This is a genomic window from Blastocatellia bacterium, from assembly GCA_016713405.1.
GTDB lineage: Bacteria > Acidobacteriota > Blastocatellia > Chloracidobacteriales > JADJPF01 > JADJPF01.
Genome location: JADJPF010000003.1, coordinates 57,672 through 173,014 on the forward strand (window position 1 = coordinate 57,672; position 115,343 = coordinate 173,014).

Consider the following 115,343-nt stretch of genomic DNA (forward strand, 5'->3'; position numbering starts at 1 on the left):
TAAGGCTTTTACCTGTGCCACCTTGACTGCTAGTCCAATTTTCTATCAAAGCACAACCGCCTATGACACGCTCAATAGTGTTAGTTCCAGCTAAAAAACCTTGTTGTGTTTTTACATCCCAAGTACCAACCCAAAAATCAAATTGTCGTGCTTCGTCTAAGTAATTACAAGGATAAGCAAGTTTATCTGCTTTTTTTACTAGCTCATCAAAACGCCCATCCGTATGTAATGCAACCAAATCTGTATCATTTTTAATTTGATCAACTTGGTTAAAACCCTGTTCTACCGCTTTGTTAAGCCACTTAAAAGACTCTTCTCTATTACCAAGTTGTGAATAAGCACAAGCTAAGTTATACATAAATACTGGGTTATTCCCTATCTCTACAGCTTTTGAAAATGCTTCTACTGCCTTTTCATAATTTTTAGAGGAGTGATAACTAAAACCCAACCTATACCAAACACGTCCATTGTTTGGCTCTTGTTTGGCTAGTTGTAAATAGCTTTCTATAGCATTTTTCCAATCTTGATTTTGAAAATACTCATTAGCTTTTTGAGCTAAGTTTTCACTTGCAGAATTATTATTATTAGTATTATAACTAGCGGTGTTTTGCGCTAAAGTAGAATTAGCTAAACCTACTAGCAAGCATAAAGCCATCAATAAAAGACAAAAAGTAAATCTTTTATCAGACCTGTGTTTTATCATTATATTTTCTCCTAAATAAAACTGCATAATCTTTATAAATGCAACTACTAGGCCAATAAAATATTACTTATAACTAGTTGTATTTAATAGGTTTAGTTTGACAAATAAAATCAAGCTTTTTATTTTATTTGTTCAATTTTGGGAAAAGTATGTTTTGGATCTGGGACAAAGTTTCTTAAAGAAATCTTTAAGAAAGCAAAAATTCTAATTGCTTTTAATGAATGCGCGTTCATCTCGAAAAAAAAAAGTATTTTGTGGTAAATTTGCTTTTTTACTTGTAGTTTTTTCGGAGGTTTAATTGAAAAATAATATTGATCCGTTGTTTCACTTCCTTTTTTTAGACCTACGTTTTAGCGGTGAACTAAATCTTTATAAACCTTTTCAAGTTGACCGCGATCCAGTAGAACATGCTAGCCGCCCTAGACAAAACCGTTTAATTGATATTGAAGATATTAAGTTGGACTTACATATTGATGAAAAAGAGAAATCGCTTGTTGGAAAAGCAACCATCACATTTAGACCTTTTCTAAACGCTTTAACACAAATAGAGTTAGATGCTGCTTATTTATCAATAAAAGAAGTAACACTAAAGGACAAAGCTTTATCATTTGAAACCTACCCAACTAAACTACTTATCACTTTAGACAGAGCTTATAACAATAATGAGAAAGTAACTATTTCTATTAGTTATTCTGCTAAGCCTCAAAAAGGAATGTTTTTTGTTCAACCAGATCAAAATTATCCTAATCGTCCTTATCAAGTTTGGACACAGGGCCAGCCTGATGATAGTGCTTATTGGTTTCCTTGCCATAACTCCCCAGGTGATAAATACACTTCAGAAATCAGGGTTACAGTAAATAACAAATTTACAGCTATTTCCAACGGTCGATTAGTAGAAGTAACAGAAGATCGCAAACAAAAGAGCAAAACTTTTCTTTGGCGACAAGACCAGCCTCATGCAAGCTATTTAATTTCCTTAATTGTAGGTGAGTATGAGCAAATAAACACAGAAGTTGCAGGATGCGAGTTTTCTTACTTAATTTATCCTGGGCAAAAAGACAAAATAGAAAAAATCTTTGGTCGAACGGCTGAAATGTTTCAACTTTTCTTAGAAAAATTTGGCTATCCTTACCCATTTGATAAATATAGCCAAACTCTAGTGTCTGACTTTACTTTTTCGGGTATGGAAAATACTTCTGCAACAACACTTACAGATATTTTATTAGAATGGGCATTAACTAAAGATTCTACCTCTCAAGATATTTCTCATGATGAATTAATTGCTCATGAGTTAGCACATCAATGGTGGGGAAATTTAGTTACTTGTAAGTCGTGGCATCATAATTGGTTAAATGAAGGTTTTGCATCTTATTCGGAAGTTATTTGGCGCGAACATGCTTTTGGAAAAGAGGATGCTGCCCTTTATCGCTTACAAGACTATAACGAATATCTGCGCCAAGACTTAGGCGAAACCCGTCGAGCAGTGGTTTTTGACCGCTATGGTTATTCAGTAGAACTTTTTGACCGTCATGCTTATCAAAAAGGCTCGCTTATTGTTCATATGTTGCGTAAAGAATTAGGCGATGAAGCGTTTTTTGCTGCTATTAAACATTACTTACATAAACATGCCTTTAAGACAGTAGAAACACATGACTTAAAGATTGCTATAGAAGAAGTTACAGGACGCGAGCAAGACACTTTCTTTCAACAATGGCTTTACAAAGCAGGTTATCCAGAATTTAGCGTTACAAGTAATTGGGATTACCAGCAAAAAATACTAAGGTTAGATATCGCTCAAACCCAAAAAATCGATGATGAAACACCTCTTTTTAAGCTACCTGTAGATATAGAAATAACAACAGCAACAGAAAAACGCTTAGTAACGGTTTTTATTGAACAACAAACAGCTAGCTATTATTTTCCGCTAGATAGCAAGCCGTTGATGGTTGTTTTTGATAAAGGCGACCATATCTTAAAAACCCTTCAATTTCCTAAATCTAAAGAAGAATATCTTTATCAACTAAAACACGATGAGCCGCTTGGACGAGTACGAGCAGCCCGTGAGTTAGTTAATTTTACTGATGAAAAAGTAATAAATGCACTTGCTTTAGCATTAACTGAAGACTCGGCTTGGGCCGTAGGTGTTGCAGCAGCAATTTCACTTTCAGAACTAAAAACTGATGAAGCTAGAAAAGCTTTAGAAAATACCTACAAAACTAGTAAAAATGGGGCTGTGCGCCGTGCATGTATTTGGGCTTTAGGCAAATTTGCTAGTGATGATAACCTGACGCACTTTTTAAGTAATGTAATAGAAAAAGATGGAAGCGATTTTGTAGTTGCTACCGCGCTACAAGCCCTAGCAAATACTAAAGCTGAGCAAGCTTTTGATATTATTTCTAGTGTAATGGAGCGCAAATCTTACCGAGAAGTTATTTTACACGCCGCATTTACAGCTTTTATTCAGCTAAAAGAAAAAAGAGCTTTACCTCTAGCAATTAAATTTAGTGAATATGGCTCGCCAATTCCGGCCCGTGACGCAGCAATCCGCTTTTTAGGTGAAGGTGGCAAGGGTGAAGAAAAAGCTTTTGAACGCTTGTCAGAATTATTAAAAGATCCTGCTTGGCGCACTCGTTTTCAAGTTTGTAAAGCATTAGGTAAATTTGGAGATAAACGCGCTATTGCACTGCTTAAAGCCGTAGAGCAAAACGAAGTATTTGACCATATCAGAAGCGTTGCTCAAGCAGTTTACAAAGCACTTGAAAAATTACCTGCTGAGGAAAAAAAGTAAATGTTTGGCAGAACAAAGCCTAGTCAAATTGACCCAAATAGACCATTAAAATATGGTTTGTTGGCTGGTAATGGACGTTTTCCTTTTTTAGTGCTTGATGCTGCTCGTAGCCAAGGTGTAGAAATGGTAGTAGCGGCAATTAAAGAAGAAACCTTTCCAGAACTTGCCCAACACGCAAAAATCATTGAATGGTTGCATATTGGTCAGCTAGGTAAATTAATTAAATTTTTCCAACGTGAAGGTGTAACACATGCTTTGATGGCTGGACAAGTCAAACATAATCAAATCTTTAGCGGTGCAATTCCTGATTTTCGTATGGTGAAAATGCTAGCAGGTTTATTAACTAAAAACACTAATAGCTTAATTGGTGCTGTTACTAAAGAACTTGCTAGCGAAGGAATAACAGTTATTGACTCTACTAGCTTTTTAACTCCCCTACTTGCTCCAAATGGAATTTTAACAACTCGTTCAGTCAATGAAAAAGAACAAGCCGACATTAATTATGGAATAGAAGTAGCGCGTGAAGTCGCCCGCCTTGACTTAGGCCAAACCATCGTTGTTTCTGATCGTGCTGTTGTAGCAGTCGAAGCAATGGAAGGCACAGATGCAACAATTCTTCGTGCAGCAACTTTGGTTAATGGTCGTCCTCTCACTGTTGTTAAGGTAGCCAAACCTAATCAAGATATGCGTTTTGATGTTCCTGTTGTTGGTCTTCCAACAATTGAAACAATGATTAAAGCTAAAGCCACGGCTATTTCCATTACAGCAGAAAAAACCCTTATTTTTGACCGTGAAGAAATGCTTTTATTAGCTAACAAAAATCAAATTGCTATTCTTGGTACAAAACTCTAACTTGCCAGGAAAAATTGTTAGTTTTTTGGAAACCTAAAGCTAACTCTAGCGTGTAGCAAACCTATAAAATCCTGTCCAATTAATCACAATTTTACAATGACTTAGCGAGGTATAATTACATGCTATTAAGGCATACTTTTGCCCAAAAATTGCTTACTGCTATAGTAGCTAGTTTTCTATTTGTAACAATTTCCTTTAGTCAAATTACTCCACAAAATAGCTTTCTAGCAGCAAAGAAAAAGACCCCTGAAGACCAAACTAAATCTATAGTAGTTCAGGCTGTTGCAGAACAAGGAAAAGCACTTGTAGGAAATGCAGATTCAGCTAATTTATTAATTTTAGTTACAGATGCTGAAACTGGAGAGCCTATTAACAATTTAACTGTTGATAATTTTCGGGTTAAAAACCATTTTTCTATTAAGGGTAAGCGTTGTGCTTGTAGTGAGATTAAAAGCCTAGCTACTACTGCTCAAGGAGCTTATAGGGTTAAGTTAGGTTTTAGCAGCAAAAAAACTGATTGTTTTTGGCAACCAGGCAGTTATTTATTGCAAATTATGGTTAAAGATAGTGAGTCTCAAGGACAAACAGCAACAACATTAAACATAAAATAACCCTTATAAATTAAAAGTAGCCGCCAGTTATTTACTGACGGCTATTTTATTTTATTTAATAAACTACTAACTTAATTAGCTTATTGCATACCTGTTGGGCCACCAAATAGGCCTGGATTTGTAGTATGTGAAGCACGTCCAGTTGAGCCTAAAATCAATTGGTTAGTAACGTCAAGAACACGATTATTTCCTGTGTCAGAGACAATTATTGCTCCATTAAGATTGTTGACTCTTACGCCTTCAGGTCGGTTTACTTGATTTAGACCTGTTCCAGCACTAGCAACAATTGATAAAAATGCTCCTGCACCGCTAAAGCGTTGGATTCTATTATTACCACTGTCTGCTACTAAAATATCTCCTGTAGTTGGATCAACTGCAACACCTTTAGGTTGATTCATAAGCCCTGGAGTTGTACCTAAATTAGCAAACACCATAAGGAAGCTACCTGTAGGTGAAAACTTTTGAATGCGATTATTTGCAGTATCAGCTACATAGAGATTTCCAGAATTGTCTAAAGCAATTCCTTGAGGTTTATTTACTGTACCAGGTGTAAGACCAGGCCCAGCCACAATACCTATAAATGTTCCTGCTGCGGTAAACTTCATGATTCGACTGTTATTTGTGTCAGCAACATAAAGTATATTTTGGGTATTATCAAAAGCTACAGCTTCAGGAGCATTTACTTGACCATTAGCCGTACCAGGCCCGGCAACAACTTTAATAAATGCACCAGCAGAACTAAACATCTTAACAGCATTATTTCTAGTATCAGCTACATAAATATCTCCAGTATTACCATTAGAAGTAACCCCTTGAGGCATATTTAAGTTTGCTGCACCTGTACCAGGTAAACCAAAAGCTGTAAAGGTGCTTGTAGCAGGATCAAGAATTTGAATACGGTTATTTCCTGTATCAGCAATATAAAGTTTTGGATTTAATCCAGCACCAGCTACCGTTCCTGAACCCATTAATGAAACCATTCCAGAACCACCATTACTAGTAATGCTTAGGTTTGCTGTCTTAGTACCAGCAGAAGTTGGTCGGAAAGTAACCGTTAACATCATTGAAGCATTAGGCCCAAGTGTTGTGCTAGCAGGAGCTTGTACTGAAAATTGATTAGCATTTGTACCTGTAATGCTAAATGGTGTGTTTAATGTAATTGTACCTCCAGCACCATTAGTAACAGTTACTGTAAGATTTGCACTAGCATTAACAGCAACAGAAGCAAAATTAAGCGAAGTAGGAGCAACTTGTAGTGATGGAACAGGCGCACTTGCTAAATTTTGTGGGTCGCTTGGAGTAAGCAACATAAAGTCATTTAAGTTGTCATTTGTATCTTGTGTACTACCAGCACCCCCGCCGGGTTTACGTTCATAACCACGATTTGCATTAGTAGTGCCAAGACTTGGTAATACATTTCCTTCTTTGAAGGCTGAAGCAGCATTTACACCTACTTGATCAATTATTGTGTTATCAGCCATTGTAAGAGCAATACCACCTGTATCAACAATACCAGTGTTATAAGTACGATCACCTGGTACAGTACCACTATAACCACTAGCAGCATTATTAACAAATAAATAATGACCACGTGCAGGTAACATTGTACCTGTTGGAATAGTAGCGCGATCAGCAACAGCAGGAGGAGTATTGCTATTAGAACCTCTTAACTTCAAACCGCCAATGTTAATTGGACTATCTGTATTGTTATAGATTTCTACAAACTCATCATTACCACCAGCAGGGCCTCGGAAACGGAACTCACTGATTACAAGAGCAGTGTTAAGATTAGGCCCACCTACGGCTTGACCTGAGCCATTTAATGTAACGGTTGCACTACCTGCACTACTAGCAATATTAAGCATAGCTGTCTTAGCACCAGTTGAGGTTGGAGCAAAAGTCACATTAACTGTTGTAGAAGACATTGCATTAAGAGTAAGTGTAGCTGGCAAAGCAACAGTAAATTGATTTGCATTTGTACCAGTAATAGTAAATGGAGTGTTTAGAGTTACTGGACTATCGCTAGTGTTGGTAATCATTACGCTAGACATTGCATTAGAGCCAACATTAACATTGCCAAAATTAACTGTTGTAGGATTGGTAGTTATTACAGGAGCGACACCACCAGCAATTATATCTGCTGTGCTACGTGGGAAAATTTGATAACCACTATCAAACGGATCTGTGCTATCAAATTGTGACACTAAACCAATTAAAGAAAAGGTTCCTGATGGTGTAGGAGTACCATCAATATTTGTGTCTCCATCAATTCTTAAAGTAGCACTACCAGTATTATCACTAATGGTTAGATTAGCTGTTCCATTTGTTGCTGGGAAAGTACCACTAGTAATTGTAACGTTGTTAACACGTACTAGACGACCTTCTAAAACTTCACCTACACCGTTGTTAGCTAGTTGAGATAAAGTAATAATTTGTGGTGTTACAGCCGGTAATGTTCCCATTGGAAGAGTCGTAATATTTGCAGTAACAGCACCTGGGTTAATTTCTGTTAAGCCATTAAATTGTACTACTGTACCAAATACTTCTACGTTAGTACCAATAGCAAATGGGCCAAAGTCAGAAGTGCTAAAAATGGTGACACCACCAGTTTGATCTTGAATGTAAAGTTCTATACCTGCGCCACCTCGGAAATCTACGGAAGTGACAACACCACGAACTTTAACTTGTTGATTAATTAAATCTGGAATAAAATCTGTTGGAGGGGTACCATTTGAATTATCAACCATATCTACACGAGCATCAGCAATTGGTAAAATGGTAGCACCTGGGTCTGGCGCGCCTAAGTCTACGCGGCTTCTTGGAGTAATGCTGTAATTAGATGTAAAAGGTCTTAATGGATCGTCTTGTTGAACGATACCAACTAAAGTAAATGGGCCACTTGGAGTAGCAAGGCCAGGCACATTAGTATCTCTATCTATTTTTAACATAAATGTACCAGTGCCATCGGTTACAGTTAAAAATCCATCTACTGAAGCAGGGGCAGTTGGAATTGTTCCACTCATCACTGTAACGTTAGAGATAGAAACCAACCTTCCTTCAAATCCTTCTAAGTTAGTATTGAGTGCTGAAAGAGTTTGTGTGCTTGGGGTGACAGTGTTATTGCTGCTTATAGTGGTAATACCAAAAGGAGAAGTAGTTTCTGCAAATCTTGGAGTAACTTCTAGTCTGACGTTACCATCAAGCATACCAATGCGGCCTCGTACTTCTACCATTTGACCAAGTGCTGTTGGTTGAATTGCTGGGGTAGAAGGTTGAGTAGTACGAGCGACATTGATTCCACCACTAGCATCTTGTACATAGTCATTGTTTGCACCAGAAGTTGAATAAACCCCTGTGCCAGCAGTAACAAGACCTTGAATACGTGCTGCATATTCTCTGTAAAGTGCCTCTCCTTTAGCATTAAGTGTTTTTACATTGCTAATTTGGGCAGTACCAGAGAAATAACCATCGCTAAAACTAGTAGTTTTGCCATTAGCAGTTGCATTTATTGTAAAATCAACTCTAGTTCCGTTTGGTTGAGCAGGGATTGTAGCTTGATAAGTGTTAGCACCATTTAAAGACATAGTTAATGGTGATTGTGCTACACCATTTAAGCTAAAATTTAAGGTGACTGTACTAATAGGATTTTCTTTATCATGAACTAATGCTCTTATTAATGCTGCTTCTGTAGCTAATGGTACAGTAGGGTTAACACTAGAAATTACTGTAGGAGGAAAATCTGTTGTTACACCAACTGAAGCACCATCAACGTTATAAGTTGTTAGTGGAATTTTCACACCACCATCATCAAAACTTCTAATAGTAAAAGTATTAGTACCATCTGTTTCTAACAAAATAGTACCATTTCCACCATTACCAACAACTGCACCGCTAACACCTTGAACAGTGGTTCTAGTATCGGTCGGTGGGCTAGCCTGGGTTTGATAAAATATTGGTGTTGTTCCTGCTGTTGGAACTCCTGTTCCAGCAAATGTATTTCCATTAGTTGCAGGAGTATTTAAGAAACGGTTTACAACTTCGCGGTTAGGATGACCAAATGTATTATTATCAGCAATTTGAGCAAAAGCTATTTCAGCCTTTGAAGCTGTAAGTAAGCGTTGATTGCTAGAAGTTGTACTACCATGATGGTTAAGTTGAATAGCATCTACGTCTCCAGCAAGCTGACCAACAAAGGTTTCAACATCTGGCCCTTGTGCAGTAGAAGTTGAACCTGCGCCTGTTAAGTCACCTGATACCAAATAGTCAAAATTATTATATTCAACAAGCAAAGAAAGACTTTGACCATTAATATCCGCAGTGTTAATAAGTACTGAACCACCGCTTAATAAATTTCCACCAGCAGCAATACAAGTTACTCTCATTCCTCCACCCATATCAATTACAGTGCCGGGTAGAAGTTGTTGACGAGTAACACCTGGGCGATTGGTAGCAGCTTTATAGTTATTAAACGCTGTTAATGTTCCACCTGGGTTTGGAGGTGTAACATTAGCTCCGTCACCATTATCATAAGCAATACCAGCAACACGATTAGCATTAAGAACTTCTGTAATACCAGCAATATGATCTATGTGATAGTGAGTAACTGCGGTAAAATCTATTGTATTAATTCCTAAAGTATTTAGCAGCGGAATAATTTTATTAGTACCACCACCATTAGGGCCAGCATCAACTAGCATAGTTTTCCCTGTTGGTGAAACAATTAAAGTTCCTGCTCCCTGACCTATCAACATTATAAATTCTAGCCGTGTTTGTTTGCGCTGTAGCTTTAGGCGATATTGGGTTAGTTGGTAAGATACTACCCATTAATATTATTGATAAAATGACGGCACTAGCTAAGAGCAGCACCCATCTCATTACTTTCATGTTATTTCTCCAGTAAAAGTTATAGGACAGCCCCTAAATCTTTTAGATTTTAATTTAACATGTCCCATAAATTGTTTATTTATATTTATTTACTATTAACAAGGTGAACAATTAAAAATACACTCGATACATATCTTAAGTTTTAACAACAGCTAAAACCTAGTTCCTACATTGATTACATTAGTTTGGAATTTCTATTGAGTAGGACTAGATATTTTAGCAGCGAATTATCATAACTCCAACTATAGTAAAGCCCTTTTACAAAAAATTTACCCATACTGGTTCTAATGTGTTGCTATTTCTTCTTTCCACTAATAGTGGGAATAAACTAAAATAGCTTTTCCTTATACTTTATAAATAACATACTCATTAAACATTAGGAGTTTTTCATGACAGAGCATTTAGCATGTCCATTGATAGAATCTGATCCAGAAATTGCTTTAACCATTTATCAGGAAACCAAGCGTCTAGCTAGTGGACTAGAAATGATCGCGTCAGAAAACTATGTTAGCGAAGCAGTTTTAGAGGCTTTAGGCTCTGTATACACAAATAAATATGCAGAAGGTTATCCGGGCCGCCGCTATTATGGTGGTTGTGAGTATGTAGATGTTGTAGAAGAACTTGCTCAAAAACGTGCTAAAGAAATTTTTGGAGCAGATCACGTTAATGTGCAACCTCATTCCGGTGCGCAAGCTAATATGAGTGTTTATCTAGCAATGTTAAACCCTGGAGATACTATTTTAGGGATGAATTTATCTCATGGAGGACATTTAACACATGGACATAAGCTTAATTTTTCTGGTAAATATTTTAATGTTGTAGCTTATGGTGTTAAACAAGATACAGAGCAAATTGATTATGATGAACTTGAACGCTTAGCACATGAACATAAACCTAAAATGGTAATATGTGGAGCAAGTGCCTACCCACGAATTATTGACTTTGAACGTATTGGAAAAATTGCTCGTGATATCTCAGCTTATTCTTTAGCTGATATAGCACATGTTGCTGGACTTGTTGCAACAGGTCTTCATCCTTCACCTGTTCCACATATGGACTTTGTTACTACAACAACCCATAAAACCCTGCGTGGCCCTCGCGCTGGAATGGCAATGTGTAAAGCAGAATTTGCTAAAAAGCTAGATAGTGCTGTTTTTCCAGGTGTTCAAGGTGGCCCACTTGTACATGTTATTGCAGCTAAAGCAGTTTCCTTTAAGGAAGCCCTTCAACCAAGTTTTAAGGACTATCAATCTCAAGTAATAAAAAATGCTGCTACTTTAGCCAAAAGCCTATCAGACCTTGGCTTTAGGATAGTTTCTGGTGGTACAGACAATCATTTAATGCTAGTAGATGTATTTGCTAAAGGTACAACCGGAAAAGTAGCAGAAAAGCCCTAGAAATGGCTGGTATTACTGTAAATAAAAATACTATTCCATTTGACCAAAACCCTCCACTTGTCGCTAGTGGTATTAGAATTGGTACACCTGCTTTAACAACTAGAGGTATGCAGCAAGCTCAAATGCAAACCATTGCCACTTGGATTGCTGAAGTATTAGCAGAACCAGAAAATGCTAGCCGACAAGAAAAAATCAAATCAGAAATACAAAAACTTTGTCAACAATTCCCTTTATATACTAATAGATTATCAACTTACGAAAAAGCAGCAGTAACTAATGCTTAAATATTAATTATGAAAAAAGAATCTATTGCTGAGATTGTAGAACAAACAATTAAGTATTTAGAACGTACTGGAGCAGACCGACTAGCTCAACAATACCTACATTTTGCATTAAGTAGTTTCGCTAGCGATTGTGAAGAATTACTATCACAGTACTTAGCACGCTATGCTATGCAAGACCAACAATTTAAGGCAGAATCTGCACAGCTTTTAATTTATCGTGAAAAGGAAATTATCGCTTGTTTTGTTTTGGACTCTCATGCCAACCTAATAGGCAGATTAGATCCTGAAACTCGTTGTTATCCTAATGTTGACTTAGGGTTATTTGACACTAGTGCTAAAATTTCTCGTCGTCATGCACAGATATATTCTTTAGATGGTCGTAATTTTTGGATTGAAGACTTAGGTAGTTTTAATGGTACACTGCTAAATAAAGTTAAGTTAGTCCCCTTACAAGCACAGCCCTTGCATGACACAGATGAAATAGTATTTGGTAATATTGCAGTAACTTTTAATTCTCCAATAATAGGCAAAGTTACCTTAGCATCTACTAATCAACTTAATGATGACAAAAAAGAGGAAAAATCTTTAATTGATGCTACAGATGCTGATATTGTTAACTAGTTTTATTCTTAAAAAAGCGAATAAATAATTGTGGTGACAGTAGTTACAGCCCCAAATAAAATTAATTTTTCTCCCAATCTAAAAAGTATTTTTTTAGCAGGCTCTATTGAGCAAGGAAAAGCTGACGATTGGCAAAGAGAAATTATAAAACAACTAGCTAATTATAATTGCTTAATACTTAATCCACGGCGTGAACAATGGGATTCATCCTGGGAACAAACTATTGATAATCCATTATTTTATGAGCAAGTAGAATGGGAACTTACAGCACAGCAACAAGCCGATATTATTGCAATGTATTTTGCTACAAACACATTGGCCCCTATTTCACTGTTAGAATTAGGTTTATTTGCTACTAGCCAAAAACTTGTTGTATGTTGCCCATCACCCTATTGGCGAAAAGGAAATGTTGATATTGTTTGTAAAAAGTATAATATCCCTACAGTCAACAACTTAGAAGAATTAATTAGTTTCTTAATAAATAAATTAATAGCCCCACTGTAAACGGCAGGTCTATTATCAAATGCCCCTACAGGGCATTATAGATTTTCTTTATTTTTTAATAAGTTACAAAGCAAAGTCCATGATTATTAAATCACAAATTTCTACTTAATAAACTTTTCTTTATACCAATCAACAAAATAGCTTATTCCTGTTTTGATATCTGTTTTTGGGTCAAAGTCTAGTTCTCTTTTAGCCAAACTAATATCAGCAAAAGTTACAGGCACATCTCCGGGCTGTTCTGGCAAATATTTAATTATTGCTTTTTTGCCTATGGCTTGCTCAATAGTTAAAACCAAATCACTTAAATTTATTGGTGAAGATTCTCCTAAATTATAGATTGCAAATGTTTTAATACGATCTAACGCATTTATTACACCCGTTACAATATCATCTATATAAGTATAATCCCGACGAGATTCTCCATTACCATAAATTTCTATTGGCTCATTATTAAAAATTTTACGGGTAAATTTATGGATTCCCATTTCTGGGCGTTGGCGTGGCCCATAAACAGTAAAAAATCTTAGGCAAGTAATAGGTATATTGTAAAGATGCGAATAATTAAAAGCTAAAAGCTCTCCACTTCTTTTAGTTGTAGCATAAGGTGAAATAGGTTGGTTAATTGGGTCGGTTTCAGAAAAAGGTAACTTGCTATTAATTCCATAAACTGAAGAAGATGAAGCAAAAACAAAATTTTTTACTTGCATTTGTCTACATAATTCTAACAGATGAATTGTACCTATCACATTTACCTGTTCATATAAAATAGGTTGACTTAAAGATGGTCGTACTCCAGCACGAGCAGCTAAATGGATAATACTATCAGGTTTTTCCTTAAGAAAAATTTTTTCCATTTGTTCTTTATTACAAATATCTACCTGGTAAAACTGATAATTGCCCTGCTTTTTAATATCGGCTAGATTTTCTCTTTTTATATTTGGAGGGTAAAAATCATTTAGTTCATCAACTATTATTACCTGATCGCCTCTACTAAGTAACCTTTCGCAAATATGTGAGCCAATAAAGCCTGCTCCACCAGTAATCAAAACCTGCATTATTATCTCCTTAATGTTATAATCAGCAAAATTTACACTTTATCATGCAAATTAGTTAAAACTCTTGTAATAATCACAAGTAAATTAGATAAGAAAATTTAGAGGAATTATGCAGCCAAGTTCTTTGTCTACTTTATCACCTACCGAAACTCTAACAAATAAAACAAATGAAAAAACAAGCGAAGTGTCAGAAACTCAACATCCAACAACAGAGAAGCCTCATCCACAAGTTTCTATAATTATTCCTGTTTATAATGAAGAAGAAAACGTAGAAGCCCTTCAAAATCACTTAAATAAAACACTAGAACAACTAAAAATAGACTATGAAATTATATATGTTGATGATGGTAGCAAGGATCGTAGCTTTGCACTTTTAGAAAATCTAGCTACAAAAGACACAAGAATTAAAGTAATTAAATTCCGTAAAAATCATGGACAAACAGCAGCTATGTCTGCTGCAATTGATGTGTCAAACGGGGAAATCATTGTTCCCTTAGATGCTGATCTACAAAATGACCCTCAAGATATTCCTAACCTTCTTAGAAAAATAGCTGAAGGTTATGATGTTGTTAGTGGATGGCGTAAAAAGCGTAAAGATACTTTTATTACTCGTAAATTGCCCTCAGTTCTAGCTAATCATTTGATATCTAGAGTGACTGGGGTTTACTTGCATGATTATGGTTGTAGCCTAAAAGCTTATAGAGCAGAAATTATTAAAAATGTTCGTCTTTATGGAGAAATGCACCGGTTTATTCCAGCTTTTTGCGCCTTAGAAGGAGCTAAAATAACGGAAATTCCTGTTAATCATCATCCTAGAATGGCAGGAAAAAGCAAATATGGGCTTTCTCGTACACTTAAAGTTTTTCTTGATTTAATGGTAGTAAAATTCTTGGGTGATTATGCTAAACGTCCTATCCATTTTTTTGGCACAGCAGGCGTTATTTTCTGTTTAATTAGTATGCTAACAGGCATAATTAGTGTATATAAAGAATTTACTGAACCACAAGTATATCTTAATTTGTTTATTTTTTTATCAATCTTTATATTTGTAGCTGGAATACAATTTATTATAGTAGGACTTTTAGCAGAACTGCTTATTCGTATTTACCATGAATCTCAAAGTAAGAAAACTTATACAATTGCTAAAACCGTAAATTTACCACTACTTTAGCTTTGGTGGTTAAGGAGCAAACATGGCGGTAAAGTTTTTACCAACAGCAACAGTGCTTGATGAACGTTACCAAATTGTTTCCGTTTTAGGTAAAGGCGGTTCAGGAGCAGTTTATAAAGCTAAAGATCTAGAAAGTAACGAAATTGTTGCTGTTAAAGTATTGATTACCAATGAGTTTGACCCACGAGCAGCAATGCAACTCCAATTTTTTCAACGCGAAGTTGAGCTACTTAAACGAGTCTCTCATCCAAATATTATCCATATTCTTGATAGTGGAATTAGCCCTGAAGGTCAACTCTACTTGGTTACAGACTATGTAGCAGGTAATAGCTTAAAAAGTATAAGGAAAACAGGTCAACTAACCCTAGATAGAATTTCTAGTATTTTTAATCAAGTGGCTGAGGCATTACAAGCTATTCATAATCAAGGAATTATTCACCGAGATTTTAAGCCTCAAAATATTTTGGTGACAGAAATTGAAAACAAAGAGATTGCTAAATTACTAGATTTTGGTATTGCTAAAATGATTCGTGGTAGTGACGAAGAAGCCTTTTTACGTACAATCACTAGTAAAGGTGTAATTACTGGTACAGCACAATATATGTCTCCTGAGCAGTGTCAAGGAGCAAAACTAGATGAGCGTAGCGATATTTATTCTATGGGAATTACTGCTTATGAATTATTTAGTGGAAGAGTGCCTTTTGATAATGCCAGCACTTTAGGGATAATTTTAATGCATATTGAAGTCCCTCCCCCTGCAATTGAAGGTATCCCAAAACCAATTGAAAATGTAATTATGAGAGCATTAGAAAAATTTCCTGAAAACCGTTTTGCTTGTGCAACAGATTTTTCTAAAGCTTTAGCCAATGCTGTTGTAGAAGCAACACGATTAGCAAATCAAGTTGTAATTTTAGGAAATGGTGCAAAAGCTGATGAAGAAACTGAAGCTTTTTCCCCAGAATTTAGCGAAGCCCCAACCCAAAGACACTAACTATAAAAACTTATTAATATTCTAGGACACTAACCCATGCTATTTTCTCCACAAGAAGTAATTGAAACTTTAATGATGACTGAAATGGAAAATCTTGACATCAGAACCATTACACTGGGAATTTCCCTAAGAGATTGTGCTGATAGTTCAATGTCAAGAGTTTGTGATCGAGTAATTAGTAAAATCCACACTTTAGCCGAAAGGCTTGTTCCAGTAGTAGATGAGCTAGCAGCAGAATTTGGTATTCCTGTTGCTAATAAACGAATTGCTGTTACACCTTTATCTTTAGTTGGCGAATCCTCAACAGACTTAAATTATGTACAACTAGCCCGCGCTGTTGATTCTGTAGCTAAAGATGTAGGGGTAGACTTTATAGGAGGTTATTCTGCTCTTGTCCATAAAGGTATGACTAAAGGGGAAAGAAGTTTTTTTGCTTCTATTCCTGAAGCTTTAGCCGTAACAGATAGGCTTTGTGGCTCAGTTAATGTTGCAACTACTCGTTCTGGCATTAATATGGATGCAATACTTTCGCTAGGGCATATTATTAAGCAACTTGCAGAGCGTACTGCTGATAGAGGCGGCATTGGATGTGCTAAATTTGTTGTTTTTGCCAATGCTGTAGAAGATAACCCATTTATGGCAGGTGCTTTTTATGGAATGGGTGAGCCAGAAGCTATTATAAATGTTGGGGTTAGCGGCCCTGGTGTTGTAGCACATGCAGTAAAGCTAGCTGGAAATTGTGATCTAGGCACATTATCAGAAATAATTAAACGAACAGCATTTAAGATTACTCGTGCTGGTGAACTTGTTGGACGCGAAGCAGCACGGCGTTTAGGCGTTCCATTTGGAATAATTGACCTTAGCCTAGCTCCTACACCGCTTGTTGGTGATAGCGTTGGCGAAATCCTAGAAGCAATGGGACTAGAGCGTACTGGCGCGCCAGGCTCTACAGCAGCTTTAGCACTACTGACAGATGCAGTAAAAAAAGGCGGTGCAATGGCATCAAGTCACGTTGGAGGAATGAGCGGAGCTTTTATACCTGTGTCAGAAGACCATGCAATGATTGAAGCCGTAAAACTTGGCGCATTAACACTAGAAAAACTAGAAGCTATGACTTCTGTTTGTTCGGTTGGGATTGATATGGTTGCTGTTCCTGGAAACACTAGCGCAGAAACTATTTCCGCCTTGATCGCTGATGAAGTGGCTATTGGAGTTGTTAACAATAAAACTACTGCTGTAAGAATAATTCCTGTCCCGGGAAAAGACGTTGGCGATATGGTGGAATATGGCGGCTTATTGGGTAGTGCGCCAGTAATGAGCATCAATAAATTTTCTGCTAGTAACTTTGTCCGTCGTGGTGGGCTTATTCCTGCTCCTGTGCAAAGCTTACGCAATTAAACTTTCTCGATATTTAGCAGGTGTTAGCCCGGTAAAATTACGGAATACTTTTGTAAAGTGACTTTGGCTAGTATAGCCAACGGCTAAACTAACATTTGAAATAGATTCGTCTGTTTCTGCTAATAGTTTTTTTGCCTGCTCAAGTCTTACTGCAATTAAATAATTATTAGGTGTAAGTCCAGTTATTTTCTTAAATAAATGTGCAAAATGATATTCACTTAAAAATGCTGCGTCGGCTATTTCTGATAAAACTATTTCTTGATGATAATTAGCATGGATATATTCAATAGCTCGACGAAGGCGGCGATCTACTAAACCAAAACGAGAAAGTTCTAAATGTGGATTTGGCCTAACACCTAAATGATTTCTTAGCAGAATTATTGCTATTTGAGTAACCAAATTTGTTAACATCAATTGATAGCCTACTTGTTTAAGAGTGGCTTCTTGAATAATCTTTTCACAAAGATTTTCTAAATCTAGCGATTCTTTAATAACTTGTTTTAAGAAAAATATTTCTCCTGCTTTGTAATCTATTCCTAAAGTATTAGCTAATTCATTAATCAATTCTGGCTTGATTTTAATAACTAATTTTTGTCCATAAAATTTAGTTATAGTATAGTTTTTATTGGGAGAGACAAATATAAAACCTTTTTTTTCTAGTATTTGCTTTTCATTAGATAGTAATACACTTACTAATCCATTACTAAAGTAATAGATTGTAAAATAAAAAGTTATTTGTTCTATATTTGGTTCTTGAACTTGGTTGCTGTAGGAAAGAACGTAGTTTGGGTGTTGGATCTGCCAATTTTTATGTTTTGCTTCCATAAAAGGTTTTGGCACATCAATGCCAAAACCAAAGGATGCAAAACTTTGTGTTTAGAAGCTATAGCGTTGGCAACGACGGCAAAGGCTGTTTTTACTGTAAACATATCATCTTGATGGCAAATTTCACAACGTGTTGCAGTATTGGTACGTTTTACAGCAAAAGTAGTTGGTGGCAGATCAGAAACTTTTGGCCCAGCAGGTGCAAAATCAGGGATAAGATTTGCAAAATAATGATTTACTAAAAATGTCTCAGCACCCCAACAAGCTAGTGCAGGTGGAATTAGTACAAAAGGCACCCAATAAAATAGTCCTAAAATCTTTAATGGTGCTGTAACTAGCTCTCTAACTGTAAGTGATGAGTCTGTGGAAAATAAGGTATAAAGGCAAATTGCAATAGCAATACCTACAGGAATATTAAGAAAAAGAATAAATAAATTGCTTAAAGCTACCCTTAAACCCATTAACTGACCGGCTTTTAATTGTTGCCAAAGAACTAAACTAGTAGCAAAACCTAATAATAAGCCCCCTATTGCTTGACCTAAAAAAACCGCTAACATTTCGCTAAATCTGCTATTTGGTTGACTGTAAAGCATTATTGTTGCAGCTATTGAGGTTAAAAAAACTGCAAAGCTACAATTAGTAATGGTAAATTGTACTCTTTCTTTAGTCCAAGGAAGGCTTTCTGTACTTTCCACAGCAGTTTGATTTTCTGCTTGAGCATATGAATATTTAGAATGATTTACAGCGTTATTTTCTGGATTTGAAAGACTTATTTGATTGTTGCTATAAGCGGTTTGATTATTAGCTGAAAAGTCTATTTGATTAGGGCGATCGGTTAAAACTGATTCATTACTAAAATTATTACTAGGTTGGTTATTATGAAAATCTGGATTATTCATAAGTAATTGCCTCATTAAATATAAACTAATTAGTGATTTGTGTAGGTTTAAGGCTGTAGACGCTAAAATATTAAATGGGTTCCCAAAAATTAACAAATTTAATTTGAGATCAAAGTTTTTCCAGTAGTTAAACTTTGTAAAAAATTAGGACTTATAATTTATTGTTTTTACTAGATTTAGTAAAAATAAATTTAATAAAAATTTTTTGCAAAAACTGGGTGACAACTTCTTATCTTTGCGCTAGTATGTAAATGACTTTCGAGAAAATTGTAAAGCCTTTACAAAATTTGTTAACAAAATATTTGCTAGTAAATAAAATTGATTACTAGTTTTTTTGCTAATGTAAACCTTTGATCGACAAAATCAGATTAGCCTAAATTTTTGGAGAAAAATTTAGGTCGCCAATAGGTGGCAATCTGTTAGGTAGATTGATAGTTTTTATAGTAGGGTCTCGGAAGGGGGTTTTTTAGCTGGTAGCCCTACTAATTAGGTGTCTCCGCCTAATCCTATCCAACTTGTTCTGTTTTATCGAACAAAGTTGTATCAGCTTTGACTTGAGTAATATACAAAGTCAACCAATTTTGCAGAAAACACACACAACACATATTAAATTTTGGAATAAATAATACACTTTTGTAGTGTACCCACCAAAAAGAGTGGAATAAAAGATTGAAAAAAGCTAGCAACTGCTAGCTTTTTTCAATTTAAAGCAATTTATATAGCTAAAATTCTACTTAAAAATCCTTTAATTTACTTTTTTTTATTTGCAATAAACTAATTAAAAAAGAAGCGGTCGTGTTTCAGTAAAGTTGGTAATACAGTTGCAGCCCTTTGTTAAATTGATTTACAAACCAAGTGCCAACTTTTTTATAACATAACCCAATAGAGTTATCATTATAAGGAATATTTGTTCCATCAAATGCTTTAATAGAAATAGCTGAAGCAGGACGCACTAATACATCAACTCCATCAATAGTTATATCAGGACGTTGTTTTAATATGGTGGCAGCAATTTGTCCATCACCACATCCAACATCTAATACAGAAATATTATTGGGTAGTAAGTTTGATAGATGTGAAGCAAGTATTTGAGCGCGTCGTCCAACAACATAGTTGTTGTGAATAATCTCTACAGGATTCAAAAATTCTTCTCCTAAATATCGTTAATAATCAGAAAGAACCAGCCACTAACTTTTTTACACTTAACAATAAAATTAGGCTGATTAAATTAGGTATTCTTAGGAGTAAATATTTATTTGTAATTATTAGAATTAATTTTTTACTTAGATTTTAGCTTTTACAGCAAAAATAATTTCCACAATCAAAACAATTACCATTACTACTAAAGCAGCTAGAACTAAATAAAATACTGTCATAATTTATTCTCTCAAAAGTAAAATTTTTAATTGCAGATTTAAATTTGGCCCTTATGGTGACATTAACTAATTTTAATGTCAAGAAATGATACATTAAATTCCTTCTAATAAGTATTTGATAGCTCTTTAGTTTATCAAATAACTATTTGATAGCTTGACCAAATGCTTTCTTCAACTTAAAATTCCAAAGTCTATTATGTTTTAAGTTAAATTCTAAAAACTCAGCAAGCCGAAAAGTTGTTTATTCCTAATAGTTATCTGTTTTCTTTGGCTGTTAACCAAGAAAGGATAGGATATTGACTTTAGCACTATATGACTTTCACCCTAAAATAGAAAGCTTTTATGATGAAGTAATAAAAGGCTTAAGCAAAACTCCAAAACAAATCCCTAGCAAATTTTTTTATGACTGCCAAGGCTCAGAGTTATTTAGCCAAATTTGTCAGCTAGAAGAATATTATCCGACCCGTACAGAACTATCTATTTTTCACCAATATAAATCAGAAATTAGTAAATTAATTGGTAAAAATGCTTTAATAATTGAATATGGTAGTGGAGGAAGTCAAAAAGTCCGTTTGTTGCTTGATATGCTAGATGAACCTGTAGGCTATTTGCCAATAGATATTTCTAAAGACTATCTTTTTGACGATGCTGGACAATTAGCCAAAGACTACCCTAAATTGCAAATTATTGCCGTTTGTGCTGATTATACTAAAGCGTTAAAACTCCCGGAATTAAACTTTAAGTTTGATAAAAAAGTAGTTTTTTTTCCTGGCTCTACTATTGGGAACCTAGATTATAAAGAAGCTAAAAGCTTGCTTACCAATACTGTAGCTAGGTTAAACAATAACGATGGGATGTTAATTGGAGTAGATCTAAAGAAAAGCACAAAAATATTAAATGACGCTTATAATGATCGTCAGGGTGTAACAGCAGCTTTTAATCTTAATCTTTTAGCAAGGATCAACAATGACTTAAAAGCTAATTTTGATCTTTCAGCCTTTGAACATTATGCTTTTTATAATGAGCTTAAAGGACGAATAGAAATGCACCTTATTAGCCGGAAAGATCAAAAAGTTAAAATTTATGATCAAGAAATTAAAATTCAAAAAAATGAAATGATTCACACAGAAAACTCTTATAAGTATGAGGTTAAACAATTTCAACAACTTGCAACTACTGCTGGTTTTTTTGCTTCCAAAGTATGGGTAGACCCAGATAACTTATTTAGTGTACATTATTTAACCATCAAAAAATAATCTAGTAAATAAAAAGTATTGTTGAACTGTTTAAGGAGTTATCCGTTATGAAACGCAAATTTACTTGCCCTAACTATATTTGCAAACTTTTTTTACTTAACATCACCATTATATTAGTAACTAGTCTAGCAACATTTGCACAGGAAGCACCAAGAATTTCTGCATCTAAATCCTCTTCCACTACTACTATTCAAATTCGCAAACAAGTCGATGTAAAAAATAGGCCCGCTGTTGCTACATCAGCAACCCTTAAAGCTCCGCCAATACCTAAGGAAACCCCACCTCTAAAAGTAGAAAAGCCAGAAATGGTTCAAATAACTGGAGGGTCTTTTATGATGGGAGTCGCTAATAGTAAAAGCGATGATGGCCCGGAACATCTATCAATAGTAAGTAGCTTTGAGATAAGCAAATACCCTATTACTAATAAGCAATTTCGTCAATTTACTGAAGTAGCAAAATATAAAACTGAAGCAGAAACTTCTCCAACAGATTTTGAGCGAAAAAACAAAATTTCTTGGCAAACCTTTGCCACCAAAGATCGTGATGATTATCCAGTAGTTTGGGTTAGCTATAATGATGTCCAAGCTTATTGCGCTTGGTTAAACAAAGTAGTAAAAAATCCACCTGTTAAACAAATAATAGAAAGTGAAGATGAGGATGGAGAAACAACTCAAACGATAATGGAAGTTACGCATCCTTATCGCATCCCAACAGAAGCAGAATGGGAGTATGCTGCACGAGGAAACTTAAAAGGCCAGCCCTATCCTTGGGGTGCAGAAGCAGATAAAGAAAAAATAAACTATAATTTTGATTCTCGCCCAAATACAGTACAAGCAGCAAAACAATATATCAAAGCTGTAGGTTATCAACCACCTAACCCGTTTGGAGTTCAAGACTTAGTTGGTAATGTCGCTCAATGGTGCTATGACTGGTATGATGAAAGTTTTTATGAATATAGCCCAGAACCACCACTCAAAGCTTATGGGCCACTTGAAGGAAAAGAACGTGTAATTCGTGGGGGCAGTTGGATTGATGAATTAGGAGGCTGTCGGGTAAGTTCTCGCCAATCTGCTGCGGAAATCACTAGAACATCTCAAGTAGGTTTTAGAATTTTACGAATAATTCCAACACCAAATAACACAGCTAAAAATAACACAAAAACCCGCTCAAACCTTTTACTTTGCCAAACTAGTATTTTTCTTCAACCTTATTTTTTAACCATTAACCGAGAAAAAGCTTTTTTAAGAAAAGAAAGCTATTTTGATATATTTAGCAGTTACTAATTACAAAGTTGGGAAGAATAAACCACCTAAATTGTTAGACTTAGCTATTTTATTCTTCCCAACTTACTTTATCACCTAAAAAAATTTCCCCATCATCTAAAACCTCAGCAAATGCTCCCCCACCCCAATTTGCTTTCATCGCTTCACGAAGCCCCAAAAAAGCCTCGTCCATTCGCTCACAAGGCCGAGTTTCTCCTAAAATGCGTAACCGGCAATTACCAATCCTTAATATTTTATTTCTTGTTTTTACTAAACTTATTCCACTAACTAATAAATTTGCCCTACGTTTAGAAGCATCTAAGTTTGCTCCCAGGTTTTCCATTAAACTGCACCAAATCTCTTGTTCAATTATAGTAACCTGACGTTTTCCACCTTGATTAGCATTTCCTACAAGACCTTTACCAGCAATTAATTGTGCAGCAATTACTTTATCCATCGGGCCAAGTTTTGCACGCTTTATCCAAATTGTTTCTAGCCGTCCAATACTCATAGTTTTTAAACCCTAACTAATTTGTAACCAAAGCTGGAATTGATTTTTGCACACTAATTAATTTTGCTAGGTAGTCTTCTAGTAAACTAATTCTCATATCAAAAACAGATTGCTGTATCATTTGTATTAAGTCATACTCCTCACGTATTGCCAGCAGGATAAATAAAGACCAAAGCATTCTTTGACGTTCAGGTTTTAAGTAATCTTTTTGCTCTTTTGCTCCTGCAACGCCTTTTTCCTCATCTACTATTGCTTGTTCAACATCTGTGTGCATTTCCTGCAAAAGCTGTAAATTAAGCTCAAACATTGCTAAAAATCTATTTTCATAATCAACACCATCTTTATAATAAATATTTCGGTATTGATAAAATTTTAAGCAAACTTGTTCAGCAATATTTTTAGTGATTCCTATGGCTTTGCTAATTTCTTCTGGTATAGCTTGGGTAAAACGATCAAATTTATTCCAACCAGTAAAGATAAATTTATTAACTAGGTTGTCATCAATCTCTGGTACTTGTCTAAGAATAAATTTAACCAACAATAAGTCTTTACGTTCTGCTAAATCAGTTTCACCAGCAACTAAAGCAAATGTTTTAGGCTGTAATTCACAAAGCCTAAGATAAGTTACTGCAAGCTCTTGAGACATTTCTGCATCAAAAACATTTTCCCCGCTACTTTGAGAACGTGCTTTTTGCTTCCTTAAAGTTGTATGTAATGATAGTAAAGTAGCTCTTAGGGTTTGATCACCAAGCTTTTCTGCCGAACTAGCTAGTAACATTAATGCTGGTTCGACTAAATCTATCCAACTAATAGAAGTTTCACGTCCTGCTTTCCAATTTCGGTAAAGCTCCCGAATAAAATCTTTTAGAGGCTTAACGCAAGCCATTGCTACAGCATCAAATTTATCTTTGATTTCAACTTCCGCTTCTTCTTCATCATTTTCTTGCTCTACTACCTGATCTACTAAATTATTTATTGCTTCTATATTAGCCCCAACAGCTAAGTCTTGAGCTTTAGCTGGCTCAACATCTAATGGATCATTATTAGCCTCAATATTTTCTAATTTTTCTACTGCTCCAGTTCTTAGCGCAGGATCATCAGCAAAGGCTTCCTCATAAGTAGAAGTAACTTCCCTAATTTCAAAATTATTTTGCATGTAATTAACCAATAGGTTTTGCTCTTCTGCCACAGGATGTTTTATATAATTAATAGATAAAGTTACTGCATGCAAACAAACTTTTAGCTCATTAGGCATTAATACCCGTCGGTTTTCATATCTTTCTAAATAAAATCGTCTCATCACATCTAAAACATAAAGCAAAACTTGATCTTGGGTTTCTCTCATTAAATCCGCGCAAATCTCTCCAGCAGTTTTGTAATAGTTAAACATAACGCTTCGTCTTTCTATGCGCTTTAAGTTTAACTCTAACATTACAAAACCATCTTCTACATAAAGCTCTTTGTGTGCATCTTTATGTCCATCAATAATTAACATCTTATGTTTAAAAAAGTAGAGCAGAATTTTATAAAGCTCATGTTTAGAAAGTCGTGTCACCTTACGTAATTCTAGGATAGAAATATCTTCAGCTAAAGCATTCCAAACAGCCCTATATTTATTTGGCTCATCTGTTAATTGCTCAAAACTTGTATAAACAATATTAACTGGACGTTGTCTAAAACGAGACTCTAACTGTAGATAATTGCTTCCAATTTGAGTAATTTCGCCTCGTTGAAGTAGTCCATTAGTAATCAATTTTGTAGTCACCAACTCTTTGTCTGTCATAGTTGGTCTTTGTGCAGGCTGAAAATAAATACTTTCTACATCTGCAACTTCAAGTAAAAAACACCAATAAAAAGCGTTTTCACCTGTTAATTGATAACTAGTAACAGAAGCCTTCCAGACATTTCCTTGATAAAAATCTATTTGACCTGCAATTGCATCCCGTGTAGTTACTAGCAATCTTGTTGTAATTCCCATATCAGCAATATAGCAAACCATTTTTGGTATATTTTTACTGATGGCAAAACGTTGTAACATCCGATCACTAGAATAAAAAATAACTGCTTGTTGACCATTTAATATTTTTTCTGCTTCTGCTACTAAGGGATGTTTACGAGCAAGCTTTTCTGTAATTTCACGACATAATTTTATTACTGGCTCTGTTTTCATATGAGCAACTAGCCGTAAAAGCTCTACAGTAGTTTCTGCGTCTCCAAGTAAAGAAAAAGAAAACTTTAAGCGCTGTATTTCTTTCCAAATCCTAGTAGCAATTGATTGAACTAAATAATTGCCAATATAAATATTATTAAATCGCTCAATAACTTGTTTTAACTCACCTGTTTTTTGGTAGAAATCTACAACTATTTCTAAACCTTTATCTAACTCCATATCCATAAAAGCTAGAATAAGTTTTTGACATAAATCTATAGCTTGCTTGGATTTATCATTTTCTATCTGCCGATATCGGGCTATTAGCCGTTCACAAGCAAAATCAGTCCCAATAAAAGATAGCGTGGTAATGATTTGATAAATTAGTTGGCGTTGTGTAGTTTTTTGCCAATAACTATCAAGTAAAGCAACTGCCTCATTTTTCATCGCTTCATCACGACAATTTATTTTGCTTAATAAAGAAGTAATATTACGTGCATAATACCAAGGCTGAGTTCGAGCATTTGTAGCAAGTTCATCTATCAACATTCGATAAATATCTTGACCATAACATTCTAACATTCTAAGAATTGTGCGTCTGATCCGGCGATCGTCGGCTATTTGTAAGTGATTTAGCAGGTATTGCGGATGCCAACAAACAAATACAGAAATAATCTCTCTTATTAAAAAACGATCTTGTTCCGAGGCTACATAAGCTTCTATGTTTTGTGTATTAAGGAGTTGTCCTTTTTCCTGAAAAAGATTTGAATTATAAAAATCTACTTGCCAATCATTAGATAACTCTAAAATAATCTGAAAAACCTGCACACTTTGATAAGGAAAATTATCATTAAATAAAGCTACTCCTAAATCTGCTAGCTGGACTATATAGTTTTCTGGCTTAAAAGCTTCTTTATTTTCATATTCATTATATTTATCAGATTCATTAGCAAGTAAAATTTCTTTTTTAATTCTTTTATCTTTAATTAAATCAATAAAATCTGACAAAATAGTTTTTACTTTTGTTTGACATTCTGTTACTTTTTCTGCTGTTTTTTCATCCTTAAAGTTATATCGTTTTTCTGAAGATAAAACATTATAGGTAAGGTTTTTATAAACACCTTCATTAAACTTATCTACTTGAACAACAACTTCTTTGCGTTTTTCTGCAATAAATTTTTCTTGCTTTTCTTTACGAATTAACCCTATTGGCCTGATGTCTTGCCATCGGAATTGTTGAAACATTTGAGCAATTTTTTCTTGCTCATTAACTGGACATAAACTAATTAAACTCTGCTCAAAAGCCGGAAAAAAACTATAAATAGTTTTAAAGTTAACAATTTGGTAAAAGAATATATCAAAAATCTTATTTCTAGCATTTAGCAAAAGTTCTTGAAAGGGTATTTCTTTTATTTGTAAAACCCAACGTATTACTAAATTAGCAACATGTTCTGGGCCTTGTGAAAGTTCTTTTACTAAAGAAGGTGCAACAATCAAAGGAGCCCTGATACCTGCTAAAAACATCTCAAAATCTGAAGTTAAAGCCAGCGATTTAACAGCCTCCATCAAGCGGGCATCTACTACAGAAGTAATATTATGCTCCTCATCAGCTAATTGAATATCTTGGCTCTCTTGACTGCCTCCAGTATTTAAGTCTAAGGAAAATTCCTCTATCATCTCATTAGGAGATATATTTTTAGCTGATTGTGATGTTATTTGTGGTGTTACTTGCACAACTTCCATCGGCTTAGTGCTAGGTGCATTAGGTGCTACTTTAAGTTCAGATTTACTAATCTTTGGGCTAGGTATAACCATTGGCCCACTTAAAGAAGGTGTAGCACTTATAGGACTGGCCTTTGGTATCTTTTGATCGCTATTTGTATTAGGTGTTTGTAAGTATTGGGATTGCTGGCTAGTATGTGCATTGCTAAGCTCTGCTGTTGGGCGAGGTTTTTTTGCTGTTGGTCTTTCAACTAAATTTCTAGTGGGCGCAAGTTCAGCCCCCTGAAACATGGTTTCTTGCTCAACGGTTTCTAATTCTCGTTTAAGTTCTAAAACGCTACGTTGTCGCCCACCAACATCTAAACTTATTCCTCTATGTATTATTTCTGCTAACATCGGAGTTACAGAAGGTCTTAGCTCTATTAACTGAGTCACCTTACCCATCATTACAATAGGAACTGTACATGTCAGCATTTCATACATCATTAAACAAATAGTGAAAATATCTGATCTAGCATCTAGCGGAACACCATACATTTGTTCTGGAGACATATATTTTAACGTCCCCATACCCCAATCTTCCGTTAGGGTAGCGTTTGCTGATTCTTTCATTACAGCAATACCAAAATCCAGGACTCTTGCCATGCTATCGCCATCATCAAAACGCTGAATCATAATATTTTCTGGCTTTAAGTCCCGATGAACTATACCTTGGCGATGTGCTTCATGAAGACCTGCACATATTTGTTTAGTAATATTTATGGTTTGTCGTTCTGAAAGTTGGCCGTCTTTTTTTAATAACTTACGTAAACTATCCCCTTCTATATATTCCATTACAATATAAGGGTCTTGGGCTGATAAAACTCCAAAATCTGTCACCATAACAACATTTGGATGTGTAACTCTAGCTAAGGCTTCTGCTTCTCGTTCAAATCTAACTAAATTGGCTGGATTAGCCGTTGCTTGGGCTTGGTGCATTAATTTAAGGGCAAAGGTTTTGCCAAGTTTTAAGTGTGTCACCTTAAAAACTTTTCCCATTCCGCCTTGACCTAATAAACGATCCACTCGGTATTTACCTTCAATCTCTGTTCCTACCATTGGATCAATGACATCTATATCACTAGTCGTTTCGTCTATCTCGTCAAACATACAAGCCCCTAAAATCTATTAGCAGATAAAAATAATTCATAAGTATATACTCAAAATGAGTTATTTATAAACTACTTAGACCTATTAAGTTGATAGATTATTTATCTTAATCCAAATATCTTTAAGGTTATCTACTTATACTAAAGATCTGCGTACTAGCCTTGCTAAAGTTAACAAAAGCGGTTTAATCAAACATTGCAAGCATAAATTCTTTGTAACCCTACTTTAAACTATGGCTGAAAAACTTGGTATTGTACTTTTTAATCTTGGTGGCCCAGAAACACTTAGTGATGTCCGCCCTTTTCTTTACAACCTATTTTGTGATGCAGAAATTATTAAGCTTCCTTGGGAAGGAATGAGAAAACCCTTAGCTTGGTTTATTTCTACATTTCGTAATAAAAAATCTAGTAGCTACTATAAAAAAATTGGCGGTGGTTCCCCACTAAGGCGAATTACTGACCAACAAGCAATGGCTCTTTCTCAAGAATTAACTCAACGAGGAATACCATCACAATGTTATGTAGCTATGCGTTGCTGGAAACCTTTTACAGAAACAGCTATAGAACAGCTAGAAAGAGATGGTATTACTAAAGTTATTGCCTTACCGCTTTACCCTCAATTTTCTATCTCTACAACCCGTTCTAGTTTTCGCTATTTTATTAAAGTATTAAATGATCGTGGTGGAATGCGTCATATTCGCCGTCATTATATTTCAGCATGGTATGATCACCCGAGCTATATAAATGCTTTAGTAGAAACAATTAAGATAGCTCAAAAAACTTTACCTAATCAAGATCCTAAAGCAACACAGCTTATTTTTAGTGCGCATAGCGTTCCAGAGAGCTACTTAAAGCAAGGTGAGCCTTACTTAAAGCATACAGAAAAAACCGTTGAGCTAGTAATGAAAAAAATAGGCAATGAACAACCTTGGACATTATCATTTCAAAGCAAAGTTGGGCCGGTAAAATGGCTAGAACCCCTTACAGATCAAGTTATTCGGGATTTAGGCAAAAAAGGCACACGCCAAATTTTGCTTGTTCCTGTAAGCTTTGTATCTGACCATATTGAAACACTTTATGAATTAGATATTCTCTATAAACAAACAGCACAAGAAGCAGGAATAGAGCATTTTGCCCGCGCACCAGCTTTTAATACTATGCCTAGCTTTATCAGTGCTTTAGCTGATATAGTTGCAGAAAAATTAATTAAAGTTAATGGAGCTAGCAAAAAAGCAAAATAATTATACTAATAATTATACTTACTTAATTTTATCTGTGTTGCTTCTTTTTATAGCTCTTTGCTAGCATGGCAGGCATGTCATTAAATATAAGTACAAATAAACCGCAATTTTTAGCTTTTGATTTACATGTAGACACTTTGCAACGAGTGTTGGACGAAAATTTTGACCTAGCAAGTCATACCAAAACAGGACATTTAGATATTCCTAGAATGCACACAGGAGGCATTGCCACACAATTTTTTTCTATTTGGGTTAATCCTCGTCAATTTCCTAAAGAAAAAGCCGTTGATCGTGCTTGGCAACTTGTTGATTCTCTAAAAAAACAACTTGCCTTACATCCAGATAAATTACAACTAGCAACCTCCCCAAGCGATATTGAACAAATAATAAAAACAGGTCGAATTGCTGTAGGCATGGGCATAGAAGGCGGACATGCCATAAATGGACAAATTGAACTGTTAGAAACTTTTTTTATTGCAGGCGTTCGTTATATGACCCTAACTTGGTCAAATAGCAATGAAATTTGTGGCTCTTCTGGCGATGAAGGAAATAAACAAGGCTTAACCGAATTTGGTCGCTCTGTAGTTAAGCTAATGAATAAATTAGGAATGATGGTTGATATTTCGCATGTTTCTGATCAAGCTTTTTACGATGTTTTAGAGCTTACTGAGTATCCAGTTATAGCTTCCCATTCTAATTTACGTCGGATTTGTTCCCATCCTCGTAATTTAACAGATGAGATGTTACGGCTACTTGCAAAACAAGATGGTGTTTGCTGTATTAATTACTATCCTGCTTTTTTAGATGAAGAATACTATCAAGTTAATAAAAATCTAAGTTCAAGGCTTAATGCGGCTTTAGCAGAAGTTAGAAAAATTTATAGCCATGACGCTACCAAGCGAGTACAAGCAGAAAATCAAGTCTGTGCTAGAGAATTTGCTAGGCTTCCAAAAGTTAATTATAAAAAAGTAGTTGACCATATTGAGCAAGCTGTAGAAATTGCTGGAATTAACCATGTAGGCTTAGGGTCAGACTATGACGGGATTGGGGCCGTTCCTGTTGGGCTAGAAGATATTTCTAAACTTCCCATAATTGCTGAAGAGCTTTTTAGACGTGGCTTTAAGCACAACGAAATAGAAAAAATCTTTTTTACCAATGTTTTACGAGTATTTTCTAAAGTCACTCAAAATAAAGAGGTTGTAGCTTAAGTTTATGAGTAATTGTACTAAGTGTCAGTTTGATTTAGAAGTTGGCAGTAATTTCTGTCGAAAATGTGGCACACAACAAGTAGAAACTAAAAACTCCGATCTTGAAGTAGAAACTAAAAAGTTTAGCACCGAAGAATTAGGAGCTAAACCTACAGCTATGGCCGATTACACAACAACAAAAATGGACACCCGGCAAATAGCTCTTACACCTCCTGCTCAACCTCCCGTTGCAGCAACTACACCTATGACAGAAATAATTCAACAAAAAAACCTACTTCATTTTTACTTAATTGAATTATTTTTTTTCTTATTGGTGCAATTTCGGCTGGAATTGGATTTAGTGCTATTACTTATATAAGAGAAGAAAAAGCCTTAAAAAACAAGACTAAAAAGCCAATTACAAAACCTGTGGCTAAAGTTTTGATATCTCCTACACCTACACCAGATAAAGAAGAAGACACTAGCGAAGTTGAAATTAATGAAGTCGAACAAATAGACGAAACTGACGAAATTAATAATTCTGAAGGTGAAACACCTACTCCAAAACCAGTTGAAAAAGAAGCAAAACCTCAACCACTTCCTACATCTCCCGCTAAAATTTCTCCTCCCGTTCCTATAGAAAAAGAGGTTGAAAAGCCAAAAAATACGCCTAAACCAGAGCCTAAAAAGCCAGATTTAGAAAATGAGCAAGTTTCTGATGGTGTATTAAGTGTAAGATTTCGCTTAGTAGGTAAGGCAATTGTAAGAATGAGAGGTTCGGATATATCTGTTATCCCCTTAGAAAATAGCTCTGTAATGGATGTAAACAGAAGAGTTGCTAATCCATTGCCTTTTAAGAAATCTTTAATCTCTGTGCGTCAAAGAACGTCTGATTCTGCACTAGTTAGGGTTTTAGAAAAACCTTCTCGCCGTAATAATTTTGCTGCTACCTTTACAGTGGAAAGCACTGCCTCAAATCCTGATCAAGCTATATCAATTGATTTAGCAATTCGTTGGCAAACTCAAGATTCTAAATAATCTCTCTTACAATAAATTTAGCTAAATATTTTACTTAGTAATAAATAAAATGCAAAATTTTATCATTTGACTAATAAAGCACTTTGTATTATAAAGTGAATATAAATAAAACATTAACAGTTTTTAAGGATCTTTAATGCTTCAAACAGTTGATAGTTTTTTACTAGAAACAAAGGCAAGCCCAAACTTAAAAGGGTTGTATAGATTTTTGTTAGAGTTTTTTTTCTTTGGCTTAAAACAAGCTAGAGCTTGTTTATTTGCTGGATTGTTCTTTCTTGGAGTCTTCCTTATACCTCGTTCTGGATTGTTTGGAATACCTCGCTATGATGTTTTGTTGATTGTCGCTCTATTAATTCAAGTTTTTATGATAAAGCTAAAACTTGAAACATTGGACGAAGTTAAAGCTATAACTTTATTTCACATTGTAGGTTTTGTCCTCGAAGTATTTAAAACATCAAGTAGTATAGCTTCTTGGAGTTACCCTGATGAAGGATATACAAAAGTTTTTGGTGTCCCAATTTTTTCTGGCTTTATGTATGCGGCTGTAGGTAGTTACATTATCCAAGCATGGAGACTTTTTGATCTTAGAATAAAGCATCATCCTCCATACTGGATGGCTATGATTGCGGCTTTGTTAATTTATGCTAATTTCTTTGCACATCACTTCATAGGTGATTATCGATGGTATATAGCAGCTACTTTACTTGGACTTTATGCAAGATCTTACGTAATCTATAAGCCATATGATCAAGATAGAACTATGCCTTTACTGTTATCCTTTTTGTTGATTGGCTTTTTTCTATGGTTTGCAGAAAACATTAGCACTTTTTTTGGCATATGGTGTTATCCAAATCAAGTAATTAATTGGTCATCTGTTCACATTGGAAAATGGAGTTCTTGGTCTTTGTTAGTAGTTATGACCTTTACAATTGTAGTTAGTCTTAAGCATGTAAAAGCTACAATTTATGTTCCAGAATAAGTTTTTATTTTTTATTATAAAAATTTCTGCAAGAAACTTGGCTTAAAACATTCTCAATAACAAATCAACAAAAATTAAATAAATACAATATTTTGAGGTTGTTATGAGAATATTAAAAAGCCTAGTTTTAAGTATTTGCCTAATTTTAGCTCTAGCTAATATTAATACTAATGTAGCTTTAGCCCGCCAAGAACAAAAACAAACAGAAAAAAAACTGACACCAAAAGAGCTTAATGATGGACTTTTGAAAGCCACCAAACAAGGGGATTTAGCAAAAGTTTCAAAGCTATTATCTCAAGGTGCAGATGTTAATTTTCGAGATGAAACCACTTGGGCAGCAATAACAATTGCCACAGCATTAAATCATAAAGATATAGTTGCTAGCCTAATTAAAGCTGGGGCAAACGTTGACATTTTAAGTGAAGAAAGCTTTGCTTTTACCCCATTAAAGATGGCTGTTTTTATGGGACACAAAGATATAGTGCAAATGTTAGTTAACGCTGGAGCAAATGTTAATGCAACAAATAATAGAGAAGGCGAAAAAGCAGCCTTAACACCTCTGTTTTTTCTAATAGCAAGTGACTGCAATCAAGATACTTATACAGATATTCTTAAAATATTGCTTAAAGCTGGAGCAAATCCTAATCCAGCTAAAGGTGAATATAACGAAAGCTTTATAACACCTTTAATGGTTGCTACTTCTTTAGGAAATATTGAAGCTGTCAAACTATTAATAGAATATGGTGCAGATGTTAATTATAAGACAAAAGAAGGATTAGCAGCTTGTTCTGTTGCAGAAATGAGAAGCCAACAAGAAATGATAGACTTGCTTAAATCTGTTGGGGCAAAGTGCGAAACTAATAAATCTAAGAAAAACAAAAATATAGATAAGCCAGAACTAGCTATAATGCAATATGTTGGTGATGTGTGTTTTATTCCTAATTTTGGCCCTATCAAACAAACTGATAAACCGCTTGATTTAATTTCTAAATGTGAAGGAAAAAAAATTACTGATATAAACATTCAAGATGAAAATGGTTACACTCTTTTGATGAGTGCGCTTATAACAAGTGAACCTAGCGAAGAATATATAAAATATTTAGTTAAATCAGGAATCAATTTAGAGCTAAAAAATAATGATGGAGAAACTGCATTTTTAGTAGCAGCAGGCAACAACAAATATAGTCTTACTACAACTAAAACTCTTTTGACGGCTGGAGCAAATCTTAACGCTAGAAATAGCAATGGACAAACAGTTTTGATGGCTTATGTGATGGGTTGTCAAGGTCATGAAAGCCCTTTTATAACTTATAAATCTCTTTATGATTGTAGTGAGATTATAAAACTTTTAATTGCTACTGGTGCTGATGTTAATGCTCAAGATAAAGATGGAAAAACAGCTTTGATGTATGCTTTTGAGCTAGAAAGTGAGTCAAACGTTTTCTTTTTAACAAAAACTCTTTTAGATGCTGGCGCAGACCCTAATATTAAAGACAATGACGGCGTTTCTTTAACAGATGTTTTAGCAGGAAAAATTTATCTGAGTTTCGCGAGTTTGAAGAAAAAAATAACTAATCTGTTACTTCCATTTACTCCAACTACAAAACAAAGTGTATAATTAGCTAGATTTTTTGCCTAAAATTACTTGTAGCTCATCGGTAGAGTACCTTGGCAGCCACAGTCAAAGAGGGGTAAATGGTTCAATTCCATTCAGGTTTTTAGGCCAAAGTTTCGCCCCAAAAACTTGTAGCTCACCGGTAGAGCGCAGGATCAGCCATTAAACCTGCCATTAAGAGGAAGATGGTTCAATTCCATCCAGGGTTTGGGGCATTAAAGTTATTACAAATATTTACCTAAAACTTGTAGCTCACCCGTAGAGCGTCTTGGCCCTCAAGCTAAAGAAAGGAAGATGGTTCAATTCCATCCAGGTTTTAGGATAAATAGCCCAGAAAACTTGTAGCTCACCCGTAGAGCGTCTTGGTCTCCAAAACCAAATGAGGAAAATGGTTCAATTCCATTCAGGTTTCTGGGTTTTATAAAATAAAACTGTTTTGTGGGAAAACTTTATGTCAGAAAAGAAAAAACTACTCTATAGGCAAGGCGATGTTCTAATTCAAGAATGTGATGAACTCCCTGAAAAAGAAGATATAAAACGAAAAAAAGGCCGCATTTTAGTTTATGGTGAAACTAGCGGTCATACTCACAGCCTAGCAGACCACCGAACAGGACGTATTTTTGAAAGTTTGTTCTCTTCAGAAAAAGAAGTAGGCACGCTTTATTTAGAAGTTTTTGAAAAAGCAGAAATTATTCATCCTGAACACGCTACAATTGCTCTAACTTCTGGCATATATCGAATTTGGCGACAACGTGAGTATGATTTACGCGGCTCATTTAGAATGGTTATTGATTAACAAGGATTTGGTTTTCTCATGTCGTTTTTGCTTAACTCAAAAGGTGTACAAAAATCTGTTGAAAGTTCACAATTTTATGACTCATGGATTGAGCTTGTTAAGCTTTTAGCTACTGGAAAAGCTCCTCAAGATCTTAAAATTCAAGGCTCGCTTTCTTTAGCACAATTAAGGCTTCGCTCTTTGCCAGGAAATTTAACTGTAAAAGGTGATTTAGATCTACGCCAATGTCAAAGGCTTTCTCGAATTGGAAAAAACTTAAAAGTAGAAGGCAATTTGTTTATTGGAGGTCGTTTAAGCATCACTCCCCAACATCAACGAAAGCTAGTTAAAACTTCTGCAAAAACTGATTTTTTAGCAAAATTAAGTAAAGATGGAAAAATCCCTTTGGCCTATTTACCAGATAATTTGGAGGTAAAAGGAGATTTAGTTATCCGAAGTGCTGCTAATTTACGCTCTTTTCCAAGTAAATTAGTTCTAGGTGGAAGCCTTTTACTACACGGTTGCGAAAAGTTGGAAAAACTTCCTGATAAACTTCATGTTAATGAAGATTTAATTTTAATTTCTTGTCCAAAACTACATAAACTACCTGATGATCTAAAAGCTAAACGATTATTTTTAATAGGTTGTGGAGTTGAATCACTTCCCTATAAAATGGACATTAAAGAGCTAATTCATCTAGAAAGCTGTCCAAATTTAACTTCTTTAGCACCTAGTTTACTTTGTCTAGAAACGGCCTCTTTAGAGCAACTTACAATAATTAATTGTCCACTAAAAAATCTACCTTATTATGTAAATACCAGCAAAGTAATAAAAATTAATAGAGTCCCTATTAATTTAATGAAAGACAGTTTGTTAGAATCTAATTCTATTAGAATAACAAACTGTAAAAATTTAGAAAAAATAGAATCATTGCTAGCACCAAACTTTTCTTTAAGCTTTTGTGATTGCGTAAAGCTTGAGTCTTTTTCTGATCCTTCATATTCCATAGCCCAACTTGATTTAACAAATTGTGAGTTTTTGCAAGCTCTACCTAATAAACTTAGTTTTTTTGTGACTGAGGAAGATAAATTAACTTTAACAAATTGTTTTAAGTTGCTGCATTTACCTGATTCTATGAAATTTATAGGCCGTTTAGAAGTTTCAGGATGTTCAATAAAATCTTTGCCTAAAACAATGCAAAATTGTCGTGTATCTTGGCGCGGTCATTGGATTACATCAGACATTATTTTTGCTCCAGAAACATTAACTTCCGATAGAATTTTGACTGAATCAAATGCAGAAATTCGCCGACTTATGCTAGAAAGAGTTGGAATTGAGCGTGTACTTTCAAAAGCAAATGCCTCAACCATTGATTCAGATAAAGACGCTGGCGGAAAACGTTCATTAATTCAAGTTCGCGTTAGAACAAATTGGAGTGAACAACTTGTTAGGTATTTGCGTTGCTCTTGTCCTTCAACGGCACGTGAATATCTTCTACCTGTTCCACCTAACATTAACTCTTGCAAGGCTGCTGCGGCTTGGCTAGCGGGTTTTAACAAAGTAGAGGACTACCAACCTATTTTAGAAACTTAAAAAAATTAACTATGCAAAAAGCTGATTGGGACACTTGTTTAGAAGTTTTAACCAGGGTTATTGATGATCCTAGTTGTGCTTTAGATTTAGAAAAAATTGAGCGACTAGCTACAAATCTTTATAAAAAAGCTCGTAAACGTAACCGCAAAGAAGCTGCGTCAAATTTAACTGAAGAAGAACAAGCTTTGCGTCAAGAACGCTCAAAACAAGATCGCCAAGAAAACTACATTGCAGACCAAAAAATTATTGCTAGCACTTCTATTGCTCGTGTTCATAAAGGTGAAAAAATAGAAGAACAAAATACAGAGCTTAAAACTACTAGTGTTAAAGGTGGCTCAAAGTCTTGTTACTGCTGCGGTAAAGCTTATCGTGAAATACATTTTTTTACCAAAGCTTTGTTTTGATTGTGCAGAGTTTAATTATAAAAAACGTAATCAAAAAATTGACCTAACAGGTTATTACAGCTTAGTAACAGGCGGACGTATTAAAATTGGTTTTCAAACAGCATTAAAATTGCTGCGTGATAATGCTACTGTGATGGTGACAACTCGCTTTGCTCAAGATGCTTTGGAACGTTTTAGCAAAGAGCCTGACTTTAAGATTTGGCAAGATCGTCTTTTTATTCAACCGCTAGATTTTCGTGATTTGCACTCGCTATTAAGTTTTATAAACTATTTAGAAATCCATTGGCCTGCACTTGATATTTTAGTTAATAATGCAGCACAAACGGTTTCACACGAAGCAGAATTTTATAAATTAGAAACTGAAAAAGAATTAAAAATTCTTTCTAGCTCTCAAAAACAATTTAGCTCAATACAGTCTTTAGCCGAGTCTAAACAAACTTTGAACTTGGTGCAAAATTTAATTTTAGATTTAGATCGTCATGGACAACCTATAGATAAACGTGAAAAAAATAGTTGGACGCTAAAATTGCATGAAGTGGAGGTGCGAGAACTACTAGAAGTTTTGTTAATCAACACTGCTGCACCTTGTATTTTAACTGCAAAACTGAAACCTTTATTTCTTAAATCAAAAAATAAAAATCGCTTTGTAGTTAATGTATGTGGTTTAGATGCACAATTTAACCGTATAAATAAAACCTCTCAACATCCGCATGTCAATATGAGTAAAGCAGCACTCAATATGATGACTCGAACTTCTGCAAGCGACTATGCAGAAGATAATATTTTTATGAATAGCGTTGATACAGGTTGGATTACTCATGAAGGAAGTTATTCAAAACGCGAACAAATGCGCTTAAAAGGTTTTGTCCCTCCGCTTGATGAAGTTGATGGTGCAGCACGAATTTATGACCCTATAGTTAGCGCAATCAAACACCAAGTAACTTTTGGCAAATTATTTAGAAATTATTTGCCTGTAGATTGGTAATTTTAAGCTTTTGCACTTTTGTTAATTGAAAACTACTAAATAACAATTCCGTAAAATAAATATTTTATTAAACGGCTGCAACCTAGCATTCTAAAAAAATATCTATAGATAATAACGCTGTGGGAGCTAGTTATGAAAAAATCTTGGGCAAATTATTTTATCCTACTTAGTTTTCTGCTTCTAATTTCAACCAACATTAGCACTTCCTCAACTTATGCTAAAGAAGTTTTCCAAGAACAAAATGAAAATCCAGAACAAGTTGAACCTGTTCAAGAAACTGAAGAAATTCAAGCAATTGAAGAAGTTGAGCAAGTAGAAGAAGTTCAACAAGAAACTACAGAAGAAACTAAAACCATAGAAGAAACTGAAGAAGAAAAAGCACAAAAAAAGCAACAAGAACTTGATGAGGCACTTGTTAAAGCTGTAGGTAGAGCAAATGTAGACAAAGCATTAGAACTTATTGCTAAAGGTGCAAACATAAACAGTGAATATTATTATTTTCCACCTCTAATAAGAGCTTCTGCACTTGGTCATAAAGAAATGGTTGCAGCTTTAATCTCAGTTGGTGCAGATGTTAATCTAGTTTCTGAATATTCCAACCCTCTAAGCATAGCTATAAAAATGGGACACGTGGAAATTGTGCAAATGTTGATTAATGCTGGAGCAAAAGTTGATGCTGTCTATGGCGAAGAAGCAAACTTAATAGTAGAACCAGCAATAATGTTACTTTCTCAAATAGAAAAACCTTCTAACACTTTTACCAACACTTACAACAGTATACTAATAACATTACTTGCTGCTGGTGCAAATCCTAATATTAAAATTGATCAAACATTTCATAATGAAGAAACCTTTATGACTCCTTTAATGACTGCTGTTTGTTTAGGTAATTTGGAAGCAGCTAGTTTATTAATAGCCTGTGGTGCAGATGTTAACGCTAAAACAAATAAAGGGGTAACTGCTTATATTTGTGCTATAAAAACTAACCAACAAGATATGATAGAACTTCTTAAAGAATCTGGAGCAAAGTTTAAAAAAACCTCTAAAAAAACAAAGTATCCAGATATTCCAATAACAGAATATGCTGGAAAAGTGGCGTTTATTCCTGGCTTTGGCCCAACTATATCTAGTGATGATCCCCTTAAAATAATCTCAGAATGTGAAGGAAAAGAAATTACTGATATCAATGCTAAAAATGAATATGGCGAAACTATTTTGATGGGATTTCTAAGATATGGCTCTCATAGTGATGAGTATATAAAATTTTTGGTTCAGTCGGGAGCTAATCTAAATTTAGAAAATAACGAAGGCGAAAACGCTTTGTTTATGGCAAGTGGGTCAGGTATGTATTGCATTTCTTCGCTTGAAACCCTCTTAAGAGCAGGTGCAAATGTTAATATACAAGACAAAGATGGTAAAACACCTTTAATGAGGTACATTAGCGCAAATAAAGGTTGTAGCTGTTCTGCTCACTATGCTTATAAGGATTTTATCTCTTGTAGTGAGATTATAAAACTTTTGATTTTGGCTGGTGCAGATATCAATATTCAGGATAAAGATGGAAAAACAGCCCTTATGTATGCTTATGAAAAAGACTCAAACTACGATTTTTTTTCCTTAACCAAAACTTTACTTGAATTGGGTGCAGACCAAACTATTAAAGATAAAGACGACATTTCTTTTTTGGATATGTTAGAAGGAAAAAAAGCCAATAAGGAAGAAGATACTAAATAAGCACTATAAGAAAAGCTAAAGCAAAACATATTACATATAAAAATATATTAGCTAAACCTACATAATAACCCGCTTGAGCAACAGGTTTTCCTGCTATTGGTGCAAGCCCTCTTTCAATTGCTACTAGTTCTTGATGACTTAAAACAACTCCTACAATAGCCGTTATTATTGGACAAAAGGCAAAAGATAAAACACTAAAAATTAAGCCCCAAATAGCACGTTTGCTAGCATTTGTTGGCGGTGTAAATGGTGCTGGCATTGGTTGACCTGGTGCGTAAGCATTAGGTTGAAAACCTTGCATATAAGGTTGTAAAAACTGTCCTGGTTTATAACTTCCTGTATCTTTAGTCATTTCAACACTTGGATAAACATACTTAGGTCGCTCAATAGAGTCTCCATTCCAACCAGGTGGAGAAGGTTTTTCAGCTAAAACTGGTGGGGTTACTTCTTGTTTTGGTAAAGGTTGTAGCTGATAGTTTTGTTGTGGCGGTGCCGGCAATGGAGGTAATGGAGGCAATGGAGATAATGGAATTGCTGGCATTTGTGGTATTTGCGGAGATTGTCCAACAACGGGCCAATTATTTTTCTCTTGAGAATTTAATCTTAGCTGCCCAGATGGGCCAGATTTTAATTGTCCAGATGGGCCAGATCGACTTGTTGGGGTAAAAAGCTCAGGATTATTAGTAACAGGCAATGGGGCATTACACTTTATGCAAATGCGTGTGACAGGTGCTTGTTGAGTGCCACATTTTGAACAAAACATTGCTAAGTTACTCTTTCTAATAAGCAAATTAATTAGGGTTAATTTCTTATAAATAAAATTCCTTTTACCAAGTTTATTTGATCAGCATTATTCTGACAATGAAAAATTTGCAAGTTTTAGCCTTTAGCTTTTGTTAGCTATTTATTGTCCAAATTTTTAATTTGCAAACACGCTGGTTGTTAGTGCTTGCCACCTGTTTTTCGCCTCAGTTAAAATGAAAGTTTTGCAATAGGCAAAATTTTTATTCTGTAAGGATTCCTTGTGTTAGAAAAAATAATAGTTCGCGGCGCACGGCAACATAACTTAAAAAATATTAGTGTAGAGATTCCTCGTAATAAATTAACTGTAATCACAGGTTTAAGCGGTTCTGGCAAATCCTCCCTAGCTTTTGACACTATTTATGCTGAAGGTCAACGTCGTTATGTTGATTCACTTTCGGCTTATGCCCGTCAGTTTTTAGAGCAACTAGAAAAGCCTGATGTTGATAGCATAGAGGGTCTTAGCCCAGCTATTTCTATTGAGCAAAAAACTACTAGTCGTAGTCCTCGTTCTACTGTAGGAACTGTAACAGAAATCTATGATTATCTACGCTTGCTATTTTCTTCCATTGGTCAACCTGCTTGTTATCAATGTGGTCAGCAAATTACTCGGCAATCTGTAGAGCAAATAATTGCTAGCTTGCTAGAACTGCCTGAAGGCGAGCGAGTAATGATTTTGGCCCCAATTGTTCGCGGTCGCAAAGGTGAATTTAAGAAAGAAATCGAAAAATTGCTTAAAGACGGATTCTTACGCGCTCGTATTGATGGGGAAATGCGCTCATTAGACGACGATATCCGTTTAGATAAACGCCGCAATCACACTATTGAAGTTGTAGTAGATCGTTTAATGATTAAATCTGGAATACAAAAACGATTAGCTGATTCTGTTACTTTAGCAGCAAAATTAACTGATGGGATTGTGCTTGTTTCTATTGTTGATGGCACAGAAAAACTTTACTCGGAAAAAATGACTTGTGTAAATTGTGGTTTAAGTTTACCCACTTTTGAGCCTCGATCTTTTTCTTTTAATAGCCCCTATGGTGCTTGTCGAACTTGTAACGGAATTGGTATTCAAATGCAAGTTAATCCCTTACGCTTAGTAGTGGATGACTCTAAACCTTTATCAGAACTAGACTTTGTTCCAGATGATGAGCAAACAAATAGCCAACTAAAAGAAGCTTTAATTGCAATAGCAGAAAAATTTGATATTACCAAAGACAAAACTTTTGCTGACCTGCCAGAAAAAGCCAAAGAAGCCTTTCTGTCTGGAACAAAAGACAAATTAACATTTGAATATAGCGGCTATGAATATAGTGCTGCTTGGGGTGGGGCTGTTAGTTTGCTAAAACGTCGCTATGAGGATGCTAAAACGGATAAAACCAGAACAGCCCTAGAAGGACTAATTTTTCCTAGCCCTTGTGCAGCTTGTGAAGGTAAACGCCTTCGTCCAGAATCTTTAGCTGTAAGAGTTGCTAATTTTACAATTTCTGATTATGTAGAAATGCCAATATCAGAAGCAGTAACAGCTTTTGAGGAAATTAAGCTAACTAAACGAGAAGAAAAAATAGCCGGGCCAATACTTAAAGAAATTCAAAACCGACTTCAATTTTTAAGACGTGTTGGACTAGGCTATTTATCTTTAGATCGTGCTGCAACAACGCTTTCAGGTGGCGAAGGTCAACGAATCCGCCTAGCAACTCAAATAGGATCACAACTAAGAGGCGTGCTTTACGTTTTAGATGAGCCTAGTATTGGTCTTCATCCCCGCGACAATCAGCAACTACTTGAAACTTTGTTTCGCTTGCGTGACCTTGGCAATACGGTTTTAGTTGTAGAACACGATGAAGAAACTATTCGCCGTGCAGATCATGTTGTAGACCTTGGCCCAGGTGCTGGTACACATGGCGGAACTATTGTTGCGTCTGGTAGCCCTAAAACTTTATCCCAAGAAAACGACTCTTTAACTGGAAAATATATTTCTGGAAAATTAAAAATCCCTGTACCAAAACAACGTCGTCTGCCTAATGGAAAAAGCTTACGTATTTTAGGAGCATCAGCTAATAACTTAAAAAAATTAGACGTAAATTTCCCTCTAGGGTTATTTACTGTTGTTACTGGGGTTTCTGGTTCTGGTAAATCTACTTTAGTTGGCGATATTCTTTATCGTGGCCTAGCACGTAATTTATATAAAAGTTTGGCTGAACCTGGCGAACATATTTCTATGGAAGGAATTGATCATATTGATAAAGTTATAGAAATTGATCAATCCCCAATTGGGCGAACACCCCGTTCAAATCCTGCAACTTATACAGGTCTTTTTACTCCTATTCGGGAGTTTTACGCTTCACTCCCTGAATCTAAAGAACGAGGCTATAAAGCAGGACGTTTTTCTTTTAATGTCAAGGGCGGACGTTGTGAAACTTGCCAAGGTGATGGATTAAAATGTATTGAAATGAATTTCTTGCCAGATGTCTATGTGCTTTGTGATGTTTGCCAAGGTGCGCGTTATAACCGAGAAACTTTAGCTGTGCGTTATAAAGGGCTTTCCATTGCTGAAATGCTAGACAAAACGGTTGAAGAAGCCTTGGAAATTCTATCTACCATTCCCCAAATTAAGCAAAAATTACAAACACTTTTTGAAGTTGGCTTAGGTTATATTAAGCTAGGTCAATCAGCTACTACACTTTCCGGTGGTGAAGCACAAAGAATTAAGCTAGCTAAAGAATTAAGTCGGCGTGCAACTGGTCGGACAGTTTATATTTTAGACGAACCTACTACAGGGCTACATTTTGAAGATGTACGTAAACTTTTGGATGTATTACAACGATTAGTAGAACTGGGTAACACAGTAATTATAATTGAACACCATTTAGACATAATCAAAACGGCAGATTGGGTTATAGATTTAGGGCCGGAAGGCGGCTCACAAGGTGGAAGAATTGTCGCCGAAGGTGCGCCAGAAGATATTGCCCGCGTCCGACGTTCTTTTACAGGGCAGGCATTAAAAACCTTACCAGAATTTGCCCACATAACTAGCGGAACTGGGAGTTACAAAAAGCTTTCTGGGGCTTATACAGCTTACAATACCAATAATAGTAATAGTGGTAATAGCGGTAGTAATAATGGCAATGTTTTGTAAATTGTTAGACTTTCAGCCCAATAGCTTGAAACATTGCTTCAGCTTTTATTAATGATTCTTGGTATTCTGCCAGCGGGTCAGAATCAGCAACAATTCCACCTCCAACATTAAAATAGCCGCAATTATTTTGTATAAATAGAGTGCGAATAGCTACGCTTAAATCTAAATCCCCATCATAGCCAACCCAACCTATTGCACCCATCGACAAACCCCGTTTTAATGGCTCTATTTTAGATAAAATCTCCATCGCTCTGATTTTTGGCGCACCTGTAATTGAACCACAGGGAAAAGTTGCTCTTAATATCTCACTAAACTTTGTGTTTTCTTTTATTTGCCCACTAACTTTAGAAACTAAATGAAATACTGTTGGTAAGGCTTGAAGCGATAAAACATTGCTCGCATCAATCGTTCCTAGCTCTGAAATTCTGCCCAAATCATTACGTAGCAAATCAACAATCATAATATTTTCTGCAATGTCTTTTTCACTGCTTTGTAATTCTGCTGCTAATTCTTTATCCGACGCAAAATCTTTGCCTCGTGGACGAGTTCCTTTAATTGGGTAAGCAGCAATATTTTTTCCTTGACGATGAAGAAATCTTTCTGGCGAAGCACTGACTACGGCCCAATCAGGAGTTTTTAGATAAGCACTAAAAGGGACAGGAAAATATTTTCTTAGGCGAAGAAAAATTTCTTGTGCTGTTAAGTTTTCTAATTCAATTTGAAACTGTTGAGTTAAGTTAGCCTGGTAAATATCTCCTTCGGCAATATAGTTTTTTATTTTCTCAACTGCTTGTAAATAAGCGGTTTTGTTAAAAGTTGAGTGATATCTTAATTTTTTAAGCTCAATATTTAAGTTAGAAAAATTGACTGCAAAGCTACTAGTAAAGCGTTCTAGTTGTTTTTGAGCCGCTTGCAGTCTTGTTTGGCACTGCTCAGGACTTTGACCATAGATAATTAAAGTAGCTTCATTAGTCAAATAGTCATAAACAATTAAAGTTGTATAAAAGCATAAAAAAATATCTGGTAAATAATGGCTAGATGTTGGCATAGTCGGCAATTTTTCAAAATATTGATTTAGCTCATAAGAAAAAAAGCCCATGGCCCCGCTGTTAGCTAACGGAAGATCAACGTTTATAAGTTCTTTGGGTCGTCGCTCATCAAGCATTTCATCCAACACATCTAAAGCATTACCATTAATTATATTTTCGCCACTTCGAGAAAATAAGTAAGCTTGTTGGTTGGTAATTTGCAAACAACTTTCAGGATTATAGCCAGCAATTAGAAAACGGCCTGAGTAAAGCCCATAATCTTGGTATTTACAGCTATCTAAGATAGTTGGATAGAAGGTATCAGGAAGTTTAAGGATAAAAGCTAGAATTTGCTCAGCGGTTAAATTTAGCCGACAATGGGCAACACTTGCAGCCATAATTTTTATATTCTTATTAAATCTCTTGCAGCGGGAATTGATTCATAAGGTTCAGCCGTTTGAACAGCATTAAGTACAGCATTTGCAACTACATCAGCCGCTAAAGATCCCAAAGTAAGTAAATCTACAGCATGAGAATAATCACTTGTTGAGAGAGCAAAAATTGTGTCTCCATCAAAAGGCGTATGAACTGGGTTAATTGTACGTGCTAGCCCAGCATGTGCCATTTCTGCCAGTTTTGTAGCATCCGTTTTAGTTAAACGAGCATTGGTAGCAACTACACCAAGTGTAGTATTTTGTCCAGCAAAAATATTTGGTCGTTTTCCATCTCTAATAGCCGACATAATATCCATTAAAGTATCTCGGCTGTCAGAAAGTGCGCCCGCTACACGCCAGCCTGTTTCTGGATCAATGATATCACCTGCTGCATTTACTACAACCAAAGCTGCTACTACTAAATTACCTAATTTAATGCTAGCTGTACCTAATCCACCACGTGTAGCACGGTCAAATCCAAACACTTTTCCTACTGTAGCACCAGCACCAGCACCAACATTGCCAGTAGCAAAAGGCCCTCTTGCAGCTAATTTTGCTGCCTCATAACCATCTGAAGCCGTAGGATAAATAGGACTATCGCCTAAGTTAAGATCAAAAATTACTGCTGCTGGTACAATTGGCACTTTTGCAACTTTGACATCAAAACCAATATTTTTTTCTGCTAAAAATTGCATTACTCCTGTTGCAGAATCTAGCCCAAAAGCACTTCCGCCGCTAAGCGTAATGGCATGAACCATTTGAATTGTGCTAGTTGGTTTAAGAAGGTCGGTTTCCCTTGTTCCAGGCGCACCACCCCTAACATCTACCCCAGCAATAGCACCTCTTTCTACTAATATTGCTGTGCAACCTGTAGGCCGTAGCAGACTAGTAAAATGCCCTACTTTAATTCCTGTAATGTCAGTAAGATAGCCACCCATAGCGACAATTTACCATTGACTTAAGCAGAAAAGAAGAAGATTTTACGACATATTTTATTTACATTTCTTTGTTAGGCTGTTAAAACTTTTGTCAACATTAAAATTCAAACCTTAAAAATAAAATTTAATAATATTTATGACAGAAAAATTATTTCCTTTAGCTAATAGCATTTGGCCCAGAAGCGGCGGCGATCAGGGTAATCGCGCCCATGTCAATGTTGCAGGCCCTAGTTTAGGCAAAATTGTTAAAAAAATTGCTCTACCCTATGATGGTGTTTCTATTAATAACCTAATCCGTGGTGTAGTAGTTGCCCAAGATGGAACTTTAAGAACTATAAATAACGGTTCTCTCACAGCTTTAACCCTAGAGGGTGAAATTCTTTGGTCTGTTGCCCTAGCCCAATACAATGAAGTTGCAGATCATGATGATGATGATGATGACTACGATGACGATGATGACGATGATGATGACTACGATGATGATGATGACGATGATGATGATGATGATGACGATGATGACGACGACTATGAAGAACAAGACTTTGAAGACGCCTATGTCTCCAAAATACTAAGAAAACATACCAATGATGATGACTTAATAGATGATAGATATGTTTTTCATTCAATCCCAATTGCGTTAGCTAATGGTTGTACACTGGTTGTTTTACGCAATGCAATGGTAATGTTTGACCAAAAAGGTCAACTAGTTTATCAAATAGATATGCCTGGGCTATCGCCTGATGATTCTGGACTCTCACCTAATATTACTTACTCTGATGAGTTAATTTTAACATCTACACAAGGCGCAGCTTATCTTTTTGGCTTTGAAACTGTCCAAGAATTAGGTGTATTTGGTTATGATATCCGACCTGTAGCAATGTTTGATGACAATACTTTTTAATTTCTGGTTATTCTCAACTAGGAATTTGCCGAGTCACATTAGAAGGCCAAATAATTTGGGATACAGGATTAAAAGATGCTGACTTACTACCTGTAGTCAATTCGCGTCAATTTTCTGCCCTAGGTTCATTTAACGAAGAATTTTCCGCAATTTATACTCCTAGAGGTGAACTTTATGGCCGCTATAACCGTCCAGCAATTTTTGCAGAATATCTAAATGGTGAATGGATAGCATTTTCTGAAAGCCATATTGCACGGCTTCAATCTAATGGCAAAGTTATTTGGGAACATGAGATTGATGCTGTTGGAATGCTACTTCGTCATCAACCAATTGTTGATAAAGATGGAATAATCTACTTAGTGGACAATGAGTTTTTAATGTCTTTTAACTCTGAAGGAAAACGCTTACTTAAACTAAAAGTTGGTGGAAGCGTAGGCCCATTAAGCTTTGTTAAAGAAGGAATGATTGGCTACGTTAAAGATGATAAATTGATACTACTTGAATAGTCACCAGCCCTTAAGGACTGGCCTATTACCACAAGGCCCTCTGGGGCTTAAAGAAATTTAAACCGTAGCGGCATTTGGTAATAGACTAGTCTGATGGGCTTGTCTGATGGGCCTGTCTTAACACAACTTTAATTAGTTGCTACCCGATAAGATGTGCAAATCTAAAATATTATTTAATATCATTTGCTATTTTGTAGAAGGGGGCAAGTTATGATTAAAGGTGTTGGTAGTGATGGTATAAAATCTACTTCCAGTTCAAATAATTCTTACACAATTAAGCCAGGAGACACTATGTCTGACATAGCCAAACGTCAAGGTGTCGGACTAAACGACTTAATAAAAGCTAATCCACAGATAAAAAACCCTAATTTAATTTATGCAGGACAAGAATTAAACATGCCTTCTGCAAGCTCTCGTGGAAGTTTTGACGGCTTAAGAGTAGCAAAGCCTCTAGCCCTGATGAGCGTCCGCCAGAAGTTTCTGGACTATTAAAAGAAGGTAGCCGAGGGCCTGCTGTAACCCAACTTCAAGAAGCCTTAAAAGATAAAGGTTTTAACCCTGGCCAAGTAGACGGTGTTTTTGGGCCACGAACAGAAGCAGCCTTAAAATCCTTCCAACAAAGCCGAGGCATTACAGCAGATGGTATTTATGGCCCTCAAAGCCGTGCAGCTTTCTCTCGTGGGCCAGTTAATCAAGATGATGTTCGCGGTAATAACAGACCCAACAGACCAGATAATAGCCCTAACGCACCTGCTAGCAATGGTAATGGCAGAGTTTCTTATAACGGCAAAGAAGTTTCTGATCCAGTGCTACGCAACAAGTTAGAACAGGTAGCAGACTTTTTTGGAAAAAATATTTCTGTTACTAGCGGAGATCGTGACTTTGTACCCAAAGGCGGTAGCCGTACTAGCTTACACTTAGCACACCGAGCAGTAGATTTACATGTCAATGGCGTATCTGACGCAGAAGTTTTTTCTCGATTAAAATCTAGTGGTATCTTAAATGGTGGTTATGAAGTAATTTGGCATGGTTCAAATACTGCAACAGGTGGCCCACATATTCATATTGGCCGTTATGATGGTGGACGTGCAAGCCAATTTAAGGTTGAAGGCGTTCCAGGACGTGCTGCACCAGGGCAATATAGAGTAGTTTAATTAATAAATAAAGGTCTTCTAAGAGTGACCTTTATTTACGCCAATAAGTAACACAAAATTTATTTTCGTAACACAAAAACTAGTTTATAATTGCGTTGCTCAAAAACTACTAAATAAACTCAAAAATTTACAAACAAAGAACTAAAGCCACTGAAGCGTTCGATGGCGGCAGAAACTTAGCTAAAAACTAATTGCCGTAGGCGGTTTAAGTGGTTTTTTAGCTTTAAAACTTATAAACAAGAAGGAGCATTAGATTGAAAGAAACATTTTCTTTAGCTTTAGGATTAGGGTTGTTACTAGGACTAAAACACGCCATAGAAGCAGATCACGTAATTGCAGTAACAACAATTGTAAGCCAACAAGGTTCTGTACTGCGTTCAGGACTAGTTGGAATGCTTTGGGGGATTGGACATACAATTTCATTATTTATTGCTGGAATATTTGTAATTTTTTTACAAGTAGCTATTCCAGAAGGAGTTGCTACAATACTTGAATTTTCAGTAGCGTTAATGATTATTTTCCTTGGTGGACGTATTCTCTATTATTTATTACGTAATCGTAAAAAAGGTTCATTCACACCAACATTCCCATGAGAATACAATTAATAATAAAGTAGACAATGGAAAAAGTTTCTTTGCAAATCTTAGTTTTCAGCCCTTAATTGTTGGAATGGTGCATGGTTTAGCAGGTTCAGCCGCTTTAACACTTCTAGTGCTTACAGAAGTAATGCGTGGAGACAAGCAATTATTAGGTTTAATTTACTTATTGGTTTTTGGTATTGGCTCAATTGGTGGAATGCTTTTAATCAGTGTTTTTATTAGCTTACCGTTTGTTTTTACTTCCACAAAGCTTGAAAATATTCATATTCCAATAAAATTTTTTGCTAGTGTTGCAAGTATTATTTTTGGATTTTATTACGCATGGGAAGTCCTCACTGGAGCATAATAATTATGGGTAATTTACAAATAGCAATACTTATTATTAACTTGTTAAGTTTACAGCCACTTATGCAAAATAATTTGATTAATAATAACTTACTTTTCCATTAAAAATCAAGTTCTACACTATCAAGAAACAACTAACAAAGTTAAAAATGAGATTTTAGCTTTTCGAGAAATGGTTAAAGAAGTCATTCGCAGAAAAGATAAAGCAAAGCTAGATGAAATTTATAGAGAAGACTTTAATCATATCCACGCTTCTGGCAAAACAGACAGTAAAACAGCTAGAATCAAGAGCTTACTAAAAGGTGAAATAACCATAGAATCATCTCCAGAAACAGAATTAACCATTCGCACTTATAACACTAATGCTGCTTTGGTGACAGGTATTAGCAAAATCTTCAGTAAAGAAAAAAAAGCTACTTTAACTTACCGATGGACAACACTTTATATTAAAGATTCTGATAAATGGTCTATTGCAGCAAGCCAAGCAACACAAATAGTTAAATAGGCCATTCTTAAAAGTGACCCTTATTCTTAAACCCTTCCAAAAAATTTCATTACACCAAAAGCAATTTTTCAAACAATCCTTTTTCTCTTTAGTAATACCATCTCGTTTTAAGCGTTTTAGCTCTTCTGGAGTATATCCAGCAATATTAACTAAAATATCTTCGGTATGTTCGCCTAATTTTGGAGGAGGAAGCTTCATTCTAACGGGTGTATCAGAAAACTTAAACGGCGAGCCAACTTGTTTTAGTGGCCCTTCAACAGGATGATCTAGCTCAAAAATCATAGCTCTATGAGATGATTGAGGATTGGAAAGCGCGTCTGCCATATTATGAACAGGTTCACAGCAAACGTCTTTATTTTCTAAAAACTTTAGCCATTCATCACGAGTACGACTTAAAAATATGCTTCGTACTTCTGTATAAAGCCTTTCTTTGTCTTTACCTTCAGCAAATTGTCTATCAATAAAATCCTTACGTCCAATAGCTTCACAGAAATTTTTCCAGAATTTTGGCTCTAACGCACCTAGGGAAAGGAATTTCCCGTCTTTAGTTTTATAAACATTATAAAAAGGATAATGTCCTGTTAGCTGGGAATGTGTTCCAACTTCAACTTCTTTACCTGCAAAAAAGTTTGCAGCCATAACGGGTAACATAGAAAGTGCTGCATCCATCATAGCAATATCAATATATTGGCCTTTGCCAGTTTTTTCTCGTGAAAGCAGTGCTGCTAGTATTGATACAGCAGCCATAAGCCCCCCGCCTAAGTCCCCAATTTGCACAGATGGAATTATTGGAACACCTTTAGCGTCAACAGTTAAGCCTAAAACTCCACCAATAGCAATATAGTTAATGTCATGACCAGAACGCTGCGACATTGGCCCACTTTGCCCATAACCAGTAATTGAACAATAAACAATTTTAGGGTTTATTTGACTAACTTCTTTGTAGCCAATGCCTAAACGATCCACAACGCCTGGACGAAAGCCTTCTAAAACAACATCTGATTTAGCAACCAGTTTCATAAAAGCATCTACGCCGCGAGGCTCTTTTAGGTTGAGTGTCACGCTTTTTTTATTGCGATTAACTGTTAAAAATAATGCGCCTTCTTCTTTTAAGCGTGGAGGTACTAAACGAGCAGGATCACCATAATTTGGTTCTTCAATTTTTAAGATTTCCGCTCCCATATCGCCTAATAACATACTGCAATAAGGGCCTGGCAAGAGCCGAGATAAATCTAATACACGTATTCCTTCTAGTGGTGCAGCCATTAAATATTCCCCTTAGATTATTTTATGGATTAAAGATTTTATAAACTGTTTAATTTGCTTGCCGGGAAAGTCTGCGTAGTAGCAATGGGTTATCGAAAACAGCCGTTGCACCATAAACAACAGACTCACGAGGACTCTTTGCCGTTTTTACTGTTAAGTGCATTTCATTAGCAACCCGTTCAGCAAATTTAGCAAGTAGCGATCCCCCTCCAGTTAAAGTAATCCCTTGACTATGAATATCTCCTGCAACTTCAGGTGATAAATCTTCCAAAAAGCTTCTAATTGCATTAATTATTTCTTTTAATATAGGCTCTATTGCCCCATGTATTTCATTAGGGGTAATTGTCATCATTCCAGGAACAGAATGAACAATGCTTTGTCCGCGAATTTTTGTATTTTCTAGTGCTGAACTATTAAGCTTAGAAATAGGTAAAGCGCAACCTAGTTCCATTTTTACCCGTTCTGCGGTACGGCTTCCAATCATTAAATTATGGTAGCGTTTTATATGTTCTAATATAGCGGTGTCCATATCTGAACCACCCCGACGAATGGAGCGAGATGCTACTAAGTGAGAACGTGTTACCGCAGCAATTTCCGTTGTACCTCCGCCAATATCAACTATCATGCTAGCACGTTCATTGTTAGCAAAAATTTCTGCTCCTAAAGCAGCTAAATATCCTTTGTCAATTAAATAAATTTTATTTGCCCCTGCTGCTTGTACAGCTTGATATAGTGCATAACGCTCAACACTAGTAATGTCACTAGGAACACCTAAAACTACACGACGAGAAAAGGCAGATCGCCCTCCACGAGCTTTACGAATGTAAAGAGCAAGCATTTTTGCTGCTAGGTCAAAATCTGTAATTACTCCATCTTCCATAGGAGGAAATATTTCTACCTGCTCTGGAGACTGCCCTAAAATCTCTAATGCTTCATTACCAACAGCAGCAACTTCACCATCACTGCGATCAATTGCTACAACAGAAGGTTCATTTATTACAATACCGCGCCCACGAACAGCAACAAAAGTATGAACTGTACCTAAATCAATAGCTAAATCCTCTGTTATCAGCCCGCTAAAAGAAAATTTCATAAATATATCTTTGTTAAGAACAAAATAACTTTTCTATTAATTGCTTATTTTGATTTAATTAATCCGGTTGTTAAGTTCCTAAGAAGATAATATTTTCCTTAATTATTTACAATAGTTGTTTGTTTTCTCTATGCTTAAAGAAGCTTAAAAAACTAGTTTACCTATATAAACCGGTAAAATTATAAAAAAAGCCAGAATTTTTTATTGACACAACCTAGGGGCAATGTTAAATTACCGCTTCCGTTAAAACAAATAGTAATTTTCTTTGGAGTCGTAGTTCAGTTTGGTCAGAACGCCGGCCTGTCACGTCGGAGGTCGCGGGTTCGAGCCCCGTCGGCTCCGTTTCTAAAAGCCACTTGCAACCCAAGTGGCTTTTGTTATTTTGATATATAAGTAATTTTTATGACACAGTTTTCTCATTTAGATGAGCAAGGCAATGCTCAAATGGTAGATGTCACCAATAAAACCTATAGTAAGCGTCATGCTATCGCTAGTGGGTTAGTAAAAATGTCTCCTGAAACAGTGGCAGCTATTCGCGCCCATCAACTACCTAAAGGTAATCCATTTGAAACAGCCCGTATAGCTGGCATTTTAGCAGCCAAACAAACAGCTACTTTAATTCCTCTTTGTCACCCACTGCCAATTAGTCATGCTGATATCAGCTTAACATTAACGGATGAAGGCATTAGAATTTTGGCTAGTGTTTCTATTGCAGCCCCTACAGGGGTAGAAATGGAAGCTCTAACGGCTGTAAGTGTTGCAGCATTAACTATTTATGATATGTGTAAAGCTATAGATAAAAGTATTGTTATTACAAATATTCAACTAGAAAGTAAAAAAGGTGGGAAATCTGGCGATTGGAAGCGAAGCTAAAAATTACTCTTTCTTATTGCTCATTAATTCTAATTGATAATTAAACTCTGCTCCATAAAGTAGTGCAAAAGCTGTTAGAAACATCCAAATTAATAAAATAATTACTGCTCCTAAACTTCCATAAACTTGGTTATAAGATCCAAAATGTTGAACATAATAATTAAATAGCAATGTAGCAATTAACCAAAGCATTGTTGCTAGCATCGCGCCTGGCAGTACAAGCCTCCATTTTTGCTTACGCTCTGTTCCTACACGATAAATTAGCACAGCCATAGAAACTACTGTTATTAAAACTATTATCCAACGTGTCCAACTCCAAATATAATCCCATATATAATCAAACCCATATTTCCTTATTAAAAAAAGTTCTACCTGTTCTCCAAAAAGTGTAACTATAGTAGATATAAATAATGGAATACCTGTAACAAATACCAAAAAAATAGACATTAATTGTTGTTTCCAAAAACTTCTTTGAGATTTAATTTTATAAATTTTATTAAAAGCAGATTGTATTGTACCCATTATTCCAGAAGCACCCCAAATAGCTCCAATTAGCGAAAACCAAAACAACTTAGAACTAGAATCTAGAGTCATGCTTTGAATATAGTTTTCTACAATTTTATAGCTCTCTGTAGGCATCATTCTGTTAAGTGTAGTAAGTATTTCTGTGATGCTACGAGTAGCATTTCCCCAAATAAAAAAAAGGGTTATAAGTGCTACTAACATTGGGAAAAAAGACAGGATAAAAGAATATGCAGCTTCTTTTGCTAAAGCAAAACAATTATCATCATTTGACTTAATCGCTGCTTGTTTAAGAGCATTTAATATTTGTTTTAACCAAATAGAAAACTGCTCCCCTACTGATAAAAATACCTCTTCTGGAGGCTTAACTACTTGAGTAGAGTTAGTTGATGTTTTCTGTGTTTTTTGTGTTTTTTTATTTTTACCCTTTTTACTACTCAATTTTCTATTGATAAAAATAAGGCTAAATTATTCGTCATCTTCAATAGGTTCAGGTATTTTAATACGTGGTAGTTTGCTAGTTTGCATTCCACGTCTTCCTTCACCTGGGAAGAAAATAGAAAGAATTTCAACACTTCGCCAAATAGGTTCATCTGTTATAGGTTGTGCTAAACCTTCTCCTAAAAACTTTGTGGTTATTACAGTAATGTTATCTTCTCCACCTCGTAAGTTAGCAAGTTCTACCATATCACGACAAGCCGTGTCTAAATCTTCCGCTAATAAAATATCTCTTAATTCATTATCTTCAATCTTGTTTGATAAACCATCAGAACAAAGCAACAAACAATCACCTTGTTTTAACTCTAATTTGGTTAGGGCTACTTGTATGCTAGGTTCAACCCCTAAAGCCTGGAAAATAATATTCCGATTTGGTGCTGTAGCAGCTTGCTCTTTGGTTAATCGTCCAAGATCTATTAACATTTGTACGGCTGATTGATCCTTAGTAATTTGCTCAAATTGATTTGCCCTAAGTAGATAAGCCCTACTATCTCCAACTTGAGCAATATAAGCATTGTTACCGCAAACTAATGAAGCTGTTAGAGTTGTTCCCATCCCACGATAGTCTATATTCATTTGGCTTTCTTCCCAAAGACGAAAATTAGACTTTTCTACACACATTTTTAGTAAATCCGTTACAGGAAGATGTGAACGTACTCCATTATTTACAGCCTTTGTTAGTTCTGCCACTAAAGTATCTAAACCAAGATAACTAGCAATATCTCCCGCAGCAGCCCCACCCATACCATCAGCAACGGCTAGCAAACTTCCTTCTGAACCTAAATTTTGATTAATTATCTCTTTTGTTCCAGAGACAAAACGGCGGGAAGAAAAATCTGCTAGTATCGACCCTGTGGAAAGATCTGCAACAATAAAAGAATCTTGATTTTGCGATCTAATAACACCTGTATCACTAATACCAAAAATTTTTAGTTGAATATTATCTTGTTCAGTCAAAAGACATCACTCCAAAAATAATAGAATTTTAAGCTTAAACTTTTTGATTAGTTTGAAAGAAAAACTATTTTAACCTTATTTGTAACTTAAGCAAACACGAAAATAACATCAATACAAAAGTCTTTACATTTAACTAAAAAATTAAAGTATCCTACTTACAAACATGTTAGCCTTTTACTGTTTATTCCTTACTAACCATAAATTTCTTTTTCTACACTTTGGCAAAATGACAAATCATCTTAATTACAAAATATTTTTATAGCTTATCTTCTTTATTTTAATTTTAGTTTTAAAATAGGTATATCTTTGTATGTAAACTATTAATGTATAAACCATATTACTTGTATATAAATCATAATAAACCATATTACTTGTATATAGATCAAATTTCTAAGAGTAAAACTTTTCATTTTTATAAAAAATATCTTACAATGTCGCGCAACTAAAAATAAACTTTAAAAGCTTATTTTTAAGTAATAAACATTAGCATATATCAACTAAAAATCTTTTTGTTCTGCTTAAAGGTAGGAAAAATTTAAGAAGGTTAGAGGACTGCTATTCTGCATTTAATAAACAAAAAGCTTTTCTTTTCTAAAACTTACCACAAATTATCTGCTTATTTGCAGATAAAATTTTCTTCTTTACTAATAACTAAAGTAACAGTTATTAGGTGCCTGCAAATAAATAGTATTACCTGTATTTACTTAAACTATCAATAAATTATCAAATTTAATATTGATGGTTTTGTTCTTAAACAGTTTTCATAGTCAAACCTATCTTAAAAAATAGGCGTTCGTCAGTGGTACAACTTATTTTGTCTCTAGCAAAATAGCTTAGAGCAGATTTCTGTAAACATTTATGGAGAAGAAGATATGTCAAATTTCATTCAATATATAGTAAAAAAAGGGGATACACTATCTAAGATAGCCCAAAATACAACAGGTGGAAAAGTTTCTTGGCAAAAAATCTTTCAAGCCAATCGTGATGTCCTAAGTAATCCTAATAGAATTTATCCAGGTCAAGCACTAAAAATTCCTACTCTAGGGAAAGCTTCTGAAGTTAGCTCTTCAGCAAAAGATTCTGGTGCAGCAGGTAGTTATTCACAATATACAGTAAAAAGAGGTGATAGCTTATCAAAAATAGCTAAAAATGTAACAGGTGGAAAACTTTCTTGGCAACAAATCTATCAAGCTAACCGAGATGTAATTAGAAATCCAAATGTAATTACTCCTGGGCAAGTTTTACGTATCCCCGCAAATGGTTCAACAGTAAAACAAGTCTGTGAACAAGCAAAAACGGGTGATTATATTTCTTACACTGTAGTAAAAGGAGATACTTTATCAAGTATTGCCCTAAAAGTTACTAAAGGTAAAGTACCTTGGCAAGCAATTTTCAAGGCTAACCGAGACATTATCAAAAACCCAAACCTTATACATCCTGGGCAAGTTCTACGGATCCCAACAGGTGGAGATAAAGCACCAACAGAGCGTTCAACTTCTCTTGAACAAGGCATTATTGTAAACAAAGAAACTGGTCAAGAAATTAAAATTGGAGGAACATTACCAGATCCAAAAGATCCAACATCTCCAAATTATACTCCTAGATTTTCCCCTTCTGAACTTCCTCCCGGTGTAGATTTACGTAAATTTATGACTAAGGTAGAAGATCAAAGCCAAACTAGTAGTTGTGTTGCAAATGCTGTGGTAGGAGCATTTGAGTATTTACTTAGCCGTACATTTGGCAAATCGCCTGATCTTAGCCGTCTCTTTATTTACTTTAATGCTAGAGATATGGACGGCAAAGCAGATAAAGACGAAGGTTCAAAACTTGCTTATGCAGTTAGAGTAGTGCAAAAGCAAGGTGTTTGTGTAGAACCAACCTGGCCTTTTGATGTTAAAAGAGTTTTGGCACGTCCCAACGAAAAAGCATACAAAGAAGCTAATACTTTTGTAATTAAACATGGTAAACGTGTAGATTTATCTAATCTTCATCATGTAAAAAGTGCTTTAGCTGAAGGTTATGCTCTTCCATTTATAGTAATTATCTTTGAATCTTTCCAAAAAGTAGGCCCCAAAGGTCGTGTTCCTGTACCAGATCCAGATAATGAAAAATCTCTAGGCGGCCATGCAATGTTGCTTGTTGGCTACTCAGAAAAAGATAAAGTGTTTATTGTTCGTAATTCTTGGGGTGAAAAATGGGGAGACAAAGGTTATTGCTATATTCCTTATGAATATTTTGCTGATTCTAGTGGTAAAGCAACTCGTTTTGTTGGAGATACTTGGTTAGTTGCTGGTATACAAGAAGCCAATAAATCACCTCATCAAGATAAGAAACCTATTAAACCTAGCAAGAAAGACAAAAAGAAAAACAAAAAAGGTTCTCCTAACAGAAGCCATATTTCTCCTGCATGGGGAGTCTTGGCGGTTCCCGCTGTTATTCCTGTTGTTGACTATGCTGTAGATATTTGGTGCGAAAACAACAACTCAATATTTAACTACACAGAATGGGATATAAACGAAGGTCTAAACCTTTATGATATTAGCTATTATCAAACAGAATATTCCTTCTATCCTTCACAACTTTCATCTTATACAGAAAACTTTGCCTTTTATACAAACACCTCAGAATTTTACCAAGAGTGTAATAGCTATTGGGAAACATGGGAAGAATCAGCCCACGAAATAGAAAGTGAATGGGAATATGAAACATTTTTGAGCGAAGAAGAAGAATATGCACTAGAAGAATCAGAGTTTGAAGAAGAATTAGAATGGTATGAAGAGGATTGGGATGAGGACGACTTTGAGGATGACGATGACTACTTAGAAGACGATGATGATGATTATGAAGACGATACAGATTACGACGACGATGATGATGATTTAGATTGGGACGACGATGATGATGATCTATTTGAATTTGTAGATGATGATGATGACGATGATGATGATGATGATGATGATGATGATGATGATGATGATGATGATGATGATGATGATGATGATGATGATGATGATGATGATGATGATGATGATGATGATGATGATGATGATGATGATGATGATGATGATGATGATGATGATGATGATGATGATGATGATGATGATGATGATGATGATGATGATGATGATGACGATGATGATGATGATGATGATGATGATGATGATGATGATGATGATGATGATGATGATGATGATGATGATGATGATGATGATGATGATGATGATGATGATGATGATGATGATGATGATGATGATGACGATGATGATGATGATGATGATGATGATGATGATGATGATGATGATGATGATGATGATGATGATGATGATGATGATGATGATGATGATGATGATGACGATGATGATGATGACGAAGGTGATGATGACGAAGATGATGATGACGAAGGTGATGATGACGAAGGTGATGATGACGAAGGTGATGATGACGAAGGTGATGATGACGAAGGTGATGATGACGAAGGTGATGATGACGAAGGTGATGACGAAGGTGATGATGACGAAGGTGATGATGATGAAGGTGGTAGACGAAGGGTGATGATGGAGGCGATGAGGAGGATGAAGGGGAGGAAGAAGGCAGGGGATGATGAAGGCGATGATGAAGGCGATGATGAAGGTGATGATGAAGGTGGCGAAGAAGACGATGGTGGCGAGGAAGAGGACGGCGGTGATGAAGGTGACGATGGTGGTGATGAAGGTGACGATGGTGGTGACGGCGGTGATGATGGCGGTGACGGCGGCGATGACGGCGGCGACGGTGGCGATGATGGCGGTGACGGTGGCGATGATGGCGGTGACGGCGGCGACGGTGGCGACGACGGCGGCGATGAATAAGCAAATTGCTACTGCCTAAAAATTTCTAAGTTTTAAAACAATTAGATTCCTGTAGGTTAATACTTACAGGAATCTAATTTTAGAACTTTTTTAGAACTTTTATGGAATTATAAACACTTAAATTAAATCTAAATATTTTCGTTTTTTTAAGTTATACTCTTCTTCTGTCAAAATTCCTTCCTCATAAAGTTTTTTTAATTCCCGCAAAGCATCTACAGGAGAGTAATGAGCCAACAAAGGTGCAACTTTAACTTTAGATAAGTCAATATTGTTAGATAGTTTCTTTTCCTTAATTTCTTCAATTGTTTCTTCCTTAGTTTCATTTAGAAAGACTTTATCTGGATGAACAACCGCTAGAATTTCATTAAACATTCGTACCAGCAATTTCATTGCATTCATTTCAGGAAAAATAGTATTTAAGAAATTTATTTGATTAATTTGTACTTTTCCTTCATCTTCTAAAATTACTATTGACTCAACTTCTTTCCAAGAAAACTTTATTGGACTATCCCAAAGATTACGGGCATAAAGTTTTTTATCTGTAATTAACGCACCTTCTTTAGCACTACCAAAAAGCGTGCTATCAATTAAAACTAACACTTCCTCAAAAACTGCATCTCCAGCATAAAGTTTTAAAGCATTTTTTAACTTTTTAGGTGGGATATCAGGAGCAAAAAAAATAGCACTGTCTTTTATTTTTCCTTTATAACTTTCTGCTATGGAAATAATTTCTGTTTCCACTAAGTTATCTCCTTAAGAAAAAATTCTGTTTTACGAATTGTAAGATTATTGGAAAAACAAAGAAACAAATCTTATTTAGTCCAGCCTTGGCGACCAATCATTTTTACAAAAATCACTCCTCCATGATCTTCTGTAACTGTACCTTGGGCAGTTTTACGAACGCGAATTAGACGTTGATTTTGTTCTGTGCCTATTGGCAAAACTAGATTGCCACCTATATCAAGTTGTTCAACTAGGGCTGTGGGGATTTCTGGAGCGGCGGCAGCGGCTAAAATACCTTTATAAGGAGCGTGTTCAGGCCAACCTAAGCTACCATCTGAACAGCGTAAAATTACGTTATCAATTCCAAATTGTCGGATTCTCATTTTTGCTAATTTAGCAAGTTCCTCAATCCGTTCAATAGAGAAAATCAGCCCTGCAACATAAGATAACACGGCTGTTTGATAGCCTGAGCCAGCACCTACTTCTAAAACACGATCTCTTTTTGTTACGGCTAAAAGCTCAGTCATTTGTGCAACCATAAAGGGTTGGGAAATAGTTTGTCCGCCAGGTATTGGTAGCGGGTAATCTCCATAAGCCTTAGCTGTCAAAGCCTCTTCAACAAAAAGATGTCTTGGAACACTCGCCATAGCCTTTAACACTCGTTCATCACGAATACCACGACCTTGCAAAGAATTAATCATTCTTTGACGAGCAAAATGATAAGGATCTGTATTTGGTGGGGCAAAACTACTCATAAAATTTAATATAAATACTCTGCATTTTCCAAATTTGCTAAATCTTTTTGGACATCACTTTTTTGATTATTTTGACTTTCAGTTTTTGAGTCAGGGTAGCACTTTTCTAACTCTGTCAAATAACTGTGGTTAGTCATATCATTTTTTATAGGCGTAATAGAAACTAACCCTTGTTTAATTGCTGCAAAATCTGTCCCAGCAGCTTGCTCCCAATTAAGCTTGCCATAACCAACCCAATAATAAGGGCGGTTGCGAGGATCTCGACCTTCAGCTATTTCTGTTCCTGCAATTCGTGAAGCTTGGCGAGTTATTGCAATACCTTTAATTGGGCCACGTGGAACATTAACATTAAGCAAAGTTCCTCGCGGAAGACCTGTTTTTAAGACTTTATCTGCAATCTCTTTTGCTACTTCGGCTGCATATTGAAAATCATAACGATCTCGTCCAGTTAAAGAAACCGCTATTGACGAAATACCATAAAGCGTCCCTTCCATTGCGCCTGCAACCGTTCCAGAATAATGGATATCATCGCCTAAATTAGCACCGCGATTAATCCCAGAAACTACTAGGTTTGGTAAATTATCTTTCATTAAAATGTTAATAGCTAAAACTACGCAATCGGTAGGTGTTCCATTAACAGCATAAGAATTATCGCTTCGCTGCTCTATTCTTAAAGGTGAATGCAAGGTTAAGGAGTGGGACACGGCTGTCATATCTGTACTAGGAGCAACTACAATTACATCTCCCAAAGCTGTTAAACTTGTAGCTAGTGCTTTAATTCCTTCAGAATCTATTCCATCATCATTTGTTACTAAAATTCTTGGCATAAAAATTTTTAGGATAAAATTAGGATAAAAATTAACTAGAAATTAAAATGAGGTGCGAAAGCAAAGTTTAGCCTTGCTTTGCACCCCTCGTTTTTTTCAGTATCGGGACGACTGGATTCGAACCAGCGACCTCACGCACCCCAAGCGTGCACTCTAATCCAGACTGAGCTACATCCCGCTTCCGTTTATTTGCCGGGGATTATCGCATCACGAGAAAGCATTGTCAATAAACCATGCAGATCCCGTTTTATCTGTTGCAACGCCTGTTTTTGCTCTGGACTTAAGACTATTGGCTTTGTAGTTTTACTAGTAGGCTCACTTATTACTTCTCTTAATGAATGCAACTGTGCAACAACTTCTACTATATCTTCTTTATGTATTTCCTCTTTATGTATTTCTATAGGTGTTGGTTCAACTATTCTTACTTCTGGAATTAATTCAACGATTTCAGGGCTTACAACTTTTAACTTAGTGCTATTACCACGAAGTTCAGAAGCTAATTTCTTTTTTGCTCCTGCAATGGTAAAACCTTCATCATAAAGAAGTTGTTTTATACGTACAACAACCTCCACATCTTTACGGCGGTAAGTACGCTGACCAGCACGATTTTTTTGTGGTGTTAACATAGGAAATTCAGATTCCCAATAACGTAGAACGTGTGGTTGTACGTCAATAAGGTCACATACTTCACCAATCTTAAAAAATAGCTTATCGGGTATTGATTTAACTGGATAAATTTTGGCTTTCTCAACCATAAACACCACCTACTAGTAACTAATTCCTTTTAGTTATTGATACAATTGCCAATTAATATAAAAAACTTGTTTAATAGAGTTTCGCTTAAGATTCAGTAACTCAATATGTTACGACTTTATTAAATATGTGTCAACCTACAAGACAACCCATTCTTTTTAAACCTTTTATTTAGAGGGTTATCAATAAATGGAGAACTTTTTAATAGTATATTTTTGGATATCAAGTTGTAGAAATTTTTATCAGGAAAAGAGCCGCTTTGATCTATTGGTAGCTAATATCAATCCTGCTAGAATGACCAGTTTTATTTTAAGCAAAAATCTTAACCTACCAAATCAAAAATAAGGAAAAAGTATTATGAGTTATAAAGTTCTTGTTTGCGGCAATCTGTCGGAAGCCGGATTGAAGATTTTAGAGCAAGCAGAAGGCATTGAAGTAGATCGTAAAGGTGAATTAAGCCAAGATCAATTGTTAGAAATTATTGCTAGCTATGATGGTGTTGTAGTAAGAAGTGATACTAAGATTACTGCTCCTGTTATTGCAGCAGGAGAAAAATTAAAAGTTGTTGGTCGTGCCGGAACAGGCGTTGACAATATAGATGTCTCAGCAGCAACACAACGAGGAATTGTAGTAATGAATACTCCTGGTGGTAACACAGTTACTACAGCCGAGCATACCTTAGCTTTGATGGTTTCTCTAGCCCGCAATGTTCCTCAAGCAACCGCTTCAATGAAGGCCGGTAAATGGGAAAAGAAAAAATTTAGCGGTGTTGAACTATTAGACAAAGTTCTTGGTATAGTTGGAACAGGTAAAATTGGCAGTGTTGTAGCCTCTCGCGCTCAAGGTTTTGGTATGCGTGTAGTCGCTTTTGACCCTTATTTAACCCGTGAAGCCGCTGCAAAAATGAAAATTGAGCTAGTTACTTTAGATGAGCTACTTTCTTTAGCTGATTTTATTACCGTACATACTCCAATGACTCCAGAAACCAAAAATATCATCAATAAAGATGCTTTTGCAAAAATGAAAAATGGAGTCCGCATTATTAACTGTGCGCGTGGTGGCTTAGTCAACGAAACAGATCTTTATGATGCAATTAAAAGTGGAAAAGTCGCTGGTGCTGCTTTAGATGTGTTTGTACAAGAGCCAATCCCAACCGATCACCCGTTGCTAAGTTTAGATCAAGTAATTTGCACACCTCACTTAGGCGCGTCCACTGCTGAAGCACAAGTCAATGTAGCAGTTGCCATTGCCGAACAACTTAGAGATTTCTTTTCTACTGGCACAATTCGCGGTGCTGTTAACGCTTCATCCGTCAATCCAGAAGTTTTAGCACAAGTAAAACCCTATATTGAATTAGGTGAAAAAATCGGCTCATTCCAAGGTCAAGCCTTTGGTCACAATGTTAAAAAAGTCCACATTGACTATTCTGGCGATGTAGTGGAATATGACGTTAAGTTAATTACTCAAGCAATCCTAGTAGGTTTACTTTCCCCAACAAGCGAAAGAGTTAATTTTGTTAATGCTGCACTTGTAGCAGAAGAGCGCGGAATCCGCATTAGTGAAGCGCGTTCCCGCCGTGCAACAGACTTTGCCAGCCTTATTGAAGTAACAATGGAAACTGATGAACAACAAAGCCGCGTTGCTGGTGCTTTGTTTGGCGAAAAAGATCTACGTATCGTTAGGATAAATGGATTTCATTTAGAAGCAATCCCTACAGGCCATATGTTGCTTTGTTCTAATAAAGATGTCCCAGGTGTTTTGGGTAAATTCTGTTCACTGCTTGGGGACAATGAAATTAATATTGGCCGGCTTTATTTAGGACGCAAAGAAATCGGCGGCACAGCAATTTTACTTTGCCAAATTGATAATTCTCCAAGCGATGAGCTTTTAGCTTCATTAACCGAACTAAAAGATATCATTTCTGCTAAACGAGTCTATTTAGCTTAAATTAAAGCTAAGAACACTGTTAAACTAAAGGGAAAAGTTAATAGCTTTTCCCTTTTATTTTGGTTCAACTTTTATAACTAATCTAGTATATAACCTAAAGTAAGCTATCTATGAATAAAAACGAATATTTCTTGTTAGACATTGTTATTGAAGGAAAACACTTTATAAATATATTGACAAAACCAGATATTGAACTTTACCTTAATAGAACTACGCCAAATCTTTCTCAAAAACAATTGTTTATTCACTTAAAGAATTTATTTGATTGTGGTTATATAGTTGCTTATAAGAAAAATGGAGATAAATTTATTCCTACAGATAAAGAGATTAAAAAATACTTATATAGCCCTAAAAAAAAATTGATAGCTCCACCTTATGGTTTAACTGAAAAAGGGGGTGCTTTATGGGAAGAATATTCTTTCCCAAATTGGGATCGTTATGTATATGCTAGTTATGGTGTAAATGATGGTGAAATTATTTCGGCAGATAAAACCCTTGTAGAGAAATATTTAAACCTACATCCATACCGCGATAAATTTATAATCTCAGGCAGCGAAACCTGGGATATTTTATCACCCTGGCAAGCAACATATTGGAAATCGCTTCCTATAGGTTATAGAGTACAATTTCTATATAAAAGTCAACTTATGCAAAAACCTATATCAGAAACAATTTATCAGCAACTTCAAGATATAGAAACTTGGTATAAAAACTAAGTGTTACTCTTTAACACTTCTTGCAATATCTCGCGTTCCTCTATAGGTAACTCTAACAACACACGTGGATCTTTATCATTTTCATAATATTTAATAGCAATATCCATAAATCGAAAAGCAACCGGTAATTTTTCTTCACTAACAACCCTTTCCATAAGTCTCCCAAGTTTGTACAAGTTTAAGGTTTGTTGGAAATGAAATTAATAAATCAATACTTGCTACTAACCCTTATCCTTAAAAAATAAAGAGCATTATGCCTATCAAATATTTCAACAAGTTTTTTATCCGATCTTTCCAAGTGTTTGCGTCTTTTGTGCTACTGAATAAGAATAGCAATAATATTTGTAATATCTATGATGTAAGGTTTTTGTAAACTATCTGCCTGTAAAAAACCTTCATTTAGTGCAATATATGCTTCGTCCCATTGGTTTAGTGCTAACAAACATTTTCCTTTTTCAAACAATGACACAGATAAAAAACCTTTGTTATCTAAGCTAAAACTATACCTTATTAAAGAATCTAAAGCCTTCTTAAATTTACCTAAGTCAAAAAGATGACCTTTGTTAAGCCAAACAAATGCATGTTTAGGATCGATTTCTATAACTTTTTCAAATGCTAACAATGCCTTTTCATATTGCATCAACACACCTAATTCAACTCCTAGATAAAACCAAGCAAGAGTATTACTAGAATCAATTTTTGTAGCTTCTTCAAAGGTTTCTAAAGCTTCCTCATGTTGTCGTAAATTTAATAGTATTATCCCTTTACTAATCAAATATTTTATTGCATCTTTTTTATTTTTTTCACTTTCCTTTTCTTGCTCCAAAATAGCAAGGATTTCTTCTACTATTTCTAATGCTTTATTCCAATTCTCTTCCCTAATATACTCATTATATTCTTCCCTACATATAGAAATAACAGGATTAGGTTCTTTTTTTGTTAGTTCAATAGCTTGCTTTAAATAAATCCATTCAAAAGAATCATTTGGAGTAGAAGCTAGGCGTGTTTCTAAATCATTTGATGAATACCAAAAACGTAAAAAATCAACAAATAAGCGAATAGGCTTGTCATGGTGCATTTTGACCTCTATGCAAAGACGCATTAAAGGTTCTTGAAGCTCATAATAGGATTCTCGCCCAATATTATGAGAAATAACATAACCTTTTTCTTTTAAGGTTTTAAGATGGCTAGATGCAGTCTGATGTGTCATAAAACAGCGTTGTGCTATTTCTTTGACGACAACTGCGCGACGTTCTTCGCATAGATATTCAATTATTTTTTGCTGTTGTGCAGATATTTCATTTAATCTTGATTGGTAATATGGCGTAAGGTCGTCAAGAGTTCGCATAAAAGGTTCTACTAAATCATCTAGGGCTTTAGCATTAAGAAATTCTGAAAAAATTATATAGACCCGATGATTTCCACCTGTGAGGTGGTGTATAGCTCTAATTCTAGCCGTTCCCATTGGGCTAGAAATTAATCTAGCTAACTCGTTATCTTTTTTATGGTTAGCAATATTTTTTAATAGCTCTGTTGACTCTTCTAAATTCAAAGGCTTCAAATACTTTATCTGAAAAAACCCATAAAATGGTGAATCTCGCAAAGAAACGCCATCAAATAGGCTTTGGGAAGTAGCTAAAATGGTACAAAAGGGATTGTTTTGCAAATAAGCTCTTAATTTTCTTTGTTCCTTATCACCTAAACCTTTAAATATTTGGTTTAGATTTTCCATTAAAATTACTAAAGTTCGATTTCCAACTAATTCTTCTAACAAATTTTTAGCTAGAGCTTCAGCGTTTTTAATTGGTATTTCATAAAGCTTATTGATTTGTTCGGCTATGGTTGGGCTGGATTCTTCAGACAAAGTTGCACGTAAAAGGCGAATTAGTAAATCTAAAAATGAACTTACACCCCATTCTTCTTCTCTTAACCAAGCAATAACGGCTTTTTCTTGAAAAGCAGCTATGTCTTTTAAGCGGTGGTAAATTAATGAAGTGAAATGTGTTTTTCCAATACCTCTTGGCCCAATGAGCAAAATATAGTGTTTAGAACTTGTTGAAATGCTATCAACTATGGATTCAGTCACTTCTTTAGCTAATTCTTGGCGTTGAACAAATAACATTTCCAAAGTTTCTTTAGACATTAAATTAGGGCTAAAGTAAGAACGAAAATCATCTTTCATATTAGTTTCTTAACCTCTATTAATTTTCCAAAATCTTTTAATTATGGATAGGCGGAAATGAAAACATCCGTCTGTTTGCCTAGTAATATAGTGATCCTGTTGAAGTAATCTTAGTAGCTTGCGAACTATTTCTTTATCTTCAATTAGCATTTCAGATTTAAGTAAATTAAATATCTCATTAAAAGATAGTAGTTTATCTGCTGAAGCAAGGATATCTAAGATAATTAAGCTAATTTTGGACTCATCACTAGAGTAATATTTATGTATGCGGCTTTCATAATGGCCTAAGTGCCAACTATCATTTCCTTCCACAAGCTTTTCATTTACTAACTCATTAACATTTTTAACATCAACATCTTTGTGTTGCTTAAGTTCGCTAACAATTCCATGTATGTAAAATGGAAATCCATCAACGTTTTCTGCAATAGCTTTAGCAACTTCTTCTAGGTTTTGAGTGCTTATATTTTCACCTTTTAATAGCTTAAGTGCTAAATCCTGTGCATCATCAATTGCTAAAGGTGAAACATCTACTGCCTTCATATCATTTGTAGGATCATTAGCATAACCTGCTTTTTTAAGCTTCCTGATTACGTGATGTAGCCCTATTGATCCAGTGTAAATCATTCTTAGCTTTGGATATGTCTGGCGTAATGCCCTTAGAACATCCAGCATTTCCATTGCTGCTTTTTCTCCATGATCGATAACTATGTTATCAAGCATCATTGGGAACTCATCAAAGAAAAAAATCGGTGTATCTGTTTGATTTTCCATCAAATCGCTAATGAGTTCATTTAATAAAATTTTCCAAGAATCCCCTATAATCTTAGGTAGTTTTAATATACCTGCAATTTCTGTTTCACCAAACTTGCTTAAAAACTTGCTTATCCTGGTGGTGTTTTTTTGTAATGGGCTTAGATATGGCTGTATCTCTTTATACAACCATTCAACAAATTCTAATGGAGAGCGAAATCCTTCTAAATCACCTTTGAAAATCAAGTGTTTTTTCAGGAAGCTGTTATTTTGTAGAGCTTTATTTTCTGCTTCCATCTTATTCAAAATGGAAGTCTTTCCAATTCTTCGTTCTGCGGTTAAAACTAAGCTTTGTTGTTCTAAAATATTCCAAATTGTTTTAATAAAATCATCTCGCCCTACAACATTTGTGGGTTCTATGTATCCTCCAGGATTGGCTTTCATATTTACACCTCAAAATCAGTTAAAATTGACATACGATAAAATTAACGTATGTTAAAAACATTGTACGTCAATTTTATCGTATGTCAATTTTATCGTATATATTTTATAAAGATTGTATGGGTTAAATAGGTTGTTGTAGAACTATCTAGCAAGAAATAAGAGAAACTTAGCAGGGAAAGTGCAGTAGATTTTCCCTGCTAAATTACTATAGTTCTTATGACATATTGCCTATAATCTTAGATCTAGCCCAAGTCCCACAACCTAGCGGGTTAGAGGGCAAATCAAGACAAGGAAAATTTAGCAGTATTTCTTGCTAAATAAACAAACTTTTTACTAAAAATAAACCCTAAACATCATACAAATTTTTGAGCATATTTATACACTCCCCTTTCAATATTAAATCTATCCTTTTTACAGGATTCACTATTTTTATTTATTGGAGGAATTAATGAAGTCTTTTCGTTGGGATGTGCTTATTGAGATAGTTTTAGTAGGAATAATAATAGGAAGCTTTTTTGTGCTAGCATCACAAAAAATACAGTTTCACCCTGCACCATGGAAAGATGAACCTTGGTTGATGCAACCAGCTTACCAGGTGCTAAAAACAGGAAAAATGTCTCTACCAATGTTTAGGCATTTTAATAATGAGATAGGAGAAAGAATTTTTACCAATCCAGTTTTTACTTACTTATTAGCAGGCTGGTTTAGTTGTTTTGGTTTTGGAATTTTGCAAGCTAGGATGTTTAACTTAACTTTAAGTATCGGAGTTTTACTAATAGTTTATTTAATTGGACGTTCGTGGGGAGGACGTGTAACGGGAATAGTTGCTATTACTTTACTAGCTTGTGACAACAATTATTTTACTGGTAGTCGTTTCCTACGCAATGATTTTATCTCGGTATTTTTTGCTATCACTGCTGCATTTTCCTACTTAAAAGCCAAATTCCTATTAGCACAAACTTTAAAATCTGGCAGAGGTTGGTTAATAATGGCAGGGGTTTTAGCCACGCTTTCTGTATTTTCCCATCTTAATGGTTTATATGTAGTTATACTATTAGGCATTTGGCTTTTTATTGATTATGGTTGGCGAATGCTAATAAAGCTTGAGCCTTGGATAGTAGCAATTAGTATTAATTTGTTTGCCTTGCCCTATGCACTTTATTGCTGGAGCAACCGAGAGGTTTATCTAGCACAATTTAATATTCTTGCAAAAGGACGAGCTAAAGGTCTGACTTTAACAGGCTTAGGGACAAACATTTTAGCTGAACCTAAACGCTATGCAAACTGGGATGATGGCGTAATGTTTATGACTACAAATTACGCTGTTCTGTTTTTTAAAATTCTAACCATAATAGCTGTAATTTACTTATTTATTAGAATTATCCGGCAAATAATAAAAAAAGAATCTCTTTCTACATCCCCTTATATTTATTCCCTTACGGCAATTATTTGTATAGTAGTGTTCTTTGCTACTGAAGTAAGTAATAAAACTCATTCCTACCTACCACATTTAACTGTTTGGTTCGCCCTAGCAATTGGCATTACCTTAAATGATCTAGTTTGGAAACTAATAGCCTTGACACCTGAATTAAGCAAATTTTTACTAGAAGAACAACCAAAAGAACCTATCTCCAAAGAAAAACGCCTAGCAGCACGAGTAATATTAGTAGCATTGATGGTAATGGTATTTACTTATACAAGTGGTGTAGCTGTATTAACTTATAAATATCAAAGATACTTAACAACTCTTACCTGTAAGCAAAATAAACAACTAGCAACTGTTTTACACAAAACAGTTACGCCTAATTTAATACCTATTGGTGTACCAACTTATTGGCACCTCTTTGCGCGTGTAAACAAAAATGACTATCGGGTTTTTTCTCGCTATTTAATGAAAAAAGTACTAAAAGGAGAATATCCTAATGAGCAATACGCTTTTATTTGTGATAAAAGACAACAAAAGAAACTATTTGAACTTACTAAAAAATTAGGAAATGATGTGGTAAGACCTGTTCATCTTCTAGTCGAATTACCAGAATCTCCTTACGGAAAAATATGGATTTATTATATTGGTAAAGCTACAAAATAGCCTAAAATCCATATTAATATGGGGCTAAAGAAGGAGAAAATTTAAAGTTTTTCCTTCTTTCCCATAAAAGGCTAGAAAAGTTAAACTATTTGTCTAGCAATTCCTTTATAATTTACCTACTATAGGCTACTTAAACAAATACAAAAGAGCTTAATAAGTGGATTCTTTATTAAAAACCACTTTATACTTGCTAAATAATCTAGTAGCTAACTTCTTATCTATCAATCTATGCCTAAATTGGACAGCAAAAATAAATTTGATTATTGGGATCAAATTTATCAAGAAACTACAATCTCGCCTCGGCTTAATATTTGGCGAGCCTATATGCAAGAGCTTTATTTAGAATTAGTTACAAAATGGATAAATAATTTTGAACAATCACCTTGCCTAAAAACAGATCTTTTTGAGGAAGCTATCACAGAACATAACCTTTTATCTTTTTTTCCTAATGGTAGTGTTGGGCTAGATTGTTCATTATCAATAACTAAGGCAGCTTATAAAAGACTAAAACAGACTCAAAAAGAAGTATTTATAATTAATGCTGATTTGCGAAATATCCCTTTAGAAAACAAAAGCATAAAACATATTTTTTCTGGTTCATCGCTTGATCATTTTCAACACAAACATGAACTTGACGCTAGCTTAAAAGAACTAGCTAGAATCTTAAGTTTAGATGGAACGCTAGTTTTAACTTTAGATAATCCTCATAATCCAGTTATTTGGCTAAGAAATAAATTACCATTTAAGTTATTAAATAAGTTAGGGTTAGTGCCTTATTATGTTGGTGCTACTTTAACTCGGCAAGAGTTATGCAAATCTTTAGAAAACCTAGATTTGGAAATAAAAGAAATTACTGCTATTAGCCATGTTCCTCGCGTTCTAGCAATATTCTTAGTTAGCCTTTTAGAAAAATTAGGTGTAAAATCCCTAGATACACAACTTAGAAAAATTTTTCTGTATTTTGAAAAATTAAACTCTTTGCCAACTCGTTATTTTACTGGCTATTATTTAGCTATCAAGGTAATCAAACCTAGGTCTAATTAGTTACAGATAAAAATATGTCGTTAAAAACATTAAAAATGAAGTTGATGACAACTTTTTATCGACGTGTTCTTTGCTATCGTCGGTCTTTTGCGGTTTCCCAACCAATAAAATTTGATCTATCAATAAAATTTACTCTTTTGACTAAAGAACATTTACCATTGTTAGAAAATTGTTTGTCTGCCAAAGAAATAGCAAACACTAAAAAAAGTTGGGAACGTGGTCATGACTGCTTTGCTTTAATATTAAGTGAAAATGCTCAAGAAAAAATAGCCTCTTTTGGTTGGGTAGCTACTAAAAATCCATTTATTGATTACTTAAATTGCTTTGTAAAACTTGATGATAAAACAGCTTATTTCTATAACCATTATACTTTTCCTGATTACCGAAAATCTGGTTTTCATTTCCAACGAGTTTTAGCAACGCAGTATTATTATCAGGAATTAGGATTTCGACATAGTTTTAGCGTCGTCGCATGGGAAAATTCCGAGGCACTACAAGCAGCAGACAAATTTGGTAAAGATGCAATAGGCGTTTATCATTATTGGCGATTAGGTATAAAAAGCTTATACAAAGCCGAAAGTTGGATATCAGAACCTCTACCAGAGTTGATTAGACAATAATTTATGTTAAACAAAGCATTTAGCCGATTAACATCACTCTATTCTTTATTAAAATCTAAATCTCCTTCAGAATTGGCTATTTACCAAGAAAAGCAATTACAAAAAATAGTCCGTCACGCTTACGAAAATGTGCCTTATTATCAAAAACTTTTCCAACAACACAACATCACGCCTCAAAAAATTAAAACTCTTTCTGATTTGCCTTTAATTCCAATAACCGATAGACCAACAATACAAGCTTGTAAAGCAGAAGAAATTATTGCTAATAGTTTGCAATCTAAGAATTTACTTAGTATTACTACGGGCGGATCATCTGGAATACCGCTAACCGTCTATCGCTCTTGGGTAGAAGAAAGATTGCTAAATCAATTTCGCTGGCGTGCTTTACATTCTTATGGGCTAAAGGCGCGTGATAAGATTTGCTATGTAAGATTTGCTTATAATACGCCGGGAGAAAACCAATCTCTACAACAAGCTATAAAAAAAATAGGCTACTACCAAACAAGCGTAATTGACTGCTTACAACCTATAAGTAAAATTATTGATTTACTAGCTAAATCTAAAGCAGATGTAATAGTTTGTTTTCCTGTCGTGATGCAAAGAGTTGCTCAAATGATGTTGGATGAAGGCAAGACGATTGCATCACCTAAATTTATTGCTATTGGGGGAGAAGTCCTAACCCAAGAAATGAAGGCCACTATTAGCCAGGCTTTTCAAGCACCTGTTTTTAACACTTATGGAAGCAATGAATTTAATTTAATTGCTTGGGAATGTCCGGTTTCTAGGGATCTGCATCTTTGCCAAGATAATGTAATAGTTGAAATTCTTAAAAACGGTCAGGAAATAAAAAGCGGCGAAAGCGGGGAAATTGTTGTTACTGGATTAAATTCTTTTTCTATGCCGTTTATTCGCTATCGTTTAGCAGACCTTGTTACTAAAGGCGATCCTCAATGTAGTTGTGGACAGCCCTTTCCAACAATTAAACAAGTGATTGGTAGAATGAACGATTATTTAGTTTTGCCTGATGGACAAGAAACACATCCACTAATTTTACTGCCTATTATCCGAAGTGCTTCTTGGATCAAGGGTTATCGGCTAATCCAGGAAAAAACGGATTATTTAATATTAAATGTCATAATAAGCAAGACTCCTAGCAACTTAGAGTTAGAAAGCTTAAAAGAAAAAATTTGCCTTGCATTAAAAGCAAAACTTCAAATAGACATTAATTTTGTTGATGAGCTAACTTTAGAAAAAAGCGGCAAGTTTCGTATCTTTCAATCGCGCGTAAAATCCGCTTATAAATGAGGTACAAGCCACATTGAAAGATCTCGTCCAATTAAATCTTGTAGTTTCAAAATATCTTCGCGGTATTCTTTTAATAACTGCATTTTTATATTTTCTGGGATGGGAGGAAATTTTTCTCCTAAAGTACGCTCATAAACTCTAAACATCTTCCGCACTTTTAAGGGTATAACTTTAAGTAAAAACCTATGTAGCGGATTTGGTTGAGTTAAAAATCTATATAACAAATTGCTGCGAACTTTGCGTGTAGGGTTATATATTTGCTCAAAATTAACAGTAAAAGAACCGTCTACTTCTAAAAATTGGAAAATACTTTTTAATAACTCTCTAGGATTTTGTCTTAAGTCATCGTACAAGCAAACTTTAATTTGCTCTCTAGGAAATAACTTGTAGTAATTTTGCAAATGAGCAAAATAATAACCTCTTTCTCTATACTCTTTACACGCTTGATTTTGCTTTTTTCTTTCCTGATCTTTTGCTAAAGCTTCCTCAAAATTCTGACAAGTTTCTGTTCCAAGTTGTAAAGCATAAGTAAAAGCTGAATAAGCCCTTTCAGCAGGATTACGTAAAATAGCTATTAACTTGATATTAGGAATATGCTGATAAATTTTTTCTGCAACTTGAGGATAAGTTAAATAAGTTGAAGTCGCTTCACCAAAAACTTTTTCTTTAGTCACTCCATCAAAAAGCTTTTTGTATTCCGCCAAATCTGTAACAACTTCTCTTAGTGGAATTTTGTCTCTTGGAATACATTGAGCAACAAAAAAATGAGGTTCTTTAGATGAACTCATATATATTTCTGGATGTTGTTTTAAGTATTGATAAAGCGATGTAGTCCCACTTTTAGCCGCACCAATAATTAAAAAATTAGGATATCTTCCCATTACTTTATTTAATCCAAAAATTATGTTGTTATAAAGCTCTCAAATAACTCTAATTTCTACATAATATGCTCTGCAAATTCGACTTTATCAGACTCTAGCTTCCATTCTTGCTTTAATTTTTCTATATTTAATCGTCCATCGCCTCCATCACGCATATCTTCAACAATACGTTTTATGACATAAGCAATTAGACGGTAAGAGTCTGATTTAGGCATTCCTTGAGCAAGTTTTTCTACAATTTCATAAGAAATAAACGGGCCAATTGCTACTTCTAAATCACGTTTTTTAGGAATTACAGTTCCTTTTGGCAGGGCTTCAAAAGTCCCACCTAAGTAAATAGGTAATATTCCTACTTTATGATGTAGAGCTAAATAACCTAGAGTAGGCTTAAAATCTTGGATTTCGCCAGACACTGAGCGAGTGCCTTCTGGGAAAATCAGCATATTATAGCCTTGTGATAGGTAATTGCCAGCCCACCGCAAGGATTTGCGAAGCGATCCGCTACGATCTAACGGGACAACATTTGTAAAATTCTCAAAATAAGCGCGTTTATATTTGTTATCAAAGAAATAATCTGCTGCTGCTAGGGAAACAAGCTCTTTTCCTGCTTCGCCTAGAGCTATTTTTGTTAGTCCCATATCCAAATGTGAAGCATGGTTTGGGGTGACAATAAAGTTAGTATGTGTAGGGATATTTACTTCACCCCTAATTTCTGTATCAAAAAGCTTTTCATAAATTAAGTTTTGGCCTAGGTCAATTAGCTTGCTACCCCATTCTGCTACAACAGGTGGGATATAAATTTCGTCGTCTTGGTCATCAGCCTTATCTTTTTTGGATTCGCTTTGTTCGCGTCGTGCAAGTTGAGTGCGTTTAACTAGGTGCGCTAGTTCGCGCATATCTGTAACTCCGGTTAAAGCGTCTGCCGATGGGAAAGAACCTCCAGCAGCCTCAATTGCAACGCCTAATTCCGTATACATCAAGCTATCAAAACCTATTTCAGCAAGTTTACTATGAATATCAATCGCTGCTCGCGGCTTGCCTGATACAGAGGCGACAACATCAAAGAGCCAGCCTAATTCATCCTCTGCGCCCGTTTCGCGTGCTGCTGAGGCGACTTTAACCATTTTTTGCAGCCGGATTAGCATGTCTATTACTTCACGTCGTTTAACTTTGCGTGTAGCGGTGCGAGGTAGTTCTATGTCTGTAAATTGCAGTACTTTAACTCTTTTATGAAACGGTTGAGCAACAGAAATTTGGCGGAAATGTTCCTCAATCTTGGCTCGGACGTGATCGCGTGTTAAGTCGGCATCTCGTTCATAATCAGGAACTGCTAAACAAGCAACTCTCTCGGCTGATCCATCTGGTAGGCCAACAACGCTTAATTCTTTGATAAACTCAAAATCTCCATAAAGTTCTTCTATTTCATCTGGATAAATATTTTTGCCATTATTATCAACAATTACATCTTTAGAACGTCCCATTAAATAGAGATTTCCATCTTCATCAATCCGCCCTAAGTCGCCTGTATGAAGCCATTTATCAATTAGTACAGCTTTTGTTGCCGCCTCATTTTGATAATAGCCAAGCATTACATTTGGCCCCCTAGCCACAACTTCACCAACCCCCCGATCATCAACATTAATAATATTTATATCAATTCCAGGCAAAGCTTTTCCAACGCTACCAGCTAACATTTTATTGCTACGACGTGTCACGGTTAAAACTGGCGAGGCTTCAGTGAGTCCATAGCCTTCAAGCATAGTAAAACCTAGTCCATGAAAGCCTTTTAGCACATTTTCAGATAGTGCAGAGCCGCCGCTAATTAGATAACGAATATTGCCGCCCAAGCCTTTATGAACAGGATAAAACATTACTGGGCCTAAGTTTATTGGGGTCTTATCTCTGAGTTTGCTGTTAAAATCCATCATGGTTTTAACTATTCGCTCTAGCCAAATAGAACGGTCTGAAAACTTATTCATAATGCGACGATGTAGCAACTCCCAAAGTGCTGGAACTCCAACAATTGCAGTAACATGCTGCTCTTTTAGTGCGTCTGAAAGTGCGTCCCCTGTTAGCTCTGTTAGGTAAGTAATTTGTGATCCTGTGCTAAGTGGGGTAAGAAATCCGGCTGAAAATTCAAAGGTATGATGCAAAGGTAAAACACTTAACAAGCCGTCATGCTCATTTAGGTCAAAAACGCTAGAAAGTTTTGACACTAAACTAGTAAAATTACGGTGTGAGAGCATTACGCCTTTTGGCACGCCTGTTGTGCCAGAGGTAAAAATAAGCGATGCCATTGCATTTGTAGAAATTTTTGTTGGCAATTTAGCAATATTTTTCTCTTCTACCTCTTCATCTTCAATTCTAAAGACTTCGTTGAACGTCCAAATCTTGGTGTTTAGACCTGCATGCTCTAATTTTTCCTGTAAATCTAAAAACTTATCGATTAATAGATTTTCACTAGTGATAATTGCTGTAGGAGTTCCAGAGCGAGAGATATTAACAACTTCCTCTATGGTTGATTTAGAGTCTACTGGAATACAAACTGCGCCAGCTTTTAGAATAGAAAAATAGCTCATTCCCCATTCAGGACAGTTTTCCGCCAGCAACATTATTCTTTCGCCAGAATTAACACCTTTACTAACTAAAAATGCTGCTCCTCTGATTGCAATCTCTCGTAAATCTGCATAAGTGTAGCGTTCTTCTACGCCGTCGCGCTCAATTCGCATTGCAACACGGCGAGCATTACGCTTAGTTGTAGTCTCAAAAAGCTCTATTAAATCGCGGTAGGTGTAAACTCGTTTAGGTTTTTCCTCTAAATCTTCCTCAAAAGTAGGAAATACCCATTTTTCTAGCCCTGGGATATGAATTTCCAACCAGTATTTATACCAATCTATTTTTTCAGGTTGCCAGGAAAGCAGATGTTTTTCATCAGGGAAAATACGCGCTGTTAATTTTCTGATGTTATCAGCACGAAAAACATATTGATTTTCATTGGTAAAGGGTCGGAAAAGGTCAAAAGCTTCTTTGGTTTCGCTAGTAAATTTCTCTATTTTATCGACGCTTTCTTTTACTTGGTCAATAAATTCTGTAACTTTGCCGCCGCCCCAACTTGGCCTAACTTTATCTAGCCAGCTAGAGACTTTTTTAGCCGCTTTGTTATACATTGGAAGCGAGGTATTTTCAAAATGACTTGTGGTAACTGTACGGGCTTCTAATCTAGCAATCAGTTCATTAAACCATTTATTGCCAGTTTCTTTTTCTTGGAAATATTTGCGTTTATAAAGCCCTAGCAGCGTAACAATTCGCTCCATCCTATTAGCATTGCTATCACCGCTAGCAAGTTGAAAAACTTCATGTGATTTTTCTACACAAACCTGTGCAGCAGTGGCTAGCACACCTTCAGCAATATAATCTACAGGAATAATATCTAGTATTAGTTTATTTTCTGCTGGAAACTTGGTTTGCCCTTTAAGAGCAAGAAAAATTAGGGGTGCAGTTGTTGTAAAACCTTCATTCCAACCTGGAAAAGGAAAGGATTCTGAGCTTTCAACAATTGATGGTCGCACAATCGCCCAAGCAATATCATTTTCTACAGCAACAACTTGTTCACCTAAGCTTTTAGTATAAGTATAAATATTGGGCCAGCCCCACCATTTAGCCCTTTCAACGCCTAAATCTGTCAATCGTTCACGGATCCAAACCTTGCGTTCACGTGCAATTGCTGTTTGCAAAGTGCGTTCGTCGTCAGGATCTCGCTTTTCTTCAATTAGCCGAAGTCGGGCTTCTTCTTTAAACTTAGCGTTAATTACTACATCATTAGACTCGTCTTGAACACGGCGTTTGATGGCTTCACAGTCGCGCAATTCTTTTTCAACAGAAAAATCGGCTGTTAATTCTTGGCGACGTGGGAAATAGCCAATTACCGGGTCACTTTCCCAAACCGAGCCAGAACGATTTCCAGCAACAAAACAAGTTGACACATGCACTAAGGCAGGTCTTTTCATTCGTTTAGCAAAAGCTACTACATTTTGCGCTCCAACGACATTTGTTCTTAGTGCTGCATCTAGGGCAGGATTAAAAGTAACATTACCTGAACTATTAATAATTACGTCAACATCATTAGCTAGCATTTGGGCAAAATCTTCTGAATAACCCATATTATTTTCGCTAATATCCCCACCAACAATAATAACTTTTTCCCGCAAAAAGCCTTCAAAAGCATTTCCATAGCGTTCTCGCAGTAGGTCAAAAACAGGCGAGGAATTAATAATATCCCAAAACCTTGCCGCGCTATCAGAATCAGAGCCAGCCCGAACCATCATATAAATACGGCTAACATTAGGAAAGCGAGAAAGTAGCATACACAAGCAAACTTTACCTAAAAAGCCTGTGCCACCTAAGAGGAAAATTTTTTTACCATTAAAAATTTCTGTGGGAGAAAGTTGCATATCTATAATTAAAACCTTTGTTTATAAAGCTTTGTGATTTTGTAAATCTAAATTGAATCTGGATCAATACCTAATTGCCGCAATTTTTCTTTTAAGCGTTCTTTTTCTATTCGTTCTTGCTCAACTTTAGCTATAGCTTGTTCTTTTTCTATTCGTTCTTGCTCGACTTTGGCTATAGCTAGCTCTTTTTCTTTACGTTCCTGATTCAATATTCCAACTACTTCTTGGAAAGTGTGAAAGACTTCTCCTGTAGGGTGGAATATTTTTAATTCTTTTTCCGACAGTTGAAACCGAATCCCTAATAATGGGCTAGTCCAACCTCCAACAAAATTTACTAGTGTTAGCCCGCTTTCATTTCTACACCAAATAGAAAGTTTATTATTGTGTGGATCATAAACGTAATATTCTTGTACTTGGTAAGTGCTATAAAAGTCTAGCTTTTTAGCCATTTCCTTGACACTATTGCTATTTGAAAGGACTTCAAAAACTATTTGTGGAGCAATATTACCTTCCTGCCATTGCCGATAAGAAGAGCGATAACCCTTTGGACGACCTAAAGCTACCATCACATCAGGAGCATAAACTATTTTAGGGTTTCCTTTTACTGGATACCAAAAAACATCTGCAGCAATAAAATCATTTGGCAACAATGTTTCTAGTCCTTCTTTAATTGTCACCATCCATTGATATTGTAATGTGTCGTCTGCCATAGGTTTACCATCACTACAAGGGTAAAAAATCCCTTCGTCAAATAGATCTTTTGACCTTTCTAGGTTTTTTAATTCGTCTAAACTTTGACGTTTCTTTGACATAACACTTTCCTATTAAAATTTTTAGAGTTACTAGCTAAAAAAATTAATCTCCAGCAATGGTAATTATTTCTGTTTGAGTTTTTTGCAATTGTTGTTTTGCAGGTTGAGCATCTACATCAGCCATAATAATAGAAGGTTGATGAAACATAGTAATTTCCGCACCTCGCCCATGTTCACCTTTTGCCATTGCAATTGCCTCACTAAGTGAATCTGCACGATCCCAGCCTAAAATTGCTGGAACGTGTGCATTTTCCGCACCTGCAACTATTACCCTGCCAACGTGTTGACGACCATTTTCGCCCCAATACCACATAAAGAAAGGATGTACTCCGTGATAAGCATGTCCACGTCGGTACATTTCAATGTAACTAGGATTATGTGCAAACTCTAATTCATATTTATGACGCAGTTTCATTGCATCCCTAGTTTCAGGCAATAAACGATGGAAAAATTCAATATAGCTAGGGTGGAATTCATGGTCAAAATCATCATAACAAGGATGTGTGATGATCATTGTCCCACCTTTTTTAATAAGCGGCTTACCTCGAAACATATTAAAGAAATAGCCTAAAGCCATTACTTGCACTAAAAGAGGGTTTAGCACAGCATTAACATTGTAGGGAGAAATATGCGGAATACCACAAATTAAAATATCTGCTTGTCCTTTGACTTCTACAGCATATTGTTCAAAGCATTTTTCTAAAATTCTTGCGTGTACAGGTTCAGTTCTACCAGCATGACAGGCGATTAACTCATAATGTGAAGCTATAGAGTGAAAAATCTTGCGTTTAGCTGCCCAAGGAAGTTTCTTTAGTGTCCAACGAATGCTTTCAAATTTTAAGCGGTCTGTAGCAGTAAAATCATCTTCCTTTTTCCCTAAAAAGCTCATTTGTCCGTCATACATTTTATTGTTAAGTGCGGTTTCAATATGAAAAACATTGACATTTTTATCAACTAGTTTACCTAAACGGACACACTTAGTATTTAGGGCTGAAGCTGGTGGATCCATATAGCTATGGCTATCTCGGATGGTTTGCGGTTCATGGTGAGCGCGTAAGCTTTCATAATCACATAATCCAACAGCAACCGACTTATGCCCGCCATCCATCGGCACAAGATTAATATTGACGTAAATTAACAGGTCGCTTTCAGCCGCCCGACGATTAATATTTAGCACTTCGCCATGATCAGTTTTGCCAAGATTAATCATACCCTCGGCCCATTCTGCATCATGGTTATAGTAGCGGTCTGGATAAAATTCTTTATGAATCTTTGACCCTACCATTCTTTTCATTTCGCTTTCGGTCATTCGCCGATGGAGTGAATTAGCAATAATAATATGAATATCATCAATATGATTAGCTGCAAGCATTTCTAAAAGTATTTCTAAAATAGTTTGGCGAATGTCTGGTGTCACCATTGGCGGAAGTGGCAAGCTTATGTCATCTACAGCTATGGTAATTTTCATGCCTGGTTTTAATTGAGCATAAAGCGGCGGACAATCATGAGGATGATTTAGTGCGTAACGAATGGCTGCTTCTCGGTTAGGTAGTCCCTTAATTGGAGGCTTAGGATAAATTACTCGTGTTCCTACTGGAAGATCTTCTAGCAAAAAATCTTCAGCATAAGGAACAATGCGAGGAGCAGAATCATTATCAATATAAACTATAGATTCATCTAGCTTGCGACGTAATGTAGGACTCATAAATTTTTTCTCGTTTGATAAAATTTAGTAAATTTTGGTAGCCTTATTTTAAGTCTAAAATCGGCCAGTCATGATGCAAAGCTGTCACCCGTAATCGTCGGTCAGGATTTACTACGGCTGGATGACCGACTACGGAAAGCATTGGCAAATCGCTCATACTATCTGTATAAGCATAACTATCATTTAGGTTTATCGCTTCGCGCTCTGCATAAGTTCTAATCCAAGAAGCTTTTGTAGCACTAGCTAAAATCGGTGGGAGTAATCGACCTGTAGCACGACCATTAACAAATTCTAAGCGATTAGCAACAAAATCATCCACCCCAAAATAATCCATTAATTGCTTAACCATTATATCTAAAGCACCTGTAATTACTACTTGCCTGAGTCCAAGACTTCGAGACTTAGCAATTAATTCATGCGCTCCAGGAAAAATATTAGGTTTTAGCACATCTTCAAAAAGTTCATCGGCTAAATAACGAAGCCTATCTTCAGACTCGCCTTTATAATGCTTAAAAAGCATATCATTAAAAACTCTACGATTATATTGATCAGCAATAAAAAAGGCTGGCACATTTAGCAATGTTGTAGCTGTTTTAGTAATACTTTGCCAAACGCCTTGTTGGTTTTTAGAAACAAAGTACAAAGCATGTACTAAGTTTGTACTAATCAAAGTTCCTTCTAAATCATAAAATGCCGCAGCAACCACAAATTCCCCTTAATAGTTTTAAATTGAAAAAAAATGATGTTTATCTAAAACAAACGATTATAGCCAAAAAAGCTATCATTTGTGAAACTAGCTTGCAGAAATTTAAGGAAAATTAATTGAGCAATTATTATTGTATGAGTTAATCCCTTTAGCTACTTTTTCATTAGATAAACATTATGCTATGATAGCCACTCAAGACAAAAATCAAGTTAATTTTGCCTAAGCACTCATTTAAATTTTTCCACTTATTAAAGTGTTTTTTTATAATATTTAACACTATTTCTAATGAGTGCTAGAAATGGGATTGCTATGGCTGATAAAAAACAAATTGTTACATTACTTACTGATTTTGGCACCTCGGATCATTTTGTTTCCTCTGTAAAAGGAGCAATGCTTTCTGTTAATCCACATATAGAAATCATTGATGTTACCCACTCTATACCCCCACAAGATATCTTTGCTGGGGCATTTATGCTACGTAATGCTTATAGTGTATTTCCTAGATTTTCTATTCATATGGCTGTTGTGGATCCTGGTGTAGGTAGTTCACGCCGTCCAATTATTGTAATGACAGACAATTATAATTTTGTTGGCCCGGACAACGGCATTTTTAGCTATATTTATCAAACAGAACAGGTTAATAGAGTAATACATATTAATGCTGAACATTATTATCGTATTCCACTTAGTGCAACATTTCATGCACGAGATATTTTTGCTCCTGTCGTTGGGTGGATGACTAAAGGCGTTGACCCTACCAGAATAGGTGAAGAAATTACAGATTATGTAAGATTTAATATTCCTACACCAAAAGAATTTGGCCCAAATTTAATTAAAGGACATGTCTTGCATGTTGATAACTTCGGTAATTGTATTACTAATATTTCCGAGGAAGAACTTACTTATGAAAGAATGGAGCAACAAAAGTTTTAGTTATTAATAATCATCAAATCCATCTTTTCTGTACCTACTATGCAGAATGCCCTGATGGTGAGGCTTGCGCTTTATTTGGTAGTAATGGACTACTAGAAATTGCTGTTCCAAAAGGCTCTGCGGCTCATTTATTAGGAGCAAATCGAGGTACAGAAATAGCTATTCATTTTTCGTAAAAACTTATGACAAAATTCTTACATATTTCTGATATACATTTAGGAATTAAGCGTTATGGTCTAGAAGATCGCACTGTAGATTTTTTCAAAGCCTGGCAAACTTGTCTGCAAAAATATGCAATAGAAGAAAATGTAGATTTTGTTTTAATAGGAGGGGATTTATTTGACCGCCGCCAAATAGATCCACAAGCAGCAAACCATGCAATAGCAATGCTTGAGCAATTAAAGTTAGCAGCAATACCTGTTTTTGCTATAGAAGGAAATCATGACCAACGCGAAACAGGTTCAAAATTTAGTTGGTTGCGTAGTTTATCAAAATGGCGTTTTTTCCATTTAGTTGAACCAGATCAAGATAATGGTCAAATTGTTTATAAGCCTTGGAATGAAGAAAAACATGAAGGCGGATTTATTGATTGTAAAGACGTTAGAATTTTTGGTTCACGTTGGTATGGTGTAACAACAGGTAACGTTTTACCTCAGTTACACGAAGCGATCCGGCCAAATTTACGTGAAGGAGCATATAACGTTATGATGCTCCATACTGAAGTAGAAGGACAATTAAACCGTCCAATTCCAGCTTTATCAACAAATAAGTTGCTACAATTAAAAAATGGTATAGACTATTTAGCTTTAGGACATATTCATAAGAGTTTTACTATAGATAATTGGGCATTTAATCCTGGTTCACTTGAAGCAGCAACAATTGATGAATATAAAGAAACTCGGGGAGCTTACCTAGTAGAATTAAAGGATGGGAAAATACAAGCGCGACTGGTACAGGATTATCAAAAAAGACCTTTTGATTTTTCTGACTTTGATTTATCAGAATTTCCAAGTCCTGATGAAGCAGCAAAAGCTCTAACAGAATTTTTAATTAAAAAATGTCCTAGCAAATCTATTGAACTAGAAAAAGAAAAACAGCCCATCATTGAATTAACCTTAACAGGGCGACTAGCTTTTAAGAGTTCTTTAATGAAATTAGAAGAAATCAAGTCTCAAGTTAAAGAAACAACAAATGTTTTAGAAATCATCTTTCGCAATGAAACTATACCTAATGAATATGCTGTAGCAGCAAATCTAGGTAGTGGAACACCAAAAGCAGAAAGAGAATTACAAGTATTAAAAGATTTGGTTGCTCAAAACCCCCTTTATAGAGAGCGGGCAAATAATTTAGCTAATTTAATTTTAGAAATGAAGCGTCTTACTTTAGCAGGTGAAAAGTCAGAAAAGTTACTAGAAACCCTGGAACAGCAAAATTCTTCTCCTTCTTTAGATCTGGTGGCTAGTGCTAGCACAGATTAGGAATTAACCTTAAAAATCTTTAGGAAAACACTTATGGCTGTCTGCTCTAATGCCCGTTGTTTTCGTCCTAAACCTAGTGATCTAGGGCGTTGTCTAACTTGCAATAGCCTAGTAACTAATACGTTGGTCAAGCAACGTTATGAGATTAAACAGACCATTGGCCGAGGCGGTTTTGGCACAACGTATTTAACCAAAGATAGAGATCGTTTTAATGAGTCTTGTGTCTTAAAAGAATTAAACCTACCATCTAAAGATTTATTTGACTCAGAATTTGACAACGACTTAGACACAGCAGAACGGTTATTTAAGCGAGAAGCTCAGGTATTACTTAATTTACAACATCCAGGCATTCCAAAATTACACGCTTATTTTCATGAGAAAAACTACTCTTACCTAGTACAAGATTTTATTCCGGGTTTTACTTTAGCAGAAGAGGTAGAAAACAATAAGCGAACCTTTGACGAACAAGAAGCCCGTACATTACTTATGGAATTAGCTGATATTTTAGAATATCTGCATAATCAAACACCCTCTATTATTCACCGAGATATTAAACCTCAAAATTTAATGAGACATGCTAGAGGGAAGTTACTTTTAATAGACTTTGGTGCAGTTTGTCAGGCAGCAACTCCTAGTAAAAGGACTTTGATAGGCTCTCCAGGCTACTCTCCACCAGAACAAATTGCAGGCCATCCTGTACCACAAAGTGATCTTTATGCTGCTGGTGCTACTATTTTACGGCTCTTAACAGGACTACATCCTAGTCAATTATTTAATAGCAAGATGCGTAAATTTGAATGGGAAAATAGCACACAAATTAGCCCTAGATTCTCAGTTTTATTAAAACAATTGGTTGCTCAAGACTTTTTGCAAAGAACTCCATCTGCAACAGAATTAAAACACCAACTTTTAGAAATTAGCGATGAAAAACCTAATAAGGAAGTAAAAGCTATAAATCTTGAACCTTATGAACTGCTTACAGCATTACATCAAGAACGAGATACTCAGGATTTTCAAGTTACAATGGAAAGTAACCCGCTACTAAAAGATCCACAGCAATTTAATACCGCCCGATTAGCAGACGAGGTAGGAAATTTAGAACCAATGTCTATACTACATCTGTTACAACGCTTTTATACAGAGCGTTTTACAGGTGAATTAATTTGTAGCAAAGGGTTAATTTCAAAAACCATTTATTTTGAAGATGGCTCAATAATTTTTGCTAATAGTTCTTTATCAAGTGAGCGTTTAGGCGAAATGTTAATTCGTATTGGTAGAATTAGCATTTCTGAATATGAGCAAGCTGCAAATTTGATGAGAATCAAAAAGCTTCGTTTTGGGTCTGCTTTAATGGAAATAGATTGTATTACTCCAGCAGAACTTCGCCCATTTATTGTTACTCAAATAGCTAATATTATTTATTCACTTTTTGAGTGGAATTCTGGTCAGTATGGAATTAAAGCAACACAACCTCAAGCAGAAGCAATAAAAATTCCTGTTTCTACAGCAGATATTATTTTTGAAGGGCTACGCCGTATGGAAAATACGGATATGATAAAAACTTGGTTAGGTGATTTTACTCGTAAAGTTATTTCAACTGATGACCCTTGGATGCTTTATAGAGTAGTAAAGCTCCAACCTAAAGAAGCTTTTATTGTTTCACGCCTTGATAGTGTTATGTCTATAGAGGAAATTCTATCTATAGGAGGATTACTAGAAACAGAAACCTTAAAAACCCTTTGTGGTCTGCTAGCTATAGGGATTTTACAGTGGGCAGATGAAAATAAACCTTCTTATAGAGATATTACTATAGCTAATGTTTTAATTGGCCCGGCTGTATTTCCAAACACATTTGATATACATAGCGCGACACAGTTTTGTTATGAAGTAGAAAATCTACTTAAATTAATAAATACAAGTAACTACTATGAAATGCTATCGTTGTCTCCTGATGCAAATGAAGAAGAAATTAGAGAACGCTATATTTTGCTTGCTAAGAAATTTCATCCTGACCGCAATATTCAACTAGTTAACTATAACTTAAACTTAAATAAAGAGTTAGAAAAGCTATTTCAATATATTAGCGAAGCATATTTAACATTAAGTAATCGGCGAAGTCGAACAAAATATAATAATTCTTTACTTAGGAAAAGTGTTGCTAGCTCAGAAGACTTAAATAAGTCTCTTGCAAATAATAAGACTTTACAAAAGCCCTCTCCACCCACTAAAGAAATAAATAAGCTTGTTGAGGATGCTCCAAAACCTACAGTGCAATCAATTGCAGAACTTCCAACTTTAGAAGCTACGCCGGCATCTGCTTTAATAGTTAATACTAAAGATGATTCAGCAGGACAAACCTGGCTAAAGAAAGGTTTAAGCTATTATAATGATGGTCAATATGAGCATGCATCACGTGCTTTTTTGGGCTGCAACTATGGTTGAACCAAATAATTCAGAATTTCATAGCTATTTAGCCCGTTGTTTAGCAATGCTTTCAGGTTGTGCAGATGAAGCAGAAAAAGAATTTACTAAAGCAATAGAACTTAATCCAAATAATGCAGATTATTATGTGCAACTAGGACTTTTTTATCAAAAAATTAATTTACTAAAAGAATCAGAAAAAATGTTTGATAAAGCATTAATGATTTGTCCTAGCCATTTTGTTGCCCTACGTGCCAAACAATCTTAAGGAAAAACTAACTACTTTCCCATAAACGAGCAATATTTAGTTGGCCTTGAAAAATATTTGCAATTATAATGGGGTGTTTAGTTAAAATATTTATCTAATAATTCTTAGTAGTTACTTTCGTTGGAGGCTTGTAAAATGTCGACCTGTGCTAATCCACGTTGTGCTGAACCTAAGCCAAGTGAAACGGGTCGTTGTCTTACTTGTCAATCACTTTATATTAATACATTAGTTAGACATCGTTATGAAATAAAAAAAATTGTTGGAAAAGGTGGATTTGGCACTACTTATTTAATTGAAGATCAAGACTGTTTTAATGAGCTACGTATCTTAAAAGAACTTTCTCCTCGTTCAAATGAAGCTGATGATGAAGATGATTTAGGTATTACAGCCGAAAGACTTTTTCGCCGTGAAGCACAAGTCCTATTAAACCTACAACACCCTGGCATACCTAAGCTTTATGCTTACTTTAATGACAATAATTATTCATACTTAGTACAAGATTTTATACCGGGCCATACTTTAGCCGAAGACGTTGATAAACATAAACATATATTCTCCGAAGCAGAAGTTCAAGCAGTACTTTTAGAGGTTGCTGATATTTTAGAGTATCTTCACTCGCGCACACCTCCTATTGTACATCGAGATATAAAGCCCCAAAATCTAATGCGTCATAGCAATGGAAGGCTTCAGTTAATAGATTTTGGGGCTGTATGTTTAGCCGCAGTCGGATCTAATACAGGCTCACAAACATTAATTGGCTCACCTGGCTATGCTCCCCCAGAGCAAATTTTTGGTCATCCTGTTCCACAAAGTGATCTCTATGCTGCTGGAGCAACAGCCCTACGTTTACTTACTGGAGTACATCCTAGCCAATTTTTTAATAACCGTACTCAACAAATGGAGTGGCAAAATAAGATTAATATTAGCCCAGAATTTACAGCCATTCTAAGCGATTTATTGGTTAGAGACGCTAAAAAGCGTTTAAGTAGTGCCTCAGAGCTTAAAGCCAGGCTAGAAAAACTAATTAGCAACAAAAACCCAAATATTATAAAAGAAAGCTCTATAGATATTTCTAATGTTTCAAGTAATGTTAATTTTTCTAAAAGTAGTGATACTTTACCTTTTCCCCAAGAATCGTTTTCTAACTTAAATACTCCTTCAACGCTTTTCCCTGTTGAAGTTAAAACGGTTTCAGAAAGCCAAGAAACTTCAGCTATAGAAATAGAATTATCAGACATAGAAGCACAACAATCTAATCAACTACTTAGCGAAAGATCAGACGAGTCAGGAGATTTACAGCAAAATTCCATTATTTTTCTACTTAAAAAATTCCATCAAGAAAAAGCAAGCGGTTTGTTAGTTTTTACAAATACACATGAGCATGTTAATAAAACTGTCTACCTTGACAATGGTTTAGTCGTTTTTGCTAGTAGTAGCATCAAAACCGAGCGTTTAGGAGAATGGTTGCTTTCTATTAGAAGAATAACTCAAAAAGATTTTTTAGAAGCTTCTGAGTTAATGAAATTATCTAATATTCGTTTTGGTACAGCATTAGTAAGAATTGGAGTCTTGCAAGCAGAAGAATTAAAATCATTAGTAATTGAACAAGTTTCTAATATAGTTTATTCACTATTTAATTGGACAAGCGGCCAATATCAATTTTGGAGGACAATTCCACCAAAAGAAGATATTAAAATATCTATTTCTAGTAGTGAAATAATTTTACAAGGCTTACAAAGGCTAGAAAATACTATTTTATTAAAATCCTGGTTAGGGGATCTTTCCCGTAAATTAGCTATCACTAATAACCAAGAAAAGCTTTATAAATCTGTTAAATTAGACCCAAAACAAGCCTTTGTGGTTTCACGTATTGACCGACCTATGTCTATAGAAGAGATTCTAACTATGGGAGGACTACCTGAAACAGAAATACTTAAGACTATTTATGGTTTAATTTCTATTGGTGTATTAGAATGGTCATTAGAAAAAGAAACTCCTAAAGAAATACCTAAGCAAGAGCTTTCTATTAAACCACTAGATACAAAGACAAAACCTGCTAGCCCTAGTCAAGCAGAATTTGATATTCAAAGTGCTGCTGCCTTTTGTTATGAAGTAGAAAATACTTTAAGACATTTTGAAGATGCTAATTATTATAGTGTTTTAGAAGTAGATAAAGACGCTAGCCTTTTGCAAATCCAAACTGCTTATGCAAGACTTTCACAGAAATTCCACCCAGATCATCATATAAAACTATCTAAATATAACCTTAGTATAAAGAATGAATTAGAAAAAGTTTTTGGACGTTTGACAGAAGCTTGCCATACTTTAAGTAACCCTAAATTGCGTGAAGAATATGATTTATCCTTACGTAAAACTATAATTAAATCAACTAACTCTAGCAAACTAGAAAAAGCTCGCACAGAAGCAGAAAGACCTTCAATACCAAATTCAAGCACTAATTCAAGTATTCGTACACCACTTCCTTTCCCTAAAATTGACGCAGTAAAACCATCTACTCCTCAAAACAGTCTTTCTAACCCCTCTATAAACCAGACAATAACAAATAAGTCAACTAATGCACCTGCAAAATCTAGTCCAGCCGCGCCACTTAATTTACAAAATTTACAAGCAGAAACAAAACCTGCAATCAATCCAACTAAAGTAGAACAGCCCAGTAAAACAGAAAAAGTAGCTCCTAGGATAGATTCTTTAGGTAGTTCTTTTAGAACAACGCCAAAAGAAGAAGCTAAACCAACACCTAGCCGATTAGGAACACCTAGTCTACCACCTACACCTATGGCAGCCGATGGGCCACGCAGCACAGCTACAGCATCAGCTAAAAGTTGGTTCCAAAAAGGTTTAGACTATTATAATTCTAGTTTAATTGGACAAGCTTGCCGTGCTTTTCAAGCTGCTGTAACGGCTGATCCCCAACAAGCCGAATATCATATTTATTTAGCTCGTAGTTTGGCACAAATGAAAGATTTTTATATGGATGCAGAACAAGAATTTTACAAAGCTATTGAACTGGCACCTAAAAATCCAGATTATTTTGCTGAATTAGGACTTTTTTATCAAAAAATAAACATGGCTCGTCAAGCAGAAGAAATGTTTAGTAAAGCTCTAGAATTAAATCCAAACCATCCTGTAATTCAATTTTCTAAACAAAAGAAGTAAATAAATTAACTTTGGAAAAAAGATAGGAAACCTATCTATAATTAGCTTTATATTTTATTTTGAGGAAAGCTATATGCCGCAAGACACGCTTCTTTTAATGGTTTTTCTAGCTACAGTAATAGGGATTTTTGGCGTGCTTTTCTACTCTTCAAAGATTAACTTTTTAATAGATAAATGGGCAAAAGAAAACGGTTATAAGATAGTAAGCAAACAAGTTAAAAGTTTCTCTATGGGGCCGTTTTCTTCTTCTCCAAAACTAGGTCAACGTGTTTTTTATGTTGAAGTTATCGATAAATCTGGAAATAAAAAGCTTGCTTGGGTTCGTTGTTATACTCGTTGGACAGAAATATTTCCTAATAAAATTGAAGTTGAATGGGATAGTTAAACTAAATAAATACAAAAGGCACTAAATTTAAGATTTAAATTTAGTGCCTTTTGTATTTATAAACTTATAAGTAATTTACTTATTGTGGATTACGGCGTTGACCTGCAACTTCATTAGATTCGCTATTTAGATCAGCATCAAAAATTGTTACAGTAAAATCTCCTTTTGTACCAATGGCATCTCTTACAACACCAAAATAAACTATATCGCCATCCATACTACGAGCAGGTGTTAAGTTTGCGGCTGTCCCATTAATTCTAATTTGTTGGTTTAGTGTAAGCCCATCACCCTTAATAATTATAGCTTTTTGGTTAACAAACTTGCCTTTCATATTACGAACTTTTACAGCATCTGCTCTAGCACTTTTTAAAGATGGCCCATCAAAGAAAATAGCACTTGGCAAAGTAACATTACCACCAGGGCTAATTAATGTTATATCGCTTAAAGTTCCTGTCATACCTGGCCCAGCAACACCAAAAACAATTGTATTGTTGTTAGTAGCTTGAAAGGCTAATAATCTACCATTACTTAATCTTACCTGTGTTACTGTGCTGAAGTTAAACCCTGTGAGAGTTATCATAGAATTGCTATTATAAGAGACTCTACTAGGTGAAACAGTTGTAATTCTTGGTGCTAAAGAAGTAGTAGCAAGTTGGAAAGTTTGTGTAGCCTTAAAATTAGCTTGATCCGTTACAGTTACATCAAAAGTTTGAGACTCTACATTTGTTGGAATACCTGCAATTACTCCAAACATATTTAGATCTAAACCAAATGGAAGCCGTCCATTAGTAACAGCATAGGTATAAGGAGGCGTGCCAGCCGCAGCAGTTACCTGAGCAAGATAAGCTACATTTACAGTAGGCACTGGTAAAGTAGCCGCATCTAATCTAACAGGATCAACAAATGGATAAAGCCGGTTAACTCCTGACTGATCATCTGTGTTAAGGCGTGCGCCACGTTTATCTAAATGAGGAATAAAATACATAATGGCTTCGCGTAAAGTGGCATTAGGCTCATTTGGATCTGTTGAAGAATTGTCCAATCCAAAAGCAATACCTAAATCATGCGTTATTAATTCTTCTAAATCTTTTGAAGCACTTAGCACACTGTTAAACGCATTATTATAAAGAATATCTGCTTCCATGATTTGATTAAATCTTGTGCTATTGATAATACGAAAATTACTAGTGTTAACTACTAGCATAACCGTAGAAATCATTCCCTCACCACCCATTGGTGGATCCATCATATCCCTATCACAGCGACTAAAAGAAACCACCGACTGATTATCAGCCGCGATTCCACAAATACTTGTAGCTCCGCCATTAACTAAGCGAAGTTGAGAACCAGAATTATTCCAAGCTGTAATAGCATTATTAAGCTCAGTTACGGCCCCGCCAGAAACAGGAGCAGCCGTAGAATTAAGAGAAAACGTTACCATGCCCTTGTTGTCAGGCTGGAAAAAGCGAGTATTGGTCAAAGTAAAGTTATCTAAGCGTTCTCCTTGACCAGGAATATATTCTGTAGGAACAAGTTTTAAGTTATTAGTAGTATTTTGAGGATTAGCAGCAACTAATTCTTTTATATTTTGCAAATATTCTTGGGCATTATAAACTTTGGATTTATCTAAACTTGGGCGGAAAACAGTTTTATTTTCAGATGTTTGGGAGATTGAAAACTTGCCCATACCCATATGAGCAGTATGCAAAACACCCTCGCTATTAGCCTTTAAGAAAAGCAGGACTTCTTCGCCAACAGAAAATTCTGGTGAGCCAGTTAACCAAACTTGTTTATCACCTATTTTTCCGCCAACTTGTTCAATAACAATTGTGTTTGATCCAAGATCGCCTTTAATAGTTTGATTTAAGGCTATTGTAATATCTGTATAAATATTAGTTTTACTAGCATCCCAACGGCTTTCTATAGAAAGCACTTTACCAGTAAGAATTGCGTCTGAACTAAGAACTAAATTTTTGTCACTGATTTTTACTAGACTGCCAGCTTGAGCTTGTTTTGTTACAAGTCCAAAAAAGGTGGCAACTATAAGTATCAACAACAGGTTAAGACATTTCCTCATTTTTTTGCCTCCACAAAAAAATTATTATTGCTGCTTTTAGGTTTGCGTTGTGTCTTAAACACACTAATTTTTAGTAAAAAAAGATAAGTAAGGTTTTATAGTTTTATTATAAAGAGAATTTGCCAAAGAATTTATCTATTTTACACTGTGTTAAGATTTAATCACACCAAAAAATGTTAAGCAATAGTTGTTATTGCTGATAATAATAAATTAAGCCACCATTAGAGAACAACTAACAGTGGCTTAAGTTACAAAATCTTGTAGAAAAACTTTAATTTACAATCCCATAACTAGGAGTATTAGCTGTTTCCCATTCTAGAGTTTCATCATGTATTCTATAGCGTTCTAGTAAATTATCATAAGCCATTAGCTTTCCTGCGCCTTTTACTACCGCTTCCAGGGGACGTTCTGCTACATGAACAGGTAGCTCAAATTCATTGCTTAAACGCTTATCCAAATTGCGTAACAATGCCCCTCCACCACTTAAGACAATTCCATAACTATAAATATCTACTGCTACATTAGGAGGTACTTGCTCTAGTATTGTGCGAATTTCACTAATAATAGTTTGCAAGAATTTATCTAGTGCTTGAAAAAGTTCTTCGCTATCAATGCTGATTTCTTTAACTGCATGACCTGGGACAGCTTTACCAATAACTTTTAATTCTTCTGGCTCTGTAGGTTCTAGGGCGGTGGCAAGTTTCATTTTTATAGATTCTGCGGCTTGTTCTCCAATTTGTAAGCGATGTTTACGTGCTAGAAGTTCAATAATTGCTTGATTTAGCTCATTACCTGCTACAGGAATAGAAGAAGATTTAATAATACCAGAAGCAGAAGCAATAATTATATTACTTGTACCACCACCAATATCAACTACCATATGAGCATTAGAATTACCTAAAATTGCATTAGCACCTACAGCCGCCGCTAGTCCCTCTTCAATCATTGAGACCCATCGCCCACCTGCACCACGTGCAGCAGCCTTTAATGCTCTACGCTCAACGCTAGTAGACATACTAGGTGTTGCAGTAACAATATGTAGCAATTTGCCGCTTTTACCAATTTTGCCAACATTAGCACGTCGGAAAAATTCATGTAGCATTTTTTCTGCTAGGTCAAAATCAGCAATCGTTCCATCTCTCATAGGTCTATGAACTACAGTATCTATTGGCTCACGTCCTAACATATTTAAGGCTTCATGACCAACTGTAATTATTTGACCAGTATATTTATTTACAGCAATTGCAGAAGGTTCATTTAATACAATTCCACGTTTTTCTGTATAAATTAAGGTGTTTACTGTTCCTAAATCTACCGCTACTCGTTCAGCAAAAATACGACGAAATTGCTTTGCAATATAGCGTTTAATTCTTTCTCGTAACATGTTTCCCCCAAACATTCCTGGCCCTGGTGATTCTGTATTTTACTACAAAGATGCAATAAGCCTAGTCAAATGTTGCTGTTTAACTCAAATTTTACATTATTTTTAAAGTGTAAATTCTTTTATCTAGCTGCAAATATTATATTTACCACTATCAAATATTTTGCACTTATTTTTCGCATATGCTTTAGTAACTTGAAAGGCAAAAAGGGCTATGCTAGGATGTCTTTCCTTTCATGATAGAAAATCAAGTAAATAAAACAACTTTAGATAATGGTCTAGTAATCATCAGCGAATCAATAAGTTATGTTCGTTCGGTGAGCCTAGGAATTTGGGTTTGTGCTGGCTCACGTCATGAATCAGCATTAGAAAATGGGATTTCCCATTTTATTGAGCATGCTGTTTTTAAAGGTACTTCTAAACGCACAAGCAGACAAATTGCTACACAAGCTGATATTTTAGGTGGCGGACTAGATGCTTTTACTAGTCAAGATGTTACTAATTTTTATATAAGAGTTTTGGATTGTCATTTATCAGAAGGCTTTGACCTATTAGCTGATATTATTACTAATCCAACATTCTCCCCTGTTGAGTTAGAAAAAGAGCGTGGTGTAATCCTAGAAGAAATTAAAATGGTGGATGATACACCTGATGAGCTAGTTTATGACCTTTTTGCTAGTTCATTTTGGCCCAATCATCCTTTGGGCCGACCCATCCAAGGTACAGCCGAAAGCGTCGGCAATTTTACTAGAAACGAAATAATTAATTATTATCAAAAAACTTACTATCCTGAAAATATTTTGATTTGTGCTACAGGAAATCTTTGCCATCAAGAGCTAGTAGAACTTGCCCAAAAATATTTTGGACATCTAAAACCAGAAACAGAAAAATTATTAATATCTACTCCTAAAACTGAATATAAAATATCTGTCCATAAAAAAAGAAATTTAGAACAAACTCATATTGTTTTAGCTAGTGACTTTCCTGTCATACATTCACCTAAGCGTTATGCTTGCAATGTTTTTAATAGTATTTTAGGGGGCGGACTAAGTTCTAGGTTATTTCAAACAATTAGAGAAGAACATGGTTTAGCTTATTCAGTATTTTCTTCTATAGACTCTTTTACTGACATTGGTTGTTTATCCATTTATTTAGCTGTTGCAAATAAACAAGTAAATAAAGCTATTGAGTATGTTTTACAGGAAATTATTAAGCTAAAAGAAAATATAGTTTCCTTAGAAGAGCTTAATACAACTAAAGAACAAATTAAAACCGCATTACTTATAAGCAATGACTCTATTTCTAGCAAAATGACTAGCTTAGCAAATAATCATATGCTATTTACTAGAAATATTACTATTAATGAAGTAATTACAGAAATTGATAAGGTTAGCCAAGAAGAAATCCAAGAAATTGCACAAAATACTTTTCAAAAAAATAAACTAGCAATTACTATCTTGGGAGCTAATGATAAAGTTAAGTTAGATTTAGCTCATTTAGGCTATTAACTATTTTAATTTATTGGTATTTTTAATTTATGCGCTTTAACGTTTTAGCTAGCGGTAGCAGTGGTAACGCCACTTTAATTAGCACAGGAAAAACTTCTGTGTTAGTCGATTGTGGGTTGTCGGCTCGTGAACTGGTAAAACGTGTTGAAATGGTTGGAAGCAGAATTCAAGACATTAGCGCGATAATAATCACTCATGAACATAGCGATCATGTTCGTGCATTAAAAACCTTAGCTAAAAAACTTAATATTTATGTTTATATTTCTCCTGTAGCTTTTGACTACTTAAAGTTAACTTCTGAACCATCAATAAAATTAGCAGAAAAACTAATACCTAACCAACCTTTTGAAATTGGAGACCTACAGTTTTGGTCTGTTCCCGTCCCACACGATAGCGTAGATCCATTAGTTTTTACTATTGAAAGTAAAGGCTCTAAAATGGCAATTGTTACTGATCTAGGTTATATCCCTAAACAAGTAGCAAAATATTTAATAGGTTGTGATGCTTTAGTATTAGAAGCTAATCATGAAGTAGAAATGTTACGTATAAGCTCATATCCTTGGGCAACTAAGCAAAGAATTTTAGGCCAAAATGGGCATCTTTCTAATAATGAGATGGCTAGATTTTTGCGAGAAGATTTTGATCAGAAAGCACAATATTTAATCCTCGCCCATTTAAGCGAGCAAAATAACCATCCAGAGTTAGCTAAGTTAGCAGCAATGACAGCATTAAATGATAAAACTCCTTTATTTGCATCACTAGCAGAAAATCGGGTTTTAACAGCTTTTCCTGATCGTCCATTAGGCTGGATAGATTTATAAATTCGCTCTGCCCTAAAGGACAGGGCTATTATCAAATGCCCTAGAAGGGCATTAAGAATTATTTACTTGCAATAAGTTATAAAGTAAATTCTATGTACTATGTACTTATATTTATTAAAAGGACTGTAAGTATTTATGATTCCGCGCTATACCCTACCAGAAATGGGAAGGATTTGGACAGAAGAAAATAAATTTCAAAAGTGGTTAGATGTAGAAATAGCAGTTTGTGAAGTACATGCAGAAATGGGAACAATTCCTGCTTCCGCGCTTGCTGTTATCAAAGAAAAAGCTAAATTTGATGTAAAACGTATTGCTGAAATTGAAGAAACTACTCGCCATGATGTAATTGCTTTTACTACCTGCTTAGCAGAATTTATTGGCCCAGAGTCGCGCTATGTTCATTTTGGGTTAACTTCCTCAGATGTTGTAGACACTGCCAACGCATTAGTTTTAATAGAAGCCTTAAATTTAATAATTGATACTGCTAACAAATTAAGTAACACTTTACGTAAGCGGGCTTTTGAATTTAAAGATACTGTAATGATTGGCCGTACTCATGGAATACACGCTGAACCAACTACATTTGGACTGGTTTTAGCTCTTTACTATGCTGAAAACAAACGTAATTTACAAAGACTTGAGCGAGCAAAAGAAGCTATTAGCGTTGGCAAAATCTCTGGTGCAGTAGGTACTTTTGCGCATCTTGATCCAGAAGTTGAAGAGAAAGTTTGTCAACGTTTAGGCTTAAAAGCAGCACCTATTTCAACCCAAGTAATCCAACGAGACCGCTATGCAGAAGTTTTATCCACACTTGCTATTACTACTGCTAGTTTAGAAAAAATTGCTTTAGAAATTCGTCATCTTCAACGTAGCGAAGTAGGCGAGGCACAAGAATTTTTTGGTAGTGGGCAAAAAGGCTCTTCAGCAATGCCTCATAAGCGCAACCCTATTGTTTCTGAACAAATTTGCGGCCTAGCCCGTGTTGTTAGAGCCAATGCTCAAGCAGCATTTGAAAATATTGCTCTTTGGCATGAAAGAGATATCTCCCACTCCTCCGTTGAAAGAATCATTCTAGCTGATAGCCATATTTTGACTGATTATTTATTACATCGCACTAATAAGCTAATAAATAAACTTATTGTTCATCCAAAACAAATGCAAAAAAACTTACACTTAATGCAAGGTGTGATTTTTTCTGGTCAACTACTTTTAGAATTAACTCGTCATGGACTCACTAGAGAAGATGCTTATAAATTAGTCCAAAATAATGCTATGCGGGTTTGGGATGAAAAAGTCAATTTCCATGACTTAATACTTGCAGACACGGAAATTAATAAAATTCTCTCTACAAGCGAAATTAATGCTATTTTTGACTTAAAAGTACAACTACGTAATGTAGAAAAAATATTTAATCGTGTTTTTGCAAATTAATTTAGGCTATTTATATTTGGAGGTTTTACTTAAAATCAATGAAAGCAAAAGTATATGTTACATTAAAAAATGGAGTTTTAGACCCCCAAGGCAAAGCAATCCATCAAGCAATAAAAACCATAGGTTATGGGTCTGTTGCCGACATCAGGCAAGGAAAATATTTTGAAGTAGCTTTAAGAGATGATATTTCCCTTATAGACGCTCAACAAGAAGTTAACCAACTAGCACACTCAATTTTAGCTAACCCTGTAATTGAAGATTACAAAATAGAAATAGAAAGTTAATTTAATTAAGGAGTTTTCTAAAAATGAAATTTGGGGTAGTTATTTTCCCAGGCTCTAATTGTGATCACGATACTTATCATGTGATTAGCAAAGTTGTTGGTCAACCAGTCCAGTTTATTTGGCATCAAGCCACTACACTAGATGATTGCGATGTGGTTATTTTACCAGGTGGATTTTCCTATGGTGATTACTTAAGATGTGGAGCATTAGCTAGTCTTTCGCCAGTTATGAAATCAATAAAAGAGTTTGCTAGTCGTGGAGGTTTAGTTTTAGGTATTTGTAATGGCTTCCAAATCCTTTGTGAAGCAGGACTATTACCAGGAACATTACTACGTAACCGAGACTTAAAATTTATTTGTGATTATAGCTATGTAAAAGTTGAAAATAACCAAGGAGCATTTGTTAACTCTTATAATGCTGGAGATGTATTAAATCTACCTATCGCGCATAACGAAGGTAATTATTTTTGTGATCCAGACGATTTAGCTATGTTAAAGGAAAAAAACTGTATTTTATTTCGCTATTGCAGTAAAAATGGCGAAGTTACAGACAAATTTAACCCTAATGGCTCACTAGAAAATATTGCTGGCATCACTAACAAAGAAAAAAATGTCTTAGGTATGATGCCACATCCAGAACGAGCATCAGAAGAAATTTTAGGTAATATTGATGGTCGAGCTATTTTTTATTCTCTAAACCTTCATATGGCTGAAGTAGATAAAAAACGCCGATAGCTTACTAGCTACTTTTTACTAGCTAGTAATTTCATTGTTTTAGAAAATTTTTCTATATCTTGGAGCTTTTGTTCTGTTTGTTCAATTTCACTAGCATCAACAGAGTTGGCTTGTTGTGTTTGATTTACAGCCCTAACTAGTCCACTTACTTTTGCAGATAAATAAAGTAGGTGTCCTGGGGATTTATCAAAAGAAAGTTCTGTATTGTCTTCTTGTTCTTTTCTGCCTTTTAAGTCTAAATTTTTACGAAGCTCCTTAGCAGCTTTTCCTAGCTTATTAGCTAAATCAGCTATTTCTTTTAAGCCTTTTTCATTTAAGTTTTCTGCTCGTGTAGCTAATAGTAATTCTTTACTTTTAGCATTTAGTTCTGCCAAATTACGAACAAATTCTTGTCGCTTAACTATGCTAGGATCAGGTTTAATGTAATTAAATCTATTCTCTTGTAAGTCATTTAATGCTTGTTGCCGCTGTTGAAGGCTTTGCTCATTAAGCATTGCATTATTAAAAGCTCTTTCCTCTTTAGTTTTAGCATTCTTAAATTTTTCTGCTTGGGCAAAACTTAAATTAGCAGATAAACTAAAAACTACAGTCATTAAAGATAGTCTTAGAAATAGTTTCATTGCCCACCCCCAAAAATTAGGAAAATAGTCAGAAAAGTTAATATTTATAATCAAACAAAAAGTTGAAATTTAATCTTTACCTTTTGCTAATTCCTTAACACCTTTTGCTTGATTTTCTAGTGCTGTTAAATGTCTTGCTAAAATTTTAGACTTTATTTCGCTTGTAGTAGCAGTCACACTTGAAACATTAATTTGCTCAATTAATTCATCCATATTTTTTACAATTTTCAACATTTGCGCTGTGCGATCTTCTGTAGCGGAAATCTGCATTGGTGGTACTTTAACTTCAAAATTACTTAAAATTAAATCGTCTCGTAATTTTTTAGAGCATTTAGCTACTTTGTCTGCTAATTTAGCCATTTCTTTCATATCCTGCTTTGCAACTTGTGTTGCACAATCTTCTTTTGCCATATTTAGAAAAGCTAAAGTAGCTGTATTAAGTTCGTTGAGTTCCTTTTTAAGCTGCATTTGCCGTAGTATTATTGGGTCAACATCCTTGTGTGGGTTATTACCAACCATTTCTAAATTACGTAGTTCTCTTTGTTGTGAACTAATATTTTGTCTTTCTACTTCAGCAGGTGTAGGGGAACTTCCTCTTGGACGACGTTGGGCATTTGTTGGTAAGGCCAACACACATAATAAACATACAGCCAGTAATATAGAGTATTTACTTAATCTCATAACTAGCTCCTAAATTTTGTTGGGATTGTTTTGCGGTTTGCTTATTTTGGCATTCTTAGCAAAGATATGCAATGGTAAATACAAAAAAATAACCCAGCCGATTAAGCTGGGTTATTTAACAAAAAGATGTTAAGAAATATTAGAAGGTGAGTTTTAATCCAAATTGGACTGTACGACGAGGAGCATCATTAAAGTCAACATTGGAAAAACTTGTACCAGCATTATCAATAAATGGATCTGGTACACCAAAATTAGGATGATTAAAGACATTGAACATTTCAGCACGGAACTGTATGTTCATTCTTTCACTAATCTTAGTATTCTTGAAGAATGCAAAGTTACCTAAGAAAAGCTCATCGCCTCTTGAAGAGTTACGAGCAACATTACCATAAGGAGTTCCAAATAATCTTGAAGTAAACGCAGTGTTAGCAATAAATCTAACTTGATCTAATGTAACAGGAGTACCAGGAGAATTTGGAGAAGCATTAAAGGAATTTAATAGATAAAATCCTGTTGGTGATGGGGTATTTGTAAGTCCAAAGACATTGATTGCAGTATCATTGTCAATAGCTACTGAACTAGCAGGAGCATTTGGGTTACCTAAGAATGGGCGAACAAACTCTACACCACTGTTAAAGGCATTAGCAAAGTTACGGTCAACATATGGAGAACCAAAGAAGAATTGGGTTGGGGTAAAAGCTTGTCCGTTGTTAGTACGGAAAGTACCAGAAACTTCATAACCACCCAAAAGTTTTTCAGCCAATTTATTGCCACGTAAACCTGGGATTAGAGGAATAGAGTAAATAAAGTTGGTTGAAAATACATGACGGAAGTCATAAGCACCTAAAGCGCGTTCGCCTGCGCCAGTATCAAAAGGATCTTGTGCAAATGCGGTTGTACTGCCACCACCAAATGTGCCAAAGATCTCAGAAGCATTATCAATTTGTTTAGAGAAAGAATAAGAAGTTCCAAAGATTAGGTTCTTAATTCTAGTATCAAAACGTACTTGCATACTGTGATAGATAGAATTTGCACCATTAATACGGTTACGGAACAATCCTTGGTTAGCAACCAAACGACCATTTGGAGAAGGTTGAACACCATTAGGTAAGAATTGGGTTCCAAAATCACGAGCAAGTGTATTGATTTGTGGATTACCATTTACTGATTGGAATAAACCAACACCACGTGTTCCAACATAGCGAACTTCAATAATTGTGTTATTTCCTAATTGACGTTGAACACCTAAAGAAAATTGTTGGGTGTAAGGATTATGGAAATCATTAGCAACGCCGGTTTGGGTTAATAAACGTGGGTCAGAAGTTCCTGTTGGAATTCTTGAAGTTATAGCAGCGCGAATTCCAGGGCCTGTTGGATCTGTTGGAACTGCTGGTACACCTGTACCAATGATAGAAGTAGCAAATACTACTGGAGCGGCTGTAGCTGAATTTAACAAGATATTATAGAAAGCTAGGTCATAAGAAACGCCATAACCACCGCGAATAACAGTCTTGTTTTCGCCTAAAATCTTCTTAGCAAAGTTTAAGCGTGGAGTGTAAGCAAAACCAATACGAGGAGCAAAGTTGTTGTTGTCAGTATCAATTGCTGGGAAAACACGTGCTTCAAGAGGTACATCTTGTCTAAAAATAGCTGTGGTTGGATCGCTTTCTCTTCTGCTTGTAATTTCATTCAAAATGTTGATTGGTTGACCAGTATTTTCATAACGAACACCTAAACTAAGTGTAAAGTTATCTTTAATACGGAAAACATCTTCAAAATAGTAAGATTGGTCAAACTCTGTAAAGTTAAGAATATTTGGGCCTACAGCAACATTGATTGATTGAGGTGTGTTGTTAAAGAATGTAGCCAAACTATTAAAGTTAAAAGTACCATTTTGGTTAGGTAAAAAGCTAGATTCTGTTAAACGACGCTTAAAGTCAACGCCAGCTTTATAGGTATGCTTACCAGAAGTTATAGAGAAGTTATTTAAGAACTGGTAGTTATCATTAATACGGCCTTGTGGTAAGTTATTAGCTGGGCCAATATCAATAAACCCTGCTGGTAGATTAAAGAAACCAAATGCTTGATCTGCATCACTTGCACTTGGAATTGTTGCACCACTACCACCACCAAAGCTAACTCTTAAACGGCTATAATTAAAACGAAATTCGTTTGTAGCACGTGGAGAAACTTGATAAATAGCTGTTACACCAAGTTGTTGACTACGAGATGGAATATCACCAATAAATCCATTTGTGAGACTTCCAGTAGCATTAGCAGTTTCACCTTTTTGATAAAGGTAACGGGCTGAAATGCGCAATTTGTCTGAAGCATTATAATCTGCACGGAAAGTAGAGAAATTTTCTTCAAATGGTGTTTGAATTGTACGTTGAATAGCAGCAAATTCTAATGGAACCATTCTACCACCAATATTGACATTAATAAGTCTGGTGCCAACATCTGGTCTAATTGTAGGATTACCAATGCCAATAGAAAAAGGTGATCCCATTCTTAAAACATTAGCAATTGCTGGGCTAACAAATTGAGCAGCAGTAGAAATACCATTAGGAGTAAGTGTTAAAGCTCCTGCTGTAGTTTGAGCAAATGTACCTTCAGCAATACGAATACCTTGATAGCTAGCAAAGAAAAAGAGTTTATCTTTAACAACTGGGCCACCTAAGCTCATATTGAAAGTGTTGCTTAGTTGGAAAGGTGCTTCTTTTAATCCAGATGCTCTTTCTTGAACAGTCAAAGTACTTAAATTTTTACGATCACGGAAGAAGTAAGCTAAATTACCATGAAATTCGTTTGAACCACCTTTGGTAATAATGTTTACTACTGCGCTACCTGCTTGACCATATTCAGCAGAGAAGTTGTTGCTAACAATTTGGAATTCTTGAACAATGTCAGCATTATCAATAAATACGGCTGGGCCAGCTACAGAAATATCATTGTTGTCTTGACCATCAATGTTAAAATTGTTGGAACGACCACGACCACCATTAGCAGAAATGCCTGTACCGTTTGTATTACTAAAGCCTGTATCACCAGTATCAACAACACCTGGGGTTAATAAAGCTAAAGTATCAATACCACCACCAGCAATACTATTTGGTAGGTCAGCCACTTTACGAGCATCATAGTTAGCAGAAATTTGGGATGTATCTCTTTCAATTAAGACTTCCCCACCTGATACTTCTACTATATCAGCTTGTCCACCAACTTGCATAGCAACATCTAAACCAGTGCTACCACCAAGTTTTACAGTTACATCGCTGTTTTCTGTAGTTTTGAAACCATCAGCAACAACTTTAACAACATAAGTTCCTGGGGTTAGTGCTGAAATACGATAAATACCATTTTCATTTGCTGTAGTTGTTGTTTCTGTACCTGTTGCTATGTTTTTAGCAATAACTTGGGCACCTGGGATTACTGCGCCTTGTTCGTCAGTTACTGTACCACCAAGGGTACCTGTTACTTGTTGAGCCATGACTGGAGCAACAACACCATCTGGTGCTGTGCCGCCAAACATAGTTAAGGCCAAAGCTAAGAAAAGGGACTTAACTAGTTTATTCTCTTTCTTCATTATAAAAATTCCTCCCTTTCAGATCTAGTCGCCTGAAAATAAGCCCATGCCTCATTTTAGAGACAGTTGCTCAATATTATTAAAATAGTTTTAAGTCTATACTTAGACCAAATTGAATAATTGAAATAAAAGTCTTAGGCAATTATTTGGTAATAACGCTAGTTTTTAATGATAGCTATTTGTTAGCTAATTTTTAGGACAAACTATACTAACAAAATCATTACCAAAAAAAAATCTCTCTTATCCGTCTTAATAGATAAATTTAATGTCACTATATTTAGGCAAATCAGGTGCCAACAACTACTTGATCTCGGCAAAGTGCTAAGTAATTTATGAATCAATATGTTATCTAACTAAAATTAACTATGGATAAAAATTTTTCCTTTAAATCTCAAAAAATTGAATTTTGATCAACTTCTACCACTTAACTTTAACTTTTTTCAAATACTAAATAACTAATTAAACATCCTACAATTAGTTAGGTTTTCCAAGTTGATCAAAAAATAAAGCAGTATATTTCCACAACTCCCTCACCGACATTTCCACAAGTTCTTCCTAATTTGATAAAGTAGCGAAGTCGTAGAAACTGCAAAATTCTCCTTTGCCTTAGTCAAAAATACTGCTTGTTGAGCATAAAATTTTAAGTTGTCTGGATCGTTTAGAACCATTTGCCAAGCTTTAATTGCAGCCGTTTGCCAGTCTGCTAAAGGCTCATTTATCCAGCAATATTGGTCAAATCCATAACCAGTTGCTTTTTTTAAGCCTGTAACTTGAAAAAAGGTTTGATCAATGATTGGACGAAAAGGAAAAATCCGACAACAAAAGGGCCTTAAATCCCTTGTACAAAGGCACCCAGACTGATTTTTTGATCTATAAGAAGTAAATAAGTAATAGTTAACTATTTCAAAATTCTCTAATCGTTTATTTAGAAAATACTCATCTTCATATGGTAGAAAATACTTAATTGTGTTATCTGTTTGACAGCAATATTTGTTGCACTTTATCCCACAATCACCCACCACCATATCTGTAGAAAGCAAGTTATAAAGTGCGTCAAACTTTTCCAAATTAAACATAACAAATAGATTATTTTAAGCCCAATTGTTTAGCTAATCCTTCTGCTGTTGTTAAGGGTTGTTGACAAGTAAAATTCTCACAAACATAAACAGTCGCCTTAGCATCAATCATTGTTCGGTTAGCTAGTAAGGGTATTAACTTAGTAGCTTCTTGGTTATTTTCTTCCGCAACTACTACTATTTTATTAGGTAAAAAGCTTTGGTGTATTACTTCTAATAAACTTTCTGTGTCGTCTGCTGCAACATCACCAATTATTGCAATTTCTTTTGTTTGAGCAAGATAAAAGTCTAAGGCACAAAGCATGTGTCCAAAACCACCTGGAAACTTTTCTAAAACACGACTAAGCATATTTAATACTCTTAAAGAAACTCGCTCATAGCGTTCATCATCAAAAATATGTCTTAGCCTTAATAGTACATCTACGGCTACAGAGTTACCTGACGGAGTAGCATTATCACTGTATTCTTTGCTACGTGTAATTAACTGCTCATGGTCATTACTAGTAAAGAAAAATCCTCCGTCTTGCTCATCCCAAAATTGATCAATCATTAAATCGGCTAACCGGCGAGCCTCAACAAGCCATTTTGTTTGGTAATTAGCTTCATAAATTGCAAGTAAAGCGTCGATTAAATAAGCATAATCTTCCTGGTAGCCGTTAAATTTAGCCTGTCCATCTTTATAACTACGTAATAATCTACCATTAGTAGAATTAACTGTTAACAAAAACTCTGCTGCGTCGGTAGCTGCTCTTAGGTAATCATCTTGCTTTAAGACTCTGGCCGCCTGAGCAAAAGATTTGATCATCATTGCAGTCCAGGCTGTTAGCACTTTATCATCTCGTCCGGCCAAATTCTTTTTGCTCGAACTTCCCTTAGTTTTTTGCGAGATTCCACTAATAAAACTTCTAGCTCTACTTCCGTTAAGTTATATTGTTTTGTTACCCTTGCAGTTATTTCTGGAATAGGTTTATCAATAAATAAAATATTTTTCTCTTCAAAGTTACCTGAATGTGTCACACCATAAAAATCAATAAAGGCGGCTGCCTTGTCACCAAGGATTTTTTCAATTTCTTCTTTCTCCCAAACATAAAATTTTCCTTCTTCGCCTTCGCTATCAGCATCTAGTGTTGAGTGAAAACCGCCTTTATCATCAAGCATTTCTGTCAATACCCAATCTAGTATTTCTTCTGTAACGGTTCGATAATATTCATTTCCTGTTGCTTGATAAGCACTTAGATAAACTTGACTAAGTAAAGCATTGTCATAGAGCATTTTTTCAAAGTGTGGTACAAGCCATTTTTCATCTGTAGAATAGCGGGCAAATCCGCCTGCTAAATGGTCATAAATTCCACCTCTTGCCATATGATCTAGCGTAGTTTCCACCATTGCCAAAGCTTTCTTATCAGCAGTTCTAGCATAAACCCTAAGTAAAAAGTTTAGATTCATTGGTTGGGGAAATTTTGGAGCATGACCAAAACCGCCATTATGACTATCAAAATTTGCAGTAAGTTTATGGTAGGCTTTGTCTAAAATCTCTATAGAAAGCATCTCCGCGCTAGGAGTAAAATTATTCATTGTGCTTATTTCTTCTAGCACTTCATGACCTGCTCGTTCTAAATCCTTGCGTTTGTCTTTATCTTTATAGGCTTCTGAAACAGCAATTAAAATCCTAGGAAAACCTGGCATGTTGTGTCGATCTTGAGGAGGAAAATAAGTTCCACCAAAAAATGGCCGACCATCAGGAAAAAGAAAAACCGTCATCGGCCAACCACCATGTCGAGTCATCAACTGAACTGCACTCATATAAATATGGTCTAGGTCTGGGCGTTCTTCCCTATCAACTTTAATACACACAAAATTATCATTCATTAATTTAGCAATGTGTACATTTTCAAAAGATTCTCGCTCCATAACATGACACCAATGACAAGCCGAATAGCCAATAGACAGCAAAATTGGCTTATCTAATTTCTTAGAAAGCTCTAGTGCTTCCGTCCCCCAAGGATACCAATCTACAGGATTATGAGCGTGTTGGAGTAAATAGGGACTAGTTTCATTAATTAATCGATTAGTAAATTTATGGTCTGACACAGGGTTTTCCCTTCTAAATAAAAATTTATCCTACCCATAAATGGGTAGTCTATCTTCAATTGCCGCTACGCGGCAAGCTTATATAGATGGCCTTTAGATCTGGTCTAACTAATTGTCAGTCAATAAATAGCTGTGCTATTCTGTGAAACTTCGCAAATACAAGCACTTGCAAATCAGATTAATTTATTAGGGAATTCTTATGTCTGCTCATATCATTTCTTATAAAGGAAAAACGCCAAAAATTGACCCTACTGTATTTATTGCACCAAATGCCGTAGTCATAGGCGATGTAGAAATTGGCGAGCATAGCAGCGTTTGGTTTAATAGTGTAATTCGTGGCGATGTTTATTATATTCGCATAGGCAAAAACACTAACATTCAAGATGGTTCTGTAATTCATGTTACTACAGATACTTTTGCTACAATTATTGGCGATGGTGTAATTATGGGTCATAATGTAGTTGCACATGGTTGCACAATTAAAGATGGTGCATTGATTGGCATGGGGTCTATCCTGCTAGATAACTGTGAAATAGGCGAACAGGCCCTAGTTGCTGCTGGAAGTCTAGTTCCTATGGGAATGAAAGTCCCTCCACGAACTTTAGTTGCTGGAATGCCTGCTAAAGTTAAACGCGAACTAACAGAAGAAGAATTAGCAAGAATGAAAGAAAATTGGCAACATTATGTTGACCTGAAAAACGATTATTTGGAACTTAAACTGTAATGAGTAAACAAAAACAAATTAAAACAGTTAAACATACCCGCGACATTTTACCTAAAGATTTTACTACAGACACTTCGGCACATTCACATAAATTTCAATATGTGGAAAATGTTGCTCGTGAAGCTTTTCGCCGCTATGGATTTCAAGAAATCCGCACACCAATTTTTGAATACACCGAACTTTTTGCTCGTGGAGTTGGCGAAGAAACCGACATTGTTTCTAAGGAAATGTACACTTGGCGGGATTTAGGAGAAAATAACACTCCTGGAGCAGGAGCAAGTTTAACGCTTCGCCCAGAAAATACCGCATCTGTGATTCGTGCTTATATCCAGCATCAAATGTGGGTTCAAAGCGATTTAGCAAAATTATTTTATGTTGGGCCACAATTTCGCCGGGAACATGGCCGAAAAGGTCGTTTCCGTCAGTTTTATCAAATAGGCGTAGAAGTTATAGGAAAAAGCGACCATCCAGCAATTGAAGCAGAAGTTATTGAAATGCTAGCTTGGATTTTACAAGAACTAAAAATTGAAAATACTTCTTTATTAGTCAACTCTGTTGGTTGTCCAAAATGCCGCCCATTATTTAATGAAAGATTAAAAGAAGAACTCGCGCCAAAACTAGCTGAAATGTGTGGGGATTGTAACCGCCGATTTGAAACAAATATTTTGCGGGTTTTAGATTGCAAACGAGATGCAGAAATTGTTGCTCAACTGCCTTCAATTCAAGATCTGCTTTGCCAAGAATGCCAAACCCACTTCTCCGAGTTTTGCAGTTATTTAGATGCTCGCCAACTTAAATATCAAGTTGATCCTAAATTAGTACGTGGGCTAGATTATTACACCCGCACAGCTTTTGAAATTGTTACAACTAATGAAAACCTTGGTTCACAAAACGCGCTGCTTGGTGGTGGCCGTTATGATGGGCTATCAGAAACTCTTGGCGGGCCTCCAACTAAAGGCTTTGGTTTTGCACTAGGGTTAGATCGCTTTGTAATCTCTTTACCCGAAACAGTGCCAGATCCTAGCACTCCAACAGTTTTTATAGCTCATTTAGGGAAAGAAGCTTTTGATTTTGCGCTACTTTTAGCTAAAAGTTTACGTCAAGCTGGCATTAGTTGTGCATTAGATTTTGAAGGTCGCAACTTGAAAAACTCCATGAAATTAGCAGATCGCTCAAAGGCTCGTTATGCGCTGATTATTGGCGAAGAAGAGCTAGCCAAAGCTAAATTTGTTTTGCGAGATATGGTTAGCCGCGAGCAATTTGAGCTTACAGAAGCAGAGCTTTTGGAAAAGTTAAAAAATTAAGTTAAATTAGTTAATCTTTAATATGTAGGAAAGTTATGTTAGACAACTTAGCAACGTTAAAAAGAACTCACCGCGTAGGTGAATTAAGAGTAGAGCATGTAGGTCAAGAAGTAATATTAATGGGTTGGGTTAATGCCCGACGTGACTTTGGGCCTTTAACCTTTATTGATTTGCGTGACCGTGAAGGTGTTACACAAGTAGTTTTTAATGAGGAACTCTTTGCCGAAGCACACGCTAAAGCCAAACGTTTGCGCTCTGAATATGTTTGCGCTGTACGTGGCAAGGTAATTAAACGCTCTTCAGATACAGTTAATGCAAATATAAGCACTGGTGAAGTAGAGGTTGTAGGGGAAGAACTTAGTATCTTTAACGAGTCTAAAACCCCACCATTTGAAATTAATTCTAATATTGTTCCCTCTGAAGATACCCGTTTAGAATTCCGCTACATTGATTTAAGACGACAAAAGATGCAAGACAATTTGCGTCTGCGCCATCGCATCACTACAACAGTTAGAAATTACTTAGATAAAGAAGGCTTTTTTGAAATTGAAACCCCAATTTTAACTAAGTCTACGCCTGAAGGCGCGAGAGATTACTTAGTCCCTAGCCGACTAAATGCAGGTGAATTTTACGCGCTACCCCAATCACCACAATTATTTAAGCAAATTTTGATGATTTCTGGTTATGACCGTTACTATCAAGTTGCTCGTTGTTTTCGTGATGAAGACTTAAGAGCCGATAGACAACCAGAATTTACTCAAATAGATATGGAAATGTCTTTTGTCCAACCAGAAGACGTGTTTAATGTAATTGAACCAATGATTGTTGAAGTCTTCGCGCTGCAAGGAATTGAAGTTCCAAGACCATTTCCACGTTTAAGCTACAAGGAAGCAATGTCTCGCTTTGGCTCAGATAAACCTGATACACGTTTTGCAATGGAATTTGTAGACTTTTCTGCCCAAATAATGGAAAGCGGATTTGCTCCTTTTGTTCAAATCCTAGAAAAAGATGGTTGGATTAAGGGTATTGTCTTAGGTGGTGGTGCTAAGTATGGACGTAACCAACTAGATAATCTTACAGCTTTTGTTAGAGAAAAATATAAAGCGTCGGGGTTAGCTTGGATTAAACTTAGCGAAACAGGCGAACTTACTTCCCCACTATTAAAAAATCTTGGTGAAGATCGACTTCGTGCAATGGCTACATCAGCCGAAGCCAAAAACGGCGATTTAGTATGTATTATTGCTGGCAATATGGATTTAGTAGCAGCCGCACTTGGTGGACTACGATTAGAACTAGCTAAACGTGAAGGTTTAATTGATAACTCAAAATGGAATTTCCTTTGGGTGACAGAGTTTCCAATGTTTGAATACCATGCAGAAGATAAACGCTGGTATGCAATGCACCATCCTTTTACTTCTCCAAGAGAAGAAGACTTGGACAAATTAAATCCTGAAGATTCTAAAATTGGCGAAGCTTTAGCTAAAGCTTATGACCTGGTGCTTAACGGCGTAGAGCTTGGCGGCGGCTCAATTCGTATTCATCGGCCAGATGTACAGAAAAATATTTTCCGTATCCTAGGTTTTTCTGATGAAGAAGCTCGCCGTCGTTTTGGATTTTTCCTTGATGCTCTTGCTTATGGCACACCTCCACACGGAGGTATTGCTTTAGGGCTAGATCGCTTAGTAGCACTTTTAGCTGGTGAAACTTCTATCAGGGAAGTAATAGCATTTCCTAAAACAGCAAGTGCATCTTGTTTAATGACTAATTCTCCAAGTGAAGTTTCTTTAGAACAATTAAAAGAGCTTCATATCAAAATTGATAGTTAACTAAGGAATTTTAACTAATAAATTTTTTGTTATATTTAAGTCAAAATCTTATTAAGGCTATGCTTGCACCTTTTAAGATTTTGACTTAGAATTAGCTCACATTTTGCACAGTTAAAGCATCAAACGATCCGCAATTTTCTAAAGTTAAATAATTTATATTTGAGGGAACTGTTATGACTATTAAACAGCGATTGCCAATCCTTATTTTGGCTTCACTATGTATTTTTACCTTTGTTGGTAGTGGCTGCGCCACCAAAAAGTATGTCCGTCAGACAGTAAATGAACGTGTCACCCCGTTAGAAGGCCGTACCCAAGAGTTAGAAGAAACTGTACGCCGTAACACCCAAGACCTTACAGCTTTGGACGAACGCTTAAGCAAAGAAATTGCTGGTGTTGATGCTAAAGCAGTTCGCGCCCAAGAAACAGCCGATGCTGCTAATCAACAAGCTCTAGTTGCTAAAACTGCCGCTGATCAAGCTGCAACCCGAGCAGAAGAAGTAAATCAAAACGTAGAAACGCTACGTAGCAATTTAGATAAGTTTACTTTATTAACTACTGTCTCTGTGAAATTTAAGTCTAGTAGTGCTATTTTAACAGATGAAGCTAAGGCAGAACTTGATAGAATTGCATCTGAAGCCAAAAACCATCAAGGCTATACTCTTGAAATACAGGGCTTTACTGATTCTCGTGGTAGCACAGCACTTAATGATCGCCTTAGTGATGAGCGTGCCGAATCTGTAAAACGTTATCTAGCTAAACAACATGAAATTCCTACTTTTAAGATGGCTATTGTTGGTTTAGGTAAACTTACAGAAGAAACCCGTTCTAAAGATGAGCGAGCAGAAAACCGCCGCGTTGATGTTAGGTTATTTATTAATAATGCTGTTAATCCTAATTCTCTAGGCAATACACCAAACTAAAAATTTAATTTATTTGCTTTAATACAAACCTAAAATAACTTTGGTTATTTTGGGTTTGTGTTTTTAAATCTCACCTACACTATAGCCTTACAATTCAAACATCTTTTTCTAAGATTCCGCTTTAGCTAGTAGCAGTATGTTGACTTTACACATAATGCTATTACACTTGACGAAAATTAGCTTGCTGTGGGAGTAAATTTAATGGCGAAAGCTTGGGAAATTATTGGACTTGTAGAAAATCAACCGCTTAAAGAATGTGCAAGACTAATTATTATTACTAAATTTCGAGAAGCCTTTTCTTATCAGGATTTAGTAAGAACTAGTGAAGATATTGAAGTAATACACAATATGCGAGTATCTTTGCGTAGGCTTTGGGCAGCAATGACCACTTTTAGCCATTATTTTAATCAAAAGAAATTTTTCCGACTCTCTCAAAAAACTCGCACTTTAGCCCGTAAACTTGGCAAAGTCAGAGATTTAGACGTTTTAATTGAACTGCTAGAAAAACATAGTAAATGCCTAGAAAAAAAGCCTAGTACAACCTTAACTATAAGTTATTTAGTTTCTCAATGGCAAAGTGAGCGATTAAAACATAGAGACAAGTTATTTAAGTATTTAGAAAAACTAGCCCATAAAGAATTTGAAAGAAAGTTTTTAACGTTTTTTGATAGCATTACTCAAAACAAATATAAAGAAACAAAAAAAACGAAAAATGAAAAGAAAATCTTCTTAGACACCTTAAAAAATTTCTATCTCCATGCTCCTAAAGGAAATTTTTCCAGCGAAAGTCTACACCAATTACGTATTGCAGCTAAGAAACTTCGCTATAGTTTAGAATTTTATGAAATATGTTTTAACCAGCTATTAACTAACTACTTAAAAACACTTAAAGAAATTCAAGAATTATTAGGCGACCTTCATGACTGTGATGTAATGATTGAGTTACTAAAAAAATACCTAAAAAAAATAACTATTCCTTTGCAACAAGAACTTTATTTAGGGTTAACAGAATTAAGCAATTACTTTAGTGAGCGTAGAACAAATTTGCTTAATCAATTTCAAAAGCTATGGGATATAGAATTTGAAAATAATTTTCGGATAGAGTTAAAATCTACTTTATTTTCCACAAGTAATATTATTGAATAAAAACTATTAGGTATTAAGTAATATTCTTAGTTTTCAATTAATTAGAAATTAGTTTTAGCTCTAAGTCTAATTAGACATTAATAGTTATAGGTAGGAGCAAATTGACACTTTTAAGTTTTATGTTATATCATCGAAGTCAGATAAGGCTGCCACAAGCCTTAATCTTTTAGGGGAAAAATAATGGGTTTGAAAGCCGTAGAGAGCATTTTAGATATAATTGGTCAAACACCACTATTACACTTAAAAAGGCTACAATCTCCCGAAACAGCTAATGTATACGCTAAGTTAGAATACCTAAACCCTGGCGGAAGTATTAAGGATCGTGCGGCGTTAGGTTTAATTTTGGACGCTGAAGAGCGAGGTTTAATAGGCCCAGGTTCAACAATAATTGAACCAACAGCAGGTAATACAGGTGTTGGACTAGCATTAATTGGACGCGCACGAGGTTATCGTGTGATTCTATGCGTCCCTGAAGGTTATAGCCGAGAAAAAATGATTGTTATTTCTGCTTTAGGAGGAGAAATTATTTACACTCCACACGAAGCAGGTATGAAAGCAGCTATTGAAAAAGCTCGTGAACTTACTAAAGAAATCCCTAATTCATTTGCTCCACAACAATTTGAAAATCCAGCAAACCCTCATTTTCACTATAAAACTACAGCAAAAGAAATTGATCAACAGTTAAATGGACAAATTGATGCAGTAGTAATTGGCTGTGGTTCAGCAGGAACATTTACTGGAATAGCACGCTATTTTAAGGAAAAAAACCCTAAAACCTATTGTGTAGCTGTTGAAACCCAAGGTTCTGTTTTAGGTGGAGGTAAGGCCGGCCCTCATAGAGTAGAAGGTATTGGAGCAAGCTTTATTCCAGCTAATTTTGACCGTGAAGTTTGTGATGAAATTTTTCAAGTAATGGATGATGACGCATTTGCTATGGTCAAAAAGCTTGCTTTTGAAACAGGTGTTCTTTGCGGTAGCTCTTCAGGAGCAAATGCTTTTGCTGCTTTTGAAATAGCAAAACGCTTTAGCTCAGACAAAAATGTAGTAACTGTGTTTGCCGATGGAGCAGAACGCTACATGAGCAAAGGGATTTTTGATTAACTTAAAATATACTTATTTGTTTTACTTGCTAAATTTAGCTTAATTTGGTAGCAAATTATTTTAGGAGTTACTATGGGGTTTGATACAACAGCAATTCATGCGGGTCAAGAGCCTGATCCAGCTACAGGAGCAGTAATTACACCAATTTATCAAACCTCAACTTATGCTCAAGAAGGCGTAGGAAAACATAAAGGTTTTGAATATGCTCGTACACAAAACCCAACAAGGCTAGCATTAGAAAAAAACTTAGCAGCATTAGAAGGTGGAATCGCCGGTTATGGCTTTGCTTCAGGCATGGCAGCAATAAATGTTATTGCTTCTTTGTTTGCAGCAGGAGATCACTGCATTGTTTCTGATACTACTTATGGAGGAACATTTCGTTTATTTGACAAGGTATTAAAGAATTTTGGGTTACAGTTTAGTTATGTCAACACCTCAGATTTAGATAAGGTAGAAGCAGCCCTAAGGGTTAATACCAAAATGATTTTTATTGAAACCCCTACCAACCCTATTATGAGTTTGACAGATATCAAAGCCATAGCAGAACTTGCTAGTAGTCGTGGGGTTAAATTAGTTGTAGATAACACTTTTATGAGTCCTTATTTTCAACAACCATTAGCACTAGGTGCAGATATTGTTGTACATTCTACTACTAAATTTCTTAATGGGCATAGTGATAGCGTTGGAGGAGTAGTAATACTAAAAGATAAAGAAACAGCCGATAAAATCGCTTTTCTCCAAAATGCTGCTGGAGCTATCCTAAGTCCTTTTGACGCTTGGTTAATACTTCGTGGAACAAAGACATTAGCTGTACGTATGCGCCAACACGATGAAAACGGTCGTCAGGTAGCTTCTTTTTTAGTTGAACATCCAAAGGTAAAAAAAGTATTTTATCCTGGCTTACCTGATCATCCACAATATAGTTTAGCTTGTAAGCAAATGTCTGGTTTTGGATCAATGATCTCTTTTGAGACAGGATCTTATGAAAATGCAACCCGATTTTTAGAAAGCGTTAAGCTCTGTTTATTAGCAGAATCTCTTGGAGGCATAGAAACTTTAGTTTGTCATCCTGCTAAAATGACTCATGCTAGTGTACCTGCAATGGAGCGCGAAAGATTAGGGATTAGTGATGGATTAGTAAGAATTTCTGTTGGAATTGAGAATGTAGAAGATATTATTTTAGATATCGATCAAGCATTGTCATTTATCTAACTCTATTAGAATCTATCTGTTAAAAAAATAGATGCAAATTTATCTGGTATTAATTGTTTTTATGCTGGTAAGTGTAGAGTATT

Annotated in this window: 89 protein-coding genes, 3 tRNA genes and 3 pseudogenes (1 of these 95 only partly in view); 60 read left to right on the forward strand and 35 right to left on the reverse strand. The window is 35.5% G+C overall.

The window, feature by feature from the left end; translation table 11 throughout:
* On the reverse strand, positions 1-703 hold the 5' portion of the coding sequence (locus tag IPK14_03565) for a tetratricopeptide repeat protein (GenBank protein MBK7992506.1). 278 nt of this gene lie to the left of the window's left edge; 703 of the gene's 981 nt are visible here — the first part of the coding sequence; it begins with the start codon at positions 701-703; its stop codon lies off the left edge, out of view.
* A 298-nt stretch (positions 704-1,001) separates the two neighbouring features.
* Between IPK14_03565 and IPK14_03570 the strand changes: the two genes are divergently transcribed.
* The 3 genes from IPK14_03570 to IPK14_03580 all read left to right on the forward strand — a co-directional run bounded on the left by IPK14_03570 (position 1,002) and on the right by IPK14_03580 (position 4,954).
* On the forward strand, positions 1,002-3,491 hold the full coding sequence (locus tag IPK14_03570) for a HEAT repeat domain-containing protein (protein MBK7992507.1): 2,490 nt from the start codon (positions 1,002-1,004) through the stop codon (positions 3,489-3,491).
* Positions 3,492-4,343 carry a UDP-2,3-diacylglucosamine diphosphatase LpxI gene (gene lpxI, locus IPK14_03575; protein ID MBK7992508.1) on the forward strand — a complete coding sequence of 284 codons (852 nt, stop codon included), beginning with the start codon at positions 3,492-3,494 and terminating at the stop codon, positions 4,341-4,343.
* A 119-nt stretch (positions 4,344-4,462) separates the two neighbouring features.
* Entirely contained in the window at positions 4,463-4,954 is a 492-nt protein-coding gene (locus IPK14_03580; protein MBK7992509.1) for a hypothetical protein, read from the forward strand.
* Positions 4,955-5,034: 80 nt separating this feature from the next.
* Here IPK14_03580 and IPK14_03585 read toward each other — a convergent pair whose 3' ends face one another.
* The gene (locus IPK14_03585; protein MBK7992510.1) at positions 5,035-9,705 is read right to left on the reverse strand and encodes a choice-of-anchor D domain-containing protein; all 4,671 of its coding nucleotides are present in this window, start codon (positions 9,703-9,705) and stop codon (positions 5,035-5,037) included.
* A 522-nt stretch (positions 9,706-10,227) separates the two neighbouring features.
* Here IPK14_03585 and IPK14_03590 point away from each other — a divergent pair.
* The 3 genes and pseudogenes from IPK14_03590 (at position 10,228) to IPK14_03600 (ending at position 12,644) form a co-directional block, all read left to right on the forward strand.
* A pseudogene (locus IPK14_03590) lies at positions 10,228-11,519 on the forward strand (serine hydroxymethyltransferase).
* Positions 11,520-11,528: 9 nt separating this feature from the next.
* Positions 11,529-12,140 carry an FHA domain-containing protein gene (locus IPK14_03595; GenBank protein MBK7992511.1) on the forward strand — a complete coding sequence of 204 codons (612 nt, stop codon included), beginning with the start codon at positions 11,529-11,531 and terminating at the stop codon, positions 12,138-12,140.
* Positions 12,141-12,173: 33 nt separating this feature from the next.
* Positions 12,174-12,644, forward strand: coding sequence for a nucleoside 2-deoxyribosyltransferase domain-containing protein (locus tag IPK14_03600; protein ID MBK7992512.1), 471 nt, complete (start codon positions 12,174-12,176; stop codon positions 12,642-12,644).
* A gap of 101 nt (positions 12,645-12,745) precedes the next feature.
* Here the strand turns inward: IPK14_03600 and IPK14_03605 are convergent, their stop codons facing one another.
* Positions 12,746-13,699, reverse strand: a complete 954-nt coding sequence (locus tag IPK14_03605; protein MBK7992513.1) for a GDP-mannose 4,6-dehydratase — start codon at positions 13,697-13,699, stop codon at positions 12,746-12,748.
* Positions 13,700-13,808: 109 nt separating this feature from the next.
* Between IPK14_03605 and IPK14_03610 the strand changes: the two genes are divergently transcribed.
* The 3 genes from IPK14_03610 to IPK14_03620 are packed head-to-tail and all read left to right on the forward strand — an operon-like array spanning position 13,809 to position 17,259.
* The gene (locus IPK14_03610; protein ID MBK7992514.1) at positions 13,809-14,870 is read left to right on the forward strand and encodes a glycosyltransferase family 2 protein; all 1,062 of its coding nucleotides are present in this window, start codon (positions 13,809-13,811) and stop codon (positions 14,868-14,870) included.
* 22 nt (positions 14,871-14,892) lie between these two features.
* Complete coding sequence (locus IPK14_03615; protein ID MBK7992515.1) at positions 14,893-15,861, forward strand: serine/threonine protein kinase; 969 nt, start codon at positions 14,893-14,895, stop codon at positions 15,859-15,861.
* 36 nt (positions 15,862-15,897) lie between these two features.
* Positions 15,898-17,259, forward strand: coding sequence for a PFL family protein (locus tag IPK14_03620; protein ID MBK7992516.1), 1,362 nt, complete (start codon positions 15,898-15,900; stop codon positions 17,257-17,259).
* Here the strand turns inward: IPK14_03620 and IPK14_03625 are convergent.
* From IPK14_03625 to IPK14_03635, 3 genes are all read right to left on the reverse strand, one after another.
* Positions 17,248-18,084 (reverse strand): helix-turn-helix transcriptional regulator, encoded by an 837-nt coding sequence (locus IPK14_03625; protein ID MBK7992517.1) that lies wholly within the window; start codon positions 18,082-18,084, stop codon positions 17,248-17,250. The genes IPK14_03620 and IPK14_03625 overlap by 12 nt on opposite strands.
* Positions 18,000-18,983: a hypothetical protein gene (locus tag IPK14_03630; GenBank protein MBK7992518.1), complete on the reverse strand. Its 984-nt coding sequence runs from the start codon at positions 18,981-18,983 to the stop codon at positions 18,000-18,002. Before IPK14_03630 ends, IPK14_03625 begins: the two co-directional genes overlap by 85 nt.
* Before the next feature lie 800 nt (positions 18,984-19,783).
* A complete protein-coding gene (locus IPK14_03635) occupies positions 19,784-20,125 on the reverse strand; it encodes a methyltransferase (GenBank protein ID MBK7992519.1) in 342 nt (113 codons plus the stop codon).
* Positions 20,126-20,652: 527 nt separating this feature from the next.
* Between IPK14_03635 and egtD the strand changes: the two genes are divergently transcribed.
* Positions 20,653-21,615, forward strand: a complete 963-nt coding sequence (egtD, locus tag IPK14_03640) for an L-histidine N(alpha)-methyltransferase (protein ID MBK7992520.1) — start codon at positions 20,653-20,655, stop codon at positions 21,613-21,615.
* 47 nt (positions 21,616-21,662) lie between these two features.
* Positions 21,663-22,898: a formylglycine-generating enzyme family protein gene (locus IPK14_03645; protein ID MBK7992521.1), complete on the forward strand. Its 1,236-nt coding sequence runs from the start codon at positions 21,663-21,665 to the stop codon at positions 22,896-22,898.
* Positions 22,899-22,947: 49 nt separating this feature from the next.
* Here IPK14_03645 and IPK14_03650 read toward each other — a convergent pair whose 3' ends face one another.
* Together IPK14_03650 and IPK14_03655 are read right to left on the reverse strand one after the other, a co-directional pair.
* Positions 22,948-23,388, reverse strand: a complete 441-nt coding sequence (locus tag IPK14_03650) for an MOSC domain-containing protein (GenBank protein MBK7992522.1) — start codon at positions 23,386-23,388, stop codon at positions 22,948-22,950.
* Positions 23,389-23,404: 16 nt separating this feature from the next.
* On the reverse strand, positions 23,405-28,408 hold the full coding sequence (locus IPK14_03655; protein ID MBK7992523.1) for a serine/threonine protein kinase: 5,004 nt from the start codon (positions 28,406-28,408) through the stop codon (positions 23,405-23,407).
* Positions 28,409-28,640: 232 nt separating this feature from the next.
* Here IPK14_03655 and hemH point away from each other — a divergent pair, with 232 nt between their 5' ends.
* From hemH to IPK14_03715, 12 genes are all read left to right on the forward strand, one after another.
* Complete coding sequence (gene hemH, locus IPK14_03660; GenBank protein ID MBK7992524.1) at positions 28,641-29,648, forward strand: ferrochelatase; 1,008 nt, start codon at positions 28,641-28,643, stop codon at positions 29,646-29,648.
* Between the two features lie 74 nt (positions 29,649-29,722).
* On the forward strand, positions 29,723-30,856 hold the full coding sequence (locus IPK14_03665) for a dipeptidase (GenBank protein ID MBK7992525.1): 1,134 nt from the start codon (positions 29,723-29,725) through the stop codon (positions 30,854-30,856).
* 4 nt (positions 30,857-30,860) lie between these two features.
* Positions 30,861-31,214, forward strand: a complete 354-nt coding sequence (locus IPK14_03670) for a hypothetical protein (protein ID MBK7992526.1) — start codon at positions 30,861-30,863, stop codon at positions 31,212-31,214.
* Between the two features lie 50 nt (positions 31,215-31,264).
* On the forward strand, positions 31,265-31,873 hold the full coding sequence (locus IPK14_03675) for a hypothetical protein (protein MBK7992527.1): 609 nt from the start codon (positions 31,265-31,267) through the stop codon (positions 31,871-31,873).
* Positions 31,874-32,009: 136 nt separating this feature from the next.
* A complete protein-coding gene (locus tag IPK14_03680; protein ID MBK7992528.1) occupies positions 32,010-32,852 on the forward strand; it encodes a DUF817 domain-containing protein in 843 nt (280 codons plus the stop codon).
* Positions 32,853-32,955: 103 nt separating this feature from the next.
* Positions 32,956-34,470 (forward strand): ankyrin repeat domain-containing protein, encoded by a 1,515-nt coding sequence (locus IPK14_03685; GenBank protein ID MBK7992529.1) that lies wholly within the window; start codon positions 32,956-32,958, stop codon positions 34,468-34,470.
* A 122-nt stretch (positions 34,471-34,592) separates the two neighbouring features.
* Positions 34,593-34,676, forward strand: a tRNA-OTHER gene (locus IPK14_03690).
* Between the two features lie 242 nt (positions 34,677-34,918).
* On the forward strand, positions 34,919-35,263 hold the full coding sequence (locus tag IPK14_03695; protein MBK7992530.1) for a hypothetical protein: 345 nt from the start codon (positions 34,919-34,921) through the stop codon (positions 35,261-35,263).
* 18 nt (positions 35,264-35,281) lie between these two features.
* Positions 35,282-36,835, forward strand: coding sequence for a hypothetical protein (locus tag IPK14_03700; protein MBK7992531.1), 1,554 nt, complete (start codon positions 35,282-35,284; stop codon positions 36,833-36,835).
* An 11-nt stretch (positions 36,836-36,846) separates the two neighbouring features.
* Positions 36,847-37,239 carry a hypothetical protein gene (locus IPK14_03705; protein ID MBK7992532.1) on the forward strand — a complete coding sequence of 131 codons (393 nt, stop codon included), beginning with the start codon at positions 36,847-36,849 and terminating at the stop codon, positions 37,237-37,239.
* On the forward strand, positions 37,205-38,224 hold the full coding sequence (locus IPK14_03710) for an SDR family oxidoreductase (GenBank protein ID MBK7992533.1): 1,020 nt from the start codon (positions 37,205-37,207) through the stop codon (positions 38,222-38,224). Before IPK14_03705 ends, IPK14_03710 begins: the two co-directional genes overlap by 35 nt.
* Positions 38,225-38,356: 132 nt before the next feature.
* On the forward strand, positions 38,357-39,958 hold the full coding sequence (locus tag IPK14_03715) for an ankyrin repeat domain-containing protein (GenBank protein ID MBK7992534.1): 1,602 nt from the start codon (positions 38,357-38,359) through the stop codon (positions 39,956-39,958).
* Here IPK14_03715 and IPK14_03720 read toward each other — a convergent pair.
* On the reverse strand, positions 39,951-40,721 hold the full coding sequence (locus IPK14_03720; GenBank protein MBK7992535.1) for a hypothetical protein: 771 nt from the start codon (positions 40,719-40,721) through the stop codon (positions 39,951-39,953). The genes IPK14_03715 and IPK14_03720 overlap by 8 nt on opposite strands.
* A 261-nt stretch (positions 40,722-40,982) precedes the next feature.
* Here IPK14_03720 and uvrA point away from each other — a divergent pair, with 261 nt between their 5' ends.
* A complete protein-coding gene (uvrA, locus tag IPK14_03725) occupies positions 40,983-43,898 on the forward strand; it encodes an excinuclease ABC subunit UvrA (protein ID MBK7992536.1) in 2,916 nt (971 codons plus the stop codon).
* A 4-nt stretch (positions 43,899-43,902) separates the two neighbouring features.
* On the opposite strand, the gene pabB is transcribed toward uvrA, so the two are convergent.
* Together pabB and IPK14_03735 are read right to left on the reverse strand one after the other, a co-directional pair.
* Positions 43,903-45,324 carry an aminodeoxychorismate synthase component I gene (gene pabB / locus IPK14_03730; GenBank protein MBK7992537.1) on the reverse strand — a complete coding sequence of 474 codons (1,422 nt, stop codon included), beginning with the start codon at positions 45,322-45,324 and terminating at the stop codon, positions 43,903-43,905.
* 5 nt (positions 45,325-45,329) lie between these two features.
* Positions 45,330-46,298, reverse strand: a complete 969-nt coding sequence (locus IPK14_03735; GenBank protein ID MBK7992538.1) for a P1 family peptidase — start codon at positions 46,296-46,298, stop codon at positions 45,330-45,332.
* A 136-nt stretch (positions 46,299-46,434) separates the two neighbouring features.
* Here IPK14_03735 and IPK14_03740 point away from each other — a divergent pair, with 136 nt between their 5' ends.
* The 8 genes and pseudogenes from IPK14_03740 to IPK14_03775 all read left to right on the forward strand — a co-directional run bounded on the left by IPK14_03740 (position 46,435) and on the right by IPK14_03775 (position 50,308).
* Positions 46,435-47,199, forward strand: coding sequence for a hypothetical protein (locus tag IPK14_03740; GenBank protein ID MBK7992539.1), 765 nt, complete (start codon positions 46,435-46,437; stop codon positions 47,197-47,199).
* A 308-nt stretch (positions 47,200-47,507) separates the two neighbouring features.
* Complete coding sequence (locus tag IPK14_03745; protein MBK7992540.1) at positions 47,508-47,705, forward strand: hypothetical protein; 198 nt, start codon at positions 47,508-47,510, stop codon at positions 47,703-47,705.
* 210 nt (positions 47,706-47,915) lie between these two features.
* Positions 47,916-48,197, forward strand: coding sequence for a LysM peptidoglycan-binding domain-containing protein (locus IPK14_03750; protein MBK7992541.1), 282 nt, complete (start codon positions 47,916-47,918; stop codon positions 48,195-48,197).
* Positions 48,191-48,367: pseudogene (locus IPK14_03755) on the forward strand (peptidoglycan-binding protein). The gene IPK14_03750 and the pseudogene IPK14_03755 overlap by 7 nt, the downstream one beginning before the upstream one ends.
* A gap of 144 nt (positions 48,368-48,511) precedes the next feature.
* Positions 48,512-48,859, forward strand: a complete 348-nt coding sequence (locus IPK14_03760) for a hypothetical protein (GenBank protein MBK7992542.1) — start codon at positions 48,512-48,514, stop codon at positions 48,857-48,859.
* 254 nt (positions 48,860-49,113) lie between these two features.
* Positions 49,114-49,452, forward strand: coding sequence for a hypothetical protein (locus IPK14_03765; GenBank protein MBK7992543.1), 339 nt, complete (start codon positions 49,114-49,116; stop codon positions 49,450-49,452).
* A complete protein-coding gene (locus tag IPK14_03770; GenBank protein ID MBK7992544.1) occupies positions 49,385-49,804 on the forward strand; it encodes a sulfite exporter TauE/SafE family protein in 420 nt (139 codons plus the stop codon). The genes IPK14_03765 and IPK14_03770 overlap by 68 nt, the downstream gene beginning before the upstream one ends.
* Before the next feature lie 171 nt (positions 49,805-49,975).
* Positions 49,976-50,308 (forward strand): nuclear transport factor 2 family protein, encoded by a 333-nt coding sequence (locus tag IPK14_03775; protein MBK7992545.1) that lies wholly within the window; start codon positions 49,976-49,978, stop codon positions 50,306-50,308.
* Here IPK14_03775 and IPK14_03780 read toward each other — a convergent pair.
* Together IPK14_03780 and IPK14_03785 are read right to left on the reverse strand one after the other, a co-directional pair.
* Complete coding sequence (locus IPK14_03780) at positions 50,222-51,574, reverse strand: CoA transferase (GenBank protein ID MBK7992546.1); 1,353 nt, start codon at positions 51,572-51,574, stop codon at positions 50,222-50,224. The two genes, IPK14_03775 and IPK14_03780, sit on opposite strands and share 87 nt — an antisense overlap.
* 49 nt (positions 51,575-51,623) lie before the next feature.
* Positions 51,624-52,667, reverse strand: coding sequence for a rod shape-determining protein (locus IPK14_03785; GenBank protein ID MBK7992547.1), 1,044 nt, complete (start codon positions 52,665-52,667; stop codon positions 51,624-51,626).
* Positions 52,668-52,934: 267 nt separating this feature from the next.
* On the opposite strand from IPK14_03785, the gene IPK14_03790 reads away from it, so the two are divergent.
* Together IPK14_03790 and moaC are read left to right on the forward strand one after the other, a co-directional pair.
* A tRNA-Asp gene (locus IPK14_03790) sits at positions 52,935-53,009 on the forward strand.
* A 60-nt stretch (positions 53,010-53,069) separates the two neighbouring features.
* Complete coding sequence (moaC, locus tag IPK14_03795; GenBank protein MBK7992548.1) at positions 53,070-53,540, forward strand: cyclic pyranopterin monophosphate synthase MoaC; 471 nt, start codon at positions 53,070-53,072, stop codon at positions 53,538-53,540.
* A gap of 3 nt (positions 53,541-53,543) precedes the next feature.
* Here the strand turns inward: moaC and IPK14_03800 are convergent, their stop codons facing one another.
* Both IPK14_03800 and IPK14_03805 read right to left on the reverse strand, forming a co-directional pair.
* Positions 53,544-54,503, reverse strand: a complete 960-nt coding sequence (locus tag IPK14_03800) for a YihY/virulence factor BrkB family protein (GenBank protein MBK7992549.1) — start codon at positions 54,501-54,503, stop codon at positions 53,544-53,546.
* Between the two features lie 27 nt (positions 54,504-54,530).
* On the reverse strand, positions 54,531-55,517 hold the full coding sequence (locus tag IPK14_03805; protein ID MBK7992550.1) for a serine/threonine-protein phosphatase: 987 nt from the start codon (positions 55,515-55,517) through the stop codon (positions 54,531-54,533).
* 872 nt (positions 55,518-56,389) lie between these two features.
* Here IPK14_03805 and IPK14_03810 point away from each other — a divergent pair.
* Positions 56,390-59,365: a LysM peptidoglycan-binding domain-containing protein gene (locus tag IPK14_03810; protein MBK7992551.1), complete on the forward strand. Its 2,976-nt coding sequence runs from the start codon at positions 56,390-56,392 to the stop codon at positions 59,363-59,365.
* Between the two features lie 117 nt (positions 59,366-59,482).
* On the opposite strand, the gene IPK14_03815 is transcribed toward IPK14_03810, so the two are convergent.
* The 5 genes from IPK14_03815 to IPK14_03835 all read right to left on the reverse strand — a co-directional run bounded on the left by IPK14_03815 (position 59,483) and on the right by IPK14_03835 (position 62,425).
* Positions 59,483-59,764, reverse strand: coding sequence for an SHOCT domain-containing protein (locus IPK14_03815; protein MBK7992552.1), 282 nt, complete (start codon positions 59,762-59,764; stop codon positions 59,483-59,485).
* Between the two features lie 413 nt (positions 59,765-60,177).
* Positions 60,178-60,843 carry a protein-L-isoaspartate(D-aspartate) O-methyltransferase gene (locus tag IPK14_03820; GenBank protein MBK7992553.1) on the reverse strand — a complete coding sequence of 222 codons (666 nt, stop codon included), beginning with the start codon at positions 60,841-60,843 and terminating at the stop codon, positions 60,178-60,180.
* Positions 60,844-60,848: 5 nt separating this feature from the next.
* Positions 60,849-61,670 (reverse strand): 5'/3'-nucleotidase SurE, encoded by an 822-nt coding sequence (gene surE / locus IPK14_03825; protein MBK7992554.1) that lies wholly within the window; start codon positions 61,668-61,670, stop codon positions 60,849-60,851.
* Between the two features lie 102 nt (positions 61,671-61,772).
* Positions 61,773-61,848, reverse strand: a tRNA-Pro gene (locus IPK14_03830).
* 7 nt (positions 61,849-61,855) lie between these two features.
* Entirely contained in the window at positions 61,856-62,425 is a 570-nt protein-coding gene (locus IPK14_03835) for a MerR family transcriptional regulator (protein ID MBK7992555.1), read from the reverse strand.
* 355 nt (positions 62,426-62,780) lie between these two features.
* Between IPK14_03835 and IPK14_03840 the strand changes: the two genes are divergently transcribed.
* Together IPK14_03840 and IPK14_03845 are read left to right on the forward strand one after the other, a co-directional pair.
* Entirely contained in the window at positions 62,781-64,370 is a 1,590-nt protein-coding gene (locus IPK14_03840) for a phosphoglycerate dehydrogenase (GenBank protein MBK7992556.1), read from the forward strand.
* A gap of 110 nt (positions 64,371-64,480) precedes the next feature.
* Positions 64,481-65,086, forward strand: a complete 606-nt coding sequence (locus tag IPK14_03845) for a hypothetical protein (GenBank protein ID MBK7992557.1) — start codon at positions 64,481-64,483, stop codon at positions 65,084-65,086.
* Here the strand turns inward: IPK14_03845 and IPK14_03850 are convergent.
* The 3 genes from IPK14_03850 to IPK14_03860 form a co-directional block, all read right to left on the reverse strand.
* Positions 65,083-65,241 carry a hypothetical protein gene (locus IPK14_03850; protein MBK7992558.1) on the reverse strand — a complete coding sequence of 53 codons (159 nt, stop codon included), beginning with the start codon at positions 65,239-65,241 and terminating at the stop codon, positions 65,083-65,085. The genes IPK14_03845 and IPK14_03850 overlap by 4 nt on opposite strands.
* A 161-nt stretch (positions 65,242-65,402) precedes the next feature.
* A complete protein-coding gene (locus tag IPK14_03855; protein ID MBK7992559.1) occupies positions 65,403-67,268 on the reverse strand; it encodes a winged helix-turn-helix transcriptional regulator in 1,866 nt (621 codons plus the stop codon).
* Between the two features lie 9 nt (positions 67,269-67,277).
* Positions 67,278-68,462 (reverse strand): ATP-binding protein, encoded by a 1,185-nt coding sequence (locus IPK14_03860; GenBank protein ID MBK7992560.1) that lies wholly within the window; start codon positions 68,460-68,462, stop codon positions 67,278-67,280.
* A gap of 448 nt (positions 68,463-68,910) precedes the next feature.
* On the opposite strand from IPK14_03860, the gene IPK14_03865 reads away from it, so the two are divergent.
* From IPK14_03865 to IPK14_03880, 4 genes are all read left to right on the forward strand, one after another.
* Positions 68,911-70,551, forward strand: coding sequence for a phospholipid carrier-dependent glycosyltransferase (locus IPK14_03865; protein ID MBK7992561.1), 1,641 nt, complete (start codon positions 68,911-68,913; stop codon positions 70,549-70,551).
* A gap of 228 nt (positions 70,552-70,779) precedes the next feature.
* Positions 70,780-71,595: a methyltransferase domain-containing protein gene (locus IPK14_03870; protein MBK7992562.1), complete on the forward strand. Its 816-nt coding sequence runs from the start codon at positions 70,780-70,782 to the stop codon at positions 71,593-71,595.
* A 14-nt stretch (positions 71,596-71,609) separates the two neighbouring features.
* The gene (locus IPK14_03875) at positions 71,610-72,215 is read left to right on the forward strand and encodes a hypothetical protein (protein MBK7992563.1); all 606 of its coding nucleotides are present in this window, start codon (positions 71,610-71,612) and stop codon (positions 72,213-72,215) included.
* A gap of 3 nt (positions 72,216-72,218) precedes the next feature.
* Complete coding sequence (locus IPK14_03880; protein ID MBK7992564.1) at positions 72,219-73,520, forward strand: phenylacetate--CoA ligase family protein; 1,302 nt, start codon at positions 72,219-72,221, stop codon at positions 73,518-73,520.
* Here IPK14_03880 and IPK14_03885 read toward each other — a convergent pair.
* From IPK14_03885 to IPK14_03905, 5 genes are read right to left on the reverse strand one after another with little or no spacing between them, the layout of a single operon-like run.
* Complete coding sequence (locus IPK14_03885) at positions 73,511-74,401, reverse strand: sulfotransferase domain-containing protein (GenBank protein MBK7992565.1); 891 nt, start codon at positions 74,399-74,401, stop codon at positions 73,511-73,513. The two genes, IPK14_03880 and IPK14_03885, sit on opposite strands and share 10 nt — an antisense overlap.
* A gap of 56 nt (positions 74,402-74,457) precedes the next feature.
* Positions 74,458-78,852, reverse strand: a complete 4,395-nt coding sequence (locus tag IPK14_03890; GenBank protein ID MBK7992566.1) for an AMP-binding protein — start codon at positions 78,850-78,852, stop codon at positions 74,458-74,460.
* A gap of 47 nt (positions 78,853-78,899) precedes the next feature.
* Positions 78,900-79,664: a Uma2 family endonuclease gene (locus tag IPK14_03895; protein MBK7992567.1), complete on the reverse strand. Its 765-nt coding sequence runs from the start codon at positions 79,662-79,664 to the stop codon at positions 78,900-78,902.
* Positions 79,665-79,707: 43 nt separating this feature from the next.
* On the reverse strand, positions 79,708-81,369 hold the full coding sequence (locus tag IPK14_03900) for a DUF2088 domain-containing protein (protein ID MBK7992568.1): 1,662 nt from the start codon (positions 81,367-81,369) through the stop codon (positions 79,708-79,710).
* 43 nt (positions 81,370-81,412) lie between these two features.
* Positions 81,413-82,075 (reverse strand): HAD family phosphatase, encoded by a 663-nt coding sequence (locus IPK14_03905; GenBank protein ID MBK7992569.1) that lies wholly within the window; start codon positions 82,073-82,075, stop codon positions 81,413-81,415.
* 285 nt (positions 82,076-82,360) lie between these two features.
* Here IPK14_03905 and IPK14_03910 point away from each other — a divergent pair, with 285 nt between their 5' ends.
* The 7 genes from IPK14_03910 (at position 82,361) to IPK14_03940 (ending at position 90,737) form a co-directional block, all read left to right on the forward strand.
* Positions 82,361-83,008 carry an SAM-dependent chlorinase/fluorinase gene (locus IPK14_03910; GenBank protein MBK7992570.1) on the forward strand — a complete coding sequence of 216 codons (648 nt, stop codon included), beginning with the start codon at positions 82,361-82,363 and terminating at the stop codon, positions 83,006-83,008.
* Positions 83,009-83,010: 2 nt separating this feature from the next.
* Complete coding sequence (locus tag IPK14_03915; protein ID MBK7992571.1) at positions 83,011-83,184, forward strand: SAM-dependent chlorinase/fluorinase; 174 nt, start codon at positions 83,011-83,013, stop codon at positions 83,182-83,184.
* A 6-nt stretch (positions 83,185-83,190) separates the two neighbouring features.
* A complete protein-coding gene (locus IPK14_03920) occupies positions 83,191-84,486 on the forward strand; it encodes an exonuclease SbcCD subunit D (GenBank protein ID MBK7992572.1) in 1,296 nt (431 codons plus the stop codon).
* Between the two features lie 33 nt (positions 84,487-84,519).
* A complete protein-coding gene (locus tag IPK14_03925; GenBank protein MBK7992573.1) occupies positions 84,520-86,928 on the forward strand; it encodes a DnaJ domain-containing protein in 2,409 nt (802 codons plus the stop codon).
* A complete protein-coding gene (locus IPK14_03930; GenBank protein ID MBK7992574.1) occupies positions 86,921-87,175 on the forward strand; it encodes a tetratricopeptide repeat protein in 255 nt (84 codons plus the stop codon). Before IPK14_03925 ends, IPK14_03930 begins: the two co-directional genes overlap by 8 nt.
* 135 nt (positions 87,176-87,310) lie before the next feature.
* Positions 87,311-90,352, forward strand: a complete 3,042-nt coding sequence (locus tag IPK14_03935) for a protein kinase (GenBank protein ID MBK7992575.1) — start codon at positions 87,311-87,313, stop codon at positions 90,350-90,352.
* A gap of 73 nt (positions 90,353-90,425) precedes the next feature.
* Positions 90,426-90,737 carry a hypothetical protein gene (locus IPK14_03940; GenBank protein ID MBK7992576.1) on the forward strand — a complete coding sequence of 104 codons (312 nt, stop codon included), beginning with the start codon at positions 90,426-90,428 and terminating at the stop codon, positions 90,735-90,737.
* 79 nt (positions 90,738-90,816) lie between these two features.
* On the opposite strand, the gene IPK14_03945 is transcribed toward IPK14_03940, so the two are convergent.
* A complete protein-coding gene (locus IPK14_03945) occupies positions 90,817-92,814 on the reverse strand; it encodes a hypothetical protein (protein ID MBK7992577.1) in 1,998 nt (665 codons plus the stop codon).
* A gap of 271 nt (positions 92,815-93,085) precedes the next feature.
* Positions 93,086-94,198 carry a rod shape-determining protein gene (locus IPK14_03950; GenBank protein MBK7992578.1) on the reverse strand — a complete coding sequence of 371 codons (1,113 nt, stop codon included), beginning with the start codon at positions 94,196-94,198 and terminating at the stop codon, positions 93,086-93,088.
* Between the two features lie 233 nt (positions 94,199-94,431).
* Here IPK14_03950 and IPK14_03955 point away from each other — a divergent pair, with 233 nt between their 5' ends.
* From IPK14_03955 to purQ, 5 genes are all read left to right on the forward strand, one after another.
* Positions 94,432-95,703: an insulinase family protein gene (locus tag IPK14_03955; protein ID MBK7992579.1), complete on the forward strand. Its 1,272-nt coding sequence runs from the start codon at positions 94,432-94,434 to the stop codon at positions 95,701-95,703.
* 29 nt (positions 95,704-95,732) lie between these two features.
* Positions 95,733-96,524, forward strand: coding sequence for an MBL fold metallo-hydrolase (locus IPK14_03960; GenBank protein ID MBK7992580.1), 792 nt, complete (start codon positions 95,733-95,735; stop codon positions 96,522-96,524).
* 135 nt (positions 96,525-96,659) lie between these two features.
* Complete coding sequence (locus IPK14_03965) at positions 96,660-97,955, forward strand: adenylosuccinate lyase (GenBank protein MBK7992581.1); 1,296 nt, start codon at positions 96,660-96,662, stop codon at positions 97,953-97,955.
* A gap of 38 nt (positions 97,956-97,993) precedes the next feature.
* Positions 97,994-98,239 carry a phosphoribosylformylglycinamidine synthase subunit PurS gene (gene purS, locus IPK14_03970; GenBank protein MBK7992582.1) on the forward strand — a complete coding sequence of 82 codons (246 nt, stop codon included), beginning with the start codon at positions 97,994-97,996 and terminating at the stop codon, positions 98,237-98,239.
* 23 nt (positions 98,240-98,262) lie between these two features.
* On the forward strand, positions 98,263-98,973 hold the full coding sequence (gene purQ, locus IPK14_03975; GenBank protein MBK7992583.1) for a phosphoribosylformylglycinamidine synthase subunit PurQ: 711 nt from the start codon (positions 98,263-98,265) through the stop codon (positions 98,971-98,973).
* Between the two features lie 8 nt (positions 98,974-98,981).
* Here purQ and IPK14_03980 read toward each other — a convergent pair whose 3' ends face one another.
* The 5 genes and pseudogenes from IPK14_03980 to IPK14_04000 form a co-directional block, all read right to left on the reverse strand.
* Positions 98,982-99,593, reverse strand: a complete 612-nt coding sequence (locus IPK14_03980; GenBank protein MBK7992584.1) for a hypothetical protein — start codon at positions 99,591-99,593, stop codon at positions 98,982-98,984.
* A gap of 69 nt (positions 99,594-99,662) precedes the next feature.
* A complete protein-coding gene (locus IPK14_03985) occupies positions 99,663-100,274 on the reverse strand; it encodes a hypothetical protein (GenBank protein MBK7992585.1) in 612 nt (203 codons plus the stop codon).
* 139 nt (positions 100,275-100,413) lie between these two features.
* On the reverse strand, positions 100,414-103,860 hold the full coding sequence (locus tag IPK14_03990; GenBank protein MBK7992586.1) for a carboxypeptidase regulatory-like domain-containing protein: 3,447 nt from the start codon (positions 103,858-103,860) through the stop codon (positions 100,414-100,416).
* A 530-nt stretch (positions 103,861-104,390) separates the two neighbouring features.
* Complete coding sequence (locus IPK14_03995; protein ID MBK7992587.1) at positions 104,391-104,936, reverse strand: hypothetical protein; 546 nt, start codon at positions 104,934-104,936, stop codon at positions 104,391-104,393.
* A gap of 10 nt (positions 104,937-104,946) precedes the next feature.
* A pseudogene (locus IPK14_04000) lies at positions 104,947-107,027 on the reverse strand (thioredoxin domain-containing protein).
* A 199-nt stretch (positions 107,028-107,226) separates the two neighbouring features.
* On the opposite strand from IPK14_04000, the gene IPK14_04005 reads away from it, so the two are divergent.
* From IPK14_04005 to IPK14_04035, 7 genes are all read left to right on the forward strand, one after another.
* On the forward strand, positions 107,227-107,751 hold the full coding sequence (locus IPK14_04005) for a gamma carbonic anhydrase family protein (protein ID MBK7992588.1): 525 nt from the start codon (positions 107,227-107,229) through the stop codon (positions 107,749-107,751).
* Entirely contained in the window at positions 107,751-109,055 is a 1,305-nt protein-coding gene (locus tag IPK14_04010) for a histidine--tRNA ligase (GenBank protein ID MBK7992589.1), read from the forward strand. The genes IPK14_04005 and IPK14_04010 overlap by 1 nt, the downstream gene beginning before the upstream one ends.
* Before the next feature lie 35 nt (positions 109,056-109,090).
* Positions 109,091-110,881, forward strand: coding sequence for an aspartate--tRNA ligase (gene aspS, locus IPK14_04015; GenBank protein MBK7992590.1), 1,791 nt, complete (start codon positions 109,091-109,093; stop codon positions 110,879-110,881).
* 173 nt (positions 110,882-111,054) lie between these two features.
* Positions 111,055-111,801, forward strand: a complete 747-nt coding sequence (locus IPK14_04020) for an OmpA family protein (protein MBK7992591.1) — start codon at positions 111,055-111,057, stop codon at positions 111,799-111,801.
* Positions 111,802-112,002: 201 nt separating this feature from the next.
* A complete protein-coding gene (locus IPK14_04025) occupies positions 112,003-112,947 on the forward strand; it encodes a CHAD domain-containing protein (GenBank protein MBK7992592.1) in 945 nt (314 codons plus the stop codon).
* Positions 112,948-113,127: 180 nt separating this feature from the next.
* Positions 113,128-114,048 carry a cysteine synthase A gene (gene cysK / locus IPK14_04030; GenBank protein ID MBK7992593.1) on the forward strand — a complete coding sequence of 307 codons (921 nt, stop codon included), beginning with the start codon at positions 113,128-113,130 and terminating at the stop codon, positions 114,046-114,048.
* A gap of 72 nt (positions 114,049-114,120) precedes the next feature.
* On the forward strand, positions 114,121-115,260 hold the full coding sequence (locus IPK14_04035; protein MBK7992594.1) for a cystathionine gamma-synthase: 1,140 nt from the start codon (positions 114,121-114,123) through the stop codon (positions 115,258-115,260).
* Positions 115,261-115,343: the final 83 nt, after the last annotated feature.

Excerpts from the sequence above, each read along its gene's own strand:
- IPK14_03680 (MBK7992528.1), top strand. The coding sequence starts at position 32,010 with ATGCTTCAAACAGTTGATAGTTTTTTACTAGAAACAAAGGCAAGCCCA.
- IPK14_03990 (MBK7992586.1), bottom strand. The coding sequence starts at position 103,860 with ATGAAGAAAGAGAATAAACTAGTTAAGTCCCTTTTCTTAGCTTTGGCC.
- IPK14_03835 (MBK7992555.1), bottom strand. The coding sequence starts at position 62,425 with ATGGTTGAGAAAGCCAAAATTTATCCAGTTAAATCAATACCCGATAAG.
- IPK14_03930 (MBK7992574.1), top strand. The coding sequence starts at position 86,921 with ATGGTTGAACCAAATAATTCAGAATTTCATAGCTATTTAGCCCGTTGT.
- IPK14_03620 (MBK7992516.1), top strand. The coding sequence starts at position 15,898 with ATGCTATTTTCTCCACAAGAAGTAATTGAAACTTTAATGATGACTGAA.
- IPK14_03685 (MBK7992529.1), top strand. The coding sequence starts at position 32,956 with ATGAGAATATTAAAAAGCCTAGTTTTAAGTATTTGCCTAATTTTAGCT.
- IPK14_03940 (MBK7992576.1), top strand. The coding sequence starts at position 90,426 with ATGCCGCAAGACACGCTTCTTTTAATGGTTTTTCTAGCTACAGTAATA.
- IPK14_03780 (MBK7992546.1), bottom strand. The coding sequence starts at position 51,574 with ATGGCTGCACCACTAGAAGGAATACGTGTATTAGATTTATCTCGGCTC.
- IPK14_03715 (MBK7992534.1), top strand. The coding sequence starts at position 38,357 with ATGAAAAAATCTTGGGCAAATTATTTTATCCTACTTAGTTTTCTGCTT.
- IPK14_04025 (MBK7992592.1), top strand. The coding sequence starts at position 112,003 with ATGGCGAAAGCTTGGGAAATTATTGGACTTGTAGAAAATCAACCGCTT.
- IPK14_03785 (MBK7992547.1), bottom strand. The coding sequence starts at position 52,667 with ATGAAATTTTCTTTTAGCGGGCTGATAACAGAGGATTTAGCTATTGAT.
- IPK14_03960 (MBK7992580.1), top strand. The coding sequence starts at position 95,733 with ATGCGCTTTAACGTTTTAGCTAGCGGTAGCAGTGGTAACGCCACTTTA.
- IPK14_04010 (MBK7992589.1), top strand. The coding sequence starts at position 107,751 with ATGAGTAAACAAAAACAAATTAAAACAGTTAAACATACCCGCGACATT.
- lpxI (MBK7992508.1), top strand. The coding sequence starts at position 3,492 with ATGTTTGGCAGAACAAAGCCTAGTCAAATTGACCCAAATAGACCATTA.
- IPK14_03670 (MBK7992526.1), top strand. The coding sequence starts at position 30,861 with ATGAGTAATTGTACTAAGTGTCAGTTTGATTTAGAAGTTGGCAGTAAT.
- IPK14_03950 (MBK7992578.1), bottom strand. The coding sequence starts at position 94,198 with ATGTTACGAGAAAGAATTAAACGCTATATTGCAAAGCAATTTCGTCGT.
- IPK14_03980 (MBK7992584.1), bottom strand. The coding sequence starts at position 99,593 with ATGAAACTATTTCTAAGACTATCTTTAATGACTGTAGTTTTTAGTTTA.
- pabB (MBK7992537.1), bottom strand. The coding sequence starts at position 45,324 with ATGGCTGCAAGTGTTGCCCATTGTCGGCTAAATTTAACCGCTGAGCAA.
- IPK14_03645 (MBK7992521.1), top strand. The coding sequence starts at position 21,663 with ATGAAACGCAAATTTACTTGCCCTAACTATATTTGCAAACTTTTTTTA.
- aspS (MBK7992590.1), top strand. The coding sequence starts at position 109,091 with ATGTTAGACAACTTAGCAACGTTAAAAAGAACTCACCGCGTAGGTGAA.
- IPK14_03845 (MBK7992557.1), top strand. The coding sequence starts at position 64,481 with ATGAATAAAAACGAATATTTCTTGTTAGACATTGTTATTGAAGGAAAA.
- IPK14_03855 (MBK7992559.1), bottom strand. The coding sequence starts at position 67,268 with ATGAAAGATGATTTTCGTTCTTACTTTAGCCCTAATTTAATGTCTAAA.
- IPK14_03625 (MBK7992517.1), bottom strand. The coding sequence starts at position 18,084 with ATGGAAGCAAAACATAAAAATTGGCAGATCCAACACCCAAACTACGTT.
- IPK14_03860 (MBK7992560.1), bottom strand. The coding sequence starts at position 68,462 with ATGAAAGCCAATCCTGGAGGATACATAGAACCCACAAATGTTGTAGGG.
- IPK14_03895 (MBK7992567.1), bottom strand. The coding sequence starts at position 79,664 with ATGTCAAAGAAACGTCAAAGTTTAGACGAATTAAAAAACCTAGAAAGG.
- IPK14_03665 (MBK7992525.1), top strand. The coding sequence starts at position 29,723 with ATGTCATTAAATATAAGTACAAATAAACCGCAATTTTTAGCTTTTGAT.
- IPK14_03865 (MBK7992561.1), top strand. The coding sequence starts at position 68,911 with ATGAAGTCTTTTCGTTGGGATGTGCTTATTGAGATAGTTTTAGTAGGA.
- purQ (MBK7992583.1), top strand. The coding sequence starts at position 98,263 with ATGAAATTTGGGGTAGTTATTTTCCCAGGCTCTAATTGTGATCACGAT.
- IPK14_03740 (MBK7992539.1), top strand. The coding sequence starts at position 46,435 with ATGACAGAAAAATTATTTCCTTTAGCTAATAGCATTTGGCCCAGAAGC.
- IPK14_03610 (MBK7992514.1), top strand. The coding sequence starts at position 13,809 with ATGCAGCCAAGTTCTTTGTCTACTTTATCACCTACCGAAACTCTAACA.
- IPK14_03595 (MBK7992511.1), top strand. The coding sequence starts at position 11,529 with ATGAAAAAAGAATCTATTGCTGAGATTGTAGAACAAACAATTAAGTAT.
- IPK14_03965 (MBK7992581.1), top strand. The coding sequence starts at position 96,660 with ATGATTCCGCGCTATACCCTACCAGAAATGGGAAGGATTTGGACAGAA.
- IPK14_03585 (MBK7992510.1), bottom strand. The coding sequence starts at position 9,705 with ATGTTGATAGGTCAGGGAGCAGGAACTTTAATTGTTTCACCAACAGGG.
- IPK14_04020 (MBK7992591.1), top strand. The coding sequence starts at position 111,055 with ATGACTATTAAACAGCGATTGCCAATCCTTATTTTGGCTTCACTATGT.
- IPK14_03875 (MBK7992563.1), top strand. The coding sequence starts at position 71,610 with ATGTCGTTAAAAACATTAAAAATGAAGTTGATGACAACTTTTTATCGA.
- IPK14_03750 (MBK7992541.1), top strand. The coding sequence starts at position 47,916 with ATGATTAAAGGTGTTGGTAGTGATGGTATAAAATCTACTTCCAGTTCA.
- IPK14_03605 (MBK7992513.1), bottom strand. The coding sequence starts at position 13,699 with ATGCAGGTTTTGATTACTGGTGGAGCAGGCTTTATTGGCTCACATATT.
- IPK14_03925 (MBK7992573.1), top strand. The coding sequence starts at position 84,520 with ATGGCTGTCTGCTCTAATGCCCGTTGTTTTCGTCCTAAACCTAGTGAT.
- IPK14_03820 (MBK7992553.1), bottom strand. The coding sequence starts at position 60,843 with ATGAGTAGTTTTGCCCCACCAAATACAGATCCTTATCATTTTGCTCGT.
- IPK14_03890 (MBK7992566.1), bottom strand. The coding sequence starts at position 78,852 with ATGCAACTTTCTCCCACAGAAATTTTTAATGGTAAAAAAATTTTCCTC.
- surE (MBK7992554.1), bottom strand. The coding sequence starts at position 61,670 with ATGCCAAGAATTTTAGTAACAAATGATGATGGAATAGATTCTGAAGGA.
- IPK14_03735 (MBK7992538.1), bottom strand. The coding sequence starts at position 46,298 with ATGGGTGGCTATCTTACTGACATTACAGGAATTAAAGTAGGGCATTTT.
- IPK14_03910 (MBK7992570.1), top strand. The coding sequence starts at position 82,361 with ATGAGTGCTAGAAATGGGATTGCTATGGCTGATAAAAAACAAATTGTT.
- IPK14_03815 (MBK7992552.1), bottom strand. The coding sequence starts at position 59,764 with ATGAATGCAATGAAATTGCTGGTACGAATGTTTAATGAAATTCTAGCG.
- IPK14_03935 (MBK7992575.1), top strand. The coding sequence starts at position 87,311 with ATGTCGACCTGTGCTAATCCACGTTGTGCTGAACCTAAGCCAAGTGAA.
- IPK14_03650 (MBK7992522.1), bottom strand. The coding sequence starts at position 23,388 with ATGAGTATTGGACGGCTAGAAACAATTTGGATAAAGCGTGCAAAACTT.
- IPK14_03870 (MBK7992562.1), top strand. The coding sequence starts at position 70,780 with ATGCCTAAATTGGACAGCAAAAATAAATTTGATTATTGGGATCAAATT.
- IPK14_03580 (MBK7992509.1), top strand. The coding sequence starts at position 4,463 with ATGCTATTAAGGCATACTTTTGCCCAAAAATTGCTTACTGCTATAGTA.
- IPK14_03945 (MBK7992577.1), bottom strand. The coding sequence starts at position 92,814 with ATGAGGAAATGTCTTAACCTGTTGTTGATACTTATAGTTGCCACCTTT.
- IPK14_03615 (MBK7992515.1), top strand. The coding sequence starts at position 14,893 with ATGGCGGTAAAGTTTTTACCAACAGCAACAGTGCTTGATGAACGTTAC.
- IPK14_03840 (MBK7992556.1), top strand. The coding sequence starts at position 62,781 with ATGAGTTATAAAGTTCTTGTTTGCGGCAATCTGTCGGAAGCCGGATTG.
- IPK14_03655 (MBK7992523.1), bottom strand. The coding sequence starts at position 28,408 with ATGTTTGACGAGATAGACGAAACGACTAGTGATATAGATGTCATTGAT.
- IPK14_03955 (MBK7992579.1), top strand. The coding sequence starts at position 94,432 with ATGATAGAAAATCAAGTAAATAAAACAACTTTAGATAATGGTCTAGTA.
- cysK (MBK7992593.1), top strand. The coding sequence starts at position 113,128 with ATGGGTTTGAAAGCCGTAGAGAGCATTTTAGATATAATTGGTCAAACA.
- IPK14_04005 (MBK7992588.1), top strand. The coding sequence starts at position 107,227 with ATGTCTGCTCATATCATTTCTTATAAAGGAAAAACGCCAAAAATTGAC.
- IPK14_03850 (MBK7992558.1), bottom strand. The coding sequence starts at position 65,241 with ATGGAAAGGGTTGTTAGTGAAGAAAAATTACCGGTTGCTTTTCGATTT.
- IPK14_03775 (MBK7992545.1), top strand. The coding sequence starts at position 49,976 with ATGGTTAAAGAAGTCATTCGCAGAAAAGATAAAGCAAAGCTAGATGAA.
- IPK14_03705 (MBK7992532.1), top strand. The coding sequence starts at position 36,847 with ATGCAAAAAGCTGATTGGGACACTTGTTTAGAAGTTTTAACCAGGGTT.
- IPK14_03985 (MBK7992585.1), bottom strand. The coding sequence starts at position 100,274 with ATGAGATTAAGTAAATACTCTATATTACTGGCTGTATGTTTATTATGT.
- IPK14_03630 (MBK7992518.1), bottom strand. The coding sequence starts at position 18,983 with ATGAATAATCCAGATTTTCATAATAACCAACCTAGTAATAATTTTAGT.
- IPK14_03880 (MBK7992564.1), top strand. The coding sequence starts at position 72,219 with ATGTTAAACAAAGCATTTAGCCGATTAACATCACTCTATTCTTTATTA.
- IPK14_03745 (MBK7992540.1), top strand. The coding sequence starts at position 47,508 with ATGCTACTTCGTCATCAACCAATTGTTGATAAAGATGGAATAATCTAC.
- hemH (MBK7992524.1), top strand. The coding sequence starts at position 28,641 with ATGGCTGAAAAACTTGGTATTGTACTTTTTAATCTTGGTGGCCCAGAA.
- IPK14_03720 (MBK7992535.1), bottom strand. The coding sequence starts at position 40,721 with ATGTTTTGTTCAAAATGTGGCACTCAACAAGCACCTGTCACACGCATT.
- IPK14_04035 (MBK7992594.1), top strand. The coding sequence starts at position 114,121 with ATGGGGTTTGATACAACAGCAATTCATGCGGGTCAAGAGCCTGATCCA.
- IPK14_03995 (MBK7992587.1), bottom strand. The coding sequence starts at position 104,936 with ATGTTTAATTTGGAAAAGTTTGACGCACTTTATAACTTGCTTTCTACA.
- moaC (MBK7992548.1), top strand. The coding sequence starts at position 53,070 with ATGACACAGTTTTCTCATTTAGATGAGCAAGGCAATGCTCAAATGGTA.
- IPK14_03700 (MBK7992531.1), top strand. The coding sequence starts at position 35,282 with ATGTCGTTTTTGCTTAACTCAAAAGGTGTACAAAAATCTGTTGAAAGT.
- IPK14_03885 (MBK7992565.1), bottom strand. The coding sequence starts at position 74,401 with ATGGGAAGATATCCTAATTTTTTAATTATTGGTGCGGCTAAAAGTGGG.
- IPK14_03695 (MBK7992530.1), top strand. The coding sequence starts at position 34,919 with ATGTCAGAAAAGAAAAAACTACTCTATAGGCAAGGCGATGTTCTAATT.
- IPK14_03920 (MBK7992572.1), top strand. The coding sequence starts at position 83,191 with ATGACAAAATTCTTACATATTTCTGATATACATTTAGGAATTAAGCGT.
- purS (MBK7992582.1), top strand. The coding sequence starts at position 97,994 with ATGAAAGCAAAAGTATATGTTACATTAAAAAATGGAGTTTTAGACCCC.
- IPK14_03810 (MBK7992551.1), top strand. The coding sequence starts at position 56,390 with ATGTCAAATTTCATTCAATATATAGTAAAAAAAGGGGATACACTATCT.
- IPK14_03900 (MBK7992568.1), bottom strand. The coding sequence starts at position 81,369 with ATGAGTCCTACATTACGTCGCAAGCTAGATGAATCTATAGTTTATATT.